This window comes from Bradyrhizobium sp. BWA-3-5 (genome assembly GCF_032917985.1).
Lineage (GTDB): Bacteria > Pseudomonadota > Alphaproteobacteria > Rhizobiales > Xanthobacteraceae > Bradyrhizobium.
The window spans coordinates 5595167-5710509 of the sequence record NZ_CP136626.1 but is presented as its reverse complement, the minus strand read 5'-3'; the positions used below and the strand labels follow the sequence as shown (position 1 = coordinate 5710509).

Sequence of the window (115343 nt, the reverse complement as noted above, 5' to 3'; positions counted from 1 at the left end):
GGGAATGAGCCTTGTGCAGCTTCCTTGAACAGATTGTTGCAGACCATATGACCCGCACGCCGAAGGTCGTCACGCACGACCTCACTTTGCGTGAGCTCTGTGATCTCTTCGAAAGGGACGATTTCAACGCTTATCCCGTTGAAGATCACTCGCAAGTCATTGGAGTGGTCTCAAAGTTCGATGTCATGGCGAGCTTTGTCTTCACTCGCGCTCGCATCGTGCCGCGCTATGACGATCTGATGAAATTGACGGCTATGGATGTGATGACGCCGGAGTTTATTTATGTCGGAACAGAGACGAAATTGACGAGGGTGCTTGAGCTCATAGTCAATCATCAGATCAGAAGCATGCCGGTAATCGAGAGGGAGCAACTTGCCGGCATGATTGCGCGCAGCGACGTACAGCGCGCTTTGCAACGGTGCTCCCACGGCAGTTAGCAACTGCAACAGGAGGGTCGCTATGCCCGTCGATTCGAAACTTGTTTCTCTAGATGTGGTTTCGGTTTTCACGATTTTCGCCGCCTTCCCGGTCTGGGTTGACTCTCATGGGTCGGCAGCAAAACAGCCCACGTCCAATGCCCGAACGCAACGCGCCTCCTGAATCGCTCGCGCGCCAGCAACTGGTCTGGCCTGCCCAACTAAAGCGGAATCCGGGATGCCGGGACAGATGCCCTCCGCAGAGAGAATCGGACAATGTATCCGCCTCAAACCACCAAATGCATGACCCATGGCGAAGCCGGGTTAACGATCTTTTTCGCAGCGATGGCCTATCTGTGCCTGTTCGCTGTGGCCAAGGCGCAGGATACGGCATTCGCCTTTCATGCGGCGCTGTCCTCAGCCGCCAGCCTCTGGGCGGCCATCGCTATCGTGAACCGGTACTTCAACCGTCCGCCATCGCTGCCGTCGCGGGAAATCAACGGCCGCCCCAACTACAACATGGGCCCGATCAAGTTCTCGGCCGTGATGGCGGTATTTTGGGGCATCATGGGATTTGCGGTCGGGCTGTTGATCGCGTCCCAGCTCGCTTGGCCCTCGCTGAATCTCGATCTGCCGTGGACCAGCTTCGGCCGGCTGCGGCCGCTGCACACGTCGGCGGTGATCTTCGCCTTCGGCGGCAATGTCTTGATCGCAAGCTCGTTCTATGTCGTGCAGAGGACTTGTCGGACGCGTCTCGCGGGCGAACTCGCGCCCTGGTTCGTCGTCGTCGGCTACAACTACTTCATCCTGCTCGCGGGCACCGGCTATCTGCTCGGCGTAACCCAGTCCAAGGAATATGCGGAACCGGAGTGGTACGCGGACCTGTGGCTGACGATCGTCTGGGTCGTCTATCTGCTCGTTTTCCTGGCAACCATCATGAAACGGAAAGAGCCGCACATCTTCGTCGCCAACTGGTTCTATCTTGCCTTCATCGTTACCATCGCGGTGCTGCACCTTGGCAACAATCCCGCGGTGCCGGTCTCGGTGTTCGGCTCGAAATCCTACATTGCCTGGGGTGGCGTGCAGGACGCCATGTTCCAGTGGTGGTACGGCCATAACGCGGTCGGCTTCTTCCTGACCGCCGGCTTCCTCGCCATCATGTACTACTTTATCCCAAAGCGGGCCGAGCGGCCGGTCTATTCCTATCGCTTGTCGATCATCCACTTCTGGGCCCTCATCTTCCTCTACATCTGGGCCGGTCCGCACCATCTGCACTACACGGCGCTGCCGGATTGGGCGCAGACGCTCGGCATGACCTTCTCGATCATGCTGTGGATGCCGTCCTGGGGCGGCATGATCAACGGCCTGATGACGCTGTCGGGCGCCTGGGACAAGCTTCGCACCGATCCCGTGCTGCGGATGCTCGTGGTGTCGGTCGCGTTCTACGGCATGTCGACCTTCGAAGGGCCGGTGATGTCGATCAAAGTGGTGAATTCGCTCAGCCACTACACCGACTGGACGATCGGCCACGTGCATTCGGGTGCGCTGGGCTGGGTCGGCTTCGTTTCCTTCGGAGCGCTGTACTGCCTCGTTCCCTGGATCTGGAATCGCCAGGGCCTGTACAGCCTCAAGCTCGTCAACTGGCACTTCTGGATCGCGACGCTGGGCATCGTGCTCTACATCTCCGCGATGTGGGTGTCGGGAATCCTGCAGGGCCTGATGTGGCGGTCCTACACATCGCTCGGCTTCCTCGAATATTCCTTCATCGAGAGCGTCGAAGCGATGTATCCCTTCTACATCATCCGAGCAGCGGGAGGCGCGCTCTTCCTGGTCGGTTCACTGATTATGGCCTTTAATCTCTGGATGACGGTGCGGGTCGCCGAAGCCGAGGTGCAGTCGCCGCTCGCTCTTCAGCCGGCCGAATGAGGAACTCGTCAATGTCTGTCTGGACGCGACATCAGATTTTCGAGAAAAACTCGATTATCCTGATCGGGGGAATTCTCGCGGTGATCGCGATCGGCGGCCTGGTCGAGATCACTCCGCTATTCTACTTGAAGAGCACGATCGAGGTGGTCGATTGGGTGCGACCCTATACGCCGCTCGAGCTTACGGGACGCAACATCTACGTGCGCGAGGGATGTTACCTCTGCCACTCGCAGATGATCCGCCCATTGCGGGACGAGGTCGAGCGCTACGGCCACTTCTCGCTCGCGGCCGAGAGCATGTATGATCATCCGTTCCAGTGGGGATCGAAGCGCACCGGGCCTGACCTGGCGCGGGTCGGCGCAAAGTATTCCGACGACTGGCACGTGCGCCATCTTACCGATCCTCGCTCGATCGTCCCGCAATCGGTGATGCCGAGTTATGCGTTCTTAGCTAAAATCGAAATCGACCCGATAACGACCGCCGACAACCTGCGTACGCTGCGCGCTGTGGGCGTGCCCTACACCGATGAGCAGATCGCCAAAGCGGTTGCCGACCTGAAGGCTCAAGTCGACCCGGACAGCCCGAAGGCTGACGCCTTTGCCGCGCGCTATCCTAAGGCGATTGCACGTAATTTCGATGGCAATGGGGGCGCACCAACGGAGATGGACGCACTGATCGCTTACCTGCAGATGCTCGGCACGCTTGTAGACTTCAAGCTTTACAACGAAAAAGCCAACCTTCGTTGAGGTTAGATGAAAGCAATCATCACCATCCGGAACGTTGCATCTGATCTCGTGACAACGTTCTGGACCCCGACTTTCGTTACCATCTTCGTTTTCATCGTGGCCTACGCTCTTTGGCCTCGCAACAAGGCTGCCTTTGACGAAGTCTCGCGCATGCCGTTGCGCCAGGATTGAACCATGACCGATCACAGCAAAATCGACAGCGTCTCGGGAACTGCGACTACGGGCCATCAATGGGACGACATTAAGGAATTGAACACACCGCTGCCGCGCTGGTGGGTTGTGACTTTCTATCTCACGATAATCTGGGCGATCGGCTATTGGATTGTCTATCCGGCCTGGCCGCTACTCACTGGGAACACAATTGGTATCGTGCGTTACTCCTCGCGCGCAGATGTCGCAGTAGAGCTTGCTAAGCTCAAAGCGGTCCGCGACGAGAAGATGGCCGCCCTGGCCACCACTTCGCTTGGCGACATCGAAAAGAACCCGGCCTTGCTTGCGCTGGCGCGGGCCCGCGGCAAGGCCGTCTTCGGCGATAATTGCGCGCCCTGCCACGGCACGGGAGCGATCGGCGCAAAGGGCTTCCCCAACTTGAACGACGACGATTGGCTGTGGGGTGGCAGTCTCGAACAGATCATGCAGACGATCCGTTTCGGCGCACGCTCGGGCAACGACAATGGTCATCAGGGCCAAATGCTTGCCTTCGGCAAGGACGGCATGTTGAACCCGGAACAGATCGTCACCGTAGCCAACTACGTGCGGTCGGTCTCGGGTCTGCCGACGAGGCCGAGCTATAACGCGGCCGAGGGCGCTAACATCTTCGCGGAAAATTGCGTGGCCTGTCACGGCGAGAATGCCAAAGGCAACCAAGAGGTCGGGGCGCCTGATCTCACCGACAAGATATGGTTGTACGGTTCTGACGAGGCGATCCTCGTCGAGACCATCACCAATGGTCGCGCCGGCGTCATGCCCGCATGGGATGGCCTGCTCGATCCAGTAACATTGAAGGCGATGGCGGTCTACGTGCACTCGCTTGGTGGAGGCAAATAATCATTCTCGGCGCAGGAAAACGCCGGAATCTTTTAGCTCAAACGACCGCGCGCTAGCGCGTGCAGGCTCAAATTGCCACGCTCGACATCGCGAACCAGCATGAATAAGCCCGTGACATCCAAAGAGCTGCAATACGATGATTACGGGCCGCTCTATGCGGCCCGTAAGAAGGGTTATCCGCAGAGTGTTTCGGGGACTTTCCGCCGGATCAAATGGGCACTAATGGCCGTCTGCCTCGGCGTCTACTACTTCTTCCCCTTCGTGCGCTGGAATCGAGGTCCGGGTGCGCCCGACCAAGCGGTGCTGATCGATCTCCCGAACCGGCGATTCTATTTTTTCTCCATCGAGCTCTGGCCACAGGAGGTCTACTACTTCACCGGATCTGCTGATCCTCGCGGCGGTGACCTTGTTCCTGATGAATTCCATTGGCGGCCGCATCTGGTGCGGCTATCTCTGCCCGCAAACGATGTGGACGGACCTGTTCTATGCTGTCGAGCGTTGGATCGAAGGCGACCGCCGTGAGCGCATCAAGAAGGACGCTGCGGCCCAACCGTGGACTCTCGGGCGCATTTGCGAAGTGGCTCTGAGGCACGCGACGTGGCTCATGATCGCCTGGTGGACCGGCGGCGCCTGGGTGCTTTATTTCAGCGATGCGCCGACTCTGGTGAGGGATCTCGCCGCCTTCCAGGCACCGATGGTCGCGTATCTCTGGATCGGGATCCTGACCACCACGATCTATCTTCTGGCCGGCCACATCCGAGAACAGGTCTGCACCTATATGTGTCCCTGGCCGCGCATCCAGGCTTCGCCCACCGACGAATGGGCGCTCAACGTCACCTATCGCTACGACCGCGGCGAGAAGCGCACTTCGGTGAAGAAGGCAGCCGAGTTGCGCGCGCTCGGCGAACATGTTGGCGATTGCGTCGACTGTTATCAATGTGTCGTCGTCTGTCCGACCGGCGTCGATATCCGCAACGGCCCGCAGCTCGAGTGCATCCAGTGCGGTCTGTGCATCGATGCCTGCGATGCGGTGATGAAGAAGATCGGCCGTCGAACGCGCCTGATCGGCTATGATACCGAAATCAACATCCTGCGCCGCCAGCAAGGCCGCCCACCGATCTACCGAATCGTCCGGGCGCGCACGATCATCTACGGCCTATTCATCGCCCTGGTCGGAAGCATCATGTTGTACACGCTGACCACGCGCTCATTGCTAGAGATCAATGTGCTGCATGATCGGAATCCGATTGTGGTGAAGCTCAGCGATGGCTCGATTCGCAACGCCTACACCATGCGCCTACTCAACAAGAGTAGCGTTGATCGCGTCATCGCGATCGATGTCGATGGTCCTGTCAATGCGACTGTGCATGTGATGGTTGCGGGTTCGGTGACGCCGAACCGGCCCGCGGTCGTGATCGGGCGCGACCAGACAACCGAATTGCGTCTGCTCGTTACCGCGCCTGAAGAGAATAACCCGGAGAGATCAATTCCGGTTCACTTCCATGTGACCGACATCGGGCTTGGCGCGGTTACGTCAGCCACCGACAATTTTGTCGTGCCCTAAGCTCCGGGAGGAACCAATGCCTGCACGCGTTTCCCCACGACCGCTCAGCGGGGGTATGGTGCTTCTCATGTTGGTCGCATTCTTCGGCGTCGTAACCGGCGTTAACGTGGCCATGATGAAGCTTGCGATCACAACGCTTCCCGGCACAGAGGTGGACAGCGCCTATAGCGCGAGCCTCGGTTATGAGAAGGAGATCGCGGCCGCGCGCGACCAGGCCGCGCGGCAATGGAAGGTCGACGCTCATATTCAGCGCGATGCCGATGGGGCGGCCGTGTTGCAGGTCGAGTCGCGCGACAAGGCGGGTCGGCCGATAACTGGCCTGACATTCGCAGGCCGCCTCGAACGGCCGACCGACAAGCGCGCCGACCTCGCGGTTACACTTGAAGAAGTCGGTTTTGGTATCTATCGCGCCCGTTTTGATGCGATCGCCTTCGGCCAATGGGATCTAGTGCTGGAAGGCGATCAGGCGGGGCAGCGCGTGTTCCTGTCGAAGAACCGCGTTCTGTTTGATTGAGGCTGCATCATGAAGGCGACGCACGACTTCTCGCATTATGTCAAGCACGCTGGTTCGGGGCTTGCGCATATCGACCTCGCGGTCGAGGGGGTCAATTGCGCGGGCTGCATGGCGAAAATCGAGCGCGCGCTATCCGCGCTGCCCGACGTCACGCTCGCCCGTGTTAACCTGACCGACAGCCGCGTGGCGCTGGAGTGGAGAGAAGGCCGGCTTGATCCGTCCCGCTTCATCGATCGCTTGGCCGAGCTCGGCTACAAGGCCTATCCGTTCGAGAAGGCGAGCGCCGAGAATGCGGAGGCCGAGCAAACGCGCTTCCTATCGCGTTGTCTCGGGGTCGCGGCGTTCGCCGCTATGAATGTGATGATGCTGTCGATCCCGGTTTGGTCAGGCAATGTCAGCGACATGCTGTCCGAACAGCGGGATTTCTTTCACTGGCTCTCCGCGCTCATCACGTTGCCAGCCGCCGCCTATTCGGGTCAGCCGTTCTTCCGATCCGCTTTTCGCGTGCTGAAGGTAGGCGGTGTGAACATGGACGTCCCGATCTCGATTGGTGTCATCGTTGCGCTCGGCATGAGCGTGATCGAGACCATCAATCATGCCGAACACGCCTATTTCGATGCGGCAATCATGCTGCTCACCTTCTTGCTGCTCGGGCGCTATCTCGACCAGAACATGAGGCGGAGGACTCGGGCTGTCGCTGCCAATCTCGCCGCAATGAAGGCGGAAACGGCCACCAAATTCGTTGGAGCGGATGAAGTTCGTAAGGTGCCGGTCGCCGCGATTGCGCCCGGCGACATCGTGCTGTTGCGGGCAGGCGAGCGCTGCGCAGTCGACGGCACGGTCGTGGAGGGGCAGTCCGAACTCGACCAGAGCCTGATCACTGGCGAAACGATACACGTGACGATCGGCGAAGGCAATGCGGTCTATGCCGGGTCGCTGAACATTTCCGGAACCCTGCGGGTGCAGGTGTCAGCGGCTTCCGAGGCCACGTTGCTTTCGGAGATCACCCGGCTGCTCGACAACGCACTTGCCGCGAGGTTGCGCTATCGGCGGCTCGCCGATCGCGCCTCCAGGCTCTATGCACCGGTGGTGCATGCCACAGCGCTTCTGACGGTCCTGGGCTGGGCTTTGTCAGGGGCCAGCTGGCACGATGCCATCGTCACCGGCGTGGCCGTTCTCATCATCACTTGTCCTTGCGCATTGGGGCTGGCCATCCCAACCGTGCAGACGGTGACATCTGGCGCCTTGTTCAAGGTAGGCGTCCTATTCAACGCGGGCGACGCGATTGAGCGGCTTGCAGAAGTCGACCATGTCGTCTTCGATAAGACCGGCACGCTAACGCTGCCCGAACTCGAGGTGACCAACGCAGCCGACATCCCAGCGGATATGTTCGCGCTCGCCGGCCAGCTTGCCTTGTCGAGCCATCATCCCATCGCTGCGGCCATCGCGCTAACGGCGCGCGCAAAATCACCGCTGGTCGGTGCGACCGAAGAGCCGGGACGGGGTGTGCGCAGCAAAATCGGGGATGTCGAGATCAGGCTGGGCAAACCGTCATTCTGCGGCGCAGAAAGCTTGGTAAAGGAAAGCGTGCGGGTCGATCCTGAAGCTTCGATCGTCGCTTTTAGCCGGGGCGAGGAAAAATACTTGCTTTCGGTGCGGCAGGCCCTGCGTCCCGATGCGCGAGCAGTCATCGCCGGACTCCAGGACCGCGGCATAGAAGTCGAAATTCTCTCGGGCGACCGCGAAGCGGCTGTCCGGGCCGCTGCCAGCACCCTTAAGGTCGACATGTGGCGCGCCGGCGTCACGCCGGCCGAAAAGATTGCGCGGATCGACGAACTGAAACGGCGAGGGTTCAAGGTCCTGATGGTCGGGGACGGGATGAACGATGCGCCCTCGCTCGCCGCCGCAGACGTGTCCATGTCGCCGGTCAGTGCCGCACATTTGAGCCAGTCTGCAGCCGACCTGGTGTTCCTCGGCAAACCGCTGATTCCGGTTCTGGTCGCAATCGAGTTTGCGCGCAAATCCTTGCACTTGATGCGGCAGAACCTCTGGCTTGCCATCGGCTACAACCTCGTTGCCGTCCCGATTGCGATCGTTGGACTTGTCACGCCGCTAGTCGCGGCCGCAGCCATGTCAGGCTCCTCGACGTTGGTTATGCTCAATGCGCTCCGTGCGCGCAAGGTCTCCAGGATACCGTAATGGAAGTACTAGTCATTCTCGTTCCACTGGCGTTGGCGCTGGGGCTTGCCGGCCTGCTTGGCTTTCTCTGGTCACTCAACAGCGGTCAGTATGACGACCTTGATGGGGCCGCCTGGCGCGCGATCGCAGATGATGAAATCGAGGGTGTATAGTTCCTGAACCCGCCAGCTGCTCAGCCGCTGTCACTCGAAGGGTGCACCGCAGATGCATGTCTCTCAGCGGCACGCGCCGCCGGCGTCTATGTCATCACCGGCGATACCAAAGTCGTCGAACGCGGCAAAGCGGATGGTCTGTTCATCTCCACGACCGGCGTCGGGGTTTTACCTGATGGGCTCGATCTGTCTGCCGAGAAGGCAAGGGTGGACGACCGCGTGCTGGTTTCCGGCAGCCTCGGCGATCATGGTGTAGCGATCATGTCGAAGCGTCAGAATTTCGCTTTCGAGACCGAAATCGTCTCGGACTCCGCAGCTCTAAATGATCTCGTGGCCGAAATGGTCGCGGCCGGCGGCAGCGGCATCCGGGCGATGCGCGACCCCACCCGTGGCGGTCTTGCGGCGACACTCAACGAAATTGCGCATCAATCGGGCCTCGGTTTTCGTCTGCAGGAAGAAGCCATCCCGGTGAAGCCGGCCGTGCTCGCCGCCTGCGAGCTTCTTGGGCTCGATCCGCTTCATGTCGCAAACGAAGGCAAGCTGGTCGCGATCGTCGCGCCTGAGATAGCCGATGCGGTGCTTGCTGCAATGAGAGCAAATCCGCTCGGCCGCGATGCCGCCGATATACGCGAGGCTGTGGACGATGATCATAAGTTCGTGCAGCTGTCGACCAGCTTTGGCGGTGGACGAATTGTCGATTGGCTATCGGGCGAACATTTGCCTCTGGTCTGTTGAGGGCGCCAGACACATTCTGCGTCCTTCGTAGGTTGATGCAGCGGCTGCGTGTCGGGCGCGGCAATTGCGAATATCGCATAATCATCGGCGCGGCGCAAAGCTGGTGGGACTGTTGAAGCTGCATAGCGCCTTCGTACAGGCTGACGAACGTGCCAGGCACGCTGAGCGGCGCCAATGCGAGCGGTCCGTTAGCATTCTTAGAGTATATACACGCAAAATCGCTGCCACATCCTGCACATGATAGGATTGACACCGTCTTGGGTCGTTCGGATCGCCGGATGTACCTGTCGCCGCGGCAACAAGCCCCCGGAGCTCTCGCTCCATACAGATCGAAGTCGAGATAAGCAAAGCGGCGGGCGGCGAGGGAACTAAGCTGCGAGTTGTTGCTGCGCTGGTGCACGGTCGTGAGCTAAATGGTAAGCCCCCGGTGAGGCTTTCAATTACCCACAAATTCTCCTCCAACCATGACGCCCAGCGCGATGTCGGTGAGGCGTGACAGCCCGCGCCACATGAGGGTATTGCCGGGCGGCGGATCGCTGGCGCGGGCGAGATAACCGCCGAGCCGGGCGATCTTGATCAGATAGTGCGAGAGCGTTTTCTGTCTTACTTTTGGTTTGTCGTTGACGAGGCGATCGAGCACGCAGATTTCAGTCGCAGTCAACGCGAGGGTTGGCGGTGCGTCTGGGGCGGAACGGTTGAGCATCGTCATCCAGAAGATCCGCCAGCTCAGGATGCAAAAGAGCGAGATCAGATTGGTCAGACGCTGGGCGGTCCTGAGTTTCGACTCCTCAGCTTTGCAGCCCGATTTGAGGATCTTGTGGAACACCTCGATCTTCCATCTCAAAGCATACCATTCGAGCTTCTCAATGGCGTCGGTGCGGGAACCAACAGGCAGGTCGGTGATCAGCTTCCAATCGATCTTCTTTCTGTTTTTCGGCGTCCCGCGCTCTTCGGCATGGATCACCGTCAGGGTCAGAGCGGGATAGCGCTTCTGCTTTCCGATCGGCGGCAGGACGCGAATCTTGCGATACCTGATCTCAAGAACGGCCTGGTCGGGATCGCCGTTGCTGTCTCTGACCCCGATGCGATGGAGCCCTTTGACGGCGACCTCGTCCATTTCGTCGGCGATCGTGTGATCCCCGTCTCCAGCCAAGCGGTCGACGCAGGTCCTGATCAGGAAATGCGTTCCGATCTCCTGTGCTGCGCAGAAAAGCTCGTAGATGTCACTCTCGCGATCACCGATATGGATGCATCGTCCCGGATGATCCAAGAGTTGCGTAGACTGCTTGAGATTTTCCAACCACCGGACGCTTTCCTTTTTCTCGATCGGAATCCGGGTCGGATTGATCTTCTTTTTAAGCGCTGCCGTCCCCTTGAATTTCTTCCGGGTCCAGAACTTAATGGCCGCCAGCCCCAGCGGCACACCCTCGATTGTAACTGCGAGGCTCGAATGCATCAGGATGCCGCAAACCGTGTGCGATCTGAGGCGGCCCGCCTTATCTCGTCCACTGTTTATGCGCTTGGTGATGCCGATCGCTTCTGACTTTTCGCGTTGATAGCTAAATTCGGTTGTGTCGTGTAGCACAAGAACGAGACCTTCAGCGGCGGCGGCACGATCACGTGTCGATTGGAAATGGCCGGCCAGAATGTCCGCTTCGCTGACCCGGTCATTAGAAAAGAAGCGGTAGGCTGCCTTGGTATTCGCCCAATCCTGGCAGACGAGCGGAATGCTTTGTCCCATGGCGCTTCCAATCTGCGTGAGCAGTTTGCGGAATCTGTCGCCGAGCCGCGCGTCCCTAAACTCGCATCCACTGGTCTCTCGATCAATCCAACATTCACCTTCCAAGGATCGCAAACAGCCTTTTGTCGATCGATCCCTTAATCTCAGCCCCATAGAGCACCCCCTCGCGAATCAGGTGCTCAGCAAGGAATCACAAGTGATTCTTTCGACTCAAGATTTCGCCGATCAGCGGATCAGTCCGAGTGGTCAAAGTTATGGGTAATTGAAAGCCGGTGAGGGCCGCCTTCCCGGATTGTGCTCGGGCGTGAGATGATTTGCTCATTAATTTGCAAACAAATGAGCAAACGTGACGAGGGTTACGGTTCTGTCCGGTCCAGAGCGGCGACGGCGGTGGACCACTGCCGAGAAGCTTCGGATCGTGGAGGAGAGTCTGGCGCCTGGGGCCAGTGTTGTCGAGGTTGCTCGACGACATGATGTTCACCGCAATCTGGTCACGGCTTGGCGGCGGCAGGCGCGCACTGGCGTGCTCGCTTTCGAGCCCGGGCCGATGCAGCGTCAAGCTGACGAAGTCCGTTTTGCGGCAGTCTCCATTGCGCCAGAACGGCAACCGTTGACGGCACCCTCTGGGACCTGCGGTGCGATCGAGATCGAGTTCGCGGCCGGGGCTCGGATGCGGATCACGGGCGCGGTTGACGCGGCGACGCTGAGCGCAGTCGTGGCGGCGCTGACTGACGGACGGCCACGATGATCCCGTTGCCGGCCGGCGTGCGGGTATGGCTCGCGACCGGCTATACCGATATGCGGAAGGGCTTTCCGTCGCTGGCCTTGCAGGTTCAGGAGATCTTGCATCGCGACCCGTTGGGTGGCCACCTGTTTTGCTTCCGCGGTCGTCGCGGCAATCTCTTGAAGGTGATCTGGCATGACGGCCAGGGCGCCTGCCTGTTCACGAAGCGCCTGGAGCGGGGCCGCTTCATCTGGCCGAGCCCGGCCGAGGGCGTGGTGACGATCTCATCGGCGCAGCTCGGTTATCTCTTGTCCGGGATCGACTGGAGGCACCCACAAGAGACCTGGCGGCCGACCTCGGTCGGATGAGGCTTTGCGCTTCCCGGATCGTGATGGATGTGATTCCATCGCTTCGTGACCACATCTGAATCGCTTCCCACCGATCTTGCCGCCGCGCATGCGATGATCCGCGCGGAGCGCGCCGCGCGCCTTCAGGCGGAAGCGGTCGCGGCGAGCGCCAAAGCGGAAGCTGCCAACGCGAAGGCGACCGAGGCCCTGATCGGTTACCTCAAGCTCGAGATCGAGAAGCTGCGTCGCCAGATTTACGGCAGCCGCTCGGAGCGCAAGGCACGGCTCCTGGAGCAGATGGAGCTTCAGCTTGAAGAGCTGGAAGCAACCGCAACCGAAGCCGAGCTGGCGGCTGAGAGGGCGGCGGCTCGGACGCAGACCGTCAAGTCCTTCCAGCGCAAGCGCCCGTCGCGCAAACCGTTCCCCGATCATCTGCCGCGCGAGCGGGTCGTCGTCGCCGCACCGGAGAGCTGTCCCTGCTGCGGCTCATCGAAGCTATCAAAGCTGGGCGAAGATATTACCGAGACGCTGGAGGTCGTTCCCCGGCGGTGGAAGGTGATCCAGACGGTGCGCGAGAAGTTCTCGTGCCGGGACTGCGAGACGATCACCCAGCCGCCGGCGCCCTTCCACGTGACTCCACGCGGCTTCGCCGGCCCCAACCTCCTGGCCATGATCCTGTTCGAGAAGTTCGGCCAACATCAGCCCCTGAACCGGCAGAGCGAGCGCTACGCCCGGGAAGGCATCGATCTGAGCCTGTCGACACTGGCCGACCAGGTCGGCGCCTGTGCGACCGTCCTGCAGCCGCTTTATCGGCTCATCGAGCGCCATGTCCTCGCCGCCGAGCGGCTGCACGGCGATGACACCACGGTGCCGATCCTGGCCAAGAGCCAGACGGTCAAGGGACATATCTGGACCTACGTTCGCGACGACCGGCCGTTTGCTGGCCGGGCGCCGCCGGCCGCGCTCTATTACGCCTCGCGCGATCGACGGCAGGAGCATCCCACGCGGCATCTCCAAAGCTTCACCGGCATCCTGCAGGCCGACGCCTATAGCGGCTATAACGAGCTGTATGACGCCTCGCGCGCGCAGGGACCGGTCACGCCCGCACTCTGTTGGGCGCATGCCAGGCGGCAGTTCTTTGAGCTGGCGGACATCGCCGCCAATGCGAGACGCGGCAAGAACGCCACGGCGATCTCGCCGATCGCGCTGGAGGCGGTCAAGCGCATCGACGTGCTGTTCGATATTGAGCGCGGCATCAACGGCCAAAGCGTCGAAGAGCGGCTGCGGGTGCGCAAAGAACGAAGTGCCCTGCTTTTAACGGCATTGGAAGCGTGGCTGCGCGAGCAACGCGCTCGGCTGTCGAACTCGTCCGCGGTCGCCAAGCCGATCGACTACATGCTGCGCCGCTGGGACCGGTTCGCTCGCTTTATCGATGACGGGAGGATCTGCCTGACAAACAATGCGGCGGAGCGCGCGCTCCGCGGCTTTGCCCTCGGCCGCAAGTCCTGGCTCTTCGCCGGCTCCGAACGTGGTGCCGACCGCGCCGCTATCATGGCGACGCTAATCATGACGGCAAAGCTCAACGACATCGACCCGCAGGCCTGGTTGGCGGACATCTTGGCCCGCATCGCCAGCACCCCGCAAGGTCGGCTCGATGAACTGCTGCCTTGGGAATGGAAGAATACCCCTGTTCAGTCCGCTGCTTGATCGGACCATCGCGCCACGCGACTACCCGTGCGGCCCTCACCGGCTTTCAATTACCCACAAATTCTCCTCCAACCATGACGCCCAGCGCGATGTCGGTGAGGCGTGACAGCCCGCGCCACATGAGGGTATTGCCGGGCGGCGGATCGCTGGCGCGGGCGAGATAACCGCCGAGCCGGGCGATCTTGATCAGATAGTGCGAGAGCGTTTTCTGTCTTACTTTTGGTTTGTCGTTGACGAGGCGATCGAGCACGCAGATTTCAGTCGCAGTCAACGCGAGGGTTGGCGGTGCGTCTGGGGCGGAACGGTTGAGCATCGTCATCCAGAAGATCCGCCAGCTCAGGATGCAAAAGAGCGAGATCAGATTGGTCAGACGCTGGGCGGTCCTGAGTTTCGACTCCTCAGCTTTGCAGCCCGATTTGAGGATCTTGTGGAACACCTCGATCTTCCATCTCAAAGCATACCATTCGAGCTTCTCAATGGCGTCGGTGCGGGAACCAACAGGCAGGTCGGTGATCAGCTTCCAATCGATCTTCTTTCTGTTTTTCGGCGTCCCGCGCTCTTCGGCATGGATCACCGTCAGGGTCAGAGCGGGATAGCGCTTCTGCTTTCCGATCGGCGGCAGGACGCGAATCTTGCGATACCTGATCTCAAGAACGGCCTGGTCGGGATCGCCGTTGCTGTCTCTGACCCCGATGCGATGGAGCCCTTTGACGGCGACCTCGTCCATTTCGTCGGCGATCGTGTGATCCCCGTCTCCAGCCAAGCGGTCGACGCAGGTCCTGATCAGGAAATGCGTTCCGATCTCCTGTGCTGCGCAGAAAAGCTCGTAGATGTCACTCTCGCGATCACCGATATGGATGCATCGTCCCGGATGATCCAAGAGTTGCGTAGACTGCTTGAGATTTTCCAACCACCGGACGCTTTCCTTTTTCTCGATCGGAATCCGGGTCGGATTGATCTTCTTTTTAAGCGCTGCCGTCCCCTTGAATTTCTTCCGGGTCCAGAACTTAATGGCCGCCAGCCCCAGCGGCACACCCTCGATTGTAACTGCGAGGCTCGAATGCATCAGGATGCCGCAAACCGTGTGCGATCTGAGGCGGCCCGCCTTATCTCGTCCACTGTTTATGCGCTTGGTGATGCCGATCGCTTCTGACTTTTCGCGTTGATAGCTAAATTCGGTTGTGTCGTGTAGCACAAGAACGAGACCTTCAGCGGCGGCGGCACGATCACGTGTCGATTGGAAATGGCCGGCCAGAATGTCCGCTTCGCTGACCCGGTCATTAGAAAAGAAGCGGTAGGCTGCCTTGGTATTCGCCCAATCCTGGCAGACGAGCGGAATGCTTTGTCCCATGGCGCTTCCAATCTGCGTGAGCAGTTTGCGGAATCTGTCGCCGAGCCGCGCGTCCCTAAACTCGCATCCACTGGTCTCTCGATCAATCCAACATTCACCTTCCAAGGATCGCAAACAGCCTTTTGTCGATCGATCCCTTAATCTCAGCCCCATAGAGCACCCCCTCGCGAATCAGGTGCTCAGCAAGGAATCACAAGTGATTCTTTCGACTCAAGATTTCGCCGATCAGCGGATCAGTCCGAGTGGTCAAAGTTATGGGTAATTGAAAGCCTCACCGGACGGTTACGCTAAATGCATCTAGCCGTTCGTAGTTATGTGCGAGTGCTCTCGTTGTTGTCGGCCCAGAGTCTCAGCAGAGAGATTTGAACGGCCGCAAAGGCGGTCCGTTTCGCGCTCGGTTAGACGTGCTGCGCATCATCCAGATGCGCTGCCCGTTCTGAGATGCGCAATAGTGAGGCGCGTGACAGCTTTGCGCTCGACGCTCGGCCCAACTCAAAATGCATCCTAAGCAAAACAGTCTGGCGCCTCAAATCGGGTTCCGCAGATGATGTGTTGCAAAGCTAAGAGGTGATCGTGCGGAAGGACGGAAGGACTGGCCACAATCCTGTTGCTCAGAGTGATGTGCTCCTAGTTAGTTTCGAGGGAAACGCAGAGGTCAATCACGCCATTGCGGAGAGAAGTTAACAGTCGGGTCTAGGCCATCAAACCAGGGGTGGCACGTGCCCTGAAGCGTTCGCGCGTTGTTGACGAAGAGGCCGCGCGCGTTGGCGCACGCCAGTATCCGCGCTTCAAACAGCTTGGCGCCGGACGAACGCGCGGTTTGACAGTCCTGACCTCTCAAATCGTCTGTCCAGAGACAGTCGTCGTGCATTCGTCGGCCGTCAAACAAGTTTCGAAGGCCGCGCCTTCACTTTCTAATGAAGCTAATTGGCTCCGTCTTTCTATCCAAACTGTGAATGCCTTCAATCAGAACAATCTATTTTACCAATCGGAACAACTGCTGCTAGTCAAAGCGCCGGCTGAGATGCAACTAAAACATAGCAGATCGTGAAAATTGATTGTCGATTACTAGGGGCCGTCATCAGACGTTCGCGCTCTGCGGGCCGGCATGTCTCAGTACAGAAGCTAAGTGCTCGCGCGACAGCGAGCTGCTGGCGTGCATTGATTCCGAATTCATGCCAGAACAATTCATGAGGCAGTCATGACTATGACAGTGTACGGGTCTAGAAAACCGAGGCCAATAGAGCGCCTGAAACGACATCATTGGGTGACAGCGCTTTATGCGCTCCCACTTCGATTTCTATCCGTTCCTCTGCAGAATCTCGTCAAATTTGTCACGTTGATCCAAGTTAAGATCGGTCCAGATCCGAACCTCACTGGACCGCAGCCTGTAGAACCTGCTGTACACGTTCATCGCTGCGATGCGCGCGTGCAGCACCTCAAGCAGAGCATCGAGCAGCAAATAGAAGAGGTTGCAAGACTGATCTGCGAAGGCAAGAACGCGCTTGAGGCGGCGCAAGCGCTCAACGAACTTACAAGCGAGTTGATAGCGGCACGACTCGGGTTCTGCCCGGAGCGCGAGCAGCTAACCGGCAGTGCGGTCACAAGCGGTGGAGTGGGGCAACTAATCCGGGAACAAAGCATCGTATACGATCCAGAACAGCTTTCGGATTTGGGAAGAATTTTTGATGAAGCCTTCGCGGGGCTACCGAAAGATCTGCGAACTCCCACGAACCGAACAGAGATCGCCAGACTCATTTTTGGACGCGCAGTCATAAGTAAGATCGAGCTCGGTCCCTTCATTAGGTTCATAATCGCAATTGCCTCTGCCGTTTGATTAAGTATTGGTGTCGTCTCGGGATGTGGTTGGAGCGAAAGCGGAATCCTTTCGGGGTTTACCGGACTGGCGTGCATGTCTCTCGCTGATCTGAATTTCGGCAACAAATGAAAGGCGAGAACTCCGGTCTCTTCGACGGAGAGCAACTCGTCTTTTCGGATGAACGAAGGCTATTATGCGCAGTGTACACTCCAACTCGAACGAACGCGTCCAAATCGGGTGAGGACGTAGTCCTAGGATGGCTCTTCTGTACGCTCGCATGCCACTTCCTAAAAGAACGTGAGATCTTGGAAGATCCATATCATCGGATGCGCGACGCAACGCTTAAGCGACAATGCAGGAAAGAAGAGGGGATATCAACGTAATGGGGCAACGATCGCGACGACAGGCCCGGTAACGCCGAGCGCCTCAAAACCGTGGGACCGAATCCTCTACGTTCAAGTGCTGATTGCGATTGTGCTCGGCGCGATCGTCGGCTGGCTGTGGCCAAACTTTGCTACTAACGAATGGATCAAGGCGCTCGGGGACGGCTTCATCAAGCTGATCAAGATGGTGATCGCGCCGATCACCTTCTGCACCCTGGTCTCGGGCATTGCCGACATCCAAGATGCCAAGAAGGTCGGACGGAAAAGCCATGACCGTCGAGTGGTGGACATACGCGCAGTCGCTGACGGCAAAGCCGATGAAGGCGATGCTGACCGGTCCGGTCACTATCCTCAACTGGTCGTTCGTCCGGGACGACATTCCACGCAGCGAGGCCTGCCGGCAGATTGCGCTGGCGATCCGCGACGAAGTCGCCGATCTCGAGGCCGGCGGCGCCGGGATTATCCAGATCGACGGGGCGGCGCTCCGCGAAGGCCTGCCGCTGCGCAATCCGACTGGAAGAGCTATCTCGACTGGGCCGTCGAGATCTTCCGCATCTGCTCCTCGGGCGTGCGCGACGAGACGCAGATCCACACCCACATGTGCTGTTCGGAGCTCAACCAGATCATCGACGCGATCGGTGCGATGGATGCCGACGTCATCTCAATCGAGACATCGCGCTCCAAGATGGAGGTCCTCGACGCCTTCAAGCACTACCGCTACCCGACGAGATCGGCCCCGGCGTCTATGATATCCATTCGCCGCGGGTACCAAGCTCGCGCGGCAGCGCCTCTCGGATGCACAGCTCTGGATCAACCCGGATTGCGGCCTGAAGACGCGCAAATGGGAAGAGGTGAGGCCGGCGCTTACCAACACGGTTGCGGCCGCGCGCGAGCTGAGGGTGCTAGCGTAACGGCGGGCGTCCGCCTGGCCCGGATCGAAGAGGGGGAGCCATGCGGTTCTGGATCAAAAAATCACTCGATTTGAAACGGGGCAGACCATCCACATCAACATCGCGCTCGTCGGCAGCACGTGGCGCGGCGGGAATCGCACCGTGCTCGCGTTGGTCGGCGGCGACCCCAGCGCATCGAGATGACCGAAACGTCCGAGCTACTGCTCGCGCGACATTTCGGCACCTCCGGAAAGGCAGGATGACGAAATGACGGCAAGACCGGCCGATCGCGTGTTTGAGTGCCATTCGTCCTTTCGGCGCCGCGACCGCTGGACCAAATAGTGCAGAGGGTGTCACAAATTGTGACTCCACTTCGCAAACCTTACATACGAGTTTGTGACGTCAGATTAGCCTTCGCAACCACTTGCGCGCGGTTGCGACACGTGTAGTTGTCGCGAGGCGAACGTGCCTGATGTCTGGATTCCACGAAGCTGTTTGCGATAGGACATCGGGCAAGTTGGCGCTCGCGCAGCCTGTGGTTCAAGTGGAGAGAAGAGCATATGCAGCTCAACGGAAACCTGACGATCCTGTTTTCCTTGCTTCTGGCTGCAAGCGTAAGCACGATGGCCCAGGCTGATGAGCCCTCGCCGAAATACGCCGAGGTGCTCAGTGCTTTGCACGCCGGCAAGAATGTGAAGCTCATACTGGACCTCAACCGGTGTACCACCGTAGATGGCGGCAAGCCCGGGCCGGCCGTGCAGGGCGGGCTGGTTATCAGTGCCTTCAGGGTGACCGCCCAGAATGGCATCAGCTTCGCCAATGCGCATCAAACTGTGGACAGCTCGGGACGCCCGGTGACGGAATACATTCGCCACAGCCTCAGCCGCGACGGCAAGCTCACGGTGCGAGCCTCGAAGCTGGCCGCCGGGGCGGCCGAAGCCGCGACCCAGGGCGAATTTGTCTGCGAACTGCCGGAGGGCGCGAAGTTCGTCTGGTAATCTAATGTCGTGTCAGGTTGTAGGCTTCGCCATGCCTGTAGCTCATTGACAAACAATTCGAGCGGCGTGGCTTGCTAATTGCGAAGTATGTCATCTGAGGGTGATGATTGACCGCCGAGGCACGTCTCGTGCCAAGAGCGGCAAGGCGCGGGCCGCTGGAATGGGTTGAGACAAGCCGGCGAACATCGACCGGACCAGGGAGAGACACTACCCATGAACGTATCCAAGCCTTTTCCGCTCAACGCCTGGTACGCGGCTGCATGGTGCCACGAAATCGGCCGCGAGCTTTCCCCCCGCACCATCTGCGGCAAGAACGTTGTGCTCTACCGGCTCACCGACGGCGTGATCGCCGCACTGGAGGATGCCTGCTGGCACCGGCTGCTGCCGCTGTCGCTAGGACATCTCAAGGGCGATGACGTTATGTGTGGCTATCACGGGCTGGTCTTTAATTCGGCCGGCCGCTGCACCTACATGCCCGCGCAGAAGACGATCAATCCGTCAGCCTGCGTACGCGTCTATCCGGTCGCCGAGCGGCATCGGCTGGTCTGGTTGTGGCCCGGTGATCCCGCGCTGGCGGACCCTGCAAAAATTCCGAATTTTCACTGGAACGACGGCAGGCAATGGGTCGGCGAGGGCGGCACGTTCTATCAGCTGAAATGCGACTATCGCCTTGTAATCGATAACCTCATGGACCTCACGCACGAGACTTATGTGCATGCTGACAGCATCGGCGACGAGGCGATCACGGCCGCGCCCTTCGATGTGACCCACACTGGCGACACCGCGACGATGACCCGCTGGATGATCGACATTGAGCCGCCCCCGTTCTGGGCGCGCCAGCTCGGACGGCCGGGCCGTGTCGATCGCTGGCAGATCGTGACGTTCCAGGCACCGTCGGTCGTCGTCGGCGACGTCGGCGTGGCGCCGACAGGTACGGGCGCGCCGCAAGGCGAGCGCTCGCACGGCGTCAACGGTGCGTTCTTGGCGGCGATCAGCCCCGAGACCGAGACGACCTGCCATTATTTCTGGAACTTCGTCCGAAATTATCGCAGGAATGATGCGGAATTGACGAGAGAGCTCCAGCTCGCCCACGTCAATGGCGGAGCGGGCGTCTACGATCAGGATCACAGGGTGTTGGAGGCGCAGCAGGCCGCGATCGAGAAGAACCCGCGTTCGCCCTTCTACGATCTCAACATCGATGCAGGCGCGCTCTGGGCACGGCGGCTGATCGCCGGGATGTTGGCCGACGAACAGACCAGCATGATCGCAAACGCTGCGACCGAGTGAGCGAAAAGTTATGGTCAAGCCGATCGAATGGGTTAGCGCGCGCATTCGCGCCACGCGCGAGCTTACTCCTGACGTCCTTCTCTTCGAAATCGAGGCGGACCGCGCATTCGTCACCGGAACGCCCGGCAGTCACATCGACGTCGTTGTGCTCATTGACGGCCGGCCGCAGCTTCGAAGCTATTCGCTGGTGGGACCTTGTCCGGACGGACTCTATCGCATCGCCGTCAAACGGCTCGCGTCCAGCCGGGGCGGGTCTATCGGCATGTGGCGCCTCAAGGCGGGCGAACGGCTTACGATCTCCGCGCCGAGCAACAGCTTCGAATTGAGCTACGGCCAGCCGGAATATCTGCTGCTTGCCGGCGGCATCGGCATCACGCCGATCTACACGATGGCACTGGCGCTGAAGCAAGCAGGCGCGAAGTTTCGCCTGCTCTATGCCGCGCGCAGCCGCCGCGACCTGGCGCTCGCAGACGAGCTAGCCCGTCATATTGGCGAACGGCTTCAGCTCTTCGTCGATGAAGAGGAACAGCGCATCGACATCGCCGGCGAGATCGCCCAACTCGATCCGCGCGGCGAGCTCTATGTGTGTGGCCCGTTCGGCATGTTGGAGGCGGTCAGGCGCCTGTGGTACGAAGCAGGCAGGCCCGTGGCGCACCTCCGCTACGAGACGTTTGGCAATGCCGGCAACTTTGCGGACGCGCCGTTCAAGATTAAAATTCCCCGACTGGGTCTCGAAGTCGACGTTCCTGCCAACCGCTCCATACTGGACGCGCTTGAAGATGCCGGCGTCGACATGATCTTCGGTTGCCGACGCGGAGAATGTGGCCTGTGCGTCCTGCCGATCCTGGAGGCGTCGGCCCCGGTCGATCATCGCGACGTGTTTTTCAGCGGCGAGGAGCGGGCGACGAACGGGAAGCTGTGCACCTGCGTGTCGCGCGCAAAGAGCGGTTGCATTACCGTCGATACACCCGATCGAATTCCGACCCCGTAATCTATGTTATGCCAATGGCATTTTGTGGTGACCGCCTGCTCGCCTTCCTTGAGGCGCTATAACACGCCAAGCTGAGCCGAATGGAGCCGGGACGACGACCGCTCGACCAGCCGCAAGTACGTCGCAAACGACGGGCCCTCCCCAAAACCATTCGGCATAGTTGGGCAGTCGCATAATCGGCGAAAAAGGAACGGCTTCGACCCGCAGGCTTGATGTCCTCGCCCGCATCGCCGCCCATCTGGCTCACCGTCTGGCTGGACGGGGATCACACGATTGTCGACGAGAATGGACAAGGTCGTTGTCAAAGGGGGCCATGGCATCGAAGTCAGCAACAGCAAGGGCGATCGCGACGGGGCCGTTCTTTAAATCAGATATCGCAAGATTCGCATCCGGCCGCCGATCGGAAAGTAGAATCGCTATCCCGCTCTGATGCTGACGGTGATCCATGCCGAAGAGCGCGGGACGCCGAAAAGCAGAAAGAAGATCGATTGGAAGCTGATCACCGACCTGGCTGTTGGTTCCCGCACCGACGCCATTGAGAAGCTCGAATGGATGCTTTGAGATGGAAGATCGAGGTGCCCCATAAGATTCTCAAATAGGGTCGCAAAGCTAAGGAGTCGAAGCTCAGCACCGCCCAGCGCCTCACCAATCTGATCTCTCCTTTGCATCCTGAGTTGGCGGGTCTTCTGGATGACGATGCTCAATCGTTCCGCCCCAAACGCGTTGCCACCTCTCGCGTTGAGTGCGATTGAAATCGGCGTGCTCGATCGCCTTGTCAACGACAAACCCAAAGCAAAAAATGCTCTCGCACTACCTGATCAAGATCGCCCGGCTCGGCGGCTATCTCGCCCGCTCCAGCGATCCGCCGCTCGGCAATCCTGTCATGTAGCGCGGCCTGTCGAGCTTAGCCGACATCGCGCTGAGCGCCATAGTCGGAGGGGAATTTGTGAGTAATTGAAGCTACGCCGGACGGATACCGACCAGCCCCACGAGCCTTTTGGGCGTTTCGCCGCAGGAAGCGCTCGCTCGGCTATCGGGAAATTCAACTTAGGACACTTGCAGCAAAAACGGATATTAGAAGTAAGTTTTCGGGGCAGGGCACGACACCAGCCTTCCCGAAGCGAAGTCCGTTCGCCGGGAAGATGGATCAGGTCAGGCCGTCATGCGGGTTGTCGACGCATCCAACGATGTGATCACGCTTCCGGAGATTGACCGACCCGCTCCTCTCTAGATGTGAGCTTTCAGGAGGTTGGGACGGTGATCCATGCCGAAGAGCGCGGGACGCCAAAAAACAGAAAGAAGATCGATTGGAAGCTGATCACCGACCTGCCTGTTGATTCCCGGGCCGACGCCATTGAGAAGCTCGAATGGTATGCTTTGAGATGGAAGATCGAGGTGTTCCATAAGATCCTCAAATCGGGCTGCAAAGCTGAGGAGTCGAAGCTCAGGACTGCCCAGCGTCTGACCAATCTGATCTCGCTGTTTTGCATCCTGACTTGGCGGGTCTTCTGGATGACGATGCTCAACCGTTCCGCCCCAGACGCACCGCCAACCCTCGCGTTGACTGCAACTGAAATCGGCGTGCTCGATGGCCTCGTCAACGACAACCCAAAAGCAAGACAGAAAACGCTCTCGCACTATCTGATCAAGATCGCCCGGCTCGGCGGTTATCTCGCCCGCGCCAGCGATCCGCCGCCTGGCAATACCGTTATGTGGCGCGGGCTGTCACGCCTCACTGACATCGCGCTGGGCGCCATGGCCGGAGTCGAATTTGTGGGTATTGAAAGCTTCACCGGACGGATACCGTTGCTCCGAGTCCTCCCCATGAGCACAGAGAGAAGGCCTGTTGGCGGAGCCTTCTGTGTTATTCCGCAACCAAGTCTCCCGAAGCTAACAGAGCGTTGCCCCAGAGAAATTGCTCGCTGGCAATTCCGCCATTTTCCCTGCCGGCGCAGCCAGCGACTTGTGTCCGGTGTCTGACATCGTACATGTCGGTTGATTTCACGACGGCGCCATTTTAATTCAATCAATCAACAGCCTAAACAGCTGGGTCGGCGTTGGCGCGGCGGTTGCAGTCACGATACCGCAACGCTGACTGAGGGCTGAGTGCACGCAGACGCGCGACAACGAGCGATGCTCTCCTCCGTTGAACCCGACGCGTGTCGCTGCCCGCGACCCGAGCCCCACAACTGCTACTCAAGGAGGCGATTCCATGGCCCTGTATGACGCAAACCATGTTCCCGATTTCCTCCAGTTACTGTGCCTCATGGAGGCCATCAGCTTTGAGGATTTTGAGTTCGCTACGGTTTTTTCCGAGTTGTTGGCCTGGGTCGCCGGGCGGACCAGAAGTCACGGGTGCACGCTGCCAACGCGAATTGGTGGAAAGCGTCTTGTCCTCCTGCATTCCGCGGTCAATGAAGCAAATTGCGACATTGAGGAGAATGACATCGCCTGCGTCCATCCAACAGCGCCCCTCTCATCCTCGCGTTTGGACCACGAAGCTCATTTATTCAGTGCCTTGGCGAAACCGGGCCTGCGCGCATGTCTGCTCTACGATGCTATCGAGCCCGCAATTGGCCTGGATCTACTCCGTTTGGTGGGGGGCGAGAAAAGTGTGGAATGGGCTTTCTCGGTTCCTACGGGGCGCAGGACCAGCGGTTTGCTGTTTTCATACGGATGGAAGAGGGGTGGTTGCGAGCAGGTTGTCGCGGTGCTCCACAGCTATCTCCCGACGCTTGCGCCATCAACTAGGCGCGGCTTCTCCAATCAGATCCAGATGCGTGGTGATGCATAAATGAATCCTATTCTTCATCTCATCTGGGGGCCCACGAGCACAGGAAAAACGGCGGCCGCCGTGGCCGCTGCCGAACGGACCGGCGCGCCGGTGATATCGCTGGATCGGGTGCAGTGCTGTGCCGAAATACCCACCGGAAGCGGTCGGCCAACACCCGCCGAACTGCGGGGCACACAAAGGATTTATGTCTGCTCGCGGAAGCTTATCAACGGCGTAATCCCGGCGCACGAAGCACACAAACTGCTGAAGCTACGGGTCGCCGAATGCGCCCTTCGCCACCGGCTGATCATTTTAGAAGGGGGCTCGGTCTCGTTGCTGAACACAATGATTGCCGATGAATATTGGGACTGCTTTCAGTGGCGGTCGGATCGGTTCGAACTAGGCGACCCAACCGAGTTCCTGAGCCGCGCCCGTGCTCGCGTGCGGGAGATGTTTGAGCGCAGAGGGGGGCGAGCCTCGTTGTTGGAAGAACTCGTCGAGCTTTGGCGGGATCCGCGCCTGCATCAAGCTCTCGCCGATATTGACGGCTATCGAGTTGCAATCCGCTTCGCCGCCGAGCGAGCACTGCCGGTCGCGGGGCTGCTTAGCCTTGATGCTGAAACTAGGGAAGAACTCGTCGAGGGTATCGCCCAGGAGTACCTCGACCATGCCCGCTGGCAGACGCGGGAGTTCCTTGAGCTGCCGCTGAGCTGGAAAGTGACGGGCTTCGGCAGCCGCCACAAGTAGATGGCCTGAGCGCAGCGCGGGTAACGGCAGGGACCGATTGGCGTTGACGCTCGTGAAATCTGTTGGTGTTTTCTGCGGGTCGACAGATGAGGCCGCCCTGCCTTATCGGGCTTCCGCAGTTCGCCTCGGCCTAACTCTTGCGCCAAGCCGGGCTGACGCTGATCTGTGCCGGTGGCGGCACGGGCCTGATGGGAGCCTGCGCACGCGCGCGCACGAAGCCGGTGGGCGCGTGCTCGGCATTATCCCTGAGTTCCTCACTGCTCCGGAACGGGCGCTCGAAACGGTGGAGCACGTCGTTGTCGCCAACATGCATGACCGCAAGATGCTGATGTTCGAACGTTCCGATGCGTTTGTCGTGCTGCCGGGCAGCATCGGGACTTCGGAAGAGGCCGTAGAGATTTTGTGGCATCCACTCGGTCTACACGCCAAGCCCGTCGTGTTTTATGATCGCGAGGGGTTCTGGCAGCCGCTGTTCGAACTAGCACACCGTAAACGCCACGCCGCCGGAATTCATGAAAGTCTGGATCTCGGTCGAACGCATTGATGAGGTCGTGCCGGTCCTTCAGCGCACCGGGCGCAAAAGCGATCACGCCGGCAAGCAGTGTCAATCGGCCTGCAAATTTTGGACGCCGATCCCCCGGCTTAGGGGGTCAATATTGCAGACGATGACGTAATTGCGGCCGGCGCCCGCGGCACGAAAGGTCCGCTATCTTCAAGCCTTCCACAATCTTACGAATCGGAGGGGCTATGAAGCAATATGTTGGGCTGGATGTCTCGCAGAATGAAACGTCAGTGTGTGTGCTCGACGAGGTAGGTCAGGTCTTGTTCGAGGGAAAGGCCAAGTCCGACCCCGGGGCGCTCACGGCACTGCTTCGGAAGCGGGCTCCACACGCCGAGCGCATTGGTTTTGAGACCGGGGCAATGGCGAGTTGGCTGTGGCACGAGCTTCGTAGGGTTGATCTTCCAGTGGTCTGTATCGACGCTCGGCATGCGCACGCGGCTTTGTCAGTGCGCATGAACAAAAGCGATCAGAACGATGCTCGAGGTCTGGCCGAACTGGTACGGGTTGGCTGGTATCGAGAAGTCAAGGTCAAGAGCGAGGAAAGTCAGAAGATCCGTGCGATACTCGTGGCGAGATCCCGGCTCGTGGCCATTCGTCGAGATATCGAGAACCAGGTCCGCAGTCTCATCAAAGAATACGGCTTGCTGTTCCCCCGTGCGATCGGACTGCAATTCCGCAATCAGGTTCGCGAGCTATTGGGTAAAGATCATCAGCTCCTCAGTGCGATCGCGCCGCTTCTGTCGATCCATGAGCAGATCTGCAAGCAACAAGGCACATTCGACAACGAAGTCCGCCAGTTGGCGAAGTCGTATGAGACGACGCGCCGTCTAATGACGGTTCCTGGTGTTGGCGTGGTGACTGCTTTGACGTTCCGCCACACGATCGACGATCCATCGCGCTTCCGATCGGCGTCAAGCGTCGGCGCCTATCTGGGTCTTACACCGCGGCGCAGCCAATCTGGTGAAACGGACATCAACGGCAAGATATCCCGATGGGGCGACCGTCTGCTCCGGACTTACCTGTTCGAGGCGGCGACGGTGCTGCTTTATCGGACCAAGAAATGGTCTTCTCTCAAGGCTTGGGGAATAAAGCTTGCCAAGCGAATTGGCATGAGAAAGGCAAAAGTCGCCATCGTCCGCAAGATCGCCGTGATCCTTCACTGCGTCTGGGTCGATGGCACACCGTTCGATTGGGGTCAGGCGAAGGAAGCCTGATCCTGAAAAACGATCTCTCAACAGCAATTTTCTGAAAATATTCAATCCTGGTTCCGGTAGCCACTTGCTGACCCCTTTCCAGCCGCACTGCGGCCGTCTGCGCTGTTATGAGGGTCTACTTGCGATGGCGATCTAGTCAATCTAAGTGACAAAGGTCACAGATATCAATGGTAACAGAAATTAATAGGGCGGTCGGTATTGAAATACTCCCATCTGGAACCAAACTGGTGTATCGTCATTGTATCGACGAGCCATTGGGGCTCTGACAGCTTTCCGTAGGGTACTGCCATGAACGCGCATTTCTCCAAATGGGGCAACAGCTTAGCCGTTCGTATTCCTTCTGGCCTAGCCAAAGAACTCGAAGTTTTCGAGGGAAAAGCTGCGGATATTCAGGTCAAAGGCGGCTCTTTGGTCGTGACACCCTTGGATCGTCCGGTCTACACGTTGGACGAGCTCCTAGAGGGCATGACCGCAGAGAACGTGTATGGCGAAATCAACACTCACGGACCAGTCGGCAACGAAATCTGGTGAGCCGTATTGCCCAGATAGGGGCGATATCATTTGGCTCAACTTTCATCCACAGGCGGGACGCGAGCAAGATGGCTGGCGCCCCGCTTTAGTTTTGAGTCCAAAGCGCTACAACCAATTTGCACGCCTGTGCGTCGCGTGCCCAATCACATCTCAAGACAAACTTAACAACTTCCAGGTCGAGCTGCCCGATGGCTGCGGAGTCACGGGATGGGTAATCAGCGACCAGGTGAAGAGCATCTCTTGGTTTGACAGGAGATCGCAGCATCGTGGCCGCGCCACGGATGCGGTAATTGCAGAAACAATTGCCAAAATCAGAACTCTAATCCCGCTCTGATCGCCCGCCTCTTTTCACTGGTCGGGGCTTCTCTTTTTCTCCCCAATGAAGATTTATGCGGCTTCTGCCTCATCTTGAGCGTCCGCTTCAAGACTTCGTCCCCGGGACGGATTGTCCAGATGCAGAGCTTTCCACAAGTTAAAATCGGGACAACCACCGGGGATAGTTGCGTTCTGCGTGGACTCTCGGGCCCGGAGGCATGACCATAGCGACAGCGAGCCGGCATGCTGATTCGTGACGTGGCGAGGGCCGGTCTGCCTGCGAGTTCTTTGTGCCGCCGCCTACTCGAGCCCAAAACATCACTATCGGAAAGCTGACCCAGGCTCATATGATAGCATGCTGGCCTGCTGGCAGGCGAGGGGCGTAGAGCCATACTGAGTTAACCAAAAAGTTCACTTCGGCAAACTGAGACACTACAAATCTCTATTCTTCGACCGATCGCTGCCGCCAATGGGTTAGCGTCGAACCGTAAATTCCTTCGACGTTCGCCGATATTCCCAGTTGGCGCGTTCAAGTTCGGGTCGATCAAACTCTCCCTGGGGATAGCCCACGCAGAGATAGCCAATGAATTTCCAGGACTCCGGTACTTCAAGAATCTCGTGGATGCGTTCAGGGTTCAGGATCGACACCCAGCCAAGTCCGATGCCCTCTGCGCGTGCGGCGAGCCACATGCAGCAGATGGCCGCGGCGACGGAATATTCGATCATTTCCGGCATCGTTGCACTCCCGAGGCCATAACCGAGATCGCTTGCCTTGTCCGCGAACACGGCCAGATGACCGGGCGCCTCTTCGAGGCCGGCGAGCTTCAGGGTCGCGTACAGCGCGGCGCGTTCGCTTGAAAAAGAATGCAGCGCATCGGCGTTGCATGTCTTGAAGTCATCGATCACAGCGCTGCGTCTCGCCTGGTCTTCGACAATGATGAACCGCCAAGGCTGACTCAGGCCAACCGAAGGAGAAAGGCAGGCGACCTCAATGAGCCGCTCCATGGCATCGCTCGGCAGAGGATCGGTACGAAAGCGCCGCACGTCGCGGCGCCACACGAACAGGTCGCGCAGTTGCCGGCGAAAAATTTCGTCGAACGGGACCATCAGGGTCGCAGTTCCCTGTGGAGGAGGGCGGCCGCCATCAGCAAAATCGCGATCTCGCCAATCTGCTCAAACGCGCCCAATATGTCACCTGTCTGTCCTCCGATCTGCCTTGTGGCAAGCCATGCCAGTATCAGCCCGACCAGCGCCAACAAAATCACTCCGATCATCGCCTTGCTCGGCCCGAAACCGAAAAGCAGGCAAAGAGCCCCGAGAGCAAATGCAATGGCCGCGCTTTGTCCCGGCGGTCGTCCGGCTCCGGCCGAAAGCCCGTCCGATCGCGCCGGCGGGATCAGCCACATGAAGGCGGGCAAGCCGGCGCGTGCAGCCGCATGTGCAACGGATAGCGCAGCCGCAATCGACTTTGGCTCTGCGATCGTTTCGAGCGCACTCCATCGCAAGGTAAGCGATGCAATCAGCGCGCACGCGCCATAGGTGCCAATCCGGCTGTCGCGCATGATCTCGAGCTTCCGCTCGCGCGTCCGGCCGCCGCCGAGCCCGTCGGCGGTATCGGCAAGACCGTCCTCGTGCATCGCGCCGGTGACAAGGACCGTGGCCGCCAGCGCCAGCATGGCGGCGGGGCCTGGCATCAAACCGACCTCGCGCGCGATCGAATAGATCGCTGCTCCGGCAAGGCCCACCAGAAGTCCGGCCATCGGCAACGACCAGCCCGCGCGGGCAACATCGGCATCGGTGACCGGCTTCGCCGGCCCGAAAGGCAGAATCGTGGAGACCAAATGGCGTTTCTCAGGTCAGTGACGATGCCCTTGAGAAGTTCGAAACGATACATTTGTCTTCAGCCCTCGAACCGTCAGCTCGCTCACTGGACAACGTTGCAATTCCAAAGCGCGGCGCTACTTCAGCTTCATCGGCAATCCTGCGACGACGAATTCGACCTCGTCCGCGACGGAGGCAATCGTCTGGTTCATGATACCAGCCGCGTCCCGGAATGCGCGCGCCAACGCATTGTCCGGCACGATACCGAGCCCAACTTCGTTCGTGACTATGATGACCGGGCTGCGTTGGCGGGCGAGCACGTCAGCGAGCAGCGAAGCCTCATGCGACCAGTTGCGCTTCACATGGAGCAGGTTCGACAACCAGAGCGTGAGACAATCGACCAGCCTTGCAGCGCCGCCATCGGTTTCGACCAGCGCCTGCACAAGATCGAGCGGAACCTCGCGCTCGAGCCATTCCTTTCCTCGTCGCATTCGATGCTTTGATATTCGCTCGATCATTTCTTCATCGAGCGCCTCTGCCGTGGCAATATAGACGGGTTGCCCCGGAAAGGCGCGGGCGCGGACTTCTGCGCGCCGGCTTTTGCCCGATCGGGCGCCGCCCGTGATGAGTATGATGGCCATGACGTCCTCCGCTTAAGGCCAGTTTTAATCACCAATCTCCGGCAAAGACAAAGGCGAAATCAGGCGAAATAGGCTTGCCTTGATCCAGAATTCTTGTGCATCAGGACTCATGACGGAGACGATGCATGGGCTTTGCGGGAGCGATGGCTGTGGCGATGATGGTGGACGGCGTGTTGGGATGGCCCGATGGACTGTTCGCCCGCGTTGGTCATCCCGTCGCCTGGCTGGGCAGGCTGATCAACATCCTCGATATCAGCTTCAACAGGACGATCGACACGCCTGCAGTCCGGCGGATCGCCGGCGCAGCCGTCGCTGTTTTCGTGATTGGGCTTTCGGCCGGCATTGGATGGGTGGTCCAAGTCGCGCTTGCCTTTGAATGGAGCCGCATCGTGCTCCTGGGAGTTCTCGCATGGCCACTCGTTGCGCTGCGTTCGCTCTATGATCATGTGGCCGCTGTTGCTTACCCGTTGCAATCCGGTGATATCGTAGCCGCACGTGCGGCGGTCGCGCAGATCGTCGGACGCGATCCCGCAACTCTCGATGAAGCCGGCATCGCGCGCGCGGCCATCGAGAGCCTGGCCGAGAACGCTTCCGACGGCATTGTGGCGCCTGTGTTCTGGGGGGCGTTGTTCGGGCTGCCAGGCATCATTGGCTATAAGGCGATCAATACGCTCGATTCAATGATCGGCCATCGCACGATGCGCCATGAAGCTTTCGGTTGGGCCGCCGCGCGCATCGACGATCTCGCAAATTTCGTACCGGCGCGACTCACCGGCTTGTTGTTTATGGTGCTGGCGACGCGGCCCTCGAACTCGTTGTCTTGCATGGCGCGTGATGCCAACCGTCATCGCTCGATCAATGCCGGCTGGCCGGAAGCAGCGATGGCCGGCGGGCTGGGCGTGCGGCTCAGCGGGCCGCGCATCTATCATGGAAGCATCGCCGACGAACCCTGGCTCAACGAGGGCGCACGCGATCCGCGCGCTGCTGACATCCGGCAGGGGTTGACGCTGTACGTCCGCGCTATGGTTCTGTTGGCCGGTGCGCTTGCGATTTTGGCTTTCGCATGACAGAGAGGGCAATGCCCGAGCATGGTGGAAATCTCGATCTTGCCGTGCACCGATTCGGCGGGCGCGCGCAGGACTGGATCGACCTCTCAACCGGGATGAACCGGCAGCCCTATCCGGTGGGTGAGGTCGAGCCCAGGTCCTGGAGTGCACTGCCTTCGCGATCCGATATCGAGTCCCTGCATCGAGCAGCGCGAGAGAACTACGCCACCAAGGCACCAATCGTGGCGCTCGGTGGCGTACAAGCGGCCATCCAGTTGTTGCCGAGTCTTTCATCGCGCGGTCGGGCGCGGATTCTCGCGCCGACCTATAACGAATACGCGGCGGTTTTTTCCGCGGCAGCCTGGGACGTGGCCGAGGTTTTTGATCTCGAAGGGCTGCAGGGAGCGGATATCGCCGTGGTCGTCCATCCCAACAATCCAGACGGCCGATGCTTTGATCCAAGCGAACTGCTGGCGCTTTTGCCGCGCGTCGGTCGACTCGTCGTCGACGAAAGCTTCGCTGATGCCGTTTCGGGCTTGTCGCTGGCACCCGAGGCGGGACGGCCGGGGCTGTTACTCCTGCGATCGTTCGGAAAATTCTACGGGCTTGCGGGACTGCGCCTCGGTTTCGCGCTCGGCAGCGAGGCCGATGTCGCTGCGCTGGCCGCGATGGTCGGCCCGTGGCCGATTTCGGGTGCAGCGATTGTGATCGGACGGCGCGCCTTGCTTGATCGCGATTGGGCAAACGCGACCTCGACGCGTCTGGCACGCGATTGCCTCCGCCTGGATGCTGAAGTGCAATCACAGGGCTGGACATTGGTCGGCGGCACGCCGCTGTTCCGGCTCTATGAAACTGGCGAGGCACGCGCCGCGCAGCAGAAGCTCGCGCGCCACCAGATATGGTCGCGCATATTTGGGAAGCGGCCGGGATGGCTGCGGCTTGGCTTGCCGGGTGACGAGACGGAATGGGCGCGGTTTTCCGCCACAATCTCGCCTTGATCGCCCCTCCTCAGCGGGCAAGCGTAAGCAGGCCTTCGACATCGAGATAGGTATCGATGTAATCGGCAAGCGTATCGAGCGCGCTCTCCACCCTGGCGCGGTATTGCTGGTCCGCGGCCGGAATGTCTAGTTGTGCGAGAAATGTCTTGCGGAAACTGTCGGAAGCGAACAGGCCGTGCAGATAGCTGCCATACACGCGGCCGTCGCTGGATACCGCGCCTTCCGGCGCTCCGCCAAGCAAAGCAAATGGCCGTGCACGATCCGGCCCGTCGGTATGTCCGATGTGAATCTCGTAAGCCTCGATCTGCCGGTTCGTCGCAGCGTGGACCGCCGTGACGCGGCTCAGAGTCTTTTGTGGCGTCATCACCGTCGTTACGTCGATGAGTCCGAGACCGGGAGTTTCGCCCGCCGGTCCCTCAATTCCCTCCGGATCCGCCACACTGCGTCCGAGCATCTGGTAACCGCCGCAGACGCCAAGAACATGACCGCCGCGACGATGATGCGCAAGAAGATCGATGTCCCAACCTTGGGCGCGCAGGAAGGCGAGCTCGCCGCGGGTCGACTTCGAGCCCAGCAGGATCACGAGCTTTGCATCGCCAGGGATTGCTTCTCCAGGCCGGACCATCACAAGGTCGACATCAGGTTCGAGCTTCAGTGGATCGAGGTCGTCAAAATTCGCGATCCGCGACAGCGCGAAAAGACAATCTTGCACTTGCCTGCCTTGCGTGCGCCGGTAAGCCCAAGCGCGTCTTCGGCCGGAAGTTCACGAGCGCAGGCGAAGTAGGGAAGGACCCCAAAGCCCCGCCACGATGTGCGCGCTTCGATCAGCCGGTAGCCGTCATCGAACAGTGATGGATCGCCGCGGAACTTGTTGATGACGAAGCCGCGAATCATGGCCGCATCGTCGGGATCGAGCATGGCCTTGATTCCGACGAGCTGCGCAATGACACCGCCGCGATCAATATCGCCGACCAGCACGACGGGAATGTCGGCCTTGCGGGCAAAGCCCATATTGGCGATATCGGCGCTCCTCAGATTGACCTCGGCGGGGCTGCCGGCGCCCTCGACGAGAACAAGATCGGCGCGATCCTTGATACGGGCGAAACTCTCGAGAACCGGCGCCATCAGCGATGGCTTCATCGCAGCGTATGCACGCGCGCGCGCAGCGTCGCCACGCGGCGTCCGTGCACGATGATCTGGGCGCCGACATCAGTTTCCGGCTTCAGCAAGACCGGATTCATATCGGTATGCGGCTCGACACCTGCGGCCTGCGCCTGCAATGCCTGCGCGCGTCCGATCTCGCCGCCGTCGACCGTCACGGCGGCATTGTTCGACATGTTCTGCGGCTTGAACGGCAGCACCCGATTGCCGCGCCGGGTGGCAGCGCGGGCAAGGCCGGCCACGATGAGCGACTTGCCCACGTCCGAACCCGCTCCCTGGATCATCAATGCGCGCGCCATCGAATCGAATCCCGATTGCTTGGTCAGAACTCAACGCCGGGCTGGGCCTTGATGCCGGATCGGAAGGGATGCTTCACGAGCGTCATCTCCGTGACAAGGTCGGCGGCGTCGATCAATTCCTGCTTGGCATTGCGTCCGGTGAGGACGACATGCATCATTGGCGGCTTTGAATTCTTCAGGAACTCAACGACCTCTCCGATCTCCAGATAGTCGTAGCGAAGCGCAATATTGATCTCGTCGAGAACCATCATGCGCAAGGCTTCATCAGCGATCAGCTGCTTGGCCTTTTCCCATGCGGTGCGGGCAGCGGCGATGTCGCGGACGCGGTCCTGCGTTTCCCAGGTAAAGCCTTCCTCCATCGCATGGAATTGGCACAGTTCGCCAAAATGTCCGGTGAGCAGGCGGCGCTCGCCAGTGTCCCATGCACCCTTGATGAACTGCACGACGGCGCAGGAAAAGCCATGCGCGAGGCACCGCATGATCATGCCGAAGGCCAAGGAAGATTTTCCCTTGCCTGCCCCGGTGTGGACAATGATGAGCCCCCTCTCTCCACTCTTGGTGGACATCATCCGGTCGCGCGCGGCCTTCTTCTTTGCCATTTTCTTTGCCATTTTTGCCGAATGGCGGGCATCCAATGCGAATTCGGAGATCGCGGTTTCTTCCTCAGCAGCATCAGATCCGGAAGTCATCTGCACGTCCCTTTGGCTTGACAAGTTGCACGCTTGGGCAAATGGTGCGGTGGCGTTGGTTCCTGTCCTACGACAGGCGAAGAGGGAATGCGATAGGGCTCTAGCCTCAAAGCTCGAGCCTGAAGCGCAGCCGCCCCCGCGACCGTGACCGGAGAGATCTCCAAGAGCCACTGACCTTTAAGGGTTGGGAAGGTGGAGATCGAGGGAAGAACCTGCTCCGCAAGCCGGGAGACCTGCCAGCGCACCGATTGACCACCGGCGGACGGGGTGTTCCGCGACGGGGAGCGAACCCGTGTGTCATTGGTTCGCGTACCTCATCGCCTCCGCCAAATTTTTGTTGAGAAGGGGCGATGACCGTCACGCTTCACGTCTGCATCACCTGTCGTGCCGACCAGGCAGTAAGGGATGGCGAAACCACACCGGGCGCGCGTCTGCACAGCGCTCTCCTCGAGGCTGGCGTGCCGGAGGGCGTCAGCGTCGTTCCGGTCGAATGCCTGTCGGCCTGCAGCCAAGGCTGCTCGATTGCGCTCTCGGGGCTTGGGCGCTGGTCCTATGTGTACGGTCGCTTGTCCGATGCAAACGCACCGGATGTAGTCGCCGGGGCTGCGGCCTACGCGGCCGCGCCAGATGGCATTGTGCCATGGCGCAGCCGGCCGGCGATCTTCCGCAAGCAGTCGCTTGCCCGTATTCCACCGATCGCCGTCCTGCCAGAGGCCGCAGAATGAATACCCTCACCAAGGTTCCGGTGACCGTCGTCACTGGTTTTCTCGGATCGGGCAAGACGACGCTGATCCAGCACTTGATCACCAATGCGAACGGCAAGAAGCTTGCGGTGCTTGTCAACGAGTTTGGTAGCGAGGGCGTCGACGGCGAGATCCTGAAATCCTGCGCCGACGCCAGCTGTCCTGCCGAGAATATCGTCGAGCTCGCCAATGGCTGCATCTGCTGCACGGTCGCCGATGACTTCATCCCCGCCATGGAGCAACTACTCTCGCGCCCCGTGAGGCCTGATCATATCGTGATCGAGACATCCGGCCTGGCTTTGCCAAAGCCGCTGCTCAAGGCCTTCGACTGGCCAGAGATCCGCTCACGAATCACGGTCGACGGCGTGATTGCGCTTGCGGATGCCGAGGCCGTGGCCGCCGGCCGCTTTGCGCCCGACCCTGCCGCAGTGGAAGCGCAGCGTTCGGCCGATCAGAACCTCGATCACGAGACGCCGCTGTCGGAAGTGTTCGAGGATCAGATCGCGTGCGCGGATATCGTGCTGCTCACCAAGGCGGACCTTGCCGGCGCGGCAGGACTTGAAGCGGCCAAGGCGGCGATCACCGCCGAAATGCCGCGTCGCGTGCCAATGCTGCCTGTCGTCAATGGTGCAGTCGATGCGCGTGTGATCCTTGGTCTCGAAGCGGCTGCTGAAGACGATCTCGCTTCGCGACCTTCTCATCGCGACGGCGAAGAAGAGCACGAACACAACGATTTTGCTTCGATAGTCGTCGAGCTCCCGGAAGTGGCTGACGTGGATGCGCTGGTCGAATCGATCAAGCGGCTTGCGCGTGAGCAGAACGTATTGCGCGCGAAGGGATATATCGCGGTCGCGGGCAAGCCGATGCGATTGCTGCTGCAATCGGTCGGCGAGCGGGTGGGGCATCAGTTCGATAGGCCATGGGGCACGCGGCCAAGGCGCTCGAAGCTGGTGGTGATCGGTGAACACGACGATATCGATGAGGCGGCCATCAGGACTGGACTCGAGATCTGATGCACGTCATCTTTCGCGAGAGCCGCGGTCTTGAGGAGACTGCGATCCCTAAGGATCTCGGTCAAGATCCGGCAGACCTTGTCGTGCTCTCGTTCTCGGACAGCGATCTTGCCGCGTTCGCCTCTGGCTGGCGTCGCGGCCGTGCCGGACTGCCATCGCTGAGGCTCGCGAATCTTGCGGAGCTGCGTCATCCCCTGTCGGTCGACACCTATATCGAGCGGACGCTGTCGCATGCGCGCGGCATTTTGGTGCGCCTGATCGGCGGCGAATCCTACTGGTCATATGGGCTGGCTGCCCTGCATCAACTTGCGAAGGACCGCGATATCGCGCTTGCGGTGCTCCCCGCGGACGGTCGCGACGATCCGCGCCTGGATGCGCTCTCGACATTACCCGTGTCGGCGCTCGGACGGCTGAAGGCGTTGTGCGACAAGGGCGGAACGGTTGCGGCGCAGGCTGCAATCGCACAACTCGCACTAGCTTCGGGTCTCTATGCGGGACCTGTCGTCGGCGAAGTCGAAATTCCCGAGATCGGTTTCTACGATCCGCGTCGTGGTGCAGTCGCGGCGCTGCCAAATCCCGATCGAGGGCCGCATGCGCTCGTCACCTTCTATCGCTCCTATCTCACCTCAGCCGATACCGCCCCGGTCGACGCGCTGATCACAGCCCTGCGGAAGAAGGGTTTTGATGGCTATGGCGTGTTCGTCGCCTCGCTAAAGGTGGCCGGTGTGACGGATTGGCTTAAGCGGCAGTTCGAGGAATGCACGCCTGCGGTGATCGTCAATGCAACCGCTTTCTCTGCTGTCACCGGCGAAGGGACGACGCCTTTCGATGCTGCATCCTGTCCGGTGTTCCAGGTCGCGTTGTCGACGGCCCGGCGCGAGGAGTGGGCGGAATCGCTTCGCGGTCTCTCGCCGGGCGATCTGGCGATGCATGTGGTGTTGCCCGAGGTTGACGGCCGGCTGCTAGCGGGCGTGGTCAGTTTCAAGTCGCCGAGCGCGCGCGATTCCGAACTGCAATTCTCGCACCTGGCGCACATGCCCGACGACGAACGTGTCGATGCTGTCGTGGATCGGGTGGCCGCCTGGCACAGGCTCGCGAACAAGCCGGCGGGGGGGAAGCGGCTGGCGATTGTGCTCTCGAATTATCCGGGTCGTCCGCACCAGATTGCGCATGCGGTCGGGCTCGACGCGCTTGCTTCGGTCGAAACGCTATTGTCCGATCTCGGCGCTGCCGGTTTCGACGTGAAGCCAACAGAAGCGCTTGGTGCAGCTCTCCTGCAGGAGAAATTGACCTTTAGCGTTGCTGATTACGGCGCTGAGCTGGCGAGACTTCCGTGCCAGCTGCAGGATGACCTCGCGCGCGCCTGGGGGGCGACGCAGAACGATCCCGCCTGCCGTGACGGCGAATTTCATTTTGCAGCAATCCAGCGTGGCAAGGCGATCATCGCCGTTCAGCCCGAGCGCGGTGATGTCACCAATCATGACGTCGAGTATCACGATATCTCGCGCACGCCTCGCCACGCCTATGTCGCGTTCTATCTCTGGCTCCGGCGGCAAGAGGTTGATGCGGTCGTCCACATGGGCACGCATGGAACGCTGGAGTGGCTGCCCGGCAAGTCCGTCGCCCTATCGGCCTCCTGCTGGCCGGAAGCGCTGATTGGCGACATGCCGGTGGTCTATCCCTTCATCGTCAACGATCCCGGTGAGGCAGCGCAGGCCAAGCGGCGCATTAGCGCGGTCACGATCGGCCATTTGCCGCCGCCGCTGGCGCAGGCCGCATTGCCTGAAGGCTTGCGTCCGCTCGAGCAACTGCTTGATGAGTATTCGACGTCTGATGGTCTCGATCCCGCGCGCCGCCAGCGTCTGATTGTGGCGATCCGCGATGAAGCGCGGGCCGCGGGCCTGGAAGACGATCTCGGCCTTGGCGCCTCGGCTGCGCCGGCGGAGGTCATTCCTCGGATCGATCGCTTCGTCTGCGATCTCAAGGAGAGCCAGTTCGGCGATGGGCTGCATGTGTTCGGCCGTGGGGGTTGCGGCGAGGCGGAGAAGAGCGCGCTGCTTGACGCGCTCTCTGGTGGGCGCGTTGCTCCGGGCCCGGCAGGCTCGCCGCATCGCGGGCGGCGCGATGTACTGCCCACTGGACGCAATCTGTTCACCGTCGACCCCCGCGCGGTTCCTACGCGCTCGGCGCATGCGCAAGGGATCAAGCTCGCCGAGGAATTGCTGCGCCGTCACCTGCAGGATCACGGCGACTGGCCGAAAGGACTACTGGTTGATCTCTGGGGATCATCGACCATGCGCACCGCAGGCGAGGATTATGCGATGGCCCTGCACCTTGCAGGCATCGCACCGCGCTGGGATCATGGGTCAGGTCGGGTCTCCGGTTACGAAATCATCGCGCCAGCCGCTCTTGGCCGGCCGCGTATCGATGTGACGCTGCGCGTGTCGGGGCTGTTCCGCGACGTCTTTTCAACTCTTGCGCAACTATTCGTGGCTGCGGCCGAAGCGCTTTCTGAACGCGAAGGCGACGAGAATCCCTATCGGCATCGTGCGGCGCGCGTGTTCGGGCCGCGCCCGGGGCAGTATGGCGTCGGTATGGCATCGATGCCGGATGTATTCACGCAAGCATCGCAACATGCGGCCGGCGAAGCCTGGCTTTCCGCTTCATCGTGGGCATTCGCACCCGACGGCACGATGAGGCCTGATCGCGCAGGTATTCAGGCAAGGCTCCTCGCCGCCGATGCGTTCGTCCATGCGCAAGACCTGCCGGAAACCGATCTGCTGTTAGCCGCAGACTATGCCGCACACGAGGCGGGCGCTGCGGCCGCGGCGGCGCGCCTTGGCATGGCCGCCCCATCACTCTATCACTTCGATGGCACGCGCCCGGATCAGCCGCATGCACGCTCGTTGACCGAGGAGATATCGCGGATCGTACGTTCGCGCGCCGCCAATCCGAAATGGATCGCCGGCATGATGCGCCACGGCTTTCGAGGGGCGGCCGAGATAGTGGCGACACTTGAACACATGGCCGCTTTCGCCCATCTCGCGCAGGCTGTGCCTGCGCATCTGTTCGATCTCTATTACGACGCGACGCTTGGCAACGATGACGTTCGCACTTTCATAGCAAGAGAGAATCCGGCGGCGCTTGTGGCGATCGAATATTGCTTCACTCGATTGCATGAAGCTGCGATCTGGAGGACCCGGCGCAACTCGATTGCGGCCGCGCTGCGGGAGGCCGCCTCATGAGCGCGTTTGCGATCAAGGGCTGGTGTCCCGGCGCCTTACGGCCGATGCGGTCAGGGGATGGGCTTGTGGTTCGCATCCGGCCACATCGTGGCCGGCTTGATGGGAAGCAAGCGGCAGGAATTGGGGCGCTGGCCAAGCGCTACGGCAACGGCCTGATCGATCTGACTAGCCGGGGCAACCTGCAGATCAGGGGTGTCAGCGATGAAGGCCACCGGCCCCTGATCGAGGAACTCTCTCAGCTGCGCTTGATCGACCCGGATCCGGAGTGGGAGGCGCGGCGCAACATCCTGGTCACGCCGTTCTGGACTGCGGGCGATGATACCTGTTCGCTCGCCACAGAGCTTGAGCAGGGGCTTGCGAAGGGACCGCCCGGCCTGCCAACCAAATTCGGCTTCGCTGTCGATTGCGGTATGGAGCGCGTGCTTGCCACCGCCTCCGCCGACATCCGCGTCGAGCGAAGCCTCGCGGGAGAGCTGATCGTGCGTGCCGACGGCGCCGAACATGGTCATCCCGTCACGCGGAGAGACGCCATAAAGGTCTCGCTCGCGCTTGCCGAGTGGTTCGTCACCTCCGGCGGCGCCAGAGGCTGGCGAGGGCGGATGGCAGCGTACATCCGGGCTGGCGCAAAATTGCCAGACACGCTTCGTGGCCACGTTGGGCCGGCTCGAATGATCGCCGAGCCGTGTCCGCGACTTTATCCGCAAGGCGCGATGGTCGGCGCCGCATTTGGGCAGGTGACACATGCGGCACTCTCCGATCTGGCTGGATGCTCGTCAGGATTACGAATGACGCCGTGGCGCATGATCCTGGCGGAAGACTTGCGTGAAATGCCCGGCTGCGAGGGCCTCATCACGCAAGTCGACCATCCGATGCTGCGCGTTGTCGCCTGCAGCGGTGCGCCTGCCTGCCGCGAGGCGCATGCAGATATTCGCACATTCGCGGCGGCGCTTGCGCCGCACATTGCCCCCGATTCCCGGCTCCACGTCTCCGGTTGCGCCAAAGGCTGTGCCCATTCCGGCCCAGCTTCGATCACTCTTGTCGCCACCAGAGACGGCTTCGATCTCGTCCGCGGCGGCTCGACACGGGAGGCTCCGACCTTACGTGGACTGAGCGCCGCCCGCATGATCGCAGACCCTTCCGTTCTTACGGGAGAGCGCTGATGCCGCACGTCTATGAGACCAATGGTGCAGTGATCTACCGTCAGTCCTTCGCCACCATCCGTGCGGAGGCGGACCTTGAGCGCTTTTCAGCCGACGAGGAGCCGGTGGTCGTGCGCATGATCCATGCGGCGGGCCTGGTGGGTGTCGAATCCTATATCCGCTTCACGCCCGGCATGGCGCGCATTGCTCGGGCCGCGCTGCAGAACGGCGCGGCTATCCTCTGCGACACGCGCATGGTGTCGGAGGGAATTACGCGCGCGCGCCTGCCGGCCCGCAACGCCATCATCTGCACACTCGACGATCCCGCGGTTCCCTTGCTCGCTGAATCCATGCGCAACACCCGCTCGGCTGCAGCGCTGGAGCTGTGGCGAGCACATCTGGATGGCGCGATAGTAGCCATCGGCAATGCACCGACTGCGTTGTTTCACCTCCTCAACATGCTGGAGGATCGCAACTGCTCAAGGCCAGCGGCGATCATCGGTTGTCCGGTTGGCTTTATCGGCGCGGCTGAAGCGAAGGCCGCGCTGATGGCCGATCGGCCCGCACCAGCGCTGACCATCGAGGGACGTCTTGGCGGCTCGGCTATCACGGTTGCCGCCGTGAATGCGCTGGCAAGCCGGAGCGAATAGCCATGGGGCGCATCATTTGTTGTGGCCTCGGGCCAGGCAATCCGGACTTGATGAGCGTGCGTGCCGATCGCGAGGTCCGCGCGGCCAAGCACATTGCTTATTTCCGAAAGAAGGGACGGCCCGGCCAGGCTCGACGCATTGTCGATGGGTTGCTGGCAAATGACGTCTGCGAATACCCGATGGAATATCCAGTCACCACGGAGATTGCCTTCGATAGTCCGGAATATGTACGTCTGCTTGCTGCCTTCTACGACGAATGGGCGGAGCGTCTTGCGCGGCTCGCCTGCGCTATCGACATCGTCGTGCTCTGCGAGGGCGATCCCTACTTCTACGGTTCCTTCATGCACCTCCACGCCCGTCTTCAGGGACGAGTCGAGATCGAGGTGATCGCGGGCATTCCCGGTATGGCCGGCTGCTGGAATTCGGTCGGCCGGCCAATCGCGCTTGGTGACGATGTGATGACGGTGCTGATGGGCACGCTTTCGGAGGACAAGCTCGAACGGCGCGTGCGCAATTCCGATGCGCTCGTCATTATGAAGACCGGGCGCAATCTGCAGAAGGTGCGCCGCGCCCTCCAAGCCGCTGGCCGCCTTGGCGAGGCATGGTTGATCGAACGCGGCACCATGCCGGGCGAGCGCGTCGTGCGGCTGAAGGATATGGACGAGGCCGAGTGTCCCTATTTCGCGATCGTGCTAGTGCATGGGCAGGGGCGGCAAATGGAGGCCGCCGAATGACCGGCACACTGACCATCGCGGGACTTGGGCCCGGCGACGAAGCGCTGGTCACGCCGGAAGTTTCCGGGGCGCTCGCCGCTGCAACGGACGTACTGGGCTATGCATCCTATGTCGCGCGCGTGAAGCCGCGTGAAGGACTCATGCTGCGTCCATCAGACAATCGCATGGAGTTGCAGCGAGCAAACGACGCCTTACATCTGGCATCGGAAGGACGCCGCGTCGTCATGGTTTCCTCCGGCGATCCGGGAGTATTCGCGATGGCTTCGGCCGTGTTCGAAGCGCTCGAAGCCGCACCGCAATGGAAAGGACTTGCAATCCGCGTAATACCCGGCGTGACCGCGATGCTGGCTGCGGCTGCGCGTGCCGGCGCGCCGCTGGGCCACGATTTTTGCGCGATCAATCTCTCAGACAACCTGAAGCCGTGGTCGATGATCGAGAAACGCCTGCGGCTTGCCGCCGAGGCCGACTTCGCGATCGCGATTTACAATCCGCGCTCAGTGAGCCGGCCCGAGGGCTTTGGACGCGCGCTCTCAGTTCTGAAGGAGGCGAGCTGCGGCGAACGCCTCGTGATCTTCGCGCACTGTGTCACTACGCCTGAGGAGCGAATTGAAACGGTGATGCTGCATGCGGCGCAGCCCGAGATGGCTGACATGAGAACACTTGTCATCGTGGGCAATTCGGCGACACGTCGCGTCGGTTCCTGGGTCTATGCGCCGAGGCATGTCCGATGACCGAGCCATTGCATGACCTCGGCCACGCGTTCGGTTCGCAGCCTGCCGGGCAATTCGGGCCGCGAAAGCATGACAACGGGAAGGCCAAACGCGCGCGCGGCGTCGATCTTGGCACGTGCGCCCGTTCCCCCGGAATTGCGGGCAACGATCCATTCGATGCCGCGCGAACGCATCATCTCCATTTCGCCGGCAAGGTTGAAAGGTCCGCGCGACACGATGAGATCGACGTCCGGAAACGGCAGCGATCCATCGGGAGGATCGACAAACCTCAAAGTGTAGACGTGCTGCGGCTTGGTGCTGAAGACTTCGATATGCTGCCGGCCGATCGCAAGGAACACCCGCGCGGGATTCTCCGGCAACACCGCGACAGCGCAGGTGATATCCGCGACCTCGATCCAATTGTCACCGGGCGTTTTTGCCCAGGGCTCGCGCTCGAGCGCGATCAGTGGTATCCTGGTCGCCTCGCACGCTGCAACCGCGTTGCGGCTCATCTCGGCCGCGAAGGGATGCGTCGCGTCGACGAGATGCGTAATTCCTTCCCGTCGAATGTATTCGGCAAGGCCGCTCGCGCCGCCAAACCCGCCGATGCGCGTTGGCAGCGATTGGCCGATCGGAGCTCGCGTCCGTCCGGCATACGAATAGATCGCGTCGAGCCCGGCGCGCGCGGCGGCATCCGCAAGCAGATTAGCATCGCTCGTTCCGCCCAGAATGAGGGCGCGCATCATGGATAATCCCTGGTTGACCATTATCGGCATTGGCGAAGATGGCCTTGTCGGCCTCTCGGAAGCAAGCCGAAAGGCGCTTGGGGAAGCCCAGACCGTGTTCGGCGGCGAGCGGCATCTCGTGCTGGCAGGCATTACCGACCGCGGTCGTCGCTGGCCTGCGCCCTTCGATGCGAACTGCGTGCTGGCGTGCCGTGGCCGTCCGACGGCGGTGCTCGCCTCGGGCGATCCGTTCTGGCACGGTGTCGGCAGCAACCTCGTGGAGCGGCTGCGCAAAAGCGAATGGATCGCGCATCCCGCTCCCTCGACATTCTCTCTTGCCGCGGCGCGGCTCGGATGGCGGCTCGAATCTGTCGTTTGTCTCGGACTTCACGCATCTCCGTTCGAGCGCCTGGTGCCGCACTTAGCACGCGAAGCTCGCATCATCTGTCTCGTGCGCGACGGCAGGGCGGCCGGCGATCTTGCCAACTGGCTGACGGCGCGGGGCTGGGGCGCGTCACCGCTATGGACTCTCGCCGCGCTCGGTGGCCCGCGCGAATCCGTGACGCAGCATCGTGCCGACAGCTACGCGACCGATGCGGGCGTGGGTCCGGTGGCCGTTGCGCTCGAAGCCAATGGACCGGACGGAGTTCCGCGCAGCTCCGGCCTTTCAGACGCGCTCTTCGTGCATGACGGTCAGATCACCAAGCGGCCGATGCGCGCGCTCGCGCTTTCGGCGTTGGCGCCGAGGCCCGGTGAAAGATTGTGGGACATCGGCGCGGGCTCCGGTTCGATATCTATAGAATGGGCTCTCTGCGGTGGCACGGCGATCGCAATTGAAGCGCGGGCCGATCGTGCAGCAAACATCCGCAGCAACGCCGCGAAGTTCGGCCTGACGCATCGGATCACGGCGATTGAGGGACCGGCACCTCAGATCCTTTCAGGCCTTGAGACCCCGCAAGCGGTCTTCATCGGCGGAGGGTTCGACGCCACGATGTTCGATGCCGCCTGGTCGCGCATTGAGGCCGGAACGCGGATGGTTGCGCACGCAGTTACGCTTGAGACAGAGGCGCTGCTTTCGAGCCTGCATCAACGCCACGGCGGCGAGCTGATGCGGGTCGAGATCGCGCATGCCGATAACCTCGGCCGTTATCGTTCCTGGGAGGCGGGGCGGCCGGTCGTGCAATGGAGTGCGATGAAGTGAAGGTCGCAGGTTTGGGATTCAAGCAGGACGTCACGCTTGCTTCGCTGCGTGAAGCGCTCGACGCCGCGGGAGGTTCTGACGGTCTCGCTGCAGTCGCCACCGTTAGCGACAAGGCCGAAGCCGCTGCGCTCAAAGCGCTTGCGTGTGAGCTCAATGTGTCGGTTAGGTCCGTTCCGGCCGATGTCTTGGCCGGCATCGTCACGTCCACACAGTCCGAATTCATCAAGGCGAAGTTCGGCACGGGCTCCGTCGCCGAAGCTGCGGCGCTGGCCGTGGCCGGCCGTGGCGCGCGCCTTGTTTCGGCGCGGACCGTTTCGCAAGATCGAATGGCGACCGCAGCGATCGCGGAAGGGGACGGCGAATGACCGTGCACTTCATCGGCGCCGGGCCGGGCGCAGCCGATCTGCTCACCTTGCGGGGACGCGATCTTATCACCGCCTGTCCAGTCTGCCTCTATGCCGGCTCGCTCGTGCCCGAGGGAGTTCTCGCGTATTGCCCAAAGGACGCGCGCATCGTCAACACTGCACCACTATCGCTCGACGACATCATATCGGAGCTCGTCACCGCGCATCGTGAGGGAAAGGACGTCGCACGGCTGCATTCTGGAGATCTCTCGATCTGGTCGGCGATGGGCGAGCAATTGCGCCGGCTGAGTGCGCTGCAAATTCCCTATTCAATCACGCCAGGCGTGCCGGCCTTTTCCGCCGCCGCGGCAGTGCTCGCGGCCGAGCTCACGCTGCCGGGTCGCACGCAATCCGTCGTGCTGACCCGAATGCCGGGCAGGGCGAGCGCGATGCCGGAGGGCGAAAAACTCGCCGCGTTCGCTGCCACCGGTGCGGTGCTGGCAATCCATCTCTCGATCCATCTGCTTTCCAAGGTGATTGATGAGCTGACCACGTACTATGGAGCAGACTGCCCGGTCGCGATCGTGTGGCGCGCGAGCTGGCCGGATCAGCGCATCATTCGCGCCACGCTCGGTACGCTGGATTCTGCCGCAAGCACCGAGCTCGAGCGCACGGCCGTCATTCTGGTCGGCCGCACACTGGGTTCGGAAGATTTCGGAGAAAGCCGCTTGTATGCTGCCGACTATGACCGCCGCTATCGGCCGCTCGGGCCGACGCCGCGCTTTCCGGAAGGCTCGTGATGGCGGCGAGCCTCGTCATCTCGGCGCCTGCATCCGGTGTCGGCAAGACGACGCTGACGCTGGCATTGGCACGCGCCTATCGCGATCGCGGGCTGAAGGTGCAGTGCTTCAAGAGCGGGCCCGATTATATCGACCCGGCCTTTCATGCGGCCGCCACGGGACGCACTTCGGTGAATATTGATAGCTGGGCCATGCGTCGTGAGGCGATCGAATCGGTCGCATCGCACGGACGCGATGCGGACCTCATTCTGGCTGAAGGTTCGATGGGCCTGTTCGACGGCGTTGCCGCGCCAGGCGTTTCGGGGACCGGCGCGACCGCCGATATCGCCGAGATGATGGGTTGGCCGGTCCTGCTCGTGATCGATCCTTCCGGACAGGCGCAAACTGCCGCGGCGGTGGCTGCGGGACTGCGCGATTTCCGCGCGGGCGTGCGTCTTGCCGGCGTCGTTCTCAACCGCGTCGCCAGCGCGCGGCACGAAGACCTGGTGCGGCGCGCCCTGGCAGGGGCAGGCATTTCGGTGTTCGGGGCGTTGCCCCGCCACGCCGCGATCACTATGCCGAAGCGGCACCTGGGCCTCGTGCAAGCCGAGGAGCAGGCTGAGGTTAACGAGCTTATTGCAGAGGCCGCACGCATCGCCGCCGAGCACGTCGATCTCGATGCGGTGCTGCAATCGGCATGCACCTGGATGGCGTCACGCGACACACACGGCCTAAGCGTCACGCCACCCGGACAACGCATCGCGCTCGCACGCGACGCTGCATTCTCGTTCGTCTATACGCACATGCTGGAGGCTTGGCGCGCAGCCGGAGCCGAGATCGTGACTTTCTCGCCGCTCGCCGATGAAGGCCCTGATGATAGTGCCGACGTCTGCTGGCTGCCGGGCGGCTATCCGGAATTGCACGCTGGCCAACTCGCGACAAATCGCCGATTTCGCCGCACGCTAACATCCTTTGCGGAGACACGGCCGGTGCATGGCGAATGCGGCGGCTATATGGTGCTGGGCTCCGCCTTGACCGACGCCAATGACGTACATCATGAGATGACGGGATTGCTCGGCCTGGAAACGAGTTTTGCCCAACGTAGCATGCATCTGGGCTACCGGCTTGCGGAGCTTGCGGTGCCAATGCCCGGGCATAAGGCCGGCGCGCGTCTGCGCGGCCACGAATTCCATTACTCCACCATTGTCTCTCAGCCCGATACGCGCCTGGCTATCGTGCGTGACGCGACCGGCGCGGTCGTTGCGGAGACCGGCTCGCGGCGCGGATACGCCAGTGGAACGTTCTTCCACCTCATTGCGGAGGACCGGTGAGCGGCTTTGCTTCCTTTGTCTCGGCTGGTCCAGGCGATCCTGAGCTCCTGACGCTCAAGACGGCCGCGCGTCTGCGCGCCGCCTATGTCGTGCTCTATGACGACCTTTCCTCGGGCGCGATCCTCGATCACGCCCGCCCCGGGGCCAATCTGGTGGCGGTCGGCAAGCGTGCAGGCCGGCCCTCGGTCAAACAGGAGCATGTCAACCGGCTGCTCATCGACTACGCCGCCGCAGGTGGGGGCGTCGTTCGCTTGAGATCGGAAGACGCCGGCATCTTCCGCCGGCTTGAACAGGAGATCGAAGCGCTGCGCGCGGCGGGCATCAGCTACGAGATCATTCCGCGCGTTACCTCGGCCTGCGTTGCGGCAGCGCGGTCCAACATTCCACTGACCCGCCGGCATACCTCGCGCCGCCTCCAGCTCGTGACCGGCGCTGATATCACTGGGCAATTGCCCGAAAATCTCAATTGGGCGGCGCTCGCCCATAAGGAATCGACGACTTTGGTCTATATGGGCAAGCGGACATTTCCGGCGCTCGTGGCAAGACTGATCGAGCACGGCATGGCTCCCGATACGTCGTCGCTGTTTGCCGAGTCTATCGGCGGCGCCGAACAGGCGGCTTGTCCGTACGACGATTGCGAAGCTCGCAGACCCAGCTCGCGCAAACCGACGCCGCAACGACGGTCATTCGTTTCGGCGCGCTGGCGGGCGAGGCTACGTGATGATGCCGTCGCCCGATCTCGCGAGCCCCTTGACGCGTCCTCTTCGGAAGGAGCACACAGTGCAGCCAAGGTGCTCGAAGCGGCGCAAAGCGCCGGAGCATAATCGGGAACGGGGAAGGGCGGACCCAATTGCGGTACCCGAAGCCCCGGCCGCCCCCGCGACTGTAAGCGGTGAGGGGCTCCGATCCGCCGCTGGGCCGTCAGCTCGGGAAGGCCGGAGACCCGTTTCGACCGCGAGCCAGGAGATCGGCCCTGCAGCTTTCAACACCAAAGCCGTCGGGTGGGACGGCAGAAGGGACGTAGATCATGCATATCGAACCAGGTATCGTTACGGGCGCCAAGCTCGTGCTGAGTTACGCGACAGGTGCCGCCGCCGCGGGCTGCGCATTGAAGCTTGCGGCAGAGACCGTGCGCGAGCAGGGAATCGTTTCCTTGGCGGTGCGCACCGTCGCAACAACAGTCCTGGTCTTCTCGTTCTTCGAACTCCTGCCGCATTTCCGGGTCGGCGTCTCGGAGGTGCATTTCATTCTCGGCTCGACACTGTTCCTCTTGTTCGGCGCAGCGCCAGCCGCGTTCGGGTTGGCGCTTGGTCTTCTGCTTCAGGGGCTGCTCTTCGTACCTGCCGACCTGCCGCAATACGGCATGAACGTGACCACGCTGCTGGTGCCGCTGTTTGCGATCCAGGTGCTGGCCGGGCGGATCATTCCCCGCAACACCGCCTTTGTTGACCTGCAATATCGCCAGGCGCTTGCGCTTTCGACCGCCTATCAATCCGGCATCGTGTTGTGGGTCGCTTTCTGGGCGCTGTATGGTGCGGGCTTTGCGGCCGAGAACCTCACTTCCATTGCGTCTTTCGCCGCTTCTTACGCGATCGTCGTGGTCATCGAGCCGCTAGCTGATCTAGCCGTGCTGGCATTGGCGAAATCGATGCGTGGCGTGACGGCGAACGGCCTCGTCACCTACCGCCTGCACAACGCCGCATAAGATTAAGTGAGGGCGGTCGCAGGCAGCGGCCGCCCTTCGCATAAGCTATGCTGACGCTCTCCCTGATAGGCATCGGTTGCGGCGATCCCGAGCAGCTTACGCTTGCTGCCGTGCGCGCGATCAACGCCGCCGATCTCGTTCTCATCCCGCGCAAGGGGGACGTGAAATCCGATCTCGCCGAATTGCGGCGGACGATCTGCGCGCAGGTGCTTGACAACGACCGGACGCGGATCGCCGAGTTCGTCATACCGGTGCGTGACGCCGGCCAAGAGGATTACCGCAAGGGCGTGGATGAATGGCACGATGCCTTGGCCTCGACCTGGTCGCACGAAATTGCGCAGCATCTCGGGAGTGAGGGGCGCGTTGCCCTGCTGATCTGGGGAGATCCTTCGCTATACGATTCGAGCCTGCGGATCGCGCGAAGGCTTGATCCGTTGCCAGCCATCGAGGTCGTCCCCGGTATCACGTCAATCCAGGCGCTTTGCGCGGCACATTCGCTGCCGTTGAACGAAATAGGCGAGCCTTTCCTGGTGACAACGGGACGACGGCTGCGCGAAGGCGGTTGGCCGCACGGCACGAACACCGTGGTCGTGATGCTCGATGGCGGTGCGGCGTTTCAGTCGCTCGATCCGGCAGGGCTGCACATCTGGTGGGGCGCCTATCTCGGCATGGGTGAGGAGATCACGATGTCGGGTGCGCTGGCCGAAGTGGGTCCAAGCATCGTCGCCGCTCGACAGCAAGCGCGCGAAAGGCAGGGCTGGATCATGGACAGCTACATTCTCAAGCGCGGATCGTAGCGCTCCCCGCGCGCGGGCTCGCTCGTAACGACAACATGCAACGGCAGGACATCATGCTACCGGAGTGGGTCTATCAGGAGTGCCCCGACGTTTCAGTCATCCATCGCGATGCAGCGCTGGCCCGTCAGGCTGAACTTACCAAACCAGACGGCGCACTCGGCCGGCTCGAGCATCTCGCGATCGAACTCGCCGGTCTGCAACAAACGGAGCAGCCGCGGGCCCAAAGCGCGCCGATCATCGTCTTCGCTGGCGATCATGGGATCGTCGCCCAAGGCGTATCGGCCTATCCGCAGGAAGTCACGATCGCGATGATGTCCAACTTCGCCTCGGGCGGCGCCGCAATTTCGATTCTGGCGCGCGAGCTGGGCTTGAGTCTTGAGATCGTCGATGCGGGCACGCTCGCGGAAGTTCCGATCGAGGGTGTCGTGACTGACAAGCCGCGGCGGAGTAGCCGCGACTTTAGCCAGGAAGCGGCACTTGAGCCTGCGGAGTTGGCCTTAGCCCTTGACTGCGGCAAGCGCGCGGTTCTGCGGGCTGCCACGAAAGAACCCGATCTTCTGATCCTTGGCGACATGGGTATCGGCAATACCACGACTTCGGCGGCAATCGCCGCCGCCCTGCTCGGCGTGAGCGCCGAGCAGGTGGCCGGCAGCGGAACGGGCCTAGATGCAGCAAAGCGCGCACGTAAGGCGCACCTGATAGACGGCGCGTTGGCTCGTCATGGGCTCACAATAGCAGGTACTGCTCCCGACCGGATCCTGTGCGCCGTCGGCGGTCTGGAAATTGCGGCGATCACTGGCGCGATCATCGCCGCCGCACAGCGTCGCGTTCCGCTTCTGATCGACGGCTTCATCGTTTCCGTCGAGGCATTGGCAGCGGTGCGTCTCAATCCTTCCTGTCGGCGATTTCTTTTATTCTCCCATCAATCGGCAGAGCAGGGGCACTGCCTGGTTCTTCAGGCCTTGAGCGCCAAGCCACTATTCAATCTGGATCTTCGGCTCGGCGAGGGAACGGGCGCCGCGCTAGCATTGCCGATTCTGCGGCTTGCATGCGCCCTGCATAACGGCATGGCGACCTTCGCGCAAGCCAAGGTTCCGAATCGATCATAGAGTGACGTTCTGATTTACCGACACAACCCGCCAATCGTTCCGCAGCCGATCAATTCGCGTTATGGACAGTGGATGAATAACGAAGCGCAAGGCTGCTCGCGGTTCGACATCGAGGGCGACGCAGAGCGCAGCGCGAATAGTGCCAGAGTGAACCACGAGCGTTGCAAGACCGGGAGCTATCTTGTGAAGCCCGAGCCGAACCCTGGCAATTTGATCTTCGAAGCTTTCGCCGCCGGGTGGCCTTGAGCGAGCGGCATCCTTCCAGAACTGCGCATAGCTTTCTCCTCCGAAAGCGAGATCGTCGTGACGTCGGCCGGTCCAATCTCCTAAATTCTGCTCCATGAACTCACGCACCGGGATTGGATCAAGGCGGAGGGCACGCGCTGTATCGAGAGTTCGTTGAGACGGACTTGCATAACTGACGGCGTTCTGCGGCAAGGACCTCCGCACGGCGTCCAAATGCGTCCGATCACCAAGGTCGGCCGGAGCATCGGCAGGGTGAATTGTACCTCCAGGGCAGTCGACAACCGCATGCCGGACCAGCCAAAGGAAGGTCTCTCCTTCCATGCAATATCTCCGAAAGTGTGACGGCCATGCTGTGTTGTTCCAAGTCAGGATAGGGCACTCCATCTCCGCCATTGTCAATGCGAGAAGGAGTCGGCCCGACACCGCCGTGCGGATACGTATCTTAGTCATCAATTTCCGTCTTCGACCCAGGCCAGCATTGACTGCCGGCCGGGCTTAGTTCTAGATGTTCGTGACGGTTCGCTGTTCTGGGGATGAAAAGGGAATGCGGTGTGAGAGATTCCTCAACGCCGCAACTGTACGCGGAGAATCTTTCGTCAGATGCCACTGGGCGACACGGTCCCGGGAAGGCGACGCAAGGTAACGACCCGCGAGCCAGGAGACCTGCCGTCAGCCGTGGTCACACGCGAAGATGTCGGTCCGGGAGTACAGACATTGGCCTCACCTGAGGTTTTGGCCCGAAGGTGAGACTTGGTTCGCTGTGACGTGCCACAGACGTCTTACCGAGATTCGAAACTTGTCTTCCTCCTCCGCCGGCAATTTGCGCGCAACTTCTTGCTCACATCCACCTTTCTCGCTTCGGCACTCGCCATTGATGACGTGCGTTGCGGAATGACGAACAACTCGATTTCCTGTTCGGTAAGTCCCGCCTTTGCCAACCCATGCAGCGCGGTCAGGGGAAGCTGCTTTCGCACCGCCAGGGCGAGGTCCGCCTGAGAGCGTATGACCTCTCCAAGGACCGAGCGTCCGCCGCGCGTCGTTGCTACGATTTCGACAATGGACACAGGGCCTCCCTCGAGCGGCAACATGCCGTATAAATAGCGGCATATTGCCCGATGCAAGAGCCCCGAGCGTCCCATTCTTCAGGTCGTACTCCGTGTAAAATTTCGTCTGCTCTTTCAGGCGCAGGTTCATGAAGGGAAACCATCACTTCTGGATCCATGGGACCCTTCACACGTTGGATTTCCCTATCCTCATGAGCTCTCGGCGGATCCACAGCGCCCTGATCGTCCGCCTCTGCGCCTGCCAATTATTGTTCTAAATAACGGCATAGTTGCTGGCGCCGCTTGCCATTCGGCGCTTGGGATATAGTTCGCCAGGCAAAGATCGCATCAGTAAGTCAATCCTGACCTTACCGGTTTGGCCAAGCAGCCGAGCCCCAACTATCCGCGAGGCAGGCCGAGGCTGTCGGCCAAGGACTGGATCGAATCCAGGCGCCATCACCAGCGCTGATAAAGCCTTGCTGCAGATCCTGAGCTGCCAATGCGCTTCGCTCACCGTGCGGCCTCCGTGCCGTGTATCGATGATGACTTCTGCTTCTGCGAAAGTTTTGTGACCGACGTCTGGTTCTCGCGCGCATCCGACGTCTAGTGATGATGTTGTGGCTGCGCACCAACAGTCTGGATCTGCTTTGGTTTTGGCCCTGGCGTGTAGAGCGCAACGGCCAACAGCAGACAGCCGTCAGTACCACGACGGACCAACGGCACCATCTATGTTGACCAAGATCAATGGCGCTGCAGGTATTTCTGGGTATAATGGGTGATCTGGTGATTTGGAGCTACGGGATGTCAGCAACCGAAATCGCAGCACGTCATTTCTCTGCCGCCATTGCGGAAGCGGCAGGCGCGGGCCACGCGACTGACAGCGTTTGCCGAGCGCTGCTCGGTCTCCTGGTCACGAAATATCTCGAGAGCCGGCCCGTCGCCGACGTTCAGTCGGAGCTGCACTTTGTCGCCGACAATTGCGATCCGTCCACGGATTTCATGTTCATGCGGCCGTAGTGAGCTATCGCCTATAATGCGTCGCGCTGACCTTGTCATTGCGACCCGTTGGCTCGCAATGACGATGGGGGTTGGCGGACGAGTCCACTAACACCCCGCCGGCTCGCCCACCATGTTCGGCTGCCGCGCCAGCGAGACCGCGGGCGATGACCGCCTGCGCGGCGAAGATCGCGGCACCAGATAAAGCCATATAACCCGCCGACGATGGCCATCAATGTCGCGCCCAATTTGCGTCAAGAAATTGGGTCGCGGCATCTTCATGCCGACCCTAACCTAAGCTCCAATTGTGGCGCGATTGGCAATAACTGCGCAGAGCCGAGCATGGGCACAATAGAATCTCGTTCAGCTTGAGGCTGAAATGCCTTGAACCTCACGTGGCGTCAGGTTGTAGCATGCAACATGACCAAACCTATTCCGCGACGCGTCGATGGCGAATCGGCTCGGGTGGCGGTTTGGTTGCCGTGCGCATGAAAGGCAATATGGAACCGAAGGGTGTTTGAAGCGACCCCATCGCTGATGAAGGCGCAAGAACGCGATCTTTGGAAAATCCATATCACCGATGCGCGGCGCAAGGCCTAAGCGGCAATGCAAGAAAGAAAAAGAAGAGGGGAGTAAACGTGGCAACGATTGTGATGACGACGGCGCCGACTGCACCCACCGCATCGAAACAGTGGTATCGGATCCTCTACGTTCAAGTGCTGATCGCGATCGTGCTCGGCGCACTCGTTGGCTGGCTCTGGCCAAATCTGGCTACCAATGACTGGATCAAGGCGCTCGGCGACGGCTTCATCAAGCTGATCAAGATGGTGATCGCGCCGATCATCTTCTGCACGGTGGTTTCGGGCATCGCCCATATCCAGGACGCCAAAAAGGTTGGACGCATCGGCATCAAGGCGCTGGTCTATTTCGAGATTGTCTCCACTTTCGCTCTGGTGATCGGCGTCATCGTCGGCAATCTGTTGCGGCCCGGCGCAGGATTTGGTAGCGCCGCGGCGAACGCACAAGCTGTGGCCAACTACGCGAAGCAGGCGGATGCGCAGAAGACCGTGGACTTCATCCTGCACATAATTCCAGACACCGTGGTCGGCGCGTTTGCGCAGGGCGAGATCCTGCAGGTGCTGTTGTTCTCGATCCTGTTCGGCTTCGCGCTCATGGGTCTTGGCGAACGCGGTCAAGCCATCCGCTCCTTCATCGATGACGGCGCTCATGGCGTGTTCGGCGTGATCTCGATCGTGATGCGGGCGGCGCCGGTCGGCGCTTTCGGCGCCATGGCCTACACCATCGGCAAGTTCGGCTCCGGTGCGATCCTCAACCTGATCGGGCTGATCGCGACGTTCTATGTCACGGCGGCGCTGTTCGTGTTCGTTGTGCTCGGCATTATCGCGCGGATAGCAGGCTTCTCGATCTTCAAGTTCCTGGCCTATATCAAGGACGAACTGCTAATCGTGCTCGGCACCTCCTCGTCGGAAAGTGCGCTGCCATCGTTGATGGAAAAGCTCGAGCGTCTTGGCTGCTCGAAATCGGTGGTCGGGCTCGTCGTGCCGACGGGATACTCGTTCAATCTCGACGGCACCAACATCTACATGACTCTGGCGACGCTGTTCATTGCGCAGGCGCTCGGCATCAATCTTTCCTTCGGCCAGCAGCTGACCATTCTGGTCGTGGCCATGCTGACGTCGAAGGGCGCCTCCGGCATAACTGGTGCCGGCTTCATCACACTTGCTGCAACGCTCGCCGTGGTCGATCCGCGGCTAGTGCCGGGCATGGCGATCGTGCTCGGCATCGACAAGTTCATGAGCGAATGCCGGGCGCTCACCAATCTCTGCGGCAATGGCGTTGCCTGCGTGATCGTCGCCTGGTGGGAAGGTGAACTCGATCGCGAGAAGCTCACGGATAGTCTCAGCAAGCAGATCGATCCGGCCGATCTCGAGAACCGGGCTGACGACGGACTGAGCCGGTTTACCCTGCAATCAAATGATCAGGGTAAACTCACGAGAATCGATAAAAGTCAGGGGAAAGCTCAACCGCTCCTCTGACGTTCACCCCAAGTCGTTTCTGATTTTACTCAAGGGGTAGTTCCCAACCGGAGGTGAGCAAAGCACTCGGGTAAAGGTCATCACCCTCCGTCGTTGGCGAAAACTCTACTGCGTAAGGCTGATGCCGCCCACCCCTCGTAGTGCACTCGCGGAGAGGATGTTATCCGGCTGGGAGAATGCACAGCGAAAGATCATCGCGGATCTAGTGCTGGACAGGATTCCCATGGAAGAAGCGTCCGTTGGAGCTCGCGTTGCCTGGTACGCAATTGCGAGCGCTTGAAATCCTGAATTCCTGTAGGGGCATGAAAAGTCGCGACCGATAGCCCCTTTGTAAGCAGCGGTCGCGACGGAAGTGTTCCGCATCCAAGGGGCGAGCGCAAGAGCTACCCACCCCCAACCAAGAGCTACCCACCCCCAACAATGAGCGGGGCTTGTCTCTCTTGAGACAATGACGTGCGGCGACTCAGCGCAAACAAAAAGGCCGCCTTTGGTGTGGCGGTCTTTCAGCATGACAGCGGAAGATTAAGACAGGCGAGGCACGAACCCCTTTCGTATCCCGCGATGGGACCACCTGCCGGGCTACATTCCGTCGTGGTGCATCACGCCTCATGGGAAGCCCTGGGATATTGTGCCTGAACAGGTGCGGCATTTTTGCGACCGCTTTGAGCCAAATTTTCCTGCGAAGCTCTTAATCACCCGAGTTTGCTCGTCGCTTCCGTCGCATCAAAAACGGTACGCATGAGTAGTTCTGCAATGTAACGCGCCGTCGGAGCCGTAGTGACGTTAGCTGTGCCAGCTTTTCGGGGTAGCGAAACCAAAAATCTCTATGAAAGAGGCTGAGGTTCTCAATGAACTCGGGAACATGCTCTGGCAGTTTTAATCCCAGATCCCTCGTATGGCTAAGCAGCGCCGAAAGATCATGCGAGCGTTGCCACCGACCTGGCGGGTGCGCTTGTATTCGATGAAAGCCCTGGTGCCGGCCACGCTGGACCCTACGATGAAAAGCCCCCTATTCTTGAAATCCGTCGACATCCGACTCAAGTCTCGCTTATTCTCACCAAATTTTCTGATAGAAATTTCGCAATTCGCTGCGCCTCTCATACGGGATGCCGTCGCGCAGATCGAAGCCAATCGTCTTTTCGAACAACGAAAGACTCTCTGGCCGTCGAAACACTCCATCACGATCCAACGCTGACAGCTCGCAAACTCTACCACTCCAAACGGGGCCGCGCACTCTTCGTCATTTCTATGCCTCAATTCGCGAATCGCGCTGAAAGCATGACACGCTTAACGTGCCTTTGCCTGAGGCTGCCAGGGCAATGCGCGCCAAATCATCGATAGGCCGGCCGGTGCAATCCAAAGCGAACCCGCCGCCCGCAAGGGCGATACATGCCAAATCGTCAGTAGAGCGTCGTTCGAACATGACAGTTTTCTCCGAAAGGGAAATTGCGCCGGCAAAATGAGAATTGCCGGCGCAGAGGATCAGCCCTTGATGGTGCGGGGATCGTTGCCGTAAGTTCGCTCTTCGCGGATCGTACCATCGCTCTTGTGCAGAACGGCTTGGCCAAGACCGCCGCTATCTTGCGCGCGATGACCGGCTTTCACGGCCGCGGCCTCGGAGGCCTTTTGCGTGCGGTGATTGGATACAACTTCGCCGCCCTTTTTGACGACCCAGCCATCACCTTTCGGGACAGAATGGAAAACTTGTCGTTTCGTCATCTAGCTTTCCTTCAAATTTAACAGTGTTTGATGATGGAGCCGCGGATTTTCGCCGCAGCTCGATCGAGGATGCTATGCAGTGGCAGTGGTGTTGATCTGGTCAGAATTGGTCGGTCGCGCCGTCGCGGAAGCCGTGTCGAATAACTGGTTACAATGCATGATCATCGACTCAATGAAACGGCCTTGGATCACACCAAGGTCTGCCCATCTCGTCTTGAAAGCCGTGCTGGGGATGAAGTTAAGCGTAAGCCGGCCAGTGTACGCCGTCGGCCTCAGCCAGCCGCGCCGGGTCCACTGATCGGGCGTATGATAGAAATCGCCGTCCTTGTCGACGGCCCAAGTCACGACATTGCCGTCGCGGATAGCCTTCTTGAAGGCCTCCAGAAGCCGGCTCGGGTCAGTAGTCTCGAAGTTGATAGCCATTGTCGTCATCTCTTGTTGAGACGACAGAAGACGAGAAGGGCACTTGACAATTATCGTTTACAATAACTACTCGCCATGTGATCACACCTTCCCTGCCGCCAGGTTGGGACAGAGGCCGAGCGGTGTTTCCACCACCTCTCGGGCCGCGCTATGTCCGCCGACGCGCAAGTTTCGGATTGCGGACGGCGTCATCAGTGGAAATTGGGAACGATCGTTCCAACTTTCAAGCAACTGTGAGCCGAATTTTTACCGTGGATTGTGCGTGAACGCTGATTGACTCCATGAGTCGCGGCTTCACTGATTCGCGATATAGCGTAGGCTTGCGGCATCGCATCGGGACGCGCGGCCGGTAGCCGGCGGCCTCTTTCACTCGAGTACTTCATAACCAAAAGCCACGCCTTCGGGATCGTTTCCCTCGAACCACTTTTCCGCGGCGTCTTGATTGGCGAAGACCTTGATGTGCTCAACCTGCTTGCTGGTGTTGACGTAGACAAAAACGGTCCTCGGTCTCTCTTCAGCTTGCGCATGCCCCAATGATGACTTTTGCGATCGGGATGACGCCGATCCGGGCCAACATCGTCGGGCCGCCGCTCTCTGCAACAAGGATGAGCGCCTCCGTGGCAGCCTGCCATTCCGGCGCGGAGTGTTCGGCCTTCGGCAGCTCCATGATACAGCTGGCGGCATCCCTCAAGGTGAGGAGCCGGCGGCCATTCGGAAGCGAAATTGGATCCTCAAACGAGGTAGACCAGGGCTAGGGAAAATAGCCTTTCTAAAATAAGGGGTGAGGCCGCCACGAGGGCACGCAGGGGCCCTGATCGCGCAGTATACAAGGCGGGGCTGGTAGCCATTTGCGCGACCTGCAGTCACGCTAGACCCGTTCAGACGGGCCGCAACTTTCGCCGGCACCGGGCATGACCGCGGTTACATAGGAACAGTCGCGCTGCAACGACGTTGTCAGCGGAATCCCCCAATGCGGAGCTTTCCCATGCGACAACAGCGCACGCAACGATCGACTGTGGCGGCGCCAGCGACAACGATCAGGGCGCCGACCGAACTTCCGACAACTGGTTACGCCCTCATTGTCGATGGCCATGCGAAACGAGAGTTCAAAACCCAGGATTCTGCTATCGAAGCAGCCAAAGACTTGAAGACGCGCTTTCCCAACCTTCAGATCAAGGTTTACGATGCGGAAGCAAAGCGGGCTGAGCAGATCGAGATCGAACCCGCTCCGGCCTAAAAAAGCAAATCGGCAACTGTTTCCCCATTGGCAGCACGGGGCAATACTCGCGCCATTGATTCCATGACAAGGTTGGCGATCGAGGCGAGCGGCGTCATTGCGCTGCGTATGACAAAACTCATGCTGGGCGGAAAACGGGCGGCGCGGCGAGAGGCCAAACAGCGAGCTACGGGCCGTCGCTGTGGGAAGGAGAAACTGGACCTTCGCCGGCTCCGATGAGGGCGGCCGGCGGGCTGCTGCGATCTACACCCTCATCGCCAGCGCCAAGCTCAACGACATCGATCCATAGGCTTGGCTCGCGGACGTGCTCGCACGCATCAACGATCATGCTATCCAGAGGCTGGCTGAACTACTGCCGTGGAACTGGCGAGAGCCTGTGCCGAGCGATGTCGAAGCGGCGTGAGCCAAGAGGACACATGCGAGCGAGCGGTCTATCCGCGGCAGATAAATCGGCGGTGACGCCCGCCTGCCAACAGCTCATTGACGGCTTCCTGAAGCCGCGCTTCATGCTCACTATCCGGCCGACGCAGTTCAACTACCCCGTCGACATCCTAGGAAAGTGGCACGGCACCAAGTATCGCTTCATTCAACGCTATCGCGGAGCGACTTGCCAATCTAATGGCGGTCTTCTGCATTCTCAGCTGGCGCGTACTCTGGCTCACCATGCTCAATCGCATCGCCCCGGACGCGTCACCGAAGCTCGCATTGACGGACACCGAGATCGCATTGCTCGATCGGCTCGCCAGCCACCGACGATGTCGCCCTGGAACCCTTGCATTTTAACTTACCAAACTAGCACGATTGGGTGGCTATCTGGCCAGGGCGGGCGATCCGCCGCCTGGAAATGTTGTCATCTGGCGCGGCCTCTCGAGACTCACAGATATCGAACTCGGCGCCGAAATCGCAGCGGCTGGAAATGTGGGTAATTGAAAGCCTCACCGGACGGATACGAATTGTCAGCATCAGCGATCTCCGCTCGAGCGGCATGACGACACAGTCAATAAGGACTACGTCACTACAACCGATGCTCGAGGAGACGAACCAGAAGCCGGGCTCTCCAATGATCTATGAGTATCCGGACCAGTCACGAATTCAGATCTCGGCTGCAGCTAACTGTCCGCCGGCTGACCTTAAAAGCCGCTGCGTGGTGGCGCTCCCAGAACGAGCTGAGATAGATAGGGAATGTCGCGCACGATCCAGCGTACCATTAGTGCGACGGCAACAATCGCTCCGCCAAAGATTCCAGCGACTGTCAACCTGGTCGTCAGATCCCAAAGTTCTCCGTACGGCATCCAATCCATGAAACGAAAGACGGTACCTTGGATCAAGTATAGCAGCAGCGTGCTCTGACCCAGTTCCACGGTGATAAAGCGGGTCACTCGATTTGAGCGGCCAACTTTCCAGCATTGAAAGATGAGCTCGATCACGATTGCTGAGGCCGCTGCGGAGCCAAGAAGCATCAGAAGTACGTTTTTTGCCGAGTCCATATCGTGCATTAGGGCGAGATTGTTGTAGATGTAAGTGTCTTTGCGCCAGCCTAGAAAGCACACCAAAGCCGCTATGGAGAAAAACCCGATTAAGAGCGGCTTGTGAGATCGCGTTATGCTCGTCCACCGTTCTCTCGATTGAGCAAACCAGAATCCCAGGCAGAAAAACGGGTAAGTATACTTTATGAGGGGCGATATGGAAAACGTCAGAGGTGCAAGTTCGACTAGTATGACTGATACGAGTAAGATCCAGGGCGACCAATGATTGAAATTCGAAAGAATTTTGACGAGAAGGAAAGAAACAAAGGCAGCCCAGATGAACCAGTATGTGCCGGCGGAATCGTTTAGAAACTCCAAAACGCTGCCTGGCGCGCTTACAGACGGGCTAAATATGGCCAACTTGGCTGTCGCCAGCATAGCGTACCAAAACAGCGCGGGCACCAAGAGCTGCATCGCACGATCACTAATGGCTCGAGTGAACGACTTTCGCAAGAGCGCTCGCCAAGAAAGATATCCGCTTATTGCCATAAAGAGTGGCATGTGGAACATGTAGATCAATTTAAAAAATGGCGACTCCCAGAAGCCTTCATCTCGGTAGACGACATATTGGATCAGGTGACCGACGATCACCAAAATGATGAGCACTCCTTTCGCGAAATCTAAACCCAGATCTCGATCGTTTGCCTCTGGCGTGCGTGCCCCGGGCACAGTCGATCCAGTTACATTTTGCAATGTATCAAACCTCTCGATATCCTCGATGAGCTGAACAGCCGTTTGACTGGCGAATACCCGCTGCTACTAGGTACTGGCCGTACGCTGGATCAGCAAAAAGGCGGCTCACCATAGTCGTTAATTCAGAGGTCCCGGCCAGCATCAACGGCATTCCTGCCGGATGTCGCGGGTCTACTCTCCCAAACGCTGCAAGTGCCACGACAGCCAGCGGTTCAGACCGGCTTGCAATATCGGGGTGTTGCTGAAGGAAACGTGCGAGCGTCGTTCCCGACCTGGGGAGACCGGGAAGCAAACACACCTCTGACGATTTGTTTAGGGCCGAGTTTCATGATGTGCCGGTAGACTGGAGTAAGGTAAAGGCGCTGATTGTGTCAAGAGAGGTAAGCCGAGCTGCCGAACCCCGGTATACAGCTGCCCACCTATTATGAAAAGCACTTCGCTGACGTGCAATCGATCATTCGGCGATTGCGGAGGCATTTGCCATCCACACTCTACGGCTTAGCTGACGGAGGTCGATGACATGTTCTATTGTACGGAGGGTATAGAAAAGAGGGGACCAGCTATACGAAGGTTTACCCGTGTAAGTTCTACCCTCGCTTGTATCGGGTTTCCGAAACGAGCAGGCGCGTTGCAGCGTGTGCCGACCGGGGGAGGGTGCAACGAACTGCAGGATGCGCCAAATCGCGTCTTGCGGCTGGTGGTACGACGGAAGCCGCTGCTGCGAGATGGCGGAGCCTTGGCGCCGCCTAACAACAATCCAAACGCCGCCTTTCGCGATGCCGTATTCGCCCGGATAGTGCTCCTGGTTATTAGCCGTATAATACCGGTCATTCATCAAAATTTATGTTTGCGTTCGCCCGGCTGTCTCAAACTGGCAGTCGGGCTTTCGCACCGCATCATCCGGTGACGTGTTTCTCTGCGCTCGTCATTGGAAGCGTCGTTTTCCTGATCGAAATAATATTTTATCCTGCGGGGTTTGGATTTGAACTTCGATCAGCCTAGTCGGCTTCGCACGGACGCGGAATTAACGAAATCTTAGCGCTAACCATGCCGATCATCTGTTCTTGTGAACACCGTGGGAGGGGGCTTCCCCTTGCTTAAAGACGGCACTTATGCGGCGTGGTTTACGATGCCGTTCGGCCAAGACACCGGCATCGCCCACGTCGCAGACGGCAAAATCTGGGGCCGTGATAGCGTCATGACCTACAGCGGCTCTTGCGAAGTCGATGGAGCTCATTTTACCGCGAGTGTCACAACAAAACGGCATACTGACGGGCAGCCAACGGTCTTCGGCAACGATCAAGAACTAGAGAGCTAAAGCTTGTGGGAACATGCGCCGGGAAGATTGCCACTTGCGTTGGCGCGGCGGAGCAGGTTCCAGGAGTGCTCCTTAAGGGAACGCTCATTTTCAGCGAACAACAGCCGCCTGCGCCGCCCGTGGCTCGCGCTGCGATAGTTGATCAGCGGTAGCGCTCCGGCAATTCGGGAGTTTATCAGGATCAAACTTTAGCATCGGCTACCTGTCGTTCTCCGGCAACCAGGACAAGGTGCCGGTGATCCATCCGGTCATCGACTACAACAATGTCTTCAATCACCGGATCCTCGGCGGCGAGGTCAGCTACAAGACGAACTTCACCAGCCTGTCGCGCACGACGGCGGCCTTCGACCCGATCACGACGCTGGCCAATACCAACGGCCTCTGCCTGACCGCGTCGGCCGATCCGCTGGCCCGCATCCCCTCGCAGTGCCTGCTGCGCGGCATGCCCGGCACCTATACGCGGCTCACCGCCGAAGCGCAGTGGCGGCGCTCGTACACCGATCCGATCGGCCAAATCTGGACGTCGTTTGCGATTCTGCGCGCCGATGCGATCGACGCCTCGATCTCGGACCAGCCCGGCGTTTCGAACTTCCTGCCCGTCGGCGACACCCAGGCGCTCCGCCTGATGCCGACGGTCGGGCTCGGATATCGCTACCCCTTCATCAACGTTCAGCCGTGGGGCACCACGACAATCGAGCCGATCGCGCAGATCATCCTGCGCCCCAACGAGACCTTCGCCGGCCGCCTGCCGAACGAAGACGCGCAGAGCATGGTGTTCGACGCCAGCAACCTATTCGCAGTCGACAAGTTCTCCGGCTACGACCGTGTCGAAGGCGGCGGCCGCGCCAATGTCGGCGTGCAGGCGACCACCCAGTTCGATCGCGGCGGCAGCGTCAACGTGCTGTTCGGCCAGTCCTACCAGCTGTTCGGCCTGAACTCGTTCGCGGTGGCGGACGCGACCAATACCGCGCTGAATTCCGGCCTGCAGAACACCCGCTCCGACTATGTCGCGCGCGTCAATTACTCGCCGAACCGCACCTATACGTTCAGCGTGCGCTCGCGCGTCGATGAGGCGACGTTGAACGTCAATCGCTTCGAAGCCGAGGGACGCGCTTCGTTCGACCGCTGGTCGGTCAGCATGATGTACGGCAATTACGCCGCCCAGCCGGAACTCGGCTATTTGACCCGGCGCGAAGGCCTGCTCGGCACCGCATCGATCAAGCTGGCGTCGAACTGGGTGGTGTCGGGCGAAGCGCGCTGGGATCTTGAAGCCAACAAGCTGAACCAGTACATCATCGGCGCTGGGTATGTAGACGATTGCTTCGTGCTGGCAGCCAACTACGTCACGTCCTACACATATTCGGCCGGGACGACGCCGCCGGTGCTCAATCACGCCTTCATGCTGCAGATCGGCCTGCGGACGATTGGCAGCTATTCGAGCGCTATTCCGTTGAAATAGACTTTCTCTCTCTCTCTGCAGATGCGTCGCTGTTCGGAATGGAATGTGATCCCGCGAGAAAGTCTGCGGACTCCTAGTTCCTGAGCATGAATGGTTTTATATTTTGGATCTCAGCACCTTTTTTCGGCAGACCGGAGGCGAGCTAGTCGGCCGTTCTTTAATCGCGGGCACGGTGTCAACCCCGATAGACAAAAATGATCCGCTGCCGGGTTCATGGTTCTTTCCGCGGTCGTCTCTATGCAGGAGCGCCGCATGGTGGCGTTCAAGAGGCGCGGCATCTCGATGTGAAGAGCGCGGTGCGCGTAACGCCCGCGGGGACGACTTCGAGATTGCCAACGCCTTCGTCCCGGCAGGGACGCATGTTCCGCCGAGGGCGGATCTGGAGTTGTTTAAGACTGGTTCATGCGGTGCGCATCTCTGCCTGGAACTCGGTGCCATCGGTCCAGATGGCATGGAGCATGACAGCCATTTTGCGTGCGACGGCAACCTTCGCCTTTTTGGCGCCGATGCGTTTGGCCAGCTTGCTGCCCCAGCGCTTGAGCGCAGAACCTCGTCTGACAACGGTCAGCAGGACGTTCGCGGCTTCGAACAAATAAGTTCGAACCTGATGGTCGCCGCGTTTGGAGATGCGGCCCGTGCGATCGATCTCACCGGATTGATGACGTCTTGGTGTTAGGCCGAGATAGGCGCCAACGTCGGCGGAATGTCTAAAGCGAGTGGGATCATCGATGGTAACGACGAAGGAGAGGGCAGTCAGGGGACCGATACCAGGAACGGTCATCATTCGCCGAACAGTCTGGTCGCCCTTTGCCACTGCCAGGAGTTGTCGATCATATTTTTCGATTTGCTCGGTCAAACAGGACTGGGCAAGGAGCAGCGGCGCGAAAATATCTTGCAAATCCGGTGCTTCAGCGAGCACGGCGTCGACTTTGCGAGCCAGGTTGGTCGAACCGGCCTTGCCGAGCACTATTCCGAGCCCCTTACACAGACCGCGCATCTGGTTGTCGAGATCTCGCCGCAAATTCACCAACTTGGTTCGAGCCGCCAACATCGAACGGGTTTTCCAGCTCTCCGCCCCCTTCACGGCAGCTTCCCGGTACCATCCCATGCGCGCCATTTCGGCCAATCCCTTGGCATCGTTCTGGTCCGATTTGTTGATGCGCATCGATAACGCTGCGTTGGCATGACGCGCATCAAGGCAGATGACGGGAAAGCCTAGCGCCCTGAGCTGGTGCCAAAGCCAATTGGATAGCGAGCCCGTTTCAAAAACGATCCGCTCAGCATTGCCGGCATGCCGCCGCAAGAGCTTAGCGATGGCCTCCGGATCGGTAGGGGCGTTACCTTCGAATGTCACGCCGCCGTTCTCGTCCAAGACGCAACTGCTGGTCTCTTCCATAGAGATGTCCAAACCAACGTACTGCTTCATAGAGCTGCTCCCTTTCGCTATTCCGCGGAGGCAGATCCTATCCAACATCGTGTCTTCGAGAAGCCGTCAGCCGCGATTACGCCATGTGAAGAACTTCCCAAGTCATTGAGTGGGAGTCGATTTTTTGAGCAGAGCGAGGTTTGAGATTGCAGCCTTCTGGGTCTGAAGGCCCGAAAGCTAGCAGTTTCATTTTCAGGATTGAACGAAGCCGCTGGCGCGGCATGTAAGGAGGCCATAGCCGGGATTGCCTCCTATCTGAGAGGATTGCGGGTTTTCGAAGATTTAGACAGGAGGTTTTCCGATGGCTGAGATCAGCCCACTTCGCCGCCGTATGATCAAGGCATGACGGCCCGCAATCTGTCACAGTCGACGCAGCAATCCTACCTCAACGCCGTAGTGAAGTTGAGACAATATTTCGGTCGTTCCCCTGACCGCTTCGAGGTGGAGGATATCCGTGCCTTCCAGGTTCATCTGGTGCGACGGGGATGCCCTGGCCGGCGCTGAACCAGATCGTCTGTGCCCTGCGGTTCTTCTACGGTGTGACGCTTGGTCCTGACACCGTTCCGGAGCGCATCGCCTATGCGCGTAAACCGCGCAAACTGCCGGTGCTGAGTGCCGACGACGTCGTGCGCTTCCTAGAAGCAGTCAGGCTGCGGGCGAGTTAACATTGGCGGCGGCCTCGGGGTGACGTGTGGCCAACCATCGAGCACGTGTCAGAGTTTCTCCGAATAGTCCACCATCTTCGCAGCGGGCGCGCCGACTTGACGCGGAAATCGACCTGGCGATCTCGATTTTGACAAGTGCGACCGCACGATTGCGTGATGGTCTCTAACATCGAACCGCACGAGATGCGAAAGGTTGAAAATAGACGGATTCGGCTGTCTGTTCGATGACACGTTTGTTCGATGCCCGACAGGTCTGGCTAGTGGCCGACAATCACTTGTTAATGTAGTAATGCGCGAAGTATGCGGCAACATCGCTCTGCGACCGACCAGCTGAAAGCAGAGTTCAACAGCTTTCAAGCGGCACATCATTTGCAGGACTATCTTGGGCATGGACACCCCGATGCCCCAACCAGCCCTGGTTGTAGCCCGACGCATTTCTGATCCCCCAGAACGTGCGTCGGGCTTTGTCCTGCTGTTTTGCCAGCTAACAGATTCATGGATCGAATCGCACTAGACGTTCAAGTCAGTGTGTCGCGCGCCAAGGAAAACTGCTCTCGCGGCGCCATGAGGAATTGTCCCCTCCTTGGATAGCCGAGGAGAGAGCGAATGAACCAGGACGAATCACGGAAAGCTCGTCGTGGAGCGATCCACGGGGGCAGGTGATGAAGACGCCGGATGACGGGGCGGACATGTTGCGCCTGAGGGCGTGCGGGTGGGGTCTGAAGCGGATGGCGCGCCAGCTCGGCTGCAGTCATCACACGGTAAAGGACTACGTGGCGGCGGGCGGGGTGAAGCCGTTCAAGTCGCCTGAGCGGGCGAAGCGGCTCGACGGCCTTGAAGGCTGGCTGCGCGAGAAGTTCATTCGGCATCGCGGCAATACGGATGTGGTGCGCCCAGGTCCTGCTGGCCGAGCAAGGAGTGGCAATCAGCCGGCGAACGCTGCAACGCGCCGTGCAGCCCTATCGCCGAGCGCTGAAGGCCGAGCGGGCGAGCGCCCCTTCGGCGCTCACGCGCCCGAAACGTGCAGCGAGGCGCTGGCGACGACGCGGTTCGAGACGCCCCCCGGGGGCGGCAGCTGCAGATCGACGCCGGGGAGCGTCTGGTCGAGATTGGCGGGGTGATGGTCAAAGCATTCCCGTTAGTGGCGACGCTCGGGCATTCGCGACGGCTGCATGTGCGTGTGTTTTCCGGCCGAAAAGCAAGAGCGTGGTTCGCTGGGCTCGAGAGCGCATTCACGACCTTCGGCGGCGTCCGGAGGAAGTGCTGATGGACAATCCACGCACTCGTGGTGCGTCGCGACGCGGTGAGCCGGTCGGTGCAGTTTAACGACAAGCTGATCGCGTTCGCGAAGCATTGGGGCCTCCGTCCTCGCGCCTGCGCGCCGTATCGGGCACGCACGAAGGGCAAGACGGAGAATGGCGTCGGCTATGTGAAGAAGAACGCGATCGCGGGACATTCCTTCGCGAACTGGCAGGCATTCGACGCGCATCTCGCCGAGTGGGCGCGTGAGGAAAACGTGTTTTAGGATGAAGAGGAATGCGTGATGCAGCTGCATCCGCCTTATTCGCAATACGTGAATAACAGCCGGTATTGCCTCCATCTCTGGAAACCGACTAATCAACACCTTCCGACGCCGCCGGCAAGCTTCGTAGGCGTCGTTGGGCTTGGACCATCCGAAGCGGCGATGTTGTTTGCACGGATCAAAGCGCTATCACGACGGACCGGATCAGATAACCGCGTGGTCGCACAACTCCGAGCGGCCGCGGAAACGATCTGTTCCACTTCGCTGAGCACCTCTTTAGCTAAAGCTTGTGACTTACTCATTGCTGTTCAAGCACAAGGTGAGTTGCGCCGTCGGCTTGACGACATGAAAACGAAGATCGGCGTCGTGCGGATAGGGATTCGCACCTATATTGCCGCGCGGCCGGCTTTCTGTTCGAATTTACCGCCAGCAACAGCCTGTGCTTCCTAGCGTCGGAAGATCTGATGGAGGCTTCCTCGAATGTTTGTCCATGACGTCCTCGAAATCAGGCCATGATATAGTTTCGATCTGCATTCCGAACCAGCCAACAAACCGCTTTATAAAGCGGAGCGCCTGAGTCGGAGGAAATAGAAGTACGGTCGTGAGATGAACAGTGTGCATGCCGGATGACCATGCGCGCCGACGAGATCTTCGGGTGTGGGTGGCTCGTCAGGAGAGTCGAGACGCGTCGCAAGTGTCTACGCTACATCGGCGCGCAAATTGCGAAAGCGGATGGGGGCGTACATGCTCTCACGGCCGGTGCGTCGCTCCGCTTTGCCTTGAGTTATCCAGCCATGCTCTTTCCTTAACAGCTGGGCAGTCTGAAATCGCGCAAGTCATGGCCAAGCCGGTCGACACGCATAGAAAAGACTAGCCGGTCCTGCAGCCGCTGTGCTTTGCTGTTTCTACCATCGGGGCGTCTGGACGCGGCGCGTAGCGGGCGGGCAATCACCGAAAGGCGGCGCTCGCCCGGCTTCGATCCATCGAATGGATGCGTTCTATCAAAACAATCGATTTCACCAATTAATGAGAATGGTGATAACCAAGCCTCAGTCGGGAGAAATTGAATCCAGGGACGAAGGCCGATGGAAATACTGCGGTCACATAAGGAAAACCGGCCAAAATCTATTCGGTGGCTGGTGCGAGAGCGTTTTGAACGCACGCGGGAGTCTGCCTCTTGTTAAACATACATGAGCACATCATTTCGCTTATTCAAAAGCCAGATCCTGTTATCTTGGACATCGGCTGCAATGACGGAGCCGACAGCCAACGTTTTCTGTTCCTGTGTCCAAAGGCGCAGCTCTATTGCTTTGAACCGGACCCTCGAGCGGCTGCGCGCTTCAAGAAGAACATGAATGTTGGCCCCGAAAAGGTCAAGCTATTCGAGTTCGCGGTTAGTGACCGAAACGGCAGGATCGAATTCCACCCAAGCAATGGAGATGGAGAGGCGAAAGCATGGGACCTCTCTGGCTCGATACGCCGACCCAAAAACCATCTCACCGAATATGACTGGGTTCGGTTCGACCGCCCCATTTCAGTTGAAACTCGAAGGCTGGATGATTGGTGCAGCGAAGCGAAGCTGAACCAGATCGATTTGATCTGGATGGATGTGCAGGGAGCCGAGGCAGATGTCATCGCTGGTGGCAGACAGACCTTGAGCAATACGCGCTTCATCTACACGGAATACAGCGACAAAGAGCTCTACGAGGGTCAGCTCTCCCTAGAAGCTATTCTTGATCTTTTACCTTCATTCGAATTGGTGAACATATATCCCCGCGAAGTGGAGGGTGACGTATTGCTTAGGAACACGACCCTTTAGAACAAGCCATGCCGGCTGCCGCAGGTTTCCCCATCCGCTATTGGAGAATCCATAACCGCCTGATTGAGGACGATCGCGTAGAGCAGGCATTGAAGAAGCCGAGAGAGGCTCGCAAAGCTCTGGTTGTCCTTGCAATCCCGCAGGAAAGCGTCCTGCGAGGTCGAGCAGAGGAATTGGTCGCACGTAAAGGACTGATTCAACTAGGTGAGCTTAAGCGGCCGCCGCATCGCTCGCGTTCAAAAGCGATCAGCAGATCGCGGTTTGATCTCGCAGCGCATGATCGGCCGAGAGGTGACGGAGATGAAGTGATGACGCTCGCCACTCCTGGTTCGCTGGATCGCCGCGCGACGATAAAGGCGCTGCTCGCCGACCGCGGTGATTTGCTTGTTGTGAGCGGTCTCGGCTCTCACGGCTGCCGTTATTTCTTTTAACCGGATGAGCACTGTGGGGCGGCCGCTCGCATTATCCAACCATAAGGGCGTGGAGCCATGAGCCAGGATATCAAACAATTGCCTACGGTCTGTTTTCTCCTCGGCCTTCCTCGGTCGGGGACGACGCTGCTGGCGCATTTGCTCCAGCAGCATCCAGATATTGCGGCGCCGCCTGAGCCCTGGCTGATGCTGGCACTTGAGGCATTTGGCAGAGTGGACCACCGTCATCCAGCGGGGGCGCCACTGATTCATCTTGCAACCTCCGAATTCTTGGGCCGAATAGATCGTAATATCGCAAGCCGCGCTTTTGCCGATGCGGCTTACGGCCAGTATTTGGCGGCTGCGGGCAAGCGTACCTTCGTAGACAAGACCCCACGCAATTGGTTGGTACTCGAGTTTTTGGATTCCCTGTATCCAGAAGCGCCACGAATCCTTCTAATGCGTAATCCTTACGCTATTGCTGCATCGTTGAAATCGACGTGGGGTATTTCGCTTCTGTCGGCAGGCCGCCCGTCCGACATAGCTGCTTGTCTCGCCGGCCTTGTGCTGGACCAGCCTGTGCCCGGCATCGCATCTTCTCTCGCCGATATCGTTCTGGGCCTGCCTACGCTTGCCGCGCATCGCGGTCGTCGTCAGACGCAAGTCGTGCAATACGAAGTCCTGGTGGCGCGCCCCGACGAGGAAATTCGGCGCGTGATCGCTGGCCTCGGCTATGGGTCCACGGCCATCGCATCGGCAACGGTGGAGCAAGCGGACTATCTCCGCTCCAGTACTTTTGGGGATCGAAAGATCCTAGAGAAAAAGACAATCGATGAGCGCTCAGTCCAAGCGTGGCAATCCGAACTCAGCATCGAAGAGATGCAAGTAGTGACCGATCTAGTCGGGGCCGACCTGTTGAAGGAGCTGGGGTATGAGCAGGACCTTCGGTACGCACAGCAAGCCGGTGTCGTGGATAAGGGCCGGGAGGTGACTGAAGGGTATCGGCAGTTATTTAGCACCTGCAAGGATTTGCTGGGCGGCAGGGGAGGAGCATTGTTCGGCATCTCCGCTCAACCGAGCGAGCTGAACAGCATTGTTCGGCAGCTGGAGAGCAGTCCCCGTTGGCTGCCGACCCCTCCATAATTCAGGAGGCGCAACATCTAGCCGAGCCCAAGAGGGAAGAGAATTTGCGGCTGGCGAATTCGACTATGGCGCAGTTGCAGCAGGCGTTCACGGCGCGGTCATAGCAAGACGTGCGAGACCGATGTCTACCCGCGGCTCGCGCCAACGAGAGATTAGGTTACGGCGCCGGCGACGCGGTGCTTCTAGCCGCCGGCGCACCGCTACCTACCTTGAGGGCTGCCTCATGCGCTGTGCAGGCGAGATTATCGAAGCGGCGACTTTGTCCTGTCGGGAACGACCCAGATGCTCAAGATGAACGCACAAGGCGCCACTAAACCAAACATGCTTCCGCGGCATCTACGGCGGCTGGAGGCTGAGTCCATCGAGATCATGCGCGACGTCGTTGCCGAATTTAGCAAGCCAGTAATGCTCTATTCGGTCGGCAAGGATTCGAGCGTCATGCTGCACCTTGCGCTGAAGGCCTTCTATCCGGCAAAGGTCCCGTTCCCACTGTTGCATGTCGATACCACCTGGAAGTTTCGCGAGATGATCAGCTTCCGCGACGAGACGGCCAAGCGGCTCGGCATCAACCTGATCGTGCATATAAATCAGGATGGGATCGAGCGCGGCATTAACCCGATCGATTCCGGATCGACGCTGCACACGCAGGTGATGAAGACCGATGCGCTCAAGCAGGCCCTCGACCGCTACGGCTTTGATGCGGCGTTCGGGGGCGCTCGGCCTGATGAGGAAAAGAGCCGGGGGCCAAGGAGCGCATCTTCTCCTTCCGTTCGCCCGGACATGTCTGGGACCCGCGCAGCAGAGGCCGGAGCTGTGGAATCTCTTCAACACCTGGATCCGGAACGGCGAGACGATGCGCGTGTTTGCCATGTCGAATTGGACGGAACTCGACGTCTGGGAATACATCATGCTGGAGAAAATTCCGGTCGTTCCGCTTTATTTCGCGAAAAAGCGGCCGGTCGTCCAGCGCAACGGCACGCTGATTATGGTCGATGACGAGCGCCTCCGCTTGGCTCCGAACGAGACCCCCGAGCTCAAGATGATACGTTTCCGCACGCTTGGTTGCTATCCGCTGAGCGGTGCCATCGAATCTGACGCTGCCACCATCGAAGACATCGTCGCGGAAATGCAGATTGCGAAGATGTCCGAGCGGGAAGGGCGGTTGATCGATACCGATGAAGCGGCGTCGATGGAGAAAAAGAAGCGTGAAGGCTATTTTTGAATGGATACTGATGCATTTGGACGTTCTACCTCCACCGACAGCAAGGATCAGCTGCGCTTCATCACCTGCGGCTCCGTCGACGATGGAAAGTCGACGCTGATCGGCCGCCTTCTGCTCGACAGCAAGAAGATTTATGAGGATCAGCTGCAGGCGCTTGCGCGCGACAGCGTCAAGCACGGCACAACCGGAGATGTTATCGACTTTGCCCTGCTGGTCGACGGACTTGAGGCCGAACGCGAACAGGGAATCACCATCGATGTCGCCTATCGCTTCTTCACCACGCCGCGGCGATCGTTCATGGTGGCCGATACGCCCGGCCACGAACAATATACGCGCAACATGGCGACCGGCGCGTCCAGTGCCCAGCTGGCGGTCATCCTGATCGATGCGCGCAAGGTCGTTCTGGTGCAGACCAAGCGCCACTCCTTCATTTGCTCGCTCTTGGGCATCCGACACGTGGTCGTAGCCGTGAACAAGATCGATCTGGTCGATTACCGCAAGGAGGTGTTTGATCGCATCGTGGGCGACTATGTCGCATTCGCTTCCAAGCTCGGGTTCACGTCGATCGCGGCTATCCCCATCTCGGCACGATACGGCGAAAACATCATCAACCGGTCCGGCAATACTGATTGGTATCGCGGCTCTTGCCTCTTGGAGTATCTCGAAGGCATCGAAATGCAGTCCGAGACGGCTGGCCGGCCCTTCCGTTTCCCGGTGCAATGGGTGAACCGGCCGAACTTGGATTTCCGCGGCTACGCTGGAACCGTCATCTCCGGCAGCATTGCGGTTGGCGATGAAGTCATCGTTGCGGCATCGTGTCGCAATTCGCGCGTCAAGCAGATCGTGACGTATGATGGCGAACTTGCGCGTGCCGAAGCCGGCGATGCGGTAACCATTACGCTGGCTGACGAGATCGACGTCGGCCGCGGCGATATCCTCGTCAAGCCCACGGAACGACCCGAGGTCGCTGATCAGTTTGCCGCCCACGTGATCTGGATGGATCAGGAGGCCGTGGTTCCGGGCCGGTCCTATGCCTTTCGGATCGGCGCGCAATCGATCGCTTCCGGCAGCATCACTGCGATCAAATACAAGATCGATGTCAACACCGGCGAGCACCTAGCAGCCCGAACTTTGAGCCTCAATGAAATCGGCTTCTGCAATATTGCAATCGCGCTGCCGGCAGCCTTTGATGCCTATGAGGCGAACCGGCGCACCGGTTCCTTCATCGTGATCGATCGCTACGCCAACCGGACCGTCGGCGCTGGAATGATTGTCTTCGCCTTAGGGCGCGCCACCAACGTAGGCTCGCAACCGCTCTCGCTCGGCAAGAAGGAGCGCGCCGCTCTCAAGCACCAAAGACCCTGCATCATCTGGTTCACCGGACTTTCCGGCGCAGGCAAGTCGACCATCGCCAACCTCGTCGACCAGAGGCTGTTTGCGATGTCGCATCACACCATGCTCCTGGACGGCGACAATCTCAGGCACGGTCTCAATCGAGACCTTGGCTTTACCGAAGCCGATCGGGTGGAGAACATCCGCCGCGCGGGCGAGGTCGCCAAACTGATGGTCGACAGCGGCCTGATCGTGATCTGCTCCTTCATTTCTCCCTACAAGGCCGAGCGGGACATGGTACGCGATTTCGTTAGCGACGGCGAATTCATCGAGGTCTTTGTCGATACGCCGATCGACGAATGCGTGCGGCGCGATCCGAAGGGCCTCTACTACAAGGCGAAATCAGGCAAGATCAAGAATTTCACTGGCATCGATGCGCCATACGAACCACCGAGCTCGCCGGAGGTCCATCTGAAGACGCCGGACCAGCAGCCGGAGCAGTTGGCTGATACGGTGCTAAATTGCTTGATCACACGAGGGATCATCGCGCCGACTAATCGGGCAGAGAATTAGCTGGTTCAGCTGCCGGAGTCGTTTGCTGTTTGATCGACCTTCTCAGCCACAGTCAAACCATCGGCACCACCACCGTGTTGCGGAAAAATGTTTGCTACACTCTTCCTCCGCGAGGGCACAGAATTTGAGCGACGGGCTGAAGGGCCGGAGATTGTTGATCCGTGGCCTTCAACCTTCCTTGATCGGGCCGTCGGCTTGAGAACCGCCCAGGACTGCTCGCCACCCTTTGGGCGGAGCCGCGCGCTCTTCTTTGGCGGCGCATTTTGAAGGAGAGGGTGTCCGCGCTCGCGTTGGCATCGAGCTTGGTGCCACCCATATAGACGAAACCCGTGGTCATGAGATGAGGAGGCCAGCACCGAGCCCACTCCATGAATTTGAACTCGTCGTTTGAGCTGCTGCCGGTTTGATGGACACCGAGATTAGGTGTTTCATGAAGCCGGAGGTGGGCGATGAAGAGACGGAAGTTCAGTCGCGAGTTCAAGATCGAGGCGGTCAAGCTGGTTAGGGAGCGTGGGGTGTCGGTGGCGCAGGCCGGGCGCGACCTGGATGTTCATGAGAACGTTCTGCGCAAATGGGTGAAAGAGTTCGGCTCCGATCCGGTGCAGGCCTTTCCCGGCCACGGGCAGATGAAGCCGGAGCAGCAGGAGATCGAGCGGTTGCGCCGTGAGGTCGCCAGGTTGAAGGCCGAGCGGGATATCCTAAAAAAGGCCGCAGCCTTCTTCGCGAAGGAAGCGACATGAAGTTCGTCTTCATCGCGAAGCACCGGGCGATCTGGCCGGTGGCATGGCTATGCGATGCGCTGGGGGTGTCGCGGTCGGGCTTCCATGCCTGGCTGAATCGCTCGCCCAGCGCCAGATCCCGCAGCGACGAAGAGCTCGGCGGCAAGGTGAAGGCCAGCTTCATGGCGAGCGACCGCACCTATGGTGCGCGCCGGGTGTGGCGTGATCTGCTCGCCGATGGGGCGGACTGTGGCCTGCACCAAATCGAACGGCTGATGCGCCTGCAAGGCTTGCGGGCGCGGCCGCGACGCCGGCGCTTGCCGAAGGACAGCGGCGATCGACAGCTCGAGACCGTGCCGGCGAACCTCCTTGACCGGCAGTTCGCCGCCGAGCGGCCGAACCAGAAGTGGATCGCCGACTTTACGTATCTCTGGACGGCCGAGGGCTGGCTCTACGTCGCAGCGGTGATCGACCTGTTCTCACGCCGGGTGGTGGGTTGGTCGATGAGCGCCGCCATGACAGCTCAGTTGGTAACCGATGCCCTGCTGATGGCCGTCTGGCGACGCGGCAAGCCGGACACCCTGTTGCACCACTCCGACCAGGGCAGTCAGGGCGGATTCAAACGGTCGTCGCAACACCAGTTGTTTCCACTCATGACAGCAACTCGTCAAGCGCCTCCGCCGGCGTTTTCCAGCCCAGTGCCTTTCTCGGTCGGGCATTGAGGGCCGCTGCCACGGCGTATATCTCGTCGGCGCTGTGGATGGTCAGGTCTGTGCCTTTCGGGAAGTACTGCCGCAGCAACCCGTTGGTGTTCTCGTTAGTGCCGCGCTGCCAAGGGCTTTGCGGGTCGCAGAAGTAGACCTGGATACCCGCATCGATCTTGAGACGATCGTGCTGAGCCATTTCGGCTCCCTGATCCCAGGTCAGCGAACGACGCAATTCTTCGGGCAAGGTGATGATGGTGCGCGTGATCGCGTCGCGCACGGCTTCGGCCCCGTGTCCCGCGAGCGCAGGCCCGTTCTTCGCGCGCGGAGCTTCGCCATGCCCCGCCAACCGGGGAAGGTGCAACAGCATCGTGAAGCGCGTCGTGCGCTCGACCAGCGTGCCGATTGCGGAACTGCCAAGACCGAGGATAAGGTCTCCCTCCCAATGTCCCGGCACCGCTCGATCGGCCGCTTCAGCAGGGCGCTCACTAATCATGATCTCCGGCGAGACAAAGCCCTTGCCTCGCCTGCGTACGCGCGCCCTGGGCATCCGTAACACACGCCCTGTTCGCAAGTAGGCGGTCAGTTCGCGGCGCAACGCCCCACGGCCTTGGACGAAGAGTGCTTGATAGATGGCTTCGTGGCTGATGCGCATCGTCTTGTCGTCCGGGAAGTCGATCGGCAAGCGTCGGGCAATCTGCTCAGGGCTCCAGGCCTTGGCCCATCGCCGATCCTTGCGCGGGCCATGCCGGCGGCCCTTCCACGGAACGGCGGGACCAGGAACGGGAGCGCCGCTCGGGGCCACGACGACACCGGCAAGTCGCTCTTCCACATAAGTGCGCAAGGTGACGTTGAGCGCAAGCTTGGTCGGTTTGGGGCGACGGGCCGATCGATCTGCATGCCACTGGGCAGTCGTCGCCCGATACTCCAACCCGCCGCTGCGGGTGGCCGCATTGCGCCGCAGTTCGCGGGAGATTGTCGAGGCAGCCCGCCCGAGGCAGCGCCCAATCTCCTGTATGGAATGGCCCTGCACCTTGAGAAGTGCGATCTCCTCGCGCTCTACCAATGACAGGTACCGGCCAGAGAGCGGCTTTGCCGAAAATCTGAACATCGCTGGTGGCATGCCGCCCGCCTTTCGGAACAATCTGGTTCCGACAGGTTGTGACATTCCAGCTTCGAGCGCAGCATCCTCGCTGCTTAGCCCCGTGGCGATCGCTCGCCAGAATCTATTTTGTTCATCGCGCCCTGCAACAGGCGGCCGTCCTGGCGATGGCAATGGCGCTCGTCCTGACCGTGCTGATCGCCGCTTTCGAATGTTCATCGCAACCTCCAACTTCAGAGTGTTGCGACGACCGTTTGAATCCGCCCAGTACACCAGTGAGCAGTTCCAGCGCTTGATGGCCGATCACGGCATTCTCTGCAGCATGAGCCGTTCCGGCAACGTCTGGGACAACGCAGCGATGGAGAGCTTCTTCTCGTCGCTCAAGACCGAACGGACCGCCAACAAGATCTACCGAACCAGAGACGAGGCACGCGCCGATGTGTTCGACTATATCGAAAGATTTTACAACACGATCCGCAGGCACTCGACCATCGGGTATCTCAGCCCGGTTGAGTTCGAGCGCAAGGTGGGATTAGCTTAACCCGGTGTCCATCAAACCGGCAGCAGCTCAGTTTTCTTGGGAGCTCTTGAAGAGGCCGGCTTGGCCGACGAAGGGCTCGCGCGCAGCTATAGCGGCGCCGGACTGGGGTTCGCATAAGCCCAGGTCGCCAGCCGAGACAGATCCACTCCATGCGCCGCCAGCAACTCGTGCGGAGTTGCTCCATAAACCGGAAAGTCCTTATATCGAAGTCGCTACAAACGAAGGTGTTCATGACAAATGTTTTCCGCTACTGGATCGTGCTTCCCATGGTTGTCGTCATGGCTCTTCGTGCCGGCGAGGCCTATGCGAGAGACCGCCGCACGGTCGCCGAACCTGTTGCGCCGGGCTCTGTCTGCGCCCGCCTGGCGCCCTCTCGCAAGGATGATACGGCTAGGCTGCAAGACGCCATTGCACATTGCCCTGCTGGCGCAGCGGTCTATTTGGCGGGTGGGGCATTCCTGTCAGGTCCCCTCGAGATGAGATCCGGCGTAACGCTCTGGATCGAGCGCGGTGCAACGCTTTTTGCCCTCGCCGACCCGGCTGCCTATGACAAGGGCGTGGGACGCTGTGGTCGTATCGATGGGAAGGGCGACGGATGCCGCCCCTTCATCAGCTTTTCCAAAACGCGCGGCGGCGGTATCTATGGTGGCGGCATTATCGATGGCCAGGGCGGCACGCCCATGGTCGGCAGCGTCGAAACTTGGTGGCAGTTGGCCCGGCGCGCGCAGACCGAGGGAGGCAACCAGAACGTCCCCCGCCTGGTCCAGATCGATCATGCCGAGGACATTACCTTTCACGGCATCACGTTGCGCAATGCGCCCAATTTCCACGTGGCGATGAATCGGGTCGAAGGTGCCACCTTTTGGGCCATCACCATCGATGCACCAGCCGACGCGCGCAACACCGACGGCATCGACCCAGGCGCCAGTCAGGATGTGACCATCACCCGCAGCTTTATCCGCACCGGAGACGATAATGTGGCAATCAAGGCCGGCAACAATGGTCCCACTCGCCACATCTCCATCATCGATAACTATTTCGGCTGGGGCCATGGCATGTCGATCGGCAGCGAGGTGAACTCGGGTGTCAGCGACATACTGGTGCGCGGGCTGACCCTGGACGGCACGACGTCGGGCTTGCGCATCAAGAGCGATGTCAGCCGGGGCGGTGTCGTGGAGCGGGTGACCTATGAGAATGTGTACCTGCGGGGCAATCGATGGCCGATCAATTTCGATGCTCGCTACGATCCCCACGCGCACGGCAGCAGCATTCCAGTCTATCGCGAGATCGTTCTGCGGCATGTGCGTGGAGGGGAGGGGGCGCTGGTAATGCGTGGGCTGGATCGGGACCATGTCCTAGGGATTACACTGGATGACGTGCGATTTGCCGATAGCGCGACCTGGCAGGTAGAAAATGCAGATACGACAGCTTCCGGAGTTTGGCCGCCTTTTCCGGGTCGCGCTGAGGTACCGGCGTGTCGTCCATGGGAGGGGTGTGCAAGCAGCCCTAGCCGGTAAGCAGAACCACAACGATTGGGAGCCGAATCCCGCATGAAGGCCGTCGTGACAACTTCAGAACCATGCCCGGCGAGCCCGGAAGATTTGCTCGCCGGCTGAAACGGGCCAGCCCCGGATGGCTCTGCTTCGAGAGCGCACTTTCCGTGTTTCGAGGCGACCAAGACGGAATGAGCTACGAACAAAAAGCTTGAACCGTACGTAGCGTCAGGTTGTAGAACAGAAATTCGATGGGGCTACCTAGCAACGGTCAACTAGCTATGAGGGCGCGTACGCGATCAAACCGGCATTAGGAGCAGGTAACCGGAAGTTGACCGCGACCGCCCTGCAGAGCTGAAACATGCGATAAAATACGTTCAAACCCACGTTAGTGCAGCTGGCGTAGTATCACAGAATGGGTAAGTACACGCACTTTAGGAGCTTCATCGCCGTAGGCCGTTGCTCTCAAAAGATCGGACGGGACTATTACTGCTCAGGAGTTTTCCAGTCGCGCGACAGCGGCGCGATGGAGCGCCACAGCTTCCGTTGCATGCTGATCGCTCTGGGCGGTGAGAGCGAGAGTATCGTTGTGGTTCGTGAGAGCCATTGTGTTCGTGGCTGGATCGATCGGATTGCAATTCATAAGGGCAACCACGAAGCTTTGAGGAAGGCGGATAGCATCGCCGCACTGCGGCAGGACTATCGCATTATTAATTTGAGCGACCGGTCTGAGAAGGTGGGCCATGAAGCGAATAAAGCGTGGAGGCCTAACTTTTTACCTGGTCGCATCAAGTACATCCGCAACCAACGATTTCGGTTTCCCAACTACAGTGAACCCATCACCGCTGTGCGTAGCCGAACCTTCTGCAGTTGCCCGGCAAGGCGAATTCGCCGGGGGCATGGATCCATCAATTGGACCAATGTCGCGACATGGCTCGGCGTCATCGTTTTTAGTCTCGCCGCATGGTCGGCCATCATCTTTCTCACCCTTTCATCAGCAAGTCTGCTGTTCCAACGATGAACCGAATGGGCCAGCTGACGCATCGGATCGTCCCAATTCGCTCGTCAGTTTTCAAATCGCGTTGGTTGCAAGATACAATAGGTTTTGCTCGCCGCACCTCAATGAGACTTCGAGATGGATGCGCAGTCGATTGCAGAGCAATGCCTTGGTATTTTGAGCCAAGAACGGATCGGCATTGATTTTGCGACCAAGTTGCCCTTCTCCGTATGATGGGCGCGGGCTAAACGCACATGCACCCCCCGTGTCGGTAGGCAATACAGCTTGGCAAGTCTAGAGCAGGGGTCGAGCGAAGAGCTGCGCCCCGGAGCTGCGTGTTTAGGGCGATTGTGAGCACGGATTGCCGTTGTGATGACATGACATCGCGCACTGTCGACGCTTGCTAGGAACCAAGCTAACAGATATTGAGCGCCGATTTGTCGAAAGACGTCTCTCCGAGGAGCAATCGAACTTTGAGCGAACAGTTCAGCCTCGCTGACATGTATGCCGGAGGATGGTGCAACGTGAGGTTGATGATTCGGTCGGACTCCGCGGCTGACGCTCGGCACTGTGTTTTGCACTGCTATGCGAAGACCTCCTTCCCAATGGTGGGTTAAGATACGTCCATGCTCGGCCAGCCTTTCGATCCCAGATCGCGTAGCTAACGCACGCCTAGAAGGATTTAGCTGCGCCCTCGCTCGACCCCGGTCGAAGAGTCCCGGTCAAACGAGCTCACACTGCGGCTATTTGATTTCCCTGGCTGGCTCCTTCGGCCGATTTTGCTGCGAACCGATGATCATTGGGACAAGCATGGCCCAGAACCGAGAGGACAGCGTGATCCTATTCATGGTCAGCGTCCTTCCGCGACTTCCTACGTACTCATAACCTACGTTCGCGATGAGCCCGAGAGGTCGAAAAACCGCTGTTTAAGTTGGTACGGTCAGCGCGGAATTCGCAGTGCAGTGCCACGTAGTAGAAATGCGCAGTAGACAGCCGCTGTCTGAGCCTGGCGAGATCACGGTGGCTGCCGGACCCGGCACGAGTAGCCATCTCGCGTTCGAGGAATCGAATAGCCGCATCGAACCGTGAGACCGCGAGCCTTGGCGCATTCTCGCGCCCCTCCTTCCGCGTGCGGCGCCCAGCAGCACAGCAGCAATCCGCTGGCAATGTTTTGCCCGGCGCGCGCACTTAGCCCAGCCGCATCATCGCATTCGTCGGCGCATGGGTGTTGAAGCGTCATCAGCATAAGGTCATCGGCAAGCAAATCGATCGTGGGCTGCCGTCTCGCGGACAGACTAGGCAACTCCATGATTAGACGGATGCGAGCGAGGAGTGCATCGAAAGGCCGCCCCATCTGACCTGGGGAAGTCCTAACTGCTCGTCAGAGACTGACGCGTAGGTGTCGTCTATACGAGCTCCCAACTTTGGTTCGATGTTGCGCTCGCCGTTCATGTAGCGGCGAAATGTGCGCTCGTCGTTGTCACAGCAAAAGATGGCGCGGTCTTAAGCGCCCATTTCTCGCATGGACTTGAGTTTGTCTTGTCGGGTAGGCAATTTGAATAACTCGAACACGTGCAACCTCTTGTCTGATTGCGGTTGCCGGCACAAGCCTTCAGCTTCCTACTGACAGCCTGCGAGGCTCGCTCTTGTCTACGAGGTCGACGTTCATAGCCGCCTCAGGATGGTAGTCCGAAGATCGGGAGCTGCTATCTATTAGGCGCGTATTGCAGGCTACAGAGGTTGCAGCGCAGTCACCCCGACCTCGTCCTCGCAGGACGTCGTTCCGCCTTTTCGGCGGATCCGCTGAATTGCTAATTGATCATGCGATCGCCTCCTCCCGGGTCCATCGGAACTCGCTTCCATCTGCCCAGATCCGATGCATCACGATCGCTAATTTTCGTGCGACCGCTACGACTGCGCGGCGAAGACCGCGTCGCTTGGCCACGTTTACACCCCAGGCTTTCAACGCAGACCAACGCTGGGTACGGGTTAGAAGTGCAAGCGCTGCCTGATAAAGTGTGGTCCTGAGCATCACATCTCCGCATCTCGAAATCGCACCATTCCGATCGGTTTCCCCAGATGCATATTTGCGTGGCGTGAGGGCGAGATGCGCGCCAACGTCGCGGGAACGTTGAAAGCGATCTGGGTCATCAATGGTTGTTAGAAAAGTGATTGCCGTCAGTGCACCCACGCCTGGTATCGTCATGAGACGCTGACACGTCGGTTCGCGGCGCACTATTTCAAGTACCATCTTGTGTAGGACGCCGTACTGTTCACGCAGCGCGGCTCGAGCCACAAGCATTGGACGTAGCATCACCGCGAGCCGTGGATGGCCATCAGTGAGTTCATTGGTTTGCTGCTCAAACGTCGCTTGAGATATGCGGCCAGACAGCTTTAAGCCGAAGATACGTAAGACGCCCCGAATTTCGTTCTCGATATCGATCTGCTTGATCAAAAGCGTCTTGCGATTATTCAGGAGCATTCGTAGCTCCTGGCTCACATCACCCTTGATATGAACAACGGTGTACCAGCCAACCCGCATTACCTGTGCAATGGCGCGAGCGTCGTTCCGATCGGTCTTAACGGGCATTGTCTTGGTCACCCCACGCAGCCTTCGGGGATCGATGCAGACTGCGTGTAGACCGGCAGCACGTAATTCGCTGTACAGCCAACGAGCGAGACCACCAATCTCAATCCCGATCTTAGTGATGTGCAATCCGCTTTCGTTGAGCCAGGCGACAATAGCCTCCGGCTCAGAAAGTGCTTTGCCTTCGCGAATGACGACGCCATTCTCGTCTACAACACAGATAGCCGTCTCCTTAGGGAAACATCCGGACCAACATAGTGCTTCATATTCGCGCTCCTGCTGCCGCCGGCTCACCGGCTTCCCTTCCAGGCTGAGCCCTTCGAGCAGCAACCGCAGTCACCCCATCTATCCTGCATCAGGTGCTCCATTCCGCCACCGGATATATGGCTCCGATCGAGGTGGAGCTAAAGCCGCTTAAATCCCGTCCGCTTTTTCCTGGGAGATCACTCCCGCGGGCCAGAGAGCCACATGTGTTGAACCGACCTTCGTCGCCGATATCGAGCATGCGATGTCACCTCAGAAGCTCTCTTAAGGGCGAGTTCGTTCAAAGGAAAGTAGTGACACAAAGGCTCTTGCTGAGGCGCGAATCAGCTTGTTGCTGCGTTTGACCAGCAGATCGCGAAAACACGGATTTCGTGAAGGCAAGCAGTTCTGGGTCGATGGCTCTGAAAATCCACCGAATGGAAGGGTAGATTGCATCGCGCTTATTCCGCATTATTTATGTCCCCTTTGCTACGTTCTCTCCGCCAAGTTTGATAATGCTGCAGTTTTAGCAAACTGGCAGCGGCCACGGTTGCGGACTCGCCAGGAACCTCCTAGCCTCAAACGAGGCCGCTCGCGAGGCCGTCGATCGATTCGCAGATCGCGTTGAAGCCTTGGCTTCGTCTCGCATTAACACTGCTTCCATGTAGAAGGTTCGACTTAATCTTACAGCATGGCTGAACTGGCGGGGATTGGAGCTGCGGGCGAGCAGGAGCGCTCACCCCGAAAGGGCGCTCCCGCGCAGCCCGCAGCGTCTTGCACAGGAGAGACGCCACCATGCCGCAAGAGCAGAAGGTTATTCGCGCAAAGGTCGGAATGCTGGAACTGGCCAAGCAGCTCGGCAATATCAGCCAGGCCGCCGGATGATGGGCTATAGCCGCGACAGCTTCTACCGATTCAAGGAGCTGTACGACAAAGGTGGCGAGCTGGCGCTGATCGAGATCAGCCGCAAGAAGCCGATCCTGAAGAACCGCGTCGCGCCCGAGATCGAGCCGGCGGTCGTCGAGCTGGCGATCGAGCAGCCGGCCTGGGGTCAGGTGCGGGTCAGCAATGAACTCCGGAGCCGGGGCCTGTCGATCTCACCGTTCGGCGCGCGGGCGGTGTGGCTGCGTCACGACCTCGCCAACGTCAAGAAACGGCTGAAGGCGCTGGAGGCCAAGATGGCCCAGGACGGCCTGGTACTGACCGAGGCGCAGCTCTCGCGTTGGAAAAGGCCAGGTCCGAGAAGGAGGCGAATGGCGAGTTCGAGAGCGCGTGCCCCGGCTACTGAGGCGCCCAGGACACCTTCTATGTCGGCAATATGAAGGGGGTCGGGCGCATATATCAGCAGATCTTCATCGACACCTACAGCAAGGTGGCATTCGCCAAGCTGTATGACCGCAAAACGCCGATCACGACGGCGGAGCTGTTGAACGACCACGTCGTGCCGTTCTTCGACAGGCATGGCATCCCGCTGAGCCAGATCCTGACTGACCGCGGCACCGAGTATTGCGGCAACCCGGAGCATCACGAGTACGAGCTGTACCTTGCCGTCGAGGACATCGATCACACCCGCACGAAAACCAAGAGCCCGCAGGCCAACCGGATTTGCGAGCGCTTCCATCGCACCGTGCTCGAGGAGTTCTACCGCGTCGCGTTCCGCAAGATGCTCTATCCGAGCATCGTCTCGCTGTAGGGTGATCTCGATGAATGGGTCACCGCCTATAATGAAACGCGCCCACATCAGGGCCGCTGGTGCTACGGCAAGACGCCGATGCAGACGTTGCTTGACGCGCGCCCCTTGGGGAGGGTGTGGGGAAGAGCCGCCCACCGGAAATCCAGCCGAGTGCGAGTCCCCGTCAGCGTGCAAGAAAGTGCGGCTCCGAGAGGTGCAAAACCAGAAAGTTGCGCTGATTTCCTATCGGGATGATTGGTTTGGCAGCCAATCCGTATCACTCGCGAAGAACTCCTTGCGCGACCATTGCGTGGCTTCGCTCTTGGTGAGCTGATGGGAGTAGGGCTCTCGGACTTTAGGATTGGCGCCGATGCCGGTGGATTTGTATTCCGCATAATAGGCCGTCTTCAGTGTGTCGGTTTTGCCGGGAGTCCATTCGCGCCAACCTTCCGCGATAACCGGCGCATTCATCTTCGTGAACAAGAAAACTACCGTAGCGTAAGGGCGCCAAGCCCGGCCAAGGGCAATGTCCCGCGCGGGATCGGCGGTGAGGGTGCAATGATCGAATACATAGGCACTGTCTTCGTCGGGCGATCCTTTGCTCTGTGCGGTATACACAACCGCCTGATTGGCGATGCCGTGTAACTCACAGTGCTGGAAGTAGGCCTTGGCGTTGCCGAATATGAAATCGACATGTCCCTCGATGTAGCAGTCGGAGAAGTATTGCCGCGACATTCGGCCGTTCGGCCCCTTATTTGCAAATAGTGTGTCCTGTGCCCCGAGCAGTCGGACGCGGGTGATAACGTCCTTATCGCCAGTGATGGAAAGCGCCACCGCCTGCGAAGGCAAATTCTCCGGATGCTGGGAGTAGTCGTTTTGAACGGTCAAATTGTCGAGCCGGAAGTCGTCGCCTGATGCGTCCAGCGTCGCCGAATGAGAGGTTCCACCCACATTGATCGCCCCGTCGCCGTAGACAACAATCGTGTCAGCCGGCTTCTTGCCCATGCCCCTAATATGAACACCAGGTTTGATGACTTTGACCTTCTCGCGATAGGTGCCCGGCGCGATCAGAATATCGCCGCCTTGCGTCGGTAATGCGTCTATGGCCTCCTGCACCGACTGATAAGCCTTCTTATCGGAGTGCGAGACCAAAAGTGGCTCAGCGTATGCTCCAGACAGACGGAAGCATCCGGCCAGCACGGCAGCGGAAATCGTGAAAATTCGCATAATGGCCTCACTCTGAGTAGAGCTAGCTGCGGATTTTATGCGATACGTGCCCAGAATGGTACTCTGAGCGTGGTGCTCGTCTGAACCCACCGGTCAAAGCGGCGTCCGCTATCAAATTCGAATTTTTTTCTATAGAGGCACGTTCACGCCTAACCCGCACATGGAAGCTCGTCCTACAACGCCTTCATGCGCTTCGTCTCCTAGATCTCTATCCTCCAGAGTTAGCCTTAAGTATGGCCGCCCTGCCGCGGTTGCTTCCGGAGCGATCGGCAACCGCAACGCCCAGCTCTGCTCCTTCAAGCTCCCCATGATCTGCTCTTCCGAAGGGCGGATGCACGCTGACTGTCGAAGTCGCGACATGCCGCCGCGAAACGGAAAATCTTCAAGATAGATCAGCATCCAGCGGCTTGGCACGCCTCTTGAAAGGGAAGAAGCCGTTCGGTTCGCCTGTACAAGGAATGCAGTGATGGCTTACAAGATTATCGCCTCCCAGTGCACCGTCTGTGGCGCATGTGAGTTCGAATGTCCCAATGCCGCAATCACGCTCAAGAACGACACGTACATGATCGATGCGAAGAAGTGCACCGAATGTGATGAGCATTTCGACACGCCGCAATGCGCTGCCGTCTGTCCGATATCCGATACCTGCGTGCCGGCATAGAGGGGGATTCCGATGAGCTCGTGCCACGATTGACACTTCAGCCTTCCTGATCGGGTGCCTGATTGGCCTAGTGGCCGGCCCCGAGCGGCGGGTAGAGTAAGTGGAGGGGCTGTGGCAAAGCTGGCACGCAGTAGCCGTATTGGAAATCCTGACTGTATTCCTTCGGGCGGAGGATTGAACGCAGGCTTTACGCGAGACGGTGGGCCAGCGTTCGTCCGATCTACGTCGACGAACATCGATATGGATTCGAGACGCTTATCGAGTCCGACAAGCCGTCAAGGGGCCATCGGAAACACCGTCCGCTTCATCTGGCAAAAGAAGGACGAGCCCTCCTGGATTCTCGAGTGCTGTCTGGAGGCCTTTGCAGGCTAGCCATGACCCGAGCCGCGTCAACTACCAGAGATCGGCTGACAGGACCTCTATTCGTACTCGGCGCGGAAGCCGAAGAGGTCCCTATCTTCGGACTCCATGAGATCGATCGGGAAGTTCTCACGACATACGAGAAAGTCCCTTGGGTGAGGGGGCGATACTGAAAGGGGGACGAGCCGGCGGAGAGCCATCAGAGCAGCAAGATCATCGTCGCCGCCGTGTTCGATTCGGTCTCCGTTGCCACCACCTCACAGAACGAATTGATCAGGATGGCAACGAGGGTACGCACAATGTGCGCATCGCCGTCGCCGATAAAGGTGAGCACCAATCGCGCCTTCATGCCACGAATTGTGGTGGTGAGCCGGACCCGGCTCACGCAGTCCTGGCACTGGTCGACCGGTCGAGTGCTACTTCGGGCAGACCCGTCGCGTACCGCACTGTTCCGCGGCAGTGCGTAGGAAAAGGCGCGTGCAAAGCCACATGTGGACCGCGCCGCTGTTTTGTTTTGAACAAAAACAAACGAGAAAGTCTTTAGACATCTCAGATGTCGGGTTTGGGACAACGGTCCATCTGGCCGCGCGCAAGCGCTATCTACTTACAAATGTGCTGATTCTTGCGCTCAGGCCAGGTGGCACGCTCGTTGCAAAACCCTTGGCCTAGAGCCCTCATCACAACAGGAAACCTTCGAAGGATATCAGCATGAGTCTCGCCAGGACGGAGAGTGTCAAGGCCCGCAATAAGAAACTTATCGAGGAAGTGCTGAAGGTCTATCCCGAGAAGACCGCGAAGAGGCGCGCCAAGCACCTCAATGTGCATGAGGAAGGCAGGTCCGATTGTGGCGTCAAGTCCAACCTAAAATCCATCCCTGGCGTGATGACGATCCGTGGCTGCGCTTATGCGGGCTCGAAGGGCGTGGTCTGGGGACCGATCAAAGACATGATCCACATCAGCCATGGTCCGGTCGGCTGCGGCCAGTACTCGTGGGGCTCGCGGCGCAACTATTACGTCGGCACGACGGGCATTGATACTTTCGTGACGTTGCAGTTCACCTCCGATTTCCAGGAAAAGGATATCGTGTTCGGCGGCGACAAGAAGCTTGCGAAGATCATCGACGAGATCCAGGAGCTGTTCCCGCTCAACAACGGCATCACCATCCAGTCGGAATGCCCGATCGGTCTGATCGGCGACGATATCGAGGCGGTGTCTAGGCTGAAGTCGAAGGAATATGGCGGCAAGACCATCGTGCCAGTCCGTTGCGAAGGCTTTCGTGGTGTGTCGCAGTCGCTCGGGCATCACATCGCGAACGACGCTGTGCGGGACTGGGTGTTCGACAAGGCCACGCCCGAGGGCAAATCGACGTTTGAGGCGACTCCCTACGACGTCGCGATTATCGGCGACTATAATATCGGCGGTGACGCCTGGTCATCCCGGATCCTACTTGAGGAAATGGGCCTACGCGTGATCGCGCAGTGGTCCGGCGACGGTTCGCTGGCCGAGCTCGAGGCAACGCCGAAAGCGAAGCTCAATGTGCTGCACTGCTACCGGTCGATGAACTACATCTCGCGCCACATGGAGGAGAAGTACGGCATTCCGTGGTGCGAATATAATTTCTTCGGGCCCTCGAAGATCGTGGAGTCGCTGCGCAAGATCGCCGGCTATTTCGATGACAAAATCAAGGAGGGCGCCGAGCGGGTGATTGCGAAATATCAGCCACTGGTGGACGCGGTGATCGCAAAATATCGCCCGCGCCTGGAAGGCAAGACCGTGATGCTTTTCGTCGGTGGTCTTCGTCCGCGTCATGTGATCGGCGCTTATGAGGACCTTGGCATGGAGGTCGTGGGCACCGGTTACGAGTTCGGCCACAATGACGACTATCAGCGCACCGCCCAGCATTATGTGAAAGACGGCACGCTAATCTACGACGACGTCACCGGATACGAGTTCGAGCGTTTCGTCGAGAAGATGCAGCCGGACCTGGTCGGCTCCGGCATCAAGGAAAAATATGTGTTCCAGAAAATGGGTGTGCCGTTCCGGCAGATGCACTCGTGGGACTATTCGGGTCCGTATCACGGCTATGACGGGTTTGCGATTTTCGCGCGCGACATGGACATGGCCATTAACTCGCCGATCTGGAAGAAGACCAAAGCGCCCTGGAAGGACGTCGCCAAGCCGAAGCTTCTGGCTGCGGAATAACCTGCCTGTCCGGCTCTCCGCCTCATAGCCGGCGCCGACATCGATTACGATTTTTCGAAAGGAACACCATGGCGCAAAATGCAGAACACGTGCTCGATCACTTCGAGCTTTTCCGCGGTCCGGAATACCAGCAAATGCTGGCCAACAAGAAAAAGATGTTCGAAAACCCCCGCGATCCCGAGGAGGTCGAACGCATCCGCGAATGGGCGAAGACGCCCGAATATCGTGAAAAGAACTTTGCGCGGGAAGCGCTGATGGTGAACCCGGCCAAGGCCTGCCAACCGCTCGGCGCGGTGTTCGCCTCCGTTGGCTTCGAGGGAACGCTGCCCTTCGTGCACGGCTCGCAGGGCTGCGTCGCCTATTACCGTAGCCATCTGTCGCGGCACTTCAAGGAGCCGAGCTCCTGCGTCTCCTCGTCGATGACGGAAGATGCTGCGGTGTTCGGCGGCCTGAACAACATGATCGACGGGCTCGCCAACAGCTACAACATATACAAGCCCAGGATGATCGCCGTCTCCACCACCTGCATGGCAGAGGTGATCGGTGACGACCTCAACGCCTTCATCAAAACGTCCAAGGAAAAAGGCTCGGTTCCAGCGGAGTTCGATGTGCCGTTCGCGCACACGCCGGCCTTTGTGGGCAGCCACGTCACGGGTTATGACAATGCACTCAAGGGCATCCTAGAGCATTTCTGGGACGGCAAGGCCGGAACAATGCCCAAACTTGAGCGGGCGGCCAACGATAAGATCAACTTCATCGGCGGCTTTGACGGCTACACCGTCGGCAATCTCCGCGAGATCAAACGCATCTTCGGACAGATCCATGCGTTGTCGAAGCCATGTTGCCGTTCTTCACCGAGCAGTTCGGCAATGCCTCCTCCACTCATGCCTTCGGGAACAAGGTCGCGGACGCTGTGATGAAGGCGCGCCGCAGCCTGAAGGCATTGTTAGGGGTTGCCTACGATCATGAGATCGTCTTCACCTCCGGCGGTACCGAATCTAACAACGCCGCCATTCTCTCTGCGCTTGTGACCCAGCAGGGGCGGGACGAGATCGTCACCACCTCCGTCGAGCACCAGGCGATCCTGACGCTGGTCAAACAGTTGGCGACCAGGGGTGTCAAGACCCATCTGATCCCGGTGGATTCGTGCGGCCGGCTTGATGTTGAGGCTTTTCGCTGGGCGCTCGGACCACGCACAGCGATAGCGTCGGTCATGTGGGCCAACAACGAGACCGGAACCATTTTTCCGGTGGAAGCTCTGGCCAAGATGGCGCACGCGTCCGGCGCGCTATTTCATACCGATGCGGTGCAGGCCGTAGGCAGGGTGCCGATCGACTTGAAGCTCAGTGATATCGACATGCTGTCGATGTCCGCGCACAAGCTGCACGGCCCCAAGGGAGTTGGCGCGCTTTATTTGCGCAAAGGCACAAAATTCAGGCCGTTGATCTGGGGCGGAGGACAGGAACGACAGCGCCGCGGCGGAACCGAGAACGTTCCCGGCATCGTCGGTCTTAGTAAAGCTGCAAAGCTTGCTTCAGAGCGCCTTGAGTGGGAGCGCGTTCGCGTTGGTGCGTTGCGCGATCGGCTGGAACAAGCGACGTTGCAGAACGGCCACTGCATGGTCCTCGGCGATGTCAGCAGCCGGCTGCCGAACACGGCCAATATCGCCTTCGAGCATCTCGAAGGCGAAGCTATCGCCCATCATCTCAATAAGGCCGGGATTGCCGTTTCGCTCGGATCAGCGTGCAGCTCCGGCTCAATAGAGCCATCTCACGTGCTGCGCGCCATGAATGTGCCGGCTAACAGCCTACGCGGCGCCGTGCGCTTTTCGCTGTCGCATGAAACCACTGTCGAAGAGGTAGATCGGGTCGTCCGCACTCTGTCCGACATCGTAGCTCACCTGCGCTCCATGTCTCGGGAGCACGCCAATCCCGCCAGCGATCCGTCCGATTCACGGAGTTGATTGATGAAAGTCATGATCCGCCGCTCTGCGGAGGCTGGCCTGTCGATTTACGTGCCGAAAAAAGACCTTGAAGAGCCGATCGTGGAATCCGAGCATGAGACGCTGTGGGGCGGTTGGATCAGAATAGCTAATGGTTGGGTCCTCGATCTGCCCAACATGCCGAGCGACACGCCGTTGCCGATCACCATCAATGCCAGGAAGCGTGGCGAGAACGCAGACGAGCGATGAAGGCGATCCGGAAAATCGATTTTGTAAATGCGGCGGATGCTGAGGCGATTCTCGCTGACGTGGCAGCCAGGCTGCGTGCCGGCAGCATCGTTCCCTATCTCGGTCCTGGCGTCGCCGAGTTGTCCAAGCCCTCTGTGCCGATGACGCCCGAAGCCCTGGCTGCCTTTTTCGCCAGTAAGGTCGCGCTGCCGCGCCGGGCAAAGGGCAATCTCTGGGCATCAGCACAGTACATCGAGAGCAATAAGCATCGGTCCACAGTGACGGCATTGATGGCGCAGGCCTTTGCGGCACCAGTCGAGCCGACGCCGCTGCACTATCATCTCGCCTTACTGTCCCTGCCTGTCGTCGTCGACGCTTGGTATGACGGCGCGATGCGTGCGGCCCTTCAAAAGCACGAGGGTTGGGGCGAGGTGCAGGGCGTCACCCGCGCAGGCTTGGGCGAAGATCACTGGTATCGGTTCTATGATGCAGAAGGCAAAGAGGTCGATCGCGCTGCGGCTGGCAGTTGGACGACAGTCCTCTACAAACCGCATGGCGGGGCGCTGCCCGCAGAGAACTTCTTGGTCTCCGATGCAGATTATGTCGAGGTGCTGACCGAGATCGATATTCAGACGCCGATTCCTGAAATTGTCAAGGAGCGACGGACCGGGCGGAGCTTCCTTTTCATCGGCTGTCAGTTCAACGACCAGCTGTTACGCATTTATGCGCGGCAGATCAGCAAGCGCTCAGCCAATGGCCATTACGCAATCGTGGAGCCGGACGCGCTCTCGCGCAACGAGCTGCGCTTCCTGGCCGAGCAACGCCTCATGCCGCTCGCGATTGCGCTTCCGCGCGCGGTCGAGATCTTGATCTCTGCCTGACGGGAGTTGCCTTCGAGCTTTCAGCAGAGCTTGCGTACTGTAAGACGCCAGTGTCGTTTGAGCGTTGATGTGCGCCCGATCGTATTCCATGTCGGTACCGCCTTCTGTCACCTTTCCAACAACTTAGAAAGATCGCGTGCGGGACGCTATCTCTAACATACTGACACCGCGCAGAAATTGCAAAGACGCTGTTAATGGCACGCGAGTTGCTAGTTCTCGCTTGAAGTTTCCGCCTGCAGAGAGAATGGCAAATGGACGTGCCGGAATGTAATGAAGCAAGCTCCTTGGGAGGCGGCGCTGATATGGCCGAGATCATGCAGCCCCACTCCGAGCAAAAGGGCTGCTGCACCTCGGGCGGCAGGAGCAAGGCGAGCTGCGGGTCTCAGGCCCGCCAAGGCGACCTGCCGACCGCGATATGGGAAAAGGTGAAGAACCATCCCTGCTACAGCGAAGAGGCGCACCACCATTACGCCCGCATGCATGTCGCAGTCGCACCAGCCTGCAATATCCAATGCAATTATTGCAATCGTAAGTATGACTGCGCCAATGAATCGCGCCCTGGCGTGGTGAGCGAGAAGCTCACCCCTGAGCAGGCGGCAAAAAAAGTGCTCGCCGTTGCTTCCACCATTCCGCAGATGACCGTCCTTGGCATCGCCGGCCCCGGCGATCCCCTGGCCAATCCGGAAAAAACATTCAGGACGTTCGAGCTGGTGGCCAAAGCCGCGCCGGACATCAAGCCATGCCTGTCGACCAACGGGCTGGCCTTGCCCGATCACGTCGATACTATCGCCCATTTGAACATTGACCACGTGACCATCACCATCAACATGATTGATCCCGAAATAGGCGCCAAGATCTACCCTTGGATTTTCTACAGCCACAAGCGCTACACGGGCGTCGAAGCCGCAAAGATACTGACCGATCGACAGCTGCAAGGCCTCGAGATGCTCACGGAGCGGGGCATCCTGTGCAAGATCAATTCGGTCATGATCCCGGGCATCAACGACAAGCACCTGATCGACGTTAACAAGGCCGTGAAATCGCGGGGTGCATTTCTGCACAACATCATGCCGCTGATCTCCGCGCCCGAGCACGGGACGGTATTCGGTCTCAACGCCCAGCGCGGCCCGACGGCGCAGGAACTGAAGGCGCTGCAGGACGCTTGTGAAGGGGAGATGAACATGATGCGGCATTGCCGCCAGTGTCGCGCCGATGCTGTCGGCCTGCTTGGCGAGGATCGCGGCGCGGAGTTCACCACGGAGAAGATCATGGCCATGGATGTCAGTTACGATCTCAAGACGCGCAAAGCCTATCAGTCCAAGCTCGAGGAGGAGCGCGTGGCCAAGGTCGCGGCCAATCAGGAGAAACTGGCCGACCTAGCGGGCGAGAAGAGCGATATCCGTCTTCTGGTCGCGGTTGCAACCAAGGGCTCGGGCCTGATTAACGAGCATTTTGGGCATGCCAAGGAATTCCAAGTGTACGAACTCTCAACATCGGGCGCTAAATTCGTCGGCCATCGTCGCGCCGATCCTTATTGCCAGGGCGGTTATGGCGAGGAGGGCAGCCTTGCGAACATCATCCGCGCGATCAATGACTGCCATGCGGTATTAGTGGCCAAGATCGGCGGGTGCCCGAAGAGCGAGCTGATCAAGGCAGGCATCGAGCCGCTTGATCAGTACGCGCACGAGTTCATCGAGAAATCAGCGATCGCCTGGTTCAAGTCTTATCTTGACAAGGTGCAAAGCGGTGAGATCCAGCATGTCGAACGCGGCGCTTTGGCATTCCGGAAGAGCGCGCTGATTTCGGCTGCGTAAGGGAGATATAGATGCCATTCAAGATTATTGCCTCGCAATGCACGAGCTGCTCGGCTTGCGAGCTCGAATGCCCGAATGTCGCGATCTCGGAGAAGGGCGGGACGTTCGTGATTGATCCTAAAAAATGCACCGAATGCATCGGCTATTTCGACGGACCGCAATGTGCGGCGGTTTGTCCGGTCGAGAATACCTGTGTGCTCGACGCTTCATTGCCGCGCTATCAGGCGCGGGCATAAGAGTGTAAGCGTTGTGAATTCCACAGGCAAGGACCCGGGAAAAATTCATGAATTTTGAGGTGCGCGCCAATAGCGCCGCTGATTCAGCCCGCCGGCTGGCCGGGCCGGCGGTTGCTCAGGATTGTCCACCGATATCGGTGTTGCGCCGGCACCGAAGCCCGGTCAGCAAGTCGTCGAGCGCAATGACCTAAAACGTGCTTCACAACGCCGGGGACAGTCGGCAGGTCGTCGGGGTGACGAGTCTCAACCGATACCGCTGCGCAGACCCGCCTGATCTTCCCCGAAGCAGGTGTGCTGCGCGCCACAAAGGCCGCCTATTCCAAGGAGAGAGCTGCCAATGGACCTGGATATAGCAGGCAAGCCGCTGTCCGGGAGCGCGAGGGAACTGATCGCACACACGCCGCTCGGCGAAGGCCTGCTGCGCGAAGCCGAGCGTCATCTGTGGCAGGCCGGGCTCTCCTATCATCTGGACGAGATCGCAGAAAAACACCTGCACCAAGCGCATGCGCTGGCGCCGGGCCACGCCGCCATCCTGATTGGCCTTTACCGTTTCTATCTCTACAAGGGCCGATTGTCGGAGTCGCGGGAGATTGCGCGGCGCTGCATCACCAAGGCCGCGCGTGAAAACGGACTCGCGGACGATTGGCGGCAGGTCAAAGCGGCCGATGCCGCCTTCGGCAGCCACGGAAGCATCCTGCCGCGCTTCTTTCTGTTTTCGCTGAAGGGCTTTGCCTACCTGCAGAGGCGGCTCGGCAATTTGGACGAGGGGCGCGTGGCCACGAAAAAGCTGCTCGAACTCGACCCGACCGACAAGATCGGTGCCAGGGTCCTTCTGGACGTGTGGCGAGGCGCATTGCGGCTGTCGAGTTGGCAGGTCTCATCGAAGATGAAAATGGTATGGTGCGGAAGGTCGCGCGCGGCCGTCTGGCCTGCAAGTCCGCGCGGAAGTGATTCATGAGCAACGTCGTCCGCGACAGTGACGTAGTCGAGCTAAGTGGGCCACCGTTCTTCAACCTTGGCGAAAAGGTACAGGCCAAGCGCACCATTCGCAACGACGGCACCTATGCCGGCAAGGAGATCGGTGACATCCTGGCCAAGAAAGGCGAGGTTGGGTACGTCGTCTCCATCGGGACGTTCCTGCAGCAATTCTACATCTATGGCGTCGAGTATCTTGAAAGCGGAAACCGCGTCGGCATGAAGCGCAAGGAGCTCGATCTGGCGGACGCGCGCGAGGAACCCGACGACCTGCCGTTGCCGGAAGAGATCGCGTCATGATCGAGCCGCGCCTTCCGAAATATCAAATGGGGACAGCGAGTCAGAGCCGCGGTCGACCTCGTTAACGACGGCTCCTTTCCCGATGCGCCGGCTGACGGGCTCTTGGTCGGCGCCGGCGCCATCGGCGAGATCGTGAAAGTCGGCATGCATACCGAAGCGAACTTGCCGATCTATGTTGTAGAGTTTGGTGAGCGGCTGGTCGTCGGTTGTCTTGAAGAAGAGATCACACTGTTTTGAGGGGCTTTCGCGATGAATGCCGCGGTGATGAGAAAGGTAGCAATCAGCTTGATCGCCCACCCGAACGAGCTCGATCGCAAGCGGATCGAGCGTGCCTTGAGCTCGCGCAAACGCTATCGCTATGTCTCGCCGAATGTGAGGCCGGTAAGGAATGGTTACCTAATCGAGAGTCCCTGCTGCTCGGGCAATATCGACAAAGACGGCGGCTTGATTGATGTCGCGCTGATCCATCATGACGCGGTGAGCGCGACATGGAGGCTGTTTCATAAAGATCACGCGCTGGGGCTCTGGGAGTTTCACAGCATCCACAACCGGCTGATCGCGGCGATCGACGAACTGAACACAGATGCCGAGCGAGTGTTCTGGCAATAGCCGCTTTGGAACTGGTCATAAGGAGTCGCGATGGCGCTCGGCACCGACGAACTTATCGAAATCGAACGGCTGCTTGCGGCAGCTGACGTCGATGCAAGCCCGTTCGCCGAGTTGCGGCGCCGCTTTCCACAGCTCGCTTGCACACGCTGTGACGCGTCTGACATGACGGAGGCGCCGTTTCGCAGGTTTTCACGGTTCGACCTGCATCTGATCGATGGCTCTGCCCATTGCGTGCAAATCACAGCCGATCCGGCGCGCGCGACTGGTATCGTGCTGGCGGCAAGAAGTACTCGGCGATGACTAGCGTCGCAATAGCAAAGGATCACGACGCCCACGCGGTCAAGGCGGATGTATCTCTTATTCCGCTCTCCGATCCCGATGTCACCTTCGCCGAGCTCTCCGCCGTGCAAACGCTGCTGTGCTCGCCGCGGATCTCGAACGGGCCGGTGACTGAGGCCTTCGAGAAAGCCTTTGCCGCCTATCTCGGCCGAAAATATGCCGTTGCCGTCCCGAACGGCAGGATCGGGCTTCAGCTTGCGCTAAAGGCCGTCGGCATCGGGCGGGGGCAACGACGTGATCGCCTCACCCTATTCGTTTCGCGAGACGGCGCATGCAATCAGTCTCTCGGGCGCGCGGGCGGTATTTGCCGATGTTGACTATTGGTCGGGAGCGTTGGATCCAGCGAAGGTCGAAGACCGTATCACGGCCAACACGCGGGCGATTGTTGCCGGAAATCCTAATGGCCATCCGGCACCATGGTCGGAGCTGCGCGCGATCGCACAGCGCCATCAGCTGATGCTACTGGAGGATTCGACCGAGGCGATCGGATCGAGATACAACGGCGAACTCGTCGGCCGCTTTGGCGATATCGCGGTGTTCGACTTTGCCCAGCCTCTGGCCCTGACCTGCGGCGAGGGCGGCATGGCGGTGACCGACGATATCAACATAGCCGTCGGCTTGCGTCGCAATCGCGCCCATCGGCTGGATAACCTCTCCTCCTCTGTGGTCAGCAGCGCAGCGCCTTACCAGGTCGGCATGAGCGATCTCACAGCCGCGTTGGGCCTTGCGCAGCTGAAGCGCCTCAATGAAATCCTAGAGCGGCGCCGGCTCATCGAGCAGCTCTACAACGCACATATGTTATCATTCGAGGGTATCAAGCCGCCGTATGTCGGCACCGATGTGACGGTGGACTGGTTCCTCTATCTCGTGCATCTCGGGACGCGCTTCACGCGCTCCAGCCGCGATGCCATTGTCGATGATCTGTGCATCGCGCAGGTCGAGGCCGCCGCGTACTGCCATCCGATGCATTTGCAGCGTTACTATTTTGAGCTTGGCTATCGCTACGGCGATTTCTTGGTCACGGAAAAGATCGCCGATCGCGCCGTGGCGCTACCGTTTCACAGCCATCTCACTGACAACCAGATCGAGTTCATCGTGGAGACGACGAAGGACGCGTCCATAAACGTCGGGGCAGGTGACGGAAGCAAGGTCCTTGTCGACGGGATAACAACTGCCAACAATCTTGGCCTTACCAACGCAGTTCCGGCCAAGGTAATTGTATGGACGGACTGAAGAAACTGACCATGCGCATGTCAATGCGCGGCTTCACTCGCCTGACCAATGCGTTCTCCAAGAAGTTTGAGAACAACTGCCACGCGCTGGCGCTCTTTTTCGTGTTCTACAGCTTCTGCCGCGTCTTAAAGACTTTTGGCGCTACGCCTGCAATGGCTGCGGGACTTGTGGATAAGGTTTTAAAAATGTCGGTCGTGGTTGCGCCGATCGACGCGGCCAATCCGGTCCCTATAGTTCGCGGCCCTTAAAAAAACGGGCTATCGCTGCCGAATTCTGATTCGATCCGACGCAAGCACAAATTGCGTCGATCCAACATGTTTATTTTTCCTGAGCGCAATGACCCTATTGTCGCTCGCGGAAGGATCGCGTCGAGTTCGATCCCGTCGAGCTGAAGCTCCAGGGGCCCCCGTTCCGGACGACGAAGCTGCGCGGCAATTTCGGACCTTGCGCGATAGCTCGCCAGACGCCTGGGGACGCAAGCTCATCGAGACTCGCCTGGGCAATCCGTCGCCGACCGAAGTACAATATCTACTCAACTCGCCAGACGATCGCGCTGGCGCGCTCGGCTTCGGTCTGAACGTTCAACCGCCGGCATCGGTTCGCAAGTTCAACAAACGCTCGATTTGGCACGCTTGATCGCGCTTGCGGACCAGATCGTCGCCGCCGAGAAGGACCCAAAGGCGCCGGCACCTGCTGGCTCCGACGCCGAACAGGCTGAGGCGCTCATGCGCGCCGGTACGTCCATGGGCGGTGCGCGGCCGAAAGCCACGGTCGAGGACGAAGGCGCGCTCTGGCTGGCGAAATTCCCTCATCGCGATGACAGATGGAATAATCCGCGTGTAGAACACGCCATGCTCACCCTAGCTCGCGAGTGCAGCATCTCTTGTGCCGAAAGCCGGATGACGACCATCGCAGATAAGGACGTACTTCTGGTGAAGCCGTTCGACCGCCACAAGGCCGAGACGGGGTATCTGCGCAGCAGGATGGTGAGCGCACTTACGCTGCTTGATGCGGACGATACCCAGGAGACCGCCGACAAGCGCCAGAAATGGTCCTACTTGCTTCTTGCCGACGAAATACGGCGAGCTACATCGGGGAGTCAGACCAAGGATCTGCCCGAGCTCTTCCGTCGGGGTATGCTTCAACGCACTCATCTCCAACACCGACGATCATCCGCGCAACCATGCGATCCTAGCTAAGGACCATGCTTGGTCGCTGTCGCCAGCTTATGACCTTACTCCGAACCCGATGATCGCGCTGGAACGCCGCGACCTCGCCATGGCGTTCGGCGATTGGGGTCGATACGCCAACCGGACCAATCTGCTGTCTCGGTGCGAGCGCTTTCTACTCTCTAAGGATCAGGCCGCGGCCATCGTCGATGGCCTGCTATCAACGATCAGCTCATCCTGGTACGCGGTCTGTCGGCAGGCGGGAGTCAGCGAACGCGATTGCGAACTCATCCGCAGCGCTTTCGTGTACGAGGGATTCGAATACGACTTGAATGATCCGACGATCGTAACCGACGACCCGGAGGAGTTGCCGACGATGCGCGCCCGCTAGACTAGACAGCGCGGAAGTGCATCTTGGCCGAACTCCAGGGCGTCTTGCCTTGGCCCGGGCCAAGCGACCGCTGCGGTGGCATATCGCCTCGGCGGGATGGATCTCACGGTCCTCCGCCAATGGCGTGGCGCTGGCAATCATCACCACGACCAGCTTGCCATCCCTGGCATGCCGATTGCCCCGCGGCGGCAACGGCGACGCCCTTGGCATAGGGCTCCTCTGGTGTCGCCAGCTCATGGGTTTCGATGTCATCATAGCATGAATTGCAGGGCCGCGCAGTGATCTCGTCATGATCAAATCACGAACACCCGTCGCCGGTCCACGGCCTTCGATGTTTCGACATCGATCTGCATTGTCGCTCTCCTGAAAATCGCGCCGGAGGGGCAGCTTACAAAAGTCGGTTGGCAACGTGCGTTCCGCGGACGGACTGAAATCGCCTACGGCGCGGGTCTCCTGCCGGTTGGAGCGCTTGTTCGCTTCCTGACAACGGCAGAGCTGCTGTCACTTTCAAGCCAGCTGACGCCTATGGCTGGGCCGTATTTTTCAAAGCCTAATCAGAAGGTTAAGCAGCACGGACAGTGCTGGCATGACGGTTGCTATGAGCTTGCCGCAACACTGAGTGAGGGCTGAGTGCACGCCGACGCGCAAAAGACGAGCGATGCTCTCCTTCCCTTGAGCCCGTGTGCACAAGCTCGCGCGCACTTCGCGCAATCTTTGGCAATCGGTTGATGGAGAGTAGCATGGCTTCACTGAGACAAATCGCATTCTACGGCAAGGGTGGCATCGGCAAGTCGACCACCTCGCAGAACACGCTGGCGGCGCTGGCCGAGATGGGCCACAAGATCCTGATCGTCGGCTGCGATCCCAAGGCAGACTCGACCCGCCTGATCCTGCACGCCAAGGCGCAGGACACGATTCTAAGCCTGGCTGCGAACGCTGGCAGCGTCGAAGACCTCGAAATCGAGGACGTCATGAAGATCGGTTACAAGGACATCCGCTGTGTGGAGTCGGGTGGCCCGGAGCCGGGTGTGGGGTGCGCCGGTCGCGGCGTCATCACCTCGATCAACTTCCTGGAAGAGAATGGCGCCTATGAGGATATCGACTACGTCTCCTACGACGTGCTCGGCGATGTCGTCTGCGGCGGCTTTGCGATGCCTATCCGCGAGAACAAGGCGCAGGAGATTTACATCGTGATGTCCGGTGAGATGATGGCAATGTATGCCGCCAACAACATCTCCAAGGGCATTCTGAAATATGCCAACTCCGGCGGCGTGCGGCTCGGCGGCCTGATCTGCAACGAGCGGCAGACCGACAAGGAGCTGGAGCTGGCGGAGGCGCTGGCCAAGAAGCTCGGCACGCAGCTGATCTATTTCGTGCCGCGCGACAATGTCGTACAGCACGCGGAGCTGCGCCGCATGACCGTGCTGGAGTATGCGTCGGACTCCCAGCAGGCAGATCACTATCGCAATCTCGCGACCAGGATTCACAACAATGGTGGCAAGGGCATCATCCCGACCCCGATCTCCATGGACGAGCTCGAGGACATGTTGATGGAGCACGGCATCATGAAGCCGGTCGACGAGTCCATCGTCGGCAAGACCGCCGCCGAACTCGCTGCTTCGTAAAGAGTGCGCGAATGAATGCCGGCTTCCCCGATTCTCGGGGAGGCCGGCGTTCTGGCGAGATTTGAGGGCCACCACAGTATCCGCCGAAGCACGCTTGAGCGTAGTGGGGTCGTGAAGCCATGTTCGAAGCACAATCAGTCCGATGAATATCACCACAGTGACGAACGCGAGCGGCGCGTCGCGTACGGGAATTGCGACCTATCGCCTGCTCGCAGGTTGCCATCCCGCAGACGCTGACATCAGTAGCGACAGCGATTTCGATCGCCACGTGCTCGCGTCCATTCTGGCCACCGCTGCGATGGAGGGGGGGCGGATTTCTGACAGGGCCGGCCTGTCCGGCGACGAGCTCGTCGCATTGTTGGAGCAGCACTTCCCCTCGTTTCGGATCAAACCCGAGGAGCTGCATTTGCATTTCACGTGCGATGAGAACGATGAGGTCGCAATGTTGCGTGATCTCCTGCTCGCGCAACGGTCGACCGACGGCGACACCGGTCGCTGGCTGGCTGCGATGATCGCGCGTCGCGCCATCGAGCCAAATCACCTATGGGAAGATCTCGGATTGCGCGATCGTGGCGAAGTCTCCCGACTTTTAAGCCGTCATTTCGCGCCGCTCGCCGCGCGCAATATCAACAATATGCGCTGGAAGCGCTTCTTTTATCGCACCCTGTGCGAGGACGATGGCCTCGTGATGTGCACGACGCCGGTGTGCACGCAATGTAACGACTTCAACGTCTGCTTTGGCGATGAGAGCGGTGAGAGCCGGATGGCCGAGCGCCGGCGAGACGCTCTGTTGCCGGCGGCTGCACTAGCTGAGTCGCGCCGGACAGATCGTCCGTTGGCGAGCGTTTCGGTCGATGACCACGCGGGTCCTGCGGGGTTTGCGGGGGATTAAGGTGGACGCGGCTGAGGCCGATTTTGGCGGGCTAGGCCCCAAGGCCGGCTGCAAGGATCTCCTGCTCAAGGCCGGGCTGCGGCCGACGCGCCAGCGCGTGATCTTAAGCAAGCTGTTGTTTGCCGGGGGCACCCGGCATGTTACAGCAGAGATGCTGTTTACCGAGGCGCGCGCCGCCGGCTTTCCGATCTCGCTGGCTACCGCCTACAACGCATTGAAGCAGTTCACGCAAGCGGGCCTGTTGCGCCAGATTCCTCCAAACGGGGTACGATCATTTTTCGACACCAACACCACGCCGCATCCGCATTACTATCTGCACGGAGAGGATACCCTGCTCGATATTCCCGCAGCCGATCTTCTGCTTGCGAGTGCGCCTGAGGCGCTGCCGGGCCACGAAGTCTCCGGCGTCGATCTGATCATTCATCTGCGCCGCACGCCGAGTTGATCCGAACCTATCGCGCCGAGAAGTAAGCCGGCCCGCCGCTTTGCGACGCTGTCGCGTTTGCGACATTAGGTCTGCTACAAAAAATTCAGCTTTATGAGTGAGTTAGGTCGACTGCTGACGTGGCACGCGGGTTGCTGATGCCTTCATTGACTAAGGTCAACAAGGAGCCGCCATGATCGCCGCCGCCGCTACGAAACCTCCATGGTCCGACACGGCTCGGACCAAGCCGATCGTGCTCAATGACACGACGCTGCGCGATGGCGAGCAGGCGCCGGGCGTCGCCTTCAAGGCAGCCGAAAAGGTGGCCATCGCGCAGGCACTGGCAAGGGCTGGCGTCACCGAGATTGAGGCGGGGACACCCGCCATGGGCCATGAGGAGATCGCCGCCATCCGCGCCATTGTCGAGGCCGATCTGCCGCTTACCACCATCGGCTGGTGCCGGATGCGTGAAGCCGATATCGACGCAGCCATCGAGGCCAAGGTATCCATGGTCAATGTGTCGATCCCGGCCTCTGACCTGCAGATTGCCGCCAAGCTTGGCGGTGACCGCGATGTGGCGGTGGAACAGGTGAAGCGGGTGGTCGGGTATGCCCGCGAGCGGGGGCTTGAGGTCGCTGTTGGTGGCGAGGACTCCTCCCGCGCCGATGTCAATTTTCTCATCACTCTGATCGCAACTGCAAAGGCTGCGGGCGCGCGGCGCTTTCGCATCGCCGATACGCTCAGCGTGCTTGATCCCGACTCAGCCTCCGCGCTGATCGCGCGTCTGCGCGCGAAGACCGATCTCGAGCTCGAATTTCACGGCCATGACGATCTTGGGCTCGCGACCGCAAATACGCTCGCCGCCATCAAGGGCGGCGCGAGCCACGCCTCGGTGACTGTCATCGGGCTAGGCGAGCGCGCAGGAAATGCGCCACTGGAGGAAGTCGCGGTTGCGCTCAAACAGCTCTACGGGCACGACACCGGCATCGTGCTGTCGGAACTCGAGAAGGTCGCTGCAGTCGTCGCAGCCGCGGCTACACGCGCGATTCCTCTGAACAAAGCGATCGTTGGCGAGCATGTGTTCACTCATGAGTCCGGCATTCATGTGGATGGCTTGTTGAAGGATCAACGCACCTATCAATCGCTCGACCCGCAATTGCTCGGCCGCTCCAATCGTATCGTGATCGGTAAGCATTCGGGGCTGTCGGCGATCACCTCGCTGCTTAAGGAATTGCAGCTCGCCGTCAGCGCAGAAGAGGCGAAGCGGATCCTGTCTCGGGTGCGCGAACATGCCGTCGAGTACAAGAGGCCGGTGCCGCGCGAGACCGTGGCGGCGATTTGGCGCGATGTTTGCGAACGATCATTGACCGACTGCGGTGAGGGCCATGTCCAGCATCGTTAACCCCGATCGCGTCGCAGTAACTCCCGCATGGCGAAAGCCCTCGCTGCTCGTGCTTGGTTCTGTGTTTCTGCGCAATCGCGCGGCGTGCAACCAGCTCGAGACCTTGCTGACCTACCGCAGCATCCATGCTGTGATCTGCTATTTCCTCGCGAGACGCCTCTGGACAGCCGGCTGGCGGTTTCCGGCGCGGCTGTTGTCCTGGTTCGGCGGCTTCCTGGCTCATATCGACATCCATTTCGGCGCGACCATGGGTCGTTTCTTCATCGATCGTGGAGCCTGTCGTGCTAGGCGAGACTGCCAAAGTAGGGAGAGCTCAATGCTCTATTACGACATCCCGCTTGGCGGCGTCATTGTCGCACGAGCAAGTGCCATCCTACCGCGGAGGACTGGGAATTGGTCGGTGACGGAGCAAAGATCCTCGGTCCGATCACCCTCGGGTTCGACGCGCGCATTGGGAAGACATCCGGTTATCATCGAGAGCACCCCGTCCGACATCACTCTGGTCGGCATTCCGGCGCGCGCGTGCGGTCGCAGCGGAGCCATCGCCGCTTTATCGGCCATATCGGCCTTGACCACCATCTGATGCTGTTCCGCTCAGCAAGGCGATCGCTGTCCTGCTCGACCGGTCGAGTTTTTAGGAGACGCGTTTGGGCCATATGCAGCGCCAGCGTCGCAAGGTGGGCTGCCGCGAAACGACCAGCTTATCCCGCGTCAAGAGCACGGGCCGGCGGCCTAACCCAAGGAGATTTTCGATGAGCGACACACAATCGGCTGCCGGCATCCTCTATCGGCTCAACAAGGCCTGCTCGGCGGAGGATTTTTTTGCCCTTCTCGGGGTCGACTACGACCCTAAAATCGTCAACGTCGCGCGCCTGCATATCTTGAGGCGCATGGGGCAATATCTCGCCAAGGAACAGTTCGCAGGTGCGGCGGAGGCAGAGGTGACGGCGCGGTGCAAGTCGGTATTGGAGCAGGCCTATGCCGATTTCGTGGCGTCGTCACCGATCGAACAGCGCGTGTTCAAGGTTTTGCAGGATGCGGTCGCGGAGCCGAAGAAGCAGGCGGCTTTCGTGCCATTGAGTGCGCTGAAGTAACCTCGTGCATCACTTCAGTGCAGTTTGCCCATGTCGGATCAGCGCGTTGCGCCGCCAAACTCATAACTGAGATCAACTCTGTCGCCTTCCCGACGTATGTCGAACCTGAAACCGTCGGCGATGCTAACTGCCAGTTTATCATCCTCTCTCAACGCGTTGGTTTTTCAACCATTTTTGATGGCGCCGCAATTGGTACAACACTTGCTGTTCTCCGGCCAAGTCCGTCGTCTACGCAGACCCGACCGAATGTCGCTGTCCGAGATGAAATTTGGAGAAAGACCAATGATGTTGTCGTTACTGCTCGCAGCTCGCGCCGGAATCATCTTGTGGGTCACGTTCGCAATAATGCCGCTCGAAATTGCCTTTGACGCCATCGAGGATGTGATTGACCGGGAGATGGCCGCCAATGGGTAACTCGCGTGTGCACCGTACCTCTGGAGAAGGCATGCACAGCGTCGCTTGCGTCAAGCAGATCCCAGGCTCCGCGCAGATCCGCGTGCACCTCGTGAGCAACACGATCATGCGGCAGGTGTGCCGACCATCATCAACGCCTGTGACCCGTTCGCGATGCAAGCCGCGTTCGAGTTGCTTGACAGGTTTGGCGGTGAGATCACCGTGCTCACGATGGGCCCACCATCGGCAAAGGATCCCCTGCGCAAGGCGTACCTTCGGTGCCGATCGTCCGGTTCTGCTCAATGACCACTTCTTTGTCGGCGCCGACACGCTGGCCACGACTTACGCGTTCGCGTCCGCGATCCGGACAATCCGTGGTGCGTTTGGCTCGCCCGATATCATCTTCGCCGGCAAGCAGAGCATCGACGGTGACACCGCTAAGGTATTAGCCTGGCATAGCCAGGAAGCCAGGCCTGTTGCAGTTCACTCTGGTCGTCGAAATCGCCGTTCTCGATCTCACCTGCCGCACCGTCGAAGCAGACCGCCGCGCCGAAGCCGACGTGCAGATGTTGCGCACAAAGCAGTCCCACCTGATCACCTGCCGGAATCGACGAACCAGATTAGCGGCGGCGTCGATGGCCGACGCCCCGCGCGCCGGTACGGCGCCGGTGGTGAAATCGAGCGCGCAGGAAGCTGGCTTCGAGGATATCTTGAAAGGCGACCTGCACGACTCAGCGACCATCGTCAAACTGGTCTTTGCGCCGTCGCCGCACGCCGCCAAGACGGAGCTGGTGGAAGCCGCAAAGCAGCCGGTAGAGGCGCTGATCGAACCCATCTTCAAACCGGAATCCGGAGTCGAGCTTTGCGGTGCTGGCGCGCTGATTCTAAGGGAGTTTGAGCCATGAGCAATTTCATCAAAGGTCCTACGCCTACCGCCGGCGGCCGGGCAGCAGCTAAGAAAGAATTGCCGGAACACTTCAAGGCCTACAAGCATGTCTGGGTCTTCATCGAGCAGGAGCGAGGTCAGGTGCATTCCGTTTCCTGGGAGCTCATGGGTGCGGGCCGCAAGCTCGCAGACAAGCTGAAGGTCGATCTCGCTGCGGTTGTAGTCGGCCCGGAGGGCGAGGCGGCGCGCAGCGCCGCCATCGAATCCTTCTGCTACGGCGCTGACCTTGTCTATCTCGTGGCCGACAATGTGCTATCGGAGTATCGTAACGAGTCCTACACCAAGGCACTGACCGATCTCGTCAACACCCATAAGCCCGAGATCCTGCTATTGGGCGCCACCACACTCGGTCGCGATCTCGCGGGCTCGGTCGCGACAACGCTACTGACGGGTCTCACCGCCGACTGCACCGGGCTGGACGTCGACGCGGATGGTTCACTTGCGGCCACGCGTCCGACCTTTGGTGGCACGCTACTTTGTACGATCTACACCTTGAATTACCGGCCGCAAATGGCAACCGTCCGCCCACGCGTCATGCCGATGCCCGAGCGCGTCGCACGCGACGCCGCCCGTATCATCATCCATCCGCTTGCTCTCGTCGAAGACGATATCGTCACCAAGGTCCTGTCGTTCATCCCAGACCGGGATTCCGCAAAATCCAACCTCGCTTATGCCGATGTCGTTGTCGCCGGCGGCTTGGGTCTGGGGTCGCTGGAGAATTTTCAGCTGGTGCGGCAGCTCGCCGCCATGATTGGGGCCGAATTTGGCTGCTCGCGACCACTGGTACAGAAGGGCTGGGTCACTTCCGACCGGCAAATCGGACAAACCGGTAAGACCATACGGCCAAAGCTCTACATCGCCGCTGGTATTTCCGGTGCGATCCAGCATCGGGTCGGCGTCGAGGGCGCGGACCTGGTCGTCGCCATCAACACCGACAAGAACGCGCCGATTTTTGACTTCGCCCATATCGGCATCGTGACCGACGCGATCCATTTGCTGCCGGCGCTGACGGCCGCATTTCGTGCGCGGCTGTCGCCGCATTCGCGCGACCGCATTGCGAGCTAGCGCACCAGAAGGAGAGACTCATGATCGAAGAACGATTCGACGCCATCGTCGTTGGCGCCGGCATGGCAGGCAATGCAGCGGCGCTGACCATGGCTAAGTGTGGCATGAAAGTGCTGCAGCTCGAGCGCGGCGAATATTCGGGATCGAAGAACGTGCAGGGCGCGATCCTCTATGCCGATATGCTGGAAAAGCTAATCCCGGACTTTCGCGAGGACGCGCCACTCGAACGTCATCTGGTCGAGCAGCGGTTCTGGATGATGGACGATCGCTCCCATGTCGGTCTGCACTACTGGTCCGACGAGTTCAATGAGCAGCGGCCCAACCGCTACACCATCATCCGCGCGCAGTTCGACAAATGGTTCTCCTCGAAGGTCCGCGAGGCCGGCGCGACGGTGCTGTGCGAGACCACGGTGACCGAACTCGCGCGAGATGCCAACGGCAAGGTCATCGGGGTGCACACGGATCGCGGTGACGGCGAAGTCCATGCGGATGTCGTAGTGCTGGCGGAGGGCGTCAACGGCCTGCTCGGTACTCGTGCGGGTCTGCGCGATCGGCCTAAGCCTGACAAGGTTGCACTCGCGGTGAAGGAAATGCACTTCTTGCCGCGCGAGACCATTGAGGCACGCTTCAATCTCGAAGGCGACGAGGGCGTCGTGATCGAGGCTGCCGGCACCATTTCCCGCGGCATGACTGGGATGGGCTTCATCTATGCTAACAAGGAGTGCATCTCGCTCGGCATCGGCTGCCTCGTCGCCGACTTCCAGCGCACGGGCGAGACGCCCTATGGGCTGCTCGATCGCTTCAAGCGGCATCCGTCTGTGGCGCGGCTGATCAAGGGCTCCGAGGTGAAGGAATATTCGGCGCATCTGATCCCTGAGGGAGGCTACAAGGCGATCCCGCAGCTTTATGGTGAGGGCTGGGTGGTGGTGGGCGATGCCGCGCAGCTCAACAACGCCATTCATCGCGAGGGCTCTAACCTCGCGATGACCTCGGGCCGCATCGCGGCCGAAGCAATCTCGCATGTGAGGTCGCGCCGGGCTCCCATGAGCGCTGAGAATCTCGCGCTCTACAAGAAGATGCTGGACGACTCCTTCGTGATCAAGGATCTGAGGAAATACAAGGATATGCCAACGCTGATGCACACCAATTCGCAAAACTTTTTTCTTACCTATCCGCAGCTTGTCTCAAGAGCGATGCAGAATTTTGTGCGCGTCGACGGCACGCCAAAGGCTGAGAAAGAGAAGGTGACGTTGAAATCTTTTGTCAATGCGCGGTCATGGACAGGTTTGTTCGGCGATGCATTCCGCTTCGCCCGCGCCTGGCGCTGACCAACCAACGTCGAAGCCGAACCTAAGGAGCTGAAAACATGACTGTCGAGCCCTCAATGCGCGTCGAGGATAAGCTGTTCTACAATCGCTATCTCGTCGACGTCGGTCGTCCGCACATCAAGGTACGCGCGCACACCAAGCCATCGCCGCAGCTACTTGCCCTTTTGAAAGCGTGCCCCGCGCGCTGCTATGAGCTGAACGACAAGAGCCAGGTCGAGATCGCCGTCGACGGTTGCATCGAGTGCGGCACCTGCCGCGTCATCGGAGAGCCCACCGGCGACATCGAATGGAGCTATCCGCGTGGGGGATATGGGGTGCTATTCAAGTTTGGGTGAAGGCTGAACGACAGGCAGTGTGTGATTGCCATTAATGAGGCGATCTCGCGGCGGATACAGTTTCGCCGCGCACCGCCTGCGCGAGAGACCGAAATCTAGCAAAAACCGCAACTTGGGGTGAGGGGACGCTTCGCGAACTCAGCGCCTTAGCCCGGCGGATTCTTCTCACGAACGCATCAAACGGGGAAACCGCCGAATGAGGCCTTATCCAGCTTAGGCTCGCGAGCCGTCCGAGGGCTGTATCAAGCCGCGCTTATAGCCAGCGACCACCGTCCGGGCCGGGATCGCTGATGAGGATGGTGCATGGCGAAGATGGAACCGCTTCGCCCCAGACACGACAAGACATGCTGGTTGTAAATGCGACCGCTGTACCGCGCGACTTTCGTAGGGTGACGCCGCAGGTGCATTCATTATGGATAACAAACTCGCGCGATGATGCCGGACTCTCGCCCGCGGCCGTTCGCGCGTGGGCGTTGATCGGCGCGTTAGTCAATCTCGCTTTTGTTGGACTAGTTCTATTCTGCTGCTGAGCCCAGATCTGGCCAACTAGCCTTGACCGCATCCGGTCGCTGACAACATCGTTTGGACAACTTGCGTTTGCTCCACCAAGGAAAAATCGATCGATGTTGAGAAAGAAGAAGTAGTAGTGTCGTGGACGGAGATGCACCAGATATTACAGCACGAAATGCATCAGAGATCCGGTACGCATTTGCGGCCGAGGTTCTATCGCCCGCGGCGCTTACGGCGCGTCTTGGATGAGACCTTCTCACCGCAGAACAAATACGCGCTGTTGTGCTGGCTACCGCGATCGCGACCCGCACCACGGCCTCCTTCCTGCTGCGACCGACATTCAGATTGGTCGCATAGACATGCTGGATGGTGTTGTCGGGATCGACGACGAACGTATAGCGATATGCAACGTCGTCAGGGGAGCGCGCGCCCAGGCCATCGACCAGCCGGGCCGTTGGTGTCGGCAAATTGCCAGATCGGCAGATGGTGCAGATCCTTATGCTGGCGTCGCCAAGCGAGCTTGCAGAACTCGTCGGAGATCACGCCGCCTAGCGTTTGCCGCGGGACACCAATTCAGTCTCACGGTGCCCAGCCGAAAAGACGAGCTCGGCGGTCACGGCCTGACCCGCCAATGTTATTCCTGCAGGGCCCCTCAACTAGCCGTACGGAGGACTACTCCAGGTCGGCGCAACCGAGTTTGCTAGTGCTTGCTCAATCAATTTCCTAACACCTTCCGATCTGCTCATGCCATAGGATCTTGACCAGCGTTCGATCCGTTGAATCAGCTCCTCTGGCGCTCGGAAGGACAGCATAGGGTCCTTACCGGTGGGGGGCCGCCCCATTTTGGCATGCGGCTTCCGTTCCTTTCGTCTTCCAGCTCTAGTTCTTGTCTTCATAAGCAACCCTGAGTCTGATTAGGTATTACCCGAAGGGTAGACAGTGATTCGGGTATTACCTTAAATAAATCTCTAAAATATAGGTAATACCTTTTCCTCAAAATTCAAAGATGGGTATTACCCAAAGGCGAATTGTGGCCAGCCTGTGCTGCAGCAGCAGCGCTGTGATTCGTCGCATTGAACGGAGGGCACTAGGACCTTACATCTGAACGGGAAGGCACTGGTAAGTGCCACGACCAGGTCAAGATCCTGTGCGATAGTGCAACTATACGGAGAGATCTTGATTGACCTATCCAATCCAACCTTGTTATTAACGCCACGTGAACACTTTCCCGCCACACTCCAGTCCAGCCGTTTCCTGATGGGTAGTGCCAAGGACATGAAGCGCCGTTTGAAGCCGCTCTCGAAGAGCAACGAGATGCGATCGCTCGCTCTCGCGCTCGGCGCAGGCCAGGGCGCCCCGGACATATTGAAGCTGCTGGAGTCTGATCCAGAAGCGGCTAAGCTCATTGGCAAGTACGCAGAACGTGCGCGCTCGTCCTTTGCTGCCGCGTATCCGGGGCAGACGCGGGAAAAGACGATCAGCAACGGCGATTGGGAACAAGCGGGCTACGCGGGCATCGCGGGATTGAACCGCATCTTGGGACTTAAGAGCTCCTAGTACCATCGCCCCTCATTGCGGGGCAGGGGATGAAGGGAAGACGCCGGTCGCGCGCGACGAACTTTCGCGCGTCAGCGACTGTTGGCAGCGAGCTGAGGAGGCTATTTCCGAACGGCACCAACCCCGATACGGGACGTTGGTCGTATCCTCCCGCGCTACCTGCCGAGCTGTTCGGTGCCGTTGCCCACCTGCTTGAGGCTTCGGGAGCCTACACCTACATCGTCGCTCCATTCGCCTCTACAAGGGGCGTGCCTAAGGTAAGCTACTCCGGTGCAACCCAGGCGCCGAGGGAGACGCAGCTGGTCGCTTGGCGAAGAATCGGTAAGCGGTGGGCTTCCAATGTGTTCAAGGAGCAACCGGAAATCGTCGAACTCTGGGCTGAACTGTGGGCCTGCCGCAACCACGTGCTTGTTGCTGGACAAAATTCCCGACCACGTCTCTCGTGGTGGAAATCGGCTCACGCGTTGCTGGTGATTGCGGATGAGGCCAGCACTAACTGCGGCTATGAGACATTCGACGATGACGGCGCCGATCCAAACTGGGCAAATAAGCTCGCCTCGTATTTGCTTATCAACCGCACCGGAAAGCTCGTGATCCCATCGAGCCGCTCTCGCTCGGACGACAGGCATCTCAGCCGCCACGTGGCGCTCGACAGCCTCGCGGTCGATGCGTCTCGTGACGTTGTCCGCGTTCTTCCAAAGGGACGCACCACCGACGTGGGCTGTACTATGAGAACGCTAAGTCACAACCTGACTATGCTGCGCCCGCACGGCCATCCGAACGTCTATTGGCATCAGCAGCTATGGTCGAGCACGTCAGATCGACATGACAGCCTGAGCGTGCTGCTTATTCCGTTTCCCTACGATATACCGGACGGTTGTTTCAAAGGCGATATCCACAACGGCCCTGCTGATATGAAGTGGGGAAGATTTCGGGTGGAGCAGAAATGGCTTTACCCAAAAGTCGGCGACTGTCATTGGAGCGATCGTAGCGCTCGTCGTTCGTTCGTCGACTTCGTCAATGAGCTCCTTTTGCGAGCTAATAAAGACGTGCATGGCGTGGTGCTGCCCGAATATTCACTGGACTGGGCTACATATGACGAACTGGTCCGGTACCTTCGGGATGAATGGCCCGCCATCGAGTTCTTGATCGCCGGGGTTTCAGAGGATTGCAACAGGCGCAAAGGCAATCAGGTCGTATTCTCCGTCATGCATCAAGAGTTGGGAAACCGGATCGCCGAAACCCATTCCAGAAGAAAGCACCACCGTTGGAGGCTCGATGACACACAGATCCGCACCTACGGTCTGCAGGCCGATCTGAGCACGGACTGCATTTGGTGGGAATATCTCGAAATCGAGGAGCGTGTGCTCCACATAGATGTGTTTAGGTCTCAATCGGCATTCACGGCGGTTATCTGCGAGGACCTCGCGCGAGCAGATCCAGTCGTATCCGAGATCCGGTCGCTCGGACCGAATTTGATCTTCGCCCTCCTGATGGATGGCCCCCAAATGAAGGAACGCTGGCCGGGTCTTTACGCCACCAACTTGGCTGACGATCCCGGTTCTTCAGTTCTGACGCTCACTTCCTTCGCACTGATTAAACGGTCGAACGCCACGTTCGGACGGAATAAACGGACCATTGCTCTGTGGCGCAACCGACCAACCAATCTTTCATCGCGAGCGGCAAAGGACTTTGTTGAACTCGATTTGGCTGATGATGCGCAGGCGGTTGTCGTGAATTTAAGAAGCACACCGGCCGTCGACGTGACAATAGACGGTCGCCAGGACCGAAATACAACGTCGTGGCAGTTTGAGCACGCTCGACAGGTCGGGATTCCGAGCGACGAAATCGATGCTCGTGGCTGGCGCTGGATCGTCCCATATTGATGGCGAGGTGGTTCTAGTACATTTCGATAACGAGACGTCAGAACATTTAGAAAAGGCGATTGCTCTCTATGACGAACACGATTAGCTGGGAGGCGCTCAGCAGCGGCGTCCTGATTGATAAGGACGAAATCGCTGGAAGCGAAATCGCGCGATCTTCGAACTGTCGTCAATCCTCGCGTGGTGCCGTTGCGTCGGTTCGCGACCGAGCAGTTTGTGCTCGACGATCAGGTGGGCCATACGACAATGGTGGACAACGAGATGCCTAGCACTTTTAATCCCATTCGGTTCGAGTCGAAGTGCACCATCTTTTCGAGATGAAAGACACGGAAAAATCGTTTGCGAAATCACCTACGAGATCGCAACCGCAACCGACTGCACGATCGCGGCAAAGCGCACTGCGGTCTGGATCGCAGCCGAGCCGACGCCAGCTTCCTGCAGTGCCTTCTCATGGGCATCCATGCAGGCACCGCAGCCGTTGATGGCGGAAACCGCCAGCGACCATAGCTCAAAATCGGCCTTGTCAACCCCAGGATCGGCGATCACGTTCATGCGCAGCCGCGCCGGCATACTCTTGTATTCCGGATTGGAAGCGAGGTGAACAAAGCGGTAATAGACGTTGTTCATCGCCATCACCGAGGCTGCAGATTTCGACGCCGTAAGCGCCGCGGGCGATAAAACCTCGGCCGCAGCGGATTCCATTGCGGCGATCACGGCCGGGGTGCAGGTCGCGATCGCGGTGGCCAGCAACAGCCCGTATTTGCTCTGTGGTGAGAAGGTCTCATCCGCCACGATCGACGCCAGATTGAGTCTGACGTCCTTGGCGAAATCCGGAATCTGGTCCTTTAATTGCTCGATAGACATGATACCTCAGGCAACTTTCAGAGTTTCGCCACCGATCTCGCGGTTGCAGGGGCAGAGCTCGTCAGTCTGCAGCGCGTCCAATACGCGCAGCGTGTCCTTTGGGCTGCGACCGACATTCAGATTGGTCGCATAGACATGCTGGATGGTGTTGTCGGGATCGACGATGAAAGTATAGCGATAGGCGACGCCGTCAGGAGAGCGCACGCCCAGGCCATCGACCAGCGCGCCGTTGGTGTCGGCAAATTGCCAGATCGGCAGATGGTGTAGATCCTTGTGCTCGCGTCGCCAGGCGAGCTTGCAGAACTCGTTGTCGGTCGAGCCACCCAGCACGACCGCGTCACGATCGGCGAAATCCTTGGACAGGCGCGCGAACTCCGCGATCTCGGTCGGGCAGACGAAGGTGAAATCTTTGGGGTAAAAGAAGATGATTTTCCATTTTCCGGAGAAGCTATCTTCAGTCAACGTTTCGAATGCGCTCTGTCCATCCTCTTCCTGCAGGTGAAAGCCGGGCTTCACACCTGTGATTTCGAACGACGGCAGTCTGTTTCCAATTCCAAGCATATTGTCCTCATAAGATTACTTCGCGCGCGGAGTGACGATTCCGCCACCAGCGAAGCAAGCTATATGCCATTTGCTTTGGGATGTTCGATTGTCGGAATCCAGCAGTCGGATGCGTGGCATGCGACCGTCAGGCAAACGCACGAGGCCGGCGATGCACCGCGCGACCGGGGTTTTGCCGCAGCCTGACTGTCCGAAAATCGCCGCTACACCCTTAGCCGGTACGCTGAACTGCGCGTCGAGCGAAAAGCTACCCAGCTGGCCCTTGAAGGCGATGCCGATCCCGCCTGGTATGGCTGTCCTCACGTGCGCCTCCTTCGGCTGTATCTTTCGATCAACGTTAAGGTAATGATTACCGCAAACGCGAAACATCACCATGCCGCCGGCAAGGCGGTTTGCTTCGCCCTAGCGCGACGCTTGGACATAGTCGAAGAGAAAGGCCGACAGCACTTTGGTGCGTCCAGGAATGTTGCCGCCGATAATCAGCACGAGGCCGAATGAGCTAATTGTATGCGCAAAGCCAAGCACAGCGGCTGTGAGAAAACCCGGTCGCGCCAGGGGCGGGGCGACCGTAAAGAAGGCATACAATGGAGAGGCGCGCAGAGTGGCCGCAGCTTCCAGCGGACGGTTGCCGATGGCCAAAGGCATTGCGGATAGGCTGGACTACGAAAGTAAGCGCCCACAAAACCGATCCAACCACGAGCCTCGCAAAAGTGAAGGCGAGTGTGTGTCCGTCCCAGAGCCAGGCGAGAAGGCCGCCCGGGCCGTTTGGTCCAAGCAGCACCAGCAGATAAAACCCGCGTACAGTTGGCAGCAGCACCAGCGGCAGCGCAATGATCGTCGCCACCGCCTCGGTCCAAAGGCTCTTGGAGTGTGCTAGCCACCACGCGAGTGGCGTGCCAACGATTAGCAGGATCAGGGTCGTCAAGCTCGCGAGCTCGATCGTGAGCCCGAGCGACTGCCAGATCTCTGCCGAAAAGCTCCTCATGCGCGTCAACTCCGGTCGTCGAGCCTGAATGACACTGCAATCTCCCTCGCGGGCTCGTTGAAGTTGGCGGCGACCGCAACTTTGATGTTCGCCGCCGCCTCCGCATTGCCGACCATAAGCGAAATCAGGGTTGCATTGATCAGAACTAATCTGGGAGGTTTCATCGGATCGGTCCTGGGGCGGAAGCGCAGCCACCGCTCTCGCCGCGGCGGGTCTTCGCTGCTCATCCTAGCAATCGGCGTGCCGCTCGCAGACCTGATGAGCGCCTTGCTGCCTAGAAGAGTGAAGCAAGCATGGACGTCAGCGCGCCTTCTGGAATGGCCTGGCGGCGTTGTAGGGTGTCCGACATCGTCGTTTTCAACCGAATACGGCTTCATTCAAAGATGGAGGGCTGATGTGATGCCGATCGCCTCTCGTCCGAGCTTAAAAACGGCTGCTTGAGGATGATGAAGGCGGTGTCGACAATGTCACCGCTACGCGTGCGCATTAATAACCCATGGTCGGGTAGCCATAGGCCCGTTCGACGTCGGCAACCCATGGCTCTCGATTTGGTCATGCAGCACAAGCTGCAGTCCCTGCAAAATTGCGTAGTCACCCTCCACGAATAGGTGTCACTGCTCCACGGCTTTCACTCATTCGGTTCGCAATCTTCATTGTCGCTTTCATCTAATCATGGCTGACGGCGGACCCGGATTAGCAGATTACGTTCGACGGCTCGCAAGGCTAACCACGCTGCTCTGGCAGCGCCAATCGCGCAACGTGTGTCCAATTTCTGACAACGGCACAAAGGCACGTCAGGTTCAAAACACCATCTGCTTGCGGCGCCGTGGAGGACTTTGAAAGCGTAATCAGGCGCTTAGCACGTGTTGACGGCACTGGCACGGCCATTGCTGTTGAGATGCAGCAACACGAAGCGAGGGCCGAAGGCACGCCGACGCGCAAGACAAGCGATGCTCTCCTTCCTTTAAACCCGTGCGCCCGCTTCTACAGAGACAGCGCGTATAAATTCGTGCAACTACTAGCAATAGTTTTGGAGAGCAAAATGGTCGTGCGCATGGAATCCCAGGCTCCTCCCATTAAAGTGCAGAACTGGCTGCGCGGCCAGCCCGTGACGATCTTCCAGGCCGGAAAGGTCTACATCGTCGAATTTTGGGCAACTTGGTGCGGACAATGTGTGGCGTCGATGCCTCATCTGGTGCAGCTGCAAGAGAAATACAAAGACAGAGGGCTTGAGATCGTCGGTGTCGCAGCTAGCGAAAAAGCTTCAACCGCGGACGAGGCCCGAACCAAGTTGGACGCATGGTTGACCGAAAAGTTCTCGCAGCTCAATTATCGGGTCGCTTTCGACTACACAGGCGAAATGAACAAACTTTGGATGGACGCCAGTCTCTCTGTCGGCATTCCCACCTCGTTCGTCGTCGACCGTGACGGCCACATTGCCTTTATCGGTCATCCAATGCTACTCG

101 protein-coding genes, 21 pseudogenes and 3 riboswitches (2 of these 125 running past the window's edge) are annotated in these 115343 nt (G+C 59.6%); of the genes and pseudogenes, 98 read left to right on the top strand and 24 right to left on the bottom strand.

The window, feature by feature from the left end; genetic code table 11:
- The 11 genes and pseudogenes from RX331_RS27540 to hypE all read left to right on the top strand — a co-directional run.
- A protein-coding gene (locus RX331_RS27540; RefSeq protein ID WP_317252763.1) for a hypothetical protein crosses the window boundary here: on the top strand, positions 1-28 show its end. The gene continues 416 nt to the left of window position 1, outside the view; the window shows 28 of its 444 coding nt (coding positions 417-444); the start codon falls outside the window, past its left edge; the stop codon is at positions 26-28.
- 19 nt (positions 29-47) lie between these two features.
- Positions 48-437: a CBS domain-containing protein gene (locus RX331_RS27535; RefSeq protein ID WP_317252762.1), complete on the top strand. Its 390-nt coding sequence runs from the start codon at positions 48-50 to the stop codon at positions 435-437.
- 282 nt (positions 438-719) lie between these two features.
- On the top strand, positions 720-2342 hold the full coding sequence (ccoN, locus tag RX331_RS27530; RefSeq protein ID WP_317258256.1) for a cytochrome-c oxidase, cbb3-type subunit I: 1623 nt from the start codon (positions 720-722) through the stop codon (positions 2340-2342).
- An 11-nt stretch (positions 2343-2353) separates the two neighbouring features.
- A complete protein-coding gene (ccoO, locus tag RX331_RS27525) occupies positions 2354-3088 on the top strand; it encodes a cytochrome-c oxidase, cbb3-type subunit II (protein WP_317252761.1) in 735 nt (244 codons plus the stop codon).
- Between the two features lie 6 nt (positions 3089-3094).
- A complete protein-coding gene (locus RX331_RS27520; protein ID WP_317252760.1) occupies positions 3095-3259 on the top strand; it encodes a cbb3-type cytochrome c oxidase subunit 3 in 165 nt (54 codons plus the stop codon).
- A 3-nt stretch (positions 3260-3262) separates the two neighbouring features.
- On the top strand, positions 3263-4135 hold the full coding sequence (gene ccoP, locus RX331_RS27515; protein WP_317252759.1) for a cytochrome-c oxidase, cbb3-type subunit III: 873 nt from the start codon (positions 3263-3265) through the stop codon (positions 4133-4135).
- 99 nt (positions 4136-4234) lie between these two features.
- Positions 4235-5699, top strand: a pseudogene (gene ccoG / locus RX331_RS27510) (cytochrome c oxidase accessory protein CcoG).
- 16 nt (positions 5700-5715) lie between these two features.
- A complete protein-coding gene (locus RX331_RS27505; RefSeq protein ID WP_317252758.1) occupies positions 5716-6213 on the top strand; it encodes a FixH family protein in 498 nt (165 codons plus the stop codon).
- 9 nt (positions 6214-6222) lie between these two features.
- Entirely contained in the window at positions 6223-8412 is a 2190-nt protein-coding gene (locus RX331_RS27500; RefSeq protein WP_317252757.1) for a cation-translocating P-type ATPase, read from the top strand.
- Entirely contained in the window at positions 8412-8564 is a 153-nt protein-coding gene (ccoS, locus tag RX331_RS27495) for a cbb3-type cytochrome oxidase assembly protein CcoS (protein WP_317252756.1), read from the top strand. Before RX331_RS27500 ends, ccoS begins: the two co-directional genes overlap by 1 nt.
- Positions 8565-8612: 48 nt before the next feature.
- Positions 8613-9299 (top strand): annotated as a pseudogene (gene hypE, locus RX331_RS27490) (hydrogenase expression/formation protein HypE); the annotation flags it as partial.
- A gap of 436 nt (positions 9300-9735) precedes the next feature.
- On the opposite strand, the gene RX331_RS27485 reads toward hypE, so the two are convergent.
- Entirely contained in the window at positions 9736-11193 is a 1458-nt protein-coding gene (locus RX331_RS27485; RefSeq protein ID WP_317252632.1) for an IS4 family transposase, read from the bottom strand.
- Between the two features lie 193 nt (positions 11194-11386).
- Between RX331_RS27485 and tnpA the strand changes: the two genes are divergently transcribed.
- From tnpA to tnpC, 3 genes are all read left to right on the top strand, one after another.
- Positions 11387-11788: an IS66-like element accessory protein TnpA gene (tnpA, locus tag RX331_RS27480; protein ID WP_317252346.1), complete on the top strand. Its 402-nt coding sequence runs from the start codon at positions 11387-11389 to the stop codon at positions 11786-11788.
- Positions 11785-12132 carry an IS66 family insertion sequence element accessory protein TnpB gene (gene tnpB, locus RX331_RS27475; protein ID WP_135176416.1) on the top strand — a complete coding sequence of 116 codons (348 nt, stop codon included), beginning with the start codon at positions 11785-11787 and terminating at the stop codon, positions 12130-12132. The genes tnpA and tnpB overlap by 4 nt, the downstream gene beginning before the upstream one ends.
- 93 nt (positions 12133-12225) lie before the next feature.
- The gene (gene tnpC, locus RX331_RS27470; protein WP_317258116.1) at positions 12226-13818 is read left to right on the top strand and encodes an IS66 family transposase; all 1593 of its coding nucleotides are present in this window, start codon (positions 12226-12228) and stop codon (positions 13816-13818) included.
- A gap of 46 nt (positions 13819-13864) precedes the next feature.
- Here tnpC and RX331_RS27465 read toward each other — a convergent pair whose 3' ends face one another.
- Entirely contained in the window at positions 13865-15322 is a 1458-nt protein-coding gene (locus RX331_RS27465; RefSeq protein WP_317252632.1) for an IS4 family transposase, read from the bottom strand.
- 559 nt (positions 15323-15881) lie between these two features.
- Here RX331_RS27465 and RX331_RS27460 point away from each other — a divergent pair.
- From RX331_RS27460 to RX331_RS39065, 15 genes and pseudogenes are all read left to right on the top strand, one after another.
- Positions 15882-16220 carry a hypothetical protein gene (locus RX331_RS27460; RefSeq protein ID WP_317252754.1) on the top strand — a complete coding sequence of 113 codons (339 nt, stop codon included), beginning with the start codon at positions 15882-15884 and terminating at the stop codon, positions 16218-16220.
- 216 nt (positions 16221-16436) lie between these two features.
- A complete protein-coding gene (locus RX331_RS27455) occupies positions 16437-17006 on the top strand; it encodes a hypothetical protein (protein ID WP_317252753.1) in 570 nt (189 codons plus the stop codon).
- A gap of 375 nt (positions 17007-17381) precedes the next feature.
- Positions 17382-17633, top strand: a pseudogene (locus RX331_RS27450) (cation:dicarboxylate symporter family transporter); the annotation flags it as partial.
- Between the two features lies 1 nt (position 17634).
- Positions 17635-18282, top strand: a pseudogene (locus RX331_RS27445) (5-methyltetrahydropteroyltriglutamate--homocysteine S-methyltransferase); the annotation flags it as partial.
- 539 nt (positions 18283-18821) lie between these two features.
- Positions 18822-19259 carry a VirK family protein gene (locus RX331_RS27440; protein ID WP_317252752.1) on the top strand — a complete coding sequence of 146 codons (438 nt, stop codon included), beginning with the start codon at positions 18822-18824 and terminating at the stop codon, positions 19257-19259.
- A 213-nt stretch (positions 19260-19472) separates the two neighbouring features.
- Positions 19473-20546 carry an aromatic ring-hydroxylating dioxygenase subunit alpha gene (locus RX331_RS27435; RefSeq protein ID WP_317252751.1) on the top strand — a complete coding sequence of 358 codons (1074 nt, stop codon included), beginning with the start codon at positions 19473-19475 and terminating at the stop codon, positions 20544-20546.
- A 262-nt stretch (positions 20547-20808) separates the two neighbouring features.
- Positions 20809-21537, top strand: coding sequence for a PDR/VanB family oxidoreductase (locus RX331_RS27430; protein WP_317252750.1), 729 nt, complete (start codon positions 20809-20811; stop codon positions 21535-21537).
- 429 nt (positions 21538-21966) lie between these two features.
- Positions 21967-22098 carry a hypothetical protein gene (locus RX331_RS27425; protein WP_317252749.1) on the top strand — a complete coding sequence of 44 codons (132 nt, stop codon included), beginning with the start codon at positions 21967-21969 and terminating at the stop codon, positions 22096-22098.
- Positions 22099-22794: 696 nt separating this feature from the next.
- Positions 22795-23517 carry a hypothetical protein gene (locus tag RX331_RS27420; protein ID WP_317252748.1) on the top strand — a complete coding sequence of 241 codons (723 nt, stop codon included), beginning with the start codon at positions 22795-22797 and terminating at the stop codon, positions 23515-23517.
- 232 nt (positions 23518-23749) lie between these two features.
- The gene (locus RX331_RS27415; protein WP_317252747.1) at positions 23750-24331 is read left to right on the top strand and encodes a hypothetical protein; all 582 of its coding nucleotides are present in this window, start codon (positions 23750-23752) and stop codon (positions 24329-24331) included.
- Complete coding sequence (locus RX331_RS27410) at positions 24332-25057, top strand: isopentenyl transferase family protein (RefSeq protein WP_317252746.1); 726 nt, start codon at positions 24332-24334, stop codon at positions 25055-25057. It abuts the gene before it with no gap.
- Between the two features lie 37 nt (positions 25058-25094).
- Positions 25095-25601, top strand: a complete 507-nt coding sequence (locus RX331_RS27405; RefSeq protein WP_317252745.1) for an LOG family protein — start codon at positions 25095-25097, stop codon at positions 25599-25601.
- Positions 25602-25804: 203 nt separating this feature from the next.
- A complete protein-coding gene (locus tag RX331_RS27400; RefSeq protein ID WP_317252744.1) occupies positions 25805-26833 on the top strand; it encodes an IS110 family transposase in 1029 nt (342 codons plus the stop codon).
- A 288-nt stretch (positions 26834-27121) separates the two neighbouring features.
- On the top strand, positions 27122-27364 hold the full coding sequence (locus RX331_RS27395) for an AbrB/MazE/SpoVT family DNA-binding domain-containing protein (RefSeq protein WP_317252743.1): 243 nt from the start codon (positions 27122-27124) through the stop codon (positions 27362-27364).
- Positions 27318-27698, top strand: coding sequence for a type II toxin-antitoxin system PemK/MazF family toxin (locus RX331_RS39065; protein ID WP_317258392.1), 381 nt, complete (start codon positions 27318-27320; stop codon positions 27696-27698). Before RX331_RS27395 ends, RX331_RS39065 begins: the two co-directional genes overlap by 47 nt.
- 455 nt (positions 27699-28153) lie before the next feature.
- Here RX331_RS39065 and bluB read toward each other — a convergent pair whose 3' ends face one another.
- The 3 genes and pseudogenes from bluB to cobU form a co-directional block, all read right to left on the bottom strand.
- Positions 28154-28786: a 5,6-dimethylbenzimidazole synthase gene (bluB, locus tag RX331_RS27390; RefSeq protein WP_317252742.1), complete on the bottom strand. Its 633-nt coding sequence runs from the start codon at positions 28784-28786 to the stop codon at positions 28154-28156.
- Positions 28786-29573: pseudogene (gene cobS, locus RX331_RS27385) on the bottom strand (adenosylcobinamide-GDP ribazoletransferase). The gene bluB and the pseudogene cobS overlap by 1 nt, the downstream one beginning before the upstream one ends.
- Before the next feature lie 64 nt (positions 29574-29637).
- Positions 29638-30141 carry a bifunctional adenosylcobinamide kinase/adenosylcobinamide-phosphate guanylyltransferase gene (cobU, locus tag RX331_RS27380; protein ID WP_317252740.1) on the bottom strand — a complete coding sequence of 168 codons (504 nt, stop codon included), beginning with the start codon at positions 30139-30141 and terminating at the stop codon, positions 29638-29640.
- Between the two features lie 125 nt (positions 30142-30266).
- Here cobU and cbiB point away from each other — a divergent pair, with 125 nt between their 5' ends.
- Together cbiB and cobD are read left to right on the top strand one after the other, a co-directional pair.
- Positions 30267-31208, top strand: a complete 942-nt coding sequence (cbiB, locus tag RX331_RS27375; protein ID WP_317252739.1) for an adenosylcobinamide-phosphate synthase CbiB — start codon at positions 30267-30269, stop codon at positions 31206-31208.
- Positions 31209-31219: 11 nt separating this feature from the next.
- Positions 31220-32185: a threonine-phosphate decarboxylase CobD gene (cobD, locus tag RX331_RS27370; RefSeq protein ID WP_317252738.1), complete on the top strand. Its 966-nt coding sequence runs from the start codon at positions 31220-31222 to the stop codon at positions 32183-32185.
- 10 nt (positions 32186-32195) lie between these two features.
- Here the strand turns inward: cobD and RX331_RS27365 are convergent.
- Both RX331_RS27365 and cobO read right to left on the bottom strand, forming a co-directional pair.
- Positions 32196-33645: pseudogene (locus RX331_RS27365) on the bottom strand (cobyric acid synthase).
- A 23-nt stretch (positions 33646-33668) separates the two neighbouring features.
- Positions 33669-34334: a cob(I)yrinic acid a,c-diamide adenosyltransferase gene (gene cobO / locus RX331_RS27360; RefSeq protein WP_317252737.1), complete on the bottom strand. Its 666-nt coding sequence runs from the start codon at positions 34332-34334 to the stop codon at positions 33669-33671.
- Between the two features lie 39 nt (positions 34335-34373).
- Positions 34374-34590, top strand: a riboswitch (cobalamin riboswitch).
- A gap of 94 nt (positions 34591-34684) precedes the next feature.
- Between cobO and RX331_RS27355 the strand changes: the two genes are divergently transcribed.
- Genes RX331_RS27355 through cobJ form a run of 7 tightly spaced genes read left to right on the top strand, consistent with a single transcriptional unit; the run spans position 34685 to position 42589 of the window.
- Positions 34685-35059, top strand: coding sequence for a DUF1636 domain-containing protein (locus RX331_RS27355; RefSeq protein ID WP_317252736.1), 375 nt, complete (start codon positions 34685-34687; stop codon positions 35057-35059).
- Positions 35056-36090 carry a cobalamin biosynthesis protein CobW gene (gene cobW / locus RX331_RS27350; protein ID WP_317252735.1) on the top strand — a complete coding sequence of 345 codons (1035 nt, stop codon included), beginning with the start codon at positions 35056-35058 and terminating at the stop codon, positions 36088-36090. Before RX331_RS27355 ends, cobW begins: the two co-directional genes overlap by 4 nt.
- On the top strand, positions 36090-39335 hold the full coding sequence (cobN, locus tag RX331_RS27345; protein WP_317252734.1) for a cobaltochelatase subunit CobN: 3246 nt from the start codon (positions 36090-36092) through the stop codon (positions 39333-39335). Before cobW ends, cobN begins: the two co-directional genes overlap by 1 nt.
- On the top strand, positions 39332-40495 hold the full coding sequence (gene cobG / locus RX331_RS27340; RefSeq protein ID WP_317252733.1) for a precorrin-3B synthase: 1164 nt from the start codon (positions 39332-39334) through the stop codon (positions 40493-40495). The genes cobN and cobG overlap by 4 nt, the downstream gene beginning before the upstream one ends.
- The gene (locus tag RX331_RS27335) at positions 40495-41124 is read left to right on the top strand and encodes a precorrin-8X methylmutase (RefSeq protein WP_317252732.1); all 630 of its coding nucleotides are present in this window, start codon (positions 40495-40497) and stop codon (positions 41122-41124) included. Before cobG ends, RX331_RS27335 begins: the two co-directional genes overlap by 1 nt.
- Before the next feature lie 2 nt (positions 41125-41126).
- Positions 41127-41858, top strand: a complete 732-nt coding sequence (locus RX331_RS27330; RefSeq protein ID WP_317252731.1) for a precorrin-2 C(20)-methyltransferase — start codon at positions 41127-41129, stop codon at positions 41856-41858.
- A complete protein-coding gene (cobJ, locus tag RX331_RS27325; RefSeq protein WP_317252730.1) occupies positions 41855-42589 on the top strand; it encodes a precorrin-3B C(17)-methyltransferase in 735 nt (244 codons plus the stop codon). The genes RX331_RS27330 and cobJ overlap by 4 nt, the downstream gene beginning before the upstream one ends.
- Here cobJ and RX331_RS27320 read toward each other — a convergent pair.
- Positions 42565-43314 carry a cobalt-precorrin-6A reductase gene (locus RX331_RS27320; RefSeq protein WP_317252729.1) on the bottom strand — a complete coding sequence of 250 codons (750 nt, stop codon included), beginning with the start codon at positions 43312-43314 and terminating at the stop codon, positions 42565-42567. The genes cobJ and RX331_RS27320 overlap by 25 nt on opposite strands.
- On the opposite strand from RX331_RS27320, the gene cbiE reads away from it, so the two are divergent.
- From cbiE to cobT, 8 genes and pseudogenes are all read left to right on the top strand, one after another.
- Entirely contained in the window at positions 43313-44494 is a 1182-nt protein-coding gene (gene cbiE / locus RX331_RS27315; RefSeq protein ID WP_317252728.1) for a precorrin-6y C5,15-methyltransferase (decarboxylating) subunit CbiE, read from the top strand. The genes RX331_RS27320 and cbiE overlap by 2 nt on opposite strands.
- Entirely contained in the window at positions 44491-44859 is a 369-nt protein-coding gene (locus RX331_RS27310; protein WP_317252727.1) for a cobalamin biosynthesis protein, read from the top strand. Before cbiE ends, RX331_RS27310 begins: the two co-directional genes overlap by 4 nt.
- Positions 44856-45638 carry a precorrin-4 C(11)-methyltransferase gene (gene cobM, locus RX331_RS27305; RefSeq protein ID WP_317252726.1) on the top strand — a complete coding sequence of 261 codons (783 nt, stop codon included), beginning with the start codon at positions 44856-44858 and terminating at the stop codon, positions 45636-45638. Before RX331_RS27310 ends, cobM begins: the two co-directional genes overlap by 4 nt.
- Positions 45638-46948, top strand: coding sequence for a cobyrinate a,c-diamide synthase (locus RX331_RS27300; protein WP_317252725.1), 1311 nt, complete (start codon positions 45638-45640; stop codon positions 46946-46948). The genes cobM and RX331_RS27300 overlap by 1 nt, the downstream gene beginning before the upstream one ends.
- Positions 46945-47505 (top strand): annotated as a pseudogene (locus tag RX331_RS27295) (uroporphyrinogen-III C-methyltransferase); the annotation flags it as partial. The gene RX331_RS27300 and the pseudogene RX331_RS27295, both read left to right, overlap by 4 nt.
- 215 nt (positions 47506-47720) lie before the next feature.
- A riboswitch (cobalamin riboswitch) is annotated at positions 47721-47939 on the top strand.
- 36 nt (positions 47940-47975) lie between these two features.
- Entirely contained in the window at positions 47976-48653 is a 678-nt protein-coding gene (locus RX331_RS27290) for an energy-coupling factor ABC transporter permease (protein ID WP_317252724.1), read from the top strand.
- Between the two features lie 47 nt (positions 48654-48700).
- Positions 48701-49450 carry a precorrin-6A synthase (deacetylating) gene (gene cobF, locus RX331_RS27285; protein WP_317252723.1) on the top strand — a complete coding sequence of 250 codons (750 nt, stop codon included), beginning with the start codon at positions 48701-48703 and terminating at the stop codon, positions 49448-49450.
- A gap of 53 nt (positions 49451-49503) precedes the next feature.
- Positions 49504-50559 carry a nicotinate-nucleotide--dimethylbenzimidazole phosphoribosyltransferase gene (cobT, locus tag RX331_RS27280; protein WP_317258255.1) on the top strand — a complete coding sequence of 352 codons (1056 nt, stop codon included), beginning with the start codon at positions 49504-49506 and terminating at the stop codon, positions 50557-50559.
- Here the strand turns inward: cobT and RX331_RS27275 are convergent.
- Together RX331_RS27275 and RX331_RS27270 are read right to left on the bottom strand one after the other, a co-directional pair.
- On the bottom strand, positions 50554-51126 hold the full coding sequence (locus RX331_RS27275) for a histidine phosphatase family protein (protein ID WP_317252722.1): 573 nt from the start codon (positions 51124-51126) through the stop codon (positions 50554-50556). The genes cobT and RX331_RS27275 overlap by 6 nt on opposite strands.
- 177 nt (positions 51127-51303) lie before the next feature.
- Positions 51304-51491, top strand: a riboswitch (cobalamin riboswitch).
- 93 nt (positions 51492-51584) lie between these two features.
- On the bottom strand, positions 51585-51869 hold the full coding sequence (locus RX331_RS27270; RefSeq protein WP_317252721.1) for a hypothetical protein: 285 nt from the start codon (positions 51867-51869) through the stop codon (positions 51585-51587).
- Positions 51870-52649: 780 nt separating this feature from the next.
- On the opposite strand from RX331_RS27270, the gene RX331_RS27265 reads away from it, so the two are divergent.
- From RX331_RS27265 to RX331_RS27255, 3 genes are all read left to right on the top strand, one after another.
- Positions 52650-52865, top strand: a complete 216-nt coding sequence (locus tag RX331_RS27265) for a hypothetical protein (RefSeq protein WP_317252720.1) — start codon at positions 52650-52652, stop codon at positions 52863-52865.
- A gap of 632 nt (positions 52866-53497) precedes the next feature.
- Positions 53498-54901, top strand: coding sequence for a dicarboxylate/amino acid:cation symporter (locus tag RX331_RS27260; RefSeq protein WP_410708323.1), 1404 nt, complete (start codon positions 53498-53500; stop codon positions 54899-54901).
- 895 nt (positions 54902-55796) lie between these two features.
- The gene (locus RX331_RS27255) at positions 55797-56096 is read left to right on the top strand and encodes a hypothetical protein (protein ID WP_317252719.1); all 300 of its coding nucleotides are present in this window, start codon (positions 55797-55799) and stop codon (positions 56094-56096) included.
- A 287-nt stretch (positions 56097-56383) separates the two neighbouring features.
- Here RX331_RS27255 and RX331_RS27250 read toward each other — a convergent pair whose 3' ends face one another.
- From RX331_RS27250 to RX331_RS27240, 3 genes are all read right to left on the bottom strand, one after another.
- The gene (locus RX331_RS27250) at positions 56384-56620 is read right to left on the bottom strand and encodes a DUF2188 domain-containing protein (RefSeq protein WP_317252718.1); all 237 of its coding nucleotides are present in this window, start codon (positions 56618-56620) and stop codon (positions 56384-56386) included.
- 72 nt (positions 56621-56692) lie between these two features.
- Complete coding sequence (locus RX331_RS27245) at positions 56693-57043, bottom strand: hypothetical protein (protein ID WP_317252717.1); 351 nt, start codon at positions 57041-57043, stop codon at positions 56693-56695.
- Positions 57044-57557: 514 nt separating this feature from the next.
- Entirely contained in the window at positions 57558-57710 is a 153-nt protein-coding gene (locus tag RX331_RS27240; RefSeq protein WP_317252716.1) for a hypothetical protein, read from the bottom strand.
- Between the two features lie 318 nt (positions 57711-58028).
- On the opposite strand from RX331_RS27240, the gene RX331_RS27235 reads away from it, so the two are divergent.
- Positions 58029-58280 carry a hypothetical protein gene (locus tag RX331_RS27235; RefSeq protein ID WP_317252715.1) on the top strand — a complete coding sequence of 84 codons (252 nt, stop codon included), beginning with the start codon at positions 58029-58031 and terminating at the stop codon, positions 58278-58280.
- 166 nt (positions 58281-58446) lie between these two features.
- A pseudogene (locus tag RX331_RS27230) lies at positions 58447-58683 on the top strand (transposase domain-containing protein); the annotation flags it as partial.
- Positions 58684-59410: 727 nt separating this feature from the next.
- On the opposite strand, the gene nolL reads toward RX331_RS27230, so the two are convergent.
- Positions 59411-60499 carry a nodulation factor fucose acetyltransferase NolL gene (gene nolL / locus RX331_RS27225; RefSeq protein ID WP_317252714.1) on the bottom strand — a complete coding sequence of 363 codons (1089 nt, stop codon included), beginning with the start codon at positions 60497-60499 and terminating at the stop codon, positions 59411-59413.
- A gap of 1093 nt (positions 60500-61592) precedes the next feature.
- Between nolL and RX331_RS27220 the strand changes: the two genes are divergently transcribed.
- Both RX331_RS27220 and RX331_RS27215 read left to right on the top strand, forming a co-directional pair.
- Complete coding sequence (locus RX331_RS27220) at positions 61593-61817, top strand: hypothetical protein (protein WP_317252713.1); 225 nt, start codon at positions 61593-61595, stop codon at positions 61815-61817.
- A gap of 199 nt (positions 61818-62016) precedes the next feature.
- Positions 62017-63276: pseudogene (locus tag RX331_RS27215) on the top strand (LPS-assembly protein LptD); the annotation flags it as partial.
- 400 nt (positions 63277-63676) lie between these two features.
- Here RX331_RS27215 and RX331_RS27210 read toward each other — a convergent pair.
- Positions 63677-64702, bottom strand: a complete 1026-nt coding sequence (locus RX331_RS27210) for an IS110 family transposase (protein ID WP_317252712.1) — start codon at positions 64700-64702, stop codon at positions 63677-63679.
- Positions 64703-65003: 301 nt separating this feature from the next.
- Here RX331_RS27210 and RX331_RS27205 point away from each other — a divergent pair.
- From RX331_RS27205 to RX331_RS27165, 9 genes and pseudogenes are all read left to right on the top strand, one after another.
- Positions 65004-65349, top strand: a pseudogene (locus RX331_RS27205) (phage integrase N-terminal SAM-like domain-containing protein); the annotation flags it as partial.
- 1303 nt (positions 65350-66652) lie between these two features.
- The gene (locus RX331_RS27200) at positions 66653-66892 is read left to right on the top strand and encodes a hypothetical protein (RefSeq protein WP_317252711.1); all 240 of its coding nucleotides are present in this window, start codon (positions 66653-66655) and stop codon (positions 66890-66892) included.
- An 18-nt stretch (positions 66893-66910) separates the two neighbouring features.
- Positions 66911-67339 carry a hypothetical protein gene (locus tag RX331_RS27195; RefSeq protein ID WP_317252710.1) on the top strand — a complete coding sequence of 143 codons (429 nt, stop codon included), beginning with the start codon at positions 66911-66913 and terminating at the stop codon, positions 67337-67339.
- A gap of 727 nt (positions 67340-68066) precedes the next feature.
- Positions 68067-68708, top strand: a complete 642-nt coding sequence (locus RX331_RS27190; protein WP_317252709.1) for an FkbM family methyltransferase — start codon at positions 68067-68069, stop codon at positions 68706-68708.
- Positions 68709-68716: 8 nt separating this feature from the next.
- Positions 68717-69139 (top strand): hypothetical protein, encoded by a 423-nt coding sequence (locus RX331_RS27185; RefSeq protein ID WP_317252708.1) that lies wholly within the window; start codon positions 68717-68719, stop codon positions 69137-69139.
- A gap of 57 nt (positions 69140-69196) precedes the next feature.
- Positions 69197-70261, top strand: a complete 1065-nt coding sequence (locus RX331_RS27180) for a sulfotransferase (protein WP_317252707.1) — start codon at positions 69197-69199, stop codon at positions 70259-70261.
- 321 nt (positions 70262-70582) lie between these two features.
- Positions 70583-71483: pseudogene (cysD, locus tag RX331_RS27175) on the top strand (sulfate adenylyltransferase subunit CysD).
- The gene (gene cysN, locus RX331_RS27170) at positions 71484-73388 is read left to right on the top strand and encodes a sulfate adenylyltransferase subunit CysN (protein WP_317252706.1); all 1905 of its coding nucleotides are present in this window, start codon (positions 71484-71486) and stop codon (positions 73386-73388) included.
- A 449-nt stretch (positions 73389-73837) separates the two neighbouring features.
- A pseudogene (locus RX331_RS27165) lies at positions 73838-74718 on the top strand (IS3 family transposase); the annotation flags it as partial.
- A 40-nt stretch (positions 74719-74758) separates the two neighbouring features.
- On the opposite strand, the gene RX331_RS27160 reads toward RX331_RS27165, so the two are convergent.
- A complete protein-coding gene (locus tag RX331_RS27160) occupies positions 74759-76132 on the bottom strand; it encodes an IS30 family transposase (protein WP_317252705.1) in 1374 nt (457 codons plus the stop codon).
- Positions 76133-76175: 43 nt separating this feature from the next.
- Between RX331_RS27160 and RX331_RS27155 the strand changes: the two are divergent.
- From RX331_RS27155 to RX331_RS27145, 3 genes and pseudogenes are all read left to right on the top strand, one after another.
- Positions 76176-76454: pseudogene (locus tag RX331_RS27155) on the top strand (IS3 family transposase); the annotation flags it as partial.
- Positions 76455-76684: 230 nt separating this feature from the next.
- Positions 76685-77971, top strand: coding sequence for a glycoside hydrolase family 28 protein (locus RX331_RS27150; protein ID WP_317252704.1), 1287 nt, complete (start codon positions 76685-76687; stop codon positions 77969-77971).
- A gap of 391 nt (positions 77972-78362) precedes the next feature.
- Complete coding sequence (locus tag RX331_RS27145; protein WP_317252703.1) at positions 78363-78968, top strand: hypothetical protein; 606 nt, start codon at positions 78363-78365, stop codon at positions 78966-78968.
- 1795 nt (positions 78969-80763) lie between these two features.
- Here the strand turns inward: RX331_RS27145 and RX331_RS27140 are convergent.
- Positions 80764-81797: pseudogene (locus RX331_RS27140) on the bottom strand (IS110 family transposase).
- Positions 81798-82569: 772 nt separating this feature from the next.
- On the opposite strand from RX331_RS27140, the pseudogene RX331_RS27135 reads away from it, so the two are divergent.
- Positions 82570-83701 (top strand): annotated as a pseudogene (locus RX331_RS27135) (IS481 family transposase).
- On the opposite strand, the gene RX331_RS27130 reads toward RX331_RS27135, so the two are convergent.
- Positions 83690-84673: a pectinesterase family protein gene (locus tag RX331_RS27130; RefSeq protein WP_317252702.1), complete on the bottom strand. Its 984-nt coding sequence runs from the start codon at positions 84671-84673 to the stop codon at positions 83690-83692. The pseudogene RX331_RS27135 and the gene RX331_RS27130 overlap by 12 nt on opposite strands.
- A gap of 466 nt (positions 84674-85139) precedes the next feature.
- Between RX331_RS27130 and RX331_RS27125 the strand changes: the two genes are divergently transcribed.
- Positions 85140-85334 (top strand): 4Fe-4S dicluster domain-containing protein, encoded by a 195-nt coding sequence (locus RX331_RS27125; protein ID WP_317252701.1) that lies wholly within the window; start codon positions 85140-85142, stop codon positions 85332-85334.
- Positions 85335-85893: 559 nt separating this feature from the next.
- On the opposite strand, the gene RX331_RS27120 is transcribed toward RX331_RS27125, so the two are convergent.
- Positions 85894-86043, bottom strand: coding sequence for a hypothetical protein (locus RX331_RS27120; protein ID WP_317252700.1), 150 nt, complete (start codon positions 86041-86043; stop codon positions 85894-85896).
- Between the two features lie 128 nt (positions 86044-86171).
- Between RX331_RS27120 and RX331_RS27115 the strand changes: the two genes are divergently transcribed.
- The 28 genes and pseudogenes from RX331_RS27115 to RX331_RS26980 all read left to right on the top strand — a co-directional run bounded on the left by RX331_RS27115 (position 86172) and on the right by RX331_RS26980 (position 107517).
- A complete protein-coding gene (locus RX331_RS27115) occupies positions 86172-86363 on the top strand; it encodes a hypothetical protein (RefSeq protein WP_317252699.1) in 192 nt (63 codons plus the stop codon).
- A gap of 39 nt (positions 86364-86402) precedes the next feature.
- Entirely contained in the window at positions 86403-87896 is a 1494-nt protein-coding gene (gene nifD / locus RX331_RS27110) for a nitrogenase molybdenum-iron protein alpha chain (protein WP_317252698.1), read from the top strand.
- Between the two features lie 68 nt (positions 87897-87964).
- A pseudogene (locus RX331_RS27105) lies at positions 87965-88708 on the top strand (DUF3364 domain-containing protein); the annotation flags it as partial.
- 26 nt (positions 88709-88734) lie between these two features.
- Entirely contained in the window at positions 88735-89859 is a 1125-nt protein-coding gene (locus RX331_RS27100; protein ID WP_317252755.1) for an aminotransferase class V-fold PLP-dependent enzyme, read from the top strand.
- 3 nt (positions 89860-89862) lie between these two features.
- Complete coding sequence (gene nifT, locus RX331_RS27095) at positions 89863-90087, top strand: putative nitrogen fixation protein NifT (protein WP_317252687.1); 225 nt, start codon at positions 89863-89865, stop codon at positions 90085-90087.
- The gene (locus tag RX331_RS27090) at positions 90084-90947 is read left to right on the top strand and encodes an SIR2 family protein (RefSeq protein ID WP_317252686.1); all 864 of its coding nucleotides are present in this window, start codon (positions 90084-90086) and stop codon (positions 90945-90947) included. Before nifT ends, RX331_RS27090 begins: the two co-directional genes overlap by 4 nt.
- 302 nt (positions 90948-91249) lie before the next feature.
- Positions 91250-92761 (top strand): nitrogenase cofactor biosynthesis protein NifB, encoded by a 1512-nt coding sequence (gene nifB, locus RX331_RS27085; RefSeq protein WP_410708019.1) that lies wholly within the window; start codon positions 91250-91252, stop codon positions 92759-92761.
- Positions 92762-92772: 11 nt separating this feature from the next.
- Complete coding sequence (locus tag RX331_RS27080; protein ID WP_317252684.1) at positions 92773-92997, top strand: 4Fe-4S binding protein; 225 nt, start codon at positions 92773-92775, stop codon at positions 92995-92997.
- Between the two features lie 337 nt (positions 92998-93334).
- On the top strand, positions 93335-93955 hold the full coding sequence (locus tag RX331_RS27075) for a hypothetical protein (RefSeq protein ID WP_317252683.1): 621 nt from the start codon (positions 93335-93337) through the stop codon (positions 93953-93955).
- Positions 93952-94272: a nitrogen fixation protein NifZ gene (locus RX331_RS27070; protein ID WP_317252682.1), complete on the top strand. Its 321-nt coding sequence runs from the start codon at positions 93952-93954 to the stop codon at positions 94270-94272. Before RX331_RS27075 ends, RX331_RS27070 begins: the two co-directional genes overlap by 4 nt.
- Positions 94269-94509, top strand: a pseudogene (locus RX331_RS27065) (nitrogen fixation protein NifZ). The gene RX331_RS27070 and the pseudogene RX331_RS27065 overlap by 4 nt, the downstream one beginning before the upstream one ends.
- 12 nt (positions 94510-94521) lie before the next feature.
- Positions 94522-94881: a hypothetical protein gene (locus RX331_RS27060; protein ID WP_317252681.1), complete on the top strand. Its 360-nt coding sequence runs from the start codon at positions 94522-94524 to the stop codon at positions 94879-94881.
- A gap of 30 nt (positions 94882-94911) precedes the next feature.
- Positions 94912-95181 (top strand): DUF6129 family protein, encoded by a 270-nt coding sequence (locus tag RX331_RS27055; protein WP_317252680.1) that lies wholly within the window; start codon positions 94912-94914, stop codon positions 95179-95181.
- A pseudogene (locus tag RX331_RS27050) lies at positions 95178-96357 on the top strand (DegT/DnrJ/EryC1/StrS family aminotransferase); the annotation flags it as partial. The gene RX331_RS27055 and the pseudogene RX331_RS27050, both read left to right, overlap by 4 nt.
- Positions 96358-96440: 83 nt before the next feature.
- The gene (locus RX331_RS27045; RefSeq protein ID WP_317252679.1) at positions 96441-96701 is read left to right on the top strand and encodes a hypothetical protein; all 261 of its coding nucleotides are present in this window, start codon (positions 96441-96443) and stop codon (positions 96699-96701) included.
- 384 nt (positions 96702-97085) lie between these two features.
- Positions 97086-97652, top strand: a complete 567-nt coding sequence (locus tag RX331_RS27040; RefSeq protein WP_317252678.1) for a HipA domain-containing protein — start codon at positions 97086-97088, stop codon at positions 97650-97652.
- Positions 97564-98013, top strand: a complete 450-nt coding sequence (locus RX331_RS27035) for a HipA domain-containing protein (RefSeq protein WP_317258253.1) — start codon at positions 97564-97566, stop codon at positions 98011-98013. The genes RX331_RS27040 and RX331_RS27035 overlap by 89 nt, the downstream gene beginning before the upstream one ends.
- Positions 98014-98753: 740 nt before the next feature.
- Positions 98754-99638 carry a nitrogenase iron protein gene (gene nifH / locus RX331_RS27030; RefSeq protein WP_317252677.1) on the top strand — a complete coding sequence of 295 codons (885 nt, stop codon included), beginning with the start codon at positions 98754-98756 and terminating at the stop codon, positions 99636-99638.
- 142 nt (positions 99639-99780) lie between these two features.
- Positions 99781-100530, top strand: coding sequence for a nitrogen fixation protein NifQ (locus RX331_RS27025; protein ID WP_410708018.1), 750 nt, complete (start codon positions 99781-99783; stop codon positions 100528-100530).
- A 1-nt stretch (position 100531) separates the two neighbouring features.
- Positions 100532-100975 (top strand): Fur family transcriptional regulator Irr, encoded by a 444-nt coding sequence (irr, locus tag RX331_RS27020; protein ID WP_317252675.1) that lies wholly within the window; start codon positions 100532-100534, stop codon positions 100973-100975.
- A gap of 172 nt (positions 100976-101147) precedes the next feature.
- Complete coding sequence (nifV, locus tag RX331_RS27015) at positions 101148-102356, top strand: homocitrate synthase (protein WP_317252674.1); 1209 nt, start codon at positions 101148-101150, stop codon at positions 102354-102356.
- Complete coding sequence (locus RX331_RS27010; RefSeq protein WP_317252673.1) at positions 102340-102939, top strand: hypothetical protein; 600 nt, start codon at positions 102340-102342, stop codon at positions 102937-102939. The genes nifV and RX331_RS27010 overlap by 17 nt, the downstream gene beginning before the upstream one ends.
- Before the next feature lie 169 nt (positions 102940-103108).
- Complete coding sequence (nifW, locus tag RX331_RS27005) at positions 103109-103450, top strand: nitrogenase stabilizing/protective protein NifW (RefSeq protein ID WP_317252672.1); 342 nt, start codon at positions 103109-103111, stop codon at positions 103448-103450.
- A gap of 96 nt (positions 103451-103546) precedes the next feature.
- A complete protein-coding gene (locus tag RX331_RS27000; RefSeq protein WP_317252671.1) occupies positions 103547-103864 on the top strand; it encodes a hypothetical protein in 318 nt (105 codons plus the stop codon).
- 31 nt (positions 103865-103895) lie between these two features.
- Positions 103896-104748: pseudogene (locus RX331_RS26995) on the top strand (electron transfer flavoprotein subunit beta/FixA family protein).
- The gene (locus RX331_RS26990) at positions 104745-105854 is read left to right on the top strand and encodes an electron transfer flavoprotein subunit alpha/FixB family protein (RefSeq protein ID WP_317252670.1); all 1110 of its coding nucleotides are present in this window, start codon (positions 104745-104747) and stop codon (positions 105852-105854) included. Before RX331_RS26995 ends, RX331_RS26990 begins: the two are co-directional and overlap by 4 nt.
- Before the next feature lie 20 nt (positions 105855-105874).
- The gene (locus tag RX331_RS26985) at positions 105875-107182 is read left to right on the top strand and encodes an FAD-binding protein (RefSeq protein WP_317252669.1); all 1308 of its coding nucleotides are present in this window, start codon (positions 105875-105877) and stop codon (positions 107180-107182) included.
- Positions 107183-107220: 38 nt separating this feature from the next.
- Complete coding sequence (locus RX331_RS26980; RefSeq protein ID WP_317252668.1) at positions 107221-107517, top strand: ferredoxin family protein; 297 nt, start codon at positions 107221-107223, stop codon at positions 107515-107517.
- A gap of 821 nt (positions 107518-108338) precedes the next feature.
- On the opposite strand, the pseudogene RX331_RS26975 reads toward RX331_RS26980, so the two are convergent.
- Positions 108339-108579: pseudogene (locus RX331_RS26975) on the bottom strand (peroxiredoxin); the annotation flags it as partial.
- A 624-nt stretch (positions 108580-109203) separates the two neighbouring features.
- On the opposite strand from RX331_RS26975, the gene RX331_RS26970 reads away from it, so the two are divergent.
- Positions 109204-109584 (top strand): hypothetical protein, encoded by a 381-nt coding sequence (locus RX331_RS26970; protein ID WP_317252667.1) that lies wholly within the window; start codon positions 109204-109206, stop codon positions 109582-109584.
- Between the two features lie 29 nt (positions 109585-109613).
- Entirely contained in the window at positions 109614-111470 is a 1857-nt protein-coding gene (locus tag RX331_RS26965) for a hypothetical protein (protein WP_317252666.1), read from the top strand.
- A gap of 348 nt (positions 111471-111818) precedes the next feature.
- On the opposite strand, the gene RX331_RS26960 is transcribed toward RX331_RS26965, so the two are convergent.
- The 4 genes and pseudogenes from RX331_RS26960 to RX331_RS26945 all read right to left on the bottom strand — a co-directional run bounded on the left by RX331_RS26960 (position 111819) and on the right by RX331_RS26945 (position 113877).
- Entirely contained in the window at positions 111819-112331 is a 513-nt protein-coding gene (locus tag RX331_RS26960) for a carboxymuconolactone decarboxylase family protein (RefSeq protein ID WP_317252665.1), read from the bottom strand.
- 6 nt (positions 112332-112337) lie between these two features.
- Entirely contained in the window at positions 112338-112892 is a 555-nt protein-coding gene (locus RX331_RS26955; protein ID WP_317252664.1) for a peroxiredoxin, read from the bottom strand.
- 15 nt (positions 112893-112907) lie between these two features.
- Positions 112908-113195, bottom strand: a complete 288-nt coding sequence (locus RX331_RS39060) for an ATP-binding cassette domain-containing protein (RefSeq protein WP_410708017.1) — start codon at positions 113193-113195, stop codon at positions 112908-112910.
- Positions 113192-113877, bottom strand: a pseudogene (locus tag RX331_RS26945) (molybdate ABC transporter permease subunit). Before RX331_RS26945 ends, RX331_RS39060 begins: the two are co-directional and overlap by 4 nt.
- Before the next feature lie 1042 nt (positions 113878-114919).
- Between RX331_RS26945 and RX331_RS26940 the strand changes: the two are divergent.
- A protein-coding gene (locus RX331_RS26940) for a TlpA disulfide reductase family protein (protein ID WP_317252663.1) crosses the window boundary here: on the top strand, positions 114920-115343 show its start. It continues 758 nt past the right edge of the window; the window shows 424 of its 1182 coding nt (coding positions 1-424); the start codon lies at positions 114920-114922; the stop codon falls past the right edge of the window.

Coding starts and splice junctions, on each gene's coding strand:
- RX331_RS26990 (WP_317252670.1), top strand. CDS start 104,745: ATGAGCAATTTCATCAAAGGTCCTACGCCTACCGCCGGCGGCCGGGCA.
- bluB (WP_317252742.1), bottom strand. CDS start 28,786: ATGGTCCCGTTCGACGAAATTTTTCGCCGGCAACTGCGCGACCTGTTC.
- RX331_RS27250 (WP_317252718.1), bottom strand. CDS start 56,620: ATGACGAAACGACAAGTTTTCCATTCTGTCCCGAAAGGTGATGGCTGG.
- RX331_RS27055 (WP_317252680.1), top strand. CDS start 94,912: ATGGCGCTCGGCACCGACGAACTTATCGAAATCGAACGGCTGCTTGCG.
- RX331_RS27000 (WP_317252671.1), top strand. CDS start 103,547: ATGTCGAACCTGAAACCGTCGGCGATGCTAACTGCCAGTTTATCATCC.
- RX331_RS27260 (WP_410708323.1), top strand. CDS start 53,498: ATGACGACGGCGCCGACTGCACCCACCGCATCGAAACAGTGGTATCGG.
- RX331_RS27535 (WP_317252762.1), top strand. CDS start 48: ATGACCCGCACGCCGAAGGTCGTCACGCACGACCTCACTTTGCGTGAG.
- RX331_RS27185 (WP_317252708.1), top strand. CDS start 68,717: ATGCCGGCTGCCGCAGGTTTCCCCATCCGCTATTGGAGAATCCATAAC.
- cobT (WP_317258255.1), top strand. CDS start 49,504: ATGCTACCGGAGTGGGTCTATCAGGAGTGCCCCGACGTTTCAGTCATC.
- RX331_RS27330 (WP_317252731.1), top strand. CDS start 41,127: ATGGGGCGCATCATTTGTTGTGGCCTCGGGCCAGGCAATCCGGACTTG.
- RX331_RS26960 (WP_317252665.1), bottom strand. CDS start 112,331: ATGTCTATCGAGCAATTAAAGGACCAGATTCCGGATTTCGCCAAGGAC.
- RX331_RS27210 (WP_317252712.1), bottom strand. CDS start 64,702: ATGAAGCAGTACGTTGGTTTGGACATCTCTATGGAAGAGACCAGCAGT.
- nifH (WP_317252677.1), top strand. CDS start 98,754: ATGGCTTCACTGAGACAAATCGCATTCTACGGCAAGGGTGGCATCGGC.
- RX331_RS27505 (WP_317252758.1), top strand. CDS start 5,716: ATGCCTGCACGCGTTTCCCCACGACCGCTCAGCGGGGGTATGGTGCTT.
- RX331_RS27120 (WP_317252700.1), bottom strand. CDS start 86,043: ATGAAGGCGCGATTGGTGCTCACCTTTATCGGCGACGGCGATGCGCAC.
- RX331_RS27240 (WP_317252716.1), bottom strand. CDS start 57,710: ATGGAGCTGCCGAAGGCCGAACACTCCGCGCCGGAATGGCAGGCTGCC.
- cobU (WP_317252740.1), bottom strand. CDS start 30,141: ATGGCCATCATACTCATCACGGGCGGCGCCCGATCGGGCAAAAGCCGG.
- RX331_RS27415 (WP_317252747.1), top strand. CDS start 23,750: ATGGCCCTGTATGACGCAAACCATGTTCCCGATTTCCTCCAGTTACTG.
- cysN (WP_317252706.1), top strand. CDS start 71,484: ATGGATACTGATGCATTTGGACGTTCTACCTCCACCGACAGCAAGGAT.
- RX331_RS27425 (WP_317252749.1), top strand. CDS start 21,967: ATGCTGACGGTGATCCATGCCGAAGAGCGCGGGACGCCGAAAAGCAGA.
- RX331_RS27080 (WP_317252684.1), top strand. CDS start 92,773: ATGCCATTCAAGATTATTGCCTCGCAATGCACGAGCTGCTCGGCTTGC.
- ccoP (WP_317252759.1), top strand. CDS start 3,263: ATGACCGATCACAGCAAAATCGACAGCGTCTCGGGAACTGCGACTACG.
- RX331_RS27150 (WP_317252704.1), top strand. CDS start 76,685: ATGACAAATGTTTTCCGCTACTGGATCGTGCTTCCCATGGTTGTCGTC.
- RX331_RS27245 (WP_317252717.1), bottom strand. CDS start 57,043: ATGGCTATCAACTTCGAGACTACTGACCCGAGCCGGCTTCTGGAGGCC.
- cobO (WP_317252737.1), bottom strand. CDS start 34,334: ATGACTTCCGGATCTGATGCTGCTGAGGAAGAAACCGCGATCTCCGAA.
- RX331_RS27440 (WP_317252752.1), top strand. CDS start 18,822: ATGCAGCTCAACGGAAACCTGACGATCCTGTTTTCCTTGCTTCTGGCT.
- RX331_RS27075 (WP_317252683.1), top strand. CDS start 93,335: ATGGACCTGGATATAGCAGGCAAGCCGCTGTCCGGGAGCGCGAGGGAA.
- RX331_RS27100 (WP_317252755.1), top strand. CDS start 88,735: ATGTTGCCGTTCTTCACCGAGCAGTTCGGCAATGCCTCCTCCACTCAT.
- RX331_RS27025 (WP_410708018.1), top strand. CDS start 99,781: ATGAATATCACCACAGTGACGAACGCGAGCGGCGCGTCGCGTACGGGA.
- cobN (WP_317252734.1), top strand. CDS start 36,090: ATGCACGTCATCTTTCGCGAGAGCCGCGGTCTTGAGGAGACTGCGATC.
- RX331_RS27130 (WP_317252702.1), bottom strand. CDS start 84,673: ATGCGAATTTTCACGATTTCCGCTGCCGTGCTGGCCGGATGCTTCCGT.
- RX331_RS39065 (WP_317258392.1), top strand. CDS start 27,318: ATGGCGAAATCAACACTCACGGACCAGTCGGCAACGAAATCTGGTGAG.
- RX331_RS26955 (WP_317252664.1), bottom strand. CDS start 112,892: ATGCTTGGAATTGGAAACAGACTGCCGTCGTTCGAAATCACAGGTGTG.
- nifV (WP_317252674.1), top strand. CDS start 101,148: ATGATCGCCGCCGCCGCTACGAAACCTCCATGGTCCGACACGGCTCGG.
- cbiE (WP_317252728.1), top strand. CDS start 43,313: ATGGATAATCCCTGGTTGACCATTATCGGCATTGGCGAAGATGGCCTT.
- RX331_RS27430 (WP_317252750.1), top strand. CDS start 20,809: ATGTGGCGCCTCAAGGCGGGCGAACGGCTTACGATCTCCGCGCCGAGC.
- cobM (WP_317252726.1), top strand. CDS start 44,856: ATGACCGTGCACTTCATCGGCGCCGGGCCGGGCGCAGCCGATCTGCTC.
- RX331_RS27180 (WP_317252707.1), top strand. CDS start 69,197: ATGAGCCAGGATATCAAACAATTGCCTACGGTCTGTTTTCTCCTCGGC.
- RX331_RS27500 (WP_317252757.1), top strand. CDS start 6,223: ATGAAGGCGACGCACGACTTCTCGCATTATGTCAAGCACGCTGGTTCG.
- RX331_RS27485 (WP_317252632.1), bottom strand. CDS start 11,193: ATGGGGCTGAGATTAAGGGATCGATCGACAAAAGGCTGTTTGCGATCC.
- RX331_RS27290 (WP_317252724.1), top strand. CDS start 47,976: ATGCATATCGAACCAGGTATCGTTACGGGCGCCAAGCTCGTGCTGAGT.
- ccoN (WP_317258256.1), top strand. CDS start 720: ATGACCCATGGCGAAGCCGGGTTAACGATCTTTTTCGCAGCGATGGCC.
- RX331_RS27335 (WP_317252732.1), top strand. CDS start 40,495: ATGCCGCACGTCTATGAGACCAATGGTGCAGTGATCTACCGTCAGTCC.
- RX331_RS27400 (WP_317252744.1), top strand. CDS start 25,805: ATGAAGCAATATGTTGGGCTGGATGTCTCGCAGAATGAAACGTCAGTG.
- tnpC (WP_317258116.1), top strand. CDS start 12,226: ATGATCCGCGCGGAGCGCGCCGCGCGCCTTCAGGCGGAAGCGGTCGCG.
- nifB (WP_410708019.1), top strand. CDS start 91,250: ATGGCCGAGATCATGCAGCCCCACTCCGAGCAAAAGGGCTGCTGCACC.
- RX331_RS27125 (WP_317252701.1), top strand. CDS start 85,140: ATGGCTTACAAGATTATCGCCTCCCAGTGCACCGTCTGTGGCGCATGT.
- cbiB (WP_317252739.1), top strand. CDS start 30,267: ATGGGCTTTGCGGGAGCGATGGCTGTGGCGATGATGGTGGACGGCGTG.
- cobG (WP_317252733.1), top strand. CDS start 39,332: ATGAGCGCGTTTGCGATCAAGGGCTGGTGTCCCGGCGCCTTACGGCCG.
- RX331_RS27395 (WP_317252743.1), top strand. CDS start 27,122: ATGAACGCGCATTTCTCCAAATGGGGCAACAGCTTAGCCGTTCGTATT.
- RX331_RS27070 (WP_317252682.1), top strand. CDS start 93,952: ATGAGCAACGTCGTCCGCGACAGTGACGTAGTCGAGCTAAGTGGGCCA.
- RX331_RS27275 (WP_317252722.1), bottom strand. CDS start 51,126: ATGGAAGGAGAGACCTTCCTTTGGCTGGTCCGGCATGCGGTTGTCGAC.
- RX331_RS27355 (WP_317252736.1), top strand. CDS start 34,685: ATGACCGTCACGCTTCACGTCTGCATCACCTGTCGTGCCGACCAGGCA.
- RX331_RS27410 (WP_317252746.1), top strand. CDS start 24,332: ATGAATCCTATTCTTCATCTCATCTGGGGGCCCACGAGCACAGGAAAA.
- RX331_RS27320 (WP_317252729.1), bottom strand. CDS start 43,314: ATGATGCGCGCCCTCATTCTGGGCGGAACGAGCGATGCTAATCTGCTT.
- RX331_RS27265 (WP_317252720.1), top strand. CDS start 52,650: ATGTCAGCAACCGAAATCGCAGCACGTCATTTCTCTGCCGCCATTGCG.
- RX331_RS27520 (WP_317252760.1), top strand. CDS start 3,095: ATGAAAGCAATCATCACCATCCGGAACGTTGCATCTGATCTCGTGACA.
- nifD (WP_317252698.1), top strand. CDS start 86,403: ATGAGTCTCGCCAGGACGGAGAGTGTCAAGGCCCGCAATAAGAAACTT.
- RX331_RS26980 (WP_317252668.1), top strand. CDS start 107,221: ATGACTGTCGAGCCCTCAATGCGCGTCGAGGATAAGCTGTTCTACAAT.
- RX331_RS27255 (WP_317252719.1), top strand. CDS start 55,797: ATGGCTAAGCAGCGCCGAAAGATCATGCGAGCGTTGCCACCGACCTGG.
- ccoO (WP_317252761.1), top strand. CDS start 2,354: ATGTCTGTCTGGACGCGACATCAGATTTTCGAGAAAAACTCGATTATC.
- RX331_RS27465 (WP_317252632.1), bottom strand. CDS start 15,322: ATGGGGCTGAGATTAAGGGATCGATCGACAAAAGGCTGTTTGCGATCC.
- RX331_RS27090 (WP_317252686.1), top strand. CDS start 90,084: ATGAAGGCGATCCGGAAAATCGATTTTGTAAATGCGGCGGATGCTGAG.
- RX331_RS27060 (WP_317252681.1), top strand. CDS start 94,522: ATGAATGCCGCGGTGATGAGAAAGGTAGCAATCAGCTTGATCGCCCAC.
- RX331_RS27435 (WP_317252751.1), top strand. CDS start 19,473: ATGAACGTATCCAAGCCTTTTCCGCTCAACGCCTGGTACGCGGCTGCA.
- RX331_RS27160 (WP_317252705.1), bottom strand. CDS start 76,132: ATGAACATTCGAAAGCGGCGATCAGCACGGTCAGGACGAGCGCCATTG.
- RX331_RS27235 (WP_317252715.1), top strand. CDS start 58,029: ATGCGACAACAGCGCACGCAACGATCGACTGTGGCGGCGCCAGCGACA.
- RX331_RS27045 (WP_317252679.1), top strand. CDS start 96,441: ATGGACGGACTGAAGAAACTGACCATGCGCATGTCAATGCGCGGCTTC.
- RX331_RS26985 (WP_317252669.1), top strand. CDS start 105,875: ATGATCGAAGAACGATTCGACGCCATCGTCGTTGGCGCCGGCATGGCA.
- ccoS (WP_317252756.1), top strand. CDS start 8,412: ATGGAAGTACTAGTCATTCTCGTTCCACTGGCGTTGGCGCTGGGGCTT.
- tnpB (WP_135176416.1), top strand. CDS start 11,785: ATGATCCCGTTGCCGGCCGGCGTGCGGGTATGGCTCGCGACCGGCTAT.
- RX331_RS27010 (WP_317252673.1), top strand. CDS start 102,340: ATGTCCAGCATCGTTAACCCCGATCGCGTCGCAGTAACTCCCGCATGG.
- cobD (WP_317252738.1), top strand. CDS start 31,220: ATGCCCGAGCATGGTGGAAATCTCGATCTTGCCGTGCACCGATTCGGC.
- cobF (WP_317252723.1), top strand. CDS start 48,701: ATGCTGACGCTCTCCCTGATAGGCATCGGTTGCGGCGATCCCGAGCAG.
- nifT (WP_317252687.1), top strand. CDS start 89,863: ATGAAAGTCATGATCCGCCGCTCTGCGGAGGCTGGCCTGTCGATTTAC.
- RX331_RS27145 (WP_317252703.1), top strand. CDS start 78,363: ATGGGTAAGTACACGCACTTTAGGAGCTTCATCGCCGTAGGCCGTTGC.
- cobW (WP_317252735.1), top strand. CDS start 35,056: ATGAATACCCTCACCAAGGTTCCGGTGACCGTCGTCACTGGTTTTCTC.
- RX331_RS26965 (WP_317252666.1), top strand. CDS start 109,614: ATGAAGGGAAGACGCCGGTCGCGCGCGACGAACTTTCGCGCGTCAGCG.
- RX331_RS27300 (WP_317252725.1), top strand. CDS start 45,638: ATGGCGGCGAGCCTCGTCATCTCGGCGCCTGCATCCGGTGTCGGCAAG.
- nifW (WP_317252672.1), top strand. CDS start 103,109: ATGAGCGACACACAATCGGCTGCCGGCATCCTCTATCGGCTCAACAAG.
- RX331_RS27195 (WP_317252710.1), top strand. CDS start 66,911: ATGCAGCTGCATCCGCCTTATTCGCAATACGTGAATAACAGCCGGTAT.
- cobJ (WP_317252730.1), top strand. CDS start 41,855: ATGACCGGCACACTGACCATCGCGGGACTTGGGCCCGGCGACGAAGCG.